Annotated in this window: 85 protein-coding genes (2 of these 85 cut by a window edge); 41 read left to right on the forward strand and 44 right to left on the reverse strand. The window is 44.7% G+C overall.

Annotation, left to right across the window (positions count from 1 at the left end):
- Positions 1-1412, reverse strand: partial view of a glycoside hydrolase family 28 protein gene (locus DN752_RS12110; RefSeq protein ID WP_112786525.1) — the 5' portion only. The gene continues 205 nt to the left of window position 1, outside the view; only the first 1412 of its 1617 coding nucleotides appear in the window; the start codon lies at positions 1410-1412; its stop codon lies off the left edge, out of view.
- Positions 1413-1671: 259 nt separating this feature from the next.
- Entirely contained in the window at positions 1672-2664 is a 993-nt protein-coding gene (gene gldB / locus DN752_RS12115; protein WP_112786526.1) for a gliding motility lipoprotein GldB, read from the reverse strand.
- A gap of 125 nt (positions 2665-2789) precedes the next feature.
- On the opposite strand from gldB, the gene DN752_RS12120 reads away from it, so the two are divergent.
- On the forward strand, positions 2790-3782 hold the full coding sequence (locus DN752_RS12120) for a fasciclin domain-containing protein (RefSeq protein WP_112784186.1): 993 nt from the start codon (positions 2790-2792) through the stop codon (positions 3780-3782).
- A gap of 23 nt (positions 3783-3805) precedes the next feature.
- A complete protein-coding gene (locus DN752_RS24690; protein ID WP_211324288.1) occupies positions 3806-4132 on the forward strand; it encodes a fasciclin domain-containing protein in 327 nt (108 codons plus the stop codon).
- Positions 4133-4138: 6 nt separating this feature from the next.
- On the opposite strand, the gene DN752_RS12130 is transcribed toward DN752_RS24690, so the two are convergent.
- The 3 genes from DN752_RS12130 to DN752_RS12140 all read right to left on the reverse strand — a co-directional run bounded on the left by DN752_RS12130 (position 4139) and on the right by DN752_RS12140 (position 7611).
- Complete coding sequence (locus DN752_RS12130) at positions 4139-5110, reverse strand: hypothetical protein (RefSeq protein ID WP_112784188.1); 972 nt, start codon at positions 5108-5110, stop codon at positions 4139-4141.
- 5 nt (positions 5111-5115) lie between these two features.
- Positions 5116-6543, reverse strand: a complete 1428-nt coding sequence (locus DN752_RS12135) for an MBOAT family O-acyltransferase (protein WP_112784189.1) — start codon at positions 6541-6543, stop codon at positions 5116-5118.
- A 381-nt stretch (positions 6544-6924) separates the two neighbouring features.
- Positions 6925-7611 carry a methyltransferase domain-containing protein gene (locus tag DN752_RS12140; protein WP_112784190.1) on the reverse strand — a complete coding sequence of 229 codons (687 nt, stop codon included), beginning with the start codon at positions 7609-7611 and terminating at the stop codon, positions 6925-6927.
- 204 nt (positions 7612-7815) lie between these two features.
- On the opposite strand from DN752_RS12140, the gene DN752_RS12145 reads away from it, so the two are divergent.
- Positions 7816-9186 (forward strand): exopolysaccharide biosynthesis polyprenyl glycosylphosphotransferase, encoded by a 1371-nt coding sequence (locus tag DN752_RS12145; protein ID WP_112784191.1) that lies wholly within the window; start codon positions 7816-7818, stop codon positions 9184-9186.
- Between the two features lie 264 nt (positions 9187-9450).
- Here the strand turns inward: DN752_RS12145 and DN752_RS12150 are convergent, their stop codons facing one another.
- Positions 9451-10038 carry a cytochrome c oxidase subunit 3 gene (locus DN752_RS12150; RefSeq protein ID WP_162633204.1) on the reverse strand — a complete coding sequence of 196 codons (588 nt, stop codon included), beginning with the start codon at positions 10036-10038 and terminating at the stop codon, positions 9451-9453.
- 801 nt (positions 10039-10839) lie between these two features.
- Between DN752_RS12150 and mfd the strand changes: the two genes are divergently transcribed.
- The 4 genes from mfd (at position 10840) to DN752_RS12170 (ending at position 21158) form a co-directional block, all read left to right on the forward strand.
- Positions 10840-14190 (forward strand): transcription-repair coupling factor, encoded by a 3351-nt coding sequence (mfd, locus tag DN752_RS12155; protein WP_112784193.1) that lies wholly within the window; start codon positions 10840-10842, stop codon positions 14188-14190.
- Positions 14191-14359: 169 nt separating this feature from the next.
- Positions 14360-15589 carry a gliding motility lipoprotein GldJ gene (gene gldJ / locus DN752_RS12160; protein WP_112784194.1) on the forward strand — a complete coding sequence of 410 codons (1230 nt, stop codon included), beginning with the start codon at positions 14360-14362 and terminating at the stop codon, positions 15587-15589.
- A gap of 156 nt (positions 15590-15745) precedes the next feature.
- A complete protein-coding gene (locus DN752_RS12165) occupies positions 15746-18178 on the forward strand; it encodes a S9 family peptidase (RefSeq protein ID WP_112784195.1) in 2433 nt (810 codons plus the stop codon).
- A gap of 178 nt (positions 18179-18356) precedes the next feature.
- Complete coding sequence (locus DN752_RS12170; RefSeq protein ID WP_112784196.1) at positions 18357-21158, forward strand: YCF48-related protein; 2802 nt, start codon at positions 18357-18359, stop codon at positions 21156-21158.
- A 126-nt stretch (positions 21159-21284) separates the two neighbouring features.
- On the opposite strand, the gene pafA is transcribed toward DN752_RS12170, so the two are convergent.
- Positions 21285-22907 carry an alkaline phosphatase PafA gene (gene pafA / locus DN752_RS12175; RefSeq protein WP_112784197.1) on the reverse strand — a complete coding sequence of 541 codons (1623 nt, stop codon included), beginning with the start codon at positions 22905-22907 and terminating at the stop codon, positions 21285-21287.
- A gap of 218 nt (positions 22908-23125) precedes the next feature.
- Here pafA and DN752_RS12180 point away from each other — a divergent pair, with 218 nt between their 5' ends.
- A complete protein-coding gene (locus DN752_RS12180) occupies positions 23126-24727 on the forward strand; it encodes an aminopeptidase P N-terminal domain-containing protein (protein ID WP_112784198.1) in 1602 nt (533 codons plus the stop codon).
- Between the two features lie 88 nt (positions 24728-24815).
- On the opposite strand, the gene DN752_RS12185 is transcribed toward DN752_RS12180, so the two are convergent.
- Positions 24816-25418 carry a hypothetical protein gene (locus DN752_RS12185; RefSeq protein ID WP_112784199.1) on the reverse strand — a complete coding sequence of 201 codons (603 nt, stop codon included), beginning with the start codon at positions 25416-25418 and terminating at the stop codon, positions 24816-24818.
- A gap of 74 nt (positions 25419-25492) precedes the next feature.
- Positions 25493-26002 (reverse strand): RNA polymerase sigma factor, encoded by a 510-nt coding sequence (locus DN752_RS12190; protein ID WP_112784200.1) that lies wholly within the window; start codon positions 26000-26002, stop codon positions 25493-25495.
- 985 nt (positions 26003-26987) lie between these two features.
- On the opposite strand from DN752_RS12190, the gene DN752_RS12195 reads away from it, so the two are divergent.
- A complete protein-coding gene (locus tag DN752_RS12195; RefSeq protein WP_112784201.1) occupies positions 26988-29702 on the forward strand; it encodes a non-ribosomal peptide synthetase in 2715 nt (904 codons plus the stop codon).
- 165 nt (positions 29703-29867) lie between these two features.
- Here DN752_RS12195 and DN752_RS12200 read toward each other — a convergent pair whose 3' ends face one another.
- Complete coding sequence (locus DN752_RS12200; protein ID WP_112784202.1) at positions 29868-30566, reverse strand: response regulator transcription factor; 699 nt, start codon at positions 30564-30566, stop codon at positions 29868-29870.
- The gene (locus DN752_RS12205) at positions 30563-32263 is read right to left on the reverse strand and encodes a sensor histidine kinase (RefSeq protein ID WP_170134452.1); all 1701 of its coding nucleotides are present in this window, start codon (positions 32261-32263) and stop codon (positions 30563-30565) included. Before DN752_RS12205 ends, DN752_RS12200 begins: the two co-directional genes overlap by 4 nt.
- A gap of 210 nt (positions 32264-32473) precedes the next feature.
- Here DN752_RS12205 and DN752_RS12210 point away from each other — a divergent pair, with 210 nt between their 5' ends.
- Both DN752_RS12210 and lysA read left to right on the forward strand, forming a co-directional pair.
- Positions 32474-33112: a hypothetical protein gene (locus tag DN752_RS12210; RefSeq protein ID WP_112784203.1), complete on the forward strand. Its 639-nt coding sequence runs from the start codon at positions 32474-32476 to the stop codon at positions 33110-33112.
- A 111-nt stretch (positions 33113-33223) separates the two neighbouring features.
- Positions 33224-34456: a diaminopimelate decarboxylase gene (lysA, locus tag DN752_RS12215; RefSeq protein ID WP_112784204.1), complete on the forward strand. Its 1233-nt coding sequence runs from the start codon at positions 33224-33226 to the stop codon at positions 34454-34456.
- 595 nt (positions 34457-35051) lie between these two features.
- Here lysA and DN752_RS12225 read toward each other — a convergent pair.
- The gene (locus tag DN752_RS12225; protein WP_112784206.1) at positions 35052-35450 is read right to left on the reverse strand and encodes a hypothetical protein; all 399 of its coding nucleotides are present in this window, start codon (positions 35448-35450) and stop codon (positions 35052-35054) included.
- Between the two features lie 296 nt (positions 35451-35746).
- On the opposite strand from DN752_RS12225, the gene DN752_RS12230 reads away from it, so the two are divergent.
- From DN752_RS12230 to eutB, 4 genes are all read left to right on the forward strand, one after another.
- Positions 35747-36349 (forward strand): GNAT family N-acetyltransferase, encoded by a 603-nt coding sequence (locus DN752_RS12230; RefSeq protein ID WP_112784207.1) that lies wholly within the window; start codon positions 35747-35749, stop codon positions 36347-36349.
- 73 nt (positions 36350-36422) lie between these two features.
- Entirely contained in the window at positions 36423-37004 is a 582-nt protein-coding gene (locus tag DN752_RS12235) for a hypothetical protein (protein ID WP_112784208.1), read from the forward strand.
- 680 nt (positions 37005-37684) lie between these two features.
- Positions 37685-38845 carry an iron-containing alcohol dehydrogenase gene (locus DN752_RS12240; protein WP_112784209.1) on the forward strand — a complete coding sequence of 387 codons (1161 nt, stop codon included), beginning with the start codon at positions 37685-37687 and terminating at the stop codon, positions 38843-38845.
- Between the two features lie 479 nt (positions 38846-39324).
- Positions 39325-41640, forward strand: coding sequence for an ethanolamine ammonia-lyase subunit EutB (gene eutB / locus DN752_RS12245; RefSeq protein ID WP_112784210.1), 2316 nt, complete (start codon positions 39325-39327; stop codon positions 41638-41640).
- Between the two features lie 113 nt (positions 41641-41753).
- On the opposite strand, the gene DN752_RS12250 is transcribed toward eutB, so the two are convergent.
- Together DN752_RS12250 and katG are read right to left on the reverse strand one after the other, a co-directional pair.
- Positions 41754-43415, reverse strand: coding sequence for a M1 family metallopeptidase (locus DN752_RS12250; protein ID WP_112784211.1), 1662 nt, complete (start codon positions 43413-43415; stop codon positions 41754-41756).
- Between the two features lie 401 nt (positions 43416-43816).
- Positions 43817-46051, reverse strand: a complete 2235-nt coding sequence (gene katG / locus DN752_RS12255; protein ID WP_112784212.1) for a catalase/peroxidase HPI — start codon at positions 46049-46051, stop codon at positions 43817-43819.
- A 1248-nt stretch (positions 46052-47299) separates the two neighbouring features.
- Between katG and DN752_RS12260 the strand changes: the two genes are divergently transcribed.
- Positions 47300-48688 carry a dipeptidase gene (locus DN752_RS12260; RefSeq protein WP_112784213.1) on the forward strand — a complete coding sequence of 463 codons (1389 nt, stop codon included), beginning with the start codon at positions 47300-47302 and terminating at the stop codon, positions 48686-48688.
- A 151-nt stretch (positions 48689-48839) separates the two neighbouring features.
- Positions 48840-50978, forward strand: coding sequence for a protein-disulfide reductase DsbD family protein (locus DN752_RS12265; protein WP_112784214.1), 2139 nt, complete (start codon positions 48840-48842; stop codon positions 50976-50978).
- Positions 50979-51164: 186 nt separating this feature from the next.
- On the opposite strand, the gene DN752_RS12270 is transcribed toward DN752_RS12265, so the two are convergent.
- The 3 genes from DN752_RS12270 to DN752_RS12280 form a co-directional block, all read right to left on the reverse strand.
- The gene (locus DN752_RS12270; RefSeq protein WP_245949200.1) at positions 51165-52142 is read right to left on the reverse strand and encodes a YeiH family protein; all 978 of its coding nucleotides are present in this window, start codon (positions 52140-52142) and stop codon (positions 51165-51167) included.
- Positions 52143-52220: 78 nt separating this feature from the next.
- Positions 52221-53114 carry a LysR family transcriptional regulator gene (locus DN752_RS12275; RefSeq protein ID WP_112784216.1) on the reverse strand — a complete coding sequence of 298 codons (894 nt, stop codon included), beginning with the start codon at positions 53112-53114 and terminating at the stop codon, positions 52221-52223.
- Between the two features lie 25 nt (positions 53115-53139).
- On the reverse strand, positions 53140-53616 hold the full coding sequence (locus DN752_RS12280) for a YdeI/OmpD-associated family protein (protein ID WP_112784217.1): 477 nt from the start codon (positions 53614-53616) through the stop codon (positions 53140-53142).
- A gap of 634 nt (positions 53617-54250) precedes the next feature.
- On the opposite strand from DN752_RS12280, the gene DN752_RS12290 reads away from it, so the two are divergent.
- Positions 54251-55312: an META domain-containing protein gene (locus DN752_RS12290; protein WP_112784219.1), complete on the forward strand. Its 1062-nt coding sequence runs from the start codon at positions 54251-54253 to the stop codon at positions 55310-55312.
- A 42-nt stretch (positions 55313-55354) separates the two neighbouring features.
- Here DN752_RS12290 and DN752_RS12295 read toward each other — a convergent pair whose 3' ends face one another.
- The 4 genes from DN752_RS12295 to DN752_RS12310 all read right to left on the reverse strand — a co-directional run bounded on the left by DN752_RS12295 (position 55355) and on the right by DN752_RS12310 (position 60021).
- Complete coding sequence (locus tag DN752_RS12295; protein WP_112784220.1) at positions 55355-55891, reverse strand: hypothetical protein; 537 nt, start codon at positions 55889-55891, stop codon at positions 55355-55357.
- Positions 55892-56200: 309 nt separating this feature from the next.
- The gene (locus DN752_RS12300) at positions 56201-56884 is read right to left on the reverse strand and encodes an SGNH/GDSL hydrolase family protein (RefSeq protein ID WP_162633205.1); all 684 of its coding nucleotides are present in this window, start codon (positions 56882-56884) and stop codon (positions 56201-56203) included.
- Between the two features lie 37 nt (positions 56885-56921).
- Positions 56922-58511 (reverse strand): ATP-dependent DNA helicase, encoded by a 1590-nt coding sequence (locus DN752_RS12305; protein ID WP_112784222.1) that lies wholly within the window; start codon positions 58509-58511, stop codon positions 56922-56924.
- A gap of 178 nt (positions 58512-58689) precedes the next feature.
- Positions 58690-60021: a Gfo/Idh/MocA family protein gene (locus DN752_RS12310; protein WP_112784223.1), complete on the reverse strand. Its 1332-nt coding sequence runs from the start codon at positions 60019-60021 to the stop codon at positions 58690-58692.
- A gap of 1211 nt (positions 60022-61232) precedes the next feature.
- Between DN752_RS12310 and DN752_RS12315 the strand changes: the two genes are divergently transcribed.
- Positions 61233-61661 carry a carboxypeptidase-like regulatory domain-containing protein gene (locus DN752_RS12315; protein WP_112784224.1) on the forward strand — a complete coding sequence of 143 codons (429 nt, stop codon included), beginning with the start codon at positions 61233-61235 and terminating at the stop codon, positions 61659-61661.
- A 337-nt stretch (positions 61662-61998) separates the two neighbouring features.
- Complete coding sequence (locus tag DN752_RS12325) at positions 61999-62313, forward strand: hypothetical protein (protein WP_112784226.1); 315 nt, start codon at positions 61999-62001, stop codon at positions 62311-62313.
- A 71-nt stretch (positions 62314-62384) separates the two neighbouring features.
- On the opposite strand, the gene DN752_RS12330 is transcribed toward DN752_RS12325, so the two are convergent.
- From DN752_RS12330 to hflX, 3 genes are all read right to left on the reverse strand, one after another.
- A complete protein-coding gene (locus DN752_RS12330) occupies positions 62385-62897 on the reverse strand; it encodes an FKBP-type peptidyl-prolyl cis-trans isomerase (RefSeq protein WP_112784227.1) in 513 nt (170 codons plus the stop codon).
- 92 nt (positions 62898-62989) lie between these two features.
- Complete coding sequence (gene mtgA / locus DN752_RS12335) at positions 62990-63676, reverse strand: monofunctional biosynthetic peptidoglycan transglycosylase (RefSeq protein ID WP_112784228.1); 687 nt, start codon at positions 63674-63676, stop codon at positions 62990-62992.
- A gap of 278 nt (positions 63677-63954) precedes the next feature.
- On the reverse strand, positions 63955-65220 hold the full coding sequence (gene hflX, locus DN752_RS12340; protein ID WP_112784229.1) for a GTPase HflX: 1266 nt from the start codon (positions 65218-65220) through the stop codon (positions 63955-63957).
- 232 nt (positions 65221-65452) lie between these two features.
- On the opposite strand from hflX, the gene rfbC reads away from it, so the two are divergent.
- From rfbC to DN752_RS12380, 8 genes are all read left to right on the forward strand, one after another.
- On the forward strand, positions 65453-66004 hold the full coding sequence (gene rfbC / locus DN752_RS12345; protein WP_112784230.1) for a dTDP-4-dehydrorhamnose 3,5-epimerase: 552 nt from the start codon (positions 65453-65455) through the stop codon (positions 66002-66004).
- A gap of 1 nt (position 66005) precedes the next feature.
- Positions 66006-66749 carry a tyrosine-protein phosphatase gene (locus DN752_RS12350; RefSeq protein ID WP_112784231.1) on the forward strand — a complete coding sequence of 248 codons (744 nt, stop codon included), beginning with the start codon at positions 66006-66008 and terminating at the stop codon, positions 66747-66749.
- Complete coding sequence (locus tag DN752_RS12355; RefSeq protein ID WP_112784232.1) at positions 66746-67705, forward strand: NAD-dependent epimerase/dehydratase family protein; 960 nt, start codon at positions 66746-66748, stop codon at positions 67703-67705. Before DN752_RS12350 ends, DN752_RS12355 begins: the two co-directional genes overlap by 4 nt.
- Positions 67706-67828: 123 nt before the next feature.
- A complete protein-coding gene (locus tag DN752_RS12360) occupies positions 67829-69235 on the forward strand; it encodes a tetratricopeptide repeat protein (RefSeq protein WP_112784233.1) in 1407 nt (468 codons plus the stop codon).
- A 31-nt stretch (positions 69236-69266) separates the two neighbouring features.
- Complete coding sequence (locus tag DN752_RS12365) at positions 69267-70037, forward strand: phosphosulfolactate synthase (RefSeq protein WP_112784234.1); 771 nt, start codon at positions 69267-69269, stop codon at positions 70035-70037.
- A 52-nt stretch (positions 70038-70089) separates the two neighbouring features.
- Positions 70090-71025: a DUF368 domain-containing protein gene (locus tag DN752_RS12370; protein ID WP_112784235.1), complete on the forward strand. Its 936-nt coding sequence runs from the start codon at positions 70090-70092 to the stop codon at positions 71023-71025.
- Positions 71022-71762, forward strand: coding sequence for a shikimate dehydrogenase family protein (locus tag DN752_RS12375; RefSeq protein WP_112784236.1), 741 nt, complete (start codon positions 71022-71024; stop codon positions 71760-71762). The genes DN752_RS12370 and DN752_RS12375 overlap by 4 nt, the downstream gene beginning before the upstream one ends.
- A gap of 380 nt (positions 71763-72142) precedes the next feature.
- The gene (locus DN752_RS12380) at positions 72143-73393 is read left to right on the forward strand and encodes an aminotransferase class I/II-fold pyridoxal phosphate-dependent enzyme (protein ID WP_112784237.1); all 1251 of its coding nucleotides are present in this window, start codon (positions 72143-72145) and stop codon (positions 73391-73393) included.
- Positions 73394-73893: 500 nt separating this feature from the next.
- Here the strand turns inward: DN752_RS12380 and DN752_RS12385 are convergent, their stop codons facing one another.
- From DN752_RS12385 to DN752_RS12400, 4 genes are all read right to left on the reverse strand, one after another.
- Positions 73894-74997, reverse strand: coding sequence for a DUF4221 family protein (locus DN752_RS12385; protein ID WP_162633206.1), 1104 nt, complete (start codon positions 74995-74997; stop codon positions 73894-73896).
- A 317-nt stretch (positions 74998-75314) separates the two neighbouring features.
- Positions 75315-76946 (reverse strand): L-glutamate gamma-semialdehyde dehydrogenase, encoded by a 1632-nt coding sequence (gene pruA, locus DN752_RS12390; protein ID WP_112784239.1) that lies wholly within the window; start codon positions 76944-76946, stop codon positions 75315-75317.
- Positions 76947-77031: 85 nt separating this feature from the next.
- The gene (locus DN752_RS12395) at positions 77032-77727 is read right to left on the reverse strand and encodes a YjjG family noncanonical pyrimidine nucleotidase (protein WP_112784240.1); all 696 of its coding nucleotides are present in this window, start codon (positions 77725-77727) and stop codon (positions 77032-77034) included.
- Between the two features lie 15 nt (positions 77728-77742).
- Positions 77743-78123 carry an ArsR/SmtB family transcription factor gene (locus DN752_RS12400; protein ID WP_112784241.1) on the reverse strand — a complete coding sequence of 127 codons (381 nt, stop codon included), beginning with the start codon at positions 78121-78123 and terminating at the stop codon, positions 77743-77745.
- A gap of 134 nt (positions 78124-78257) precedes the next feature.
- Here DN752_RS12400 and DN752_RS12405 point away from each other — a divergent pair, with 134 nt between their 5' ends.
- From DN752_RS12405 to DN752_RS12425, 5 genes are all read left to right on the forward strand, one after another.
- Positions 78258-78905: a carboxypeptidase-like regulatory domain-containing protein gene (locus tag DN752_RS12405; protein ID WP_112784242.1), complete on the forward strand. Its 648-nt coding sequence runs from the start codon at positions 78258-78260 to the stop codon at positions 78903-78905.
- Between the two features lie 582 nt (positions 78906-79487).
- Positions 79488-80414, forward strand: a complete 927-nt coding sequence (locus DN752_RS12410; protein WP_112784243.1) for a dihydrodipicolinate synthase family protein — start codon at positions 79488-79490, stop codon at positions 80412-80414.
- A gap of 40 nt (positions 80415-80454) precedes the next feature.
- The gene (locus DN752_RS12415) at positions 80455-81948 is read left to right on the forward strand and encodes a sodium:solute symporter (RefSeq protein WP_112784244.1); all 1494 of its coding nucleotides are present in this window, start codon (positions 80455-80457) and stop codon (positions 81946-81948) included.
- Positions 81949-81975: 27 nt separating this feature from the next.
- Positions 81976-83691 carry a hypothetical protein gene (locus DN752_RS12420; protein WP_112784245.1) on the forward strand — a complete coding sequence of 572 codons (1716 nt, stop codon included), beginning with the start codon at positions 81976-81978 and terminating at the stop codon, positions 83689-83691.
- 493 nt (positions 83692-84184) lie between these two features.
- Positions 84185-85570: a DUF4403 family protein gene (locus tag DN752_RS12425; protein WP_112786528.1), complete on the forward strand. Its 1386-nt coding sequence runs from the start codon at positions 84185-84187 to the stop codon at positions 85568-85570.
- 3 nt (positions 85571-85573) lie between these two features.
- Here DN752_RS12425 and DN752_RS12430 read toward each other — a convergent pair whose 3' ends face one another.
- The 7 genes from DN752_RS12430 to DN752_RS12460 all read right to left on the reverse strand — a co-directional run bounded on the left by DN752_RS12430 (position 85574) and on the right by DN752_RS12460 (position 93952).
- On the reverse strand, positions 85574-85858 hold the full coding sequence (locus DN752_RS12430; RefSeq protein WP_112784246.1) for a DUF2442 domain-containing protein: 285 nt from the start codon (positions 85856-85858) through the stop codon (positions 85574-85576).
- Position 85859: 1 nt separating this feature from the next.
- Complete coding sequence (locus DN752_RS12435; RefSeq protein WP_245949201.1) at positions 85860-85955, reverse strand: DUF4160 domain-containing protein; 96 nt, start codon at positions 85953-85955, stop codon at positions 85860-85862.
- Between the two features lie 421 nt (positions 85956-86376).
- Positions 86377-87051 (reverse strand): 3'-5' exonuclease, encoded by a 675-nt coding sequence (locus DN752_RS12440; RefSeq protein ID WP_245949203.1) that lies wholly within the window; start codon positions 87049-87051, stop codon positions 86377-86379.
- Complete coding sequence (locus DN752_RS12445; protein ID WP_112784248.1) at positions 87048-88994, reverse strand: DUF294 nucleotidyltransferase-like domain-containing protein; 1947 nt, start codon at positions 88992-88994, stop codon at positions 87048-87050. Before DN752_RS12445 ends, DN752_RS12440 begins: the two co-directional genes overlap by 4 nt.
- A gap of 675 nt (positions 88995-89669) precedes the next feature.
- Positions 89670-91568, reverse strand: a complete 1899-nt coding sequence (gene acs / locus DN752_RS12450) for an acetate--CoA ligase (protein WP_112784249.1) — start codon at positions 91566-91568, stop codon at positions 89670-89672.
- Positions 91569-91954: 386 nt separating this feature from the next.
- Positions 91955-93658: a sodium:solute symporter family protein gene (locus DN752_RS12455; RefSeq protein ID WP_112784250.1), complete on the reverse strand. Its 1704-nt coding sequence runs from the start codon at positions 93656-93658 to the stop codon at positions 91955-91957.
- A gap of 36 nt (positions 93659-93694) precedes the next feature.
- Positions 93695-93952: a DUF4212 domain-containing protein gene (locus tag DN752_RS12460; protein WP_112786529.1), complete on the reverse strand. Its 258-nt coding sequence runs from the start codon at positions 93950-93952 to the stop codon at positions 93695-93697.
- A 762-nt stretch (positions 93953-94714) separates the two neighbouring features.
- Between DN752_RS12460 and nth the strand changes: the two genes are divergently transcribed.
- The 6 genes from nth (at position 94715) to DN752_RS12490 (ending at position 100661) form a co-directional block, all read left to right on the forward strand.
- The gene (nth, locus tag DN752_RS12465; RefSeq protein WP_112784251.1) at positions 94715-95398 is read left to right on the forward strand and encodes an endonuclease III; all 684 of its coding nucleotides are present in this window, start codon (positions 94715-94717) and stop codon (positions 95396-95398) included.
- Positions 95399-95400: 2 nt separating this feature from the next.
- Positions 95401-97197 carry an asparagine synthase (glutamine-hydrolyzing) gene (asnB, locus tag DN752_RS12470; RefSeq protein WP_112784252.1) on the forward strand — a complete coding sequence of 599 codons (1797 nt, stop codon included), beginning with the start codon at positions 95401-95403 and terminating at the stop codon, positions 97195-97197.
- A complete protein-coding gene (locus DN752_RS12475; protein ID WP_112784253.1) occupies positions 97194-98378 on the forward strand; it encodes a glycosyltransferase family 4 protein in 1185 nt (394 codons plus the stop codon). Before asnB ends, DN752_RS12475 begins: the two co-directional genes overlap by 4 nt.
- A gap of 297 nt (positions 98379-98675) precedes the next feature.
- Complete coding sequence (locus DN752_RS12480; protein WP_112784254.1) at positions 98676-99413, forward strand: hypothetical protein; 738 nt, start codon at positions 98676-98678, stop codon at positions 99411-99413.
- A 272-nt stretch (positions 99414-99685) separates the two neighbouring features.
- A complete protein-coding gene (gene msrB, locus DN752_RS12485) occupies positions 99686-100129 on the forward strand; it encodes a peptide-methionine (R)-S-oxide reductase MsrB (protein ID WP_112784255.1) in 444 nt (147 codons plus the stop codon).
- Between the two features lie 28 nt (positions 100130-100157).
- The gene (locus DN752_RS12490; RefSeq protein WP_112786530.1) at positions 100158-100661 is read left to right on the forward strand and encodes a peptide-methionine (S)-S-oxide reductase; all 504 of its coding nucleotides are present in this window, start codon (positions 100158-100160) and stop codon (positions 100659-100661) included.
- A gap of 278 nt (positions 100662-100939) precedes the next feature.
- On the opposite strand, the gene DN752_RS12495 is transcribed toward DN752_RS12490, so the two are convergent.
- The 8 genes from DN752_RS12495 to DN752_RS12530 form a co-directional block, all read right to left on the reverse strand.
- On the reverse strand, positions 100940-101590 hold the full coding sequence (locus DN752_RS12495; RefSeq protein ID WP_112784256.1) for a TetR/AcrR family transcriptional regulator: 651 nt from the start codon (positions 101588-101590) through the stop codon (positions 100940-100942).
- A 1041-nt stretch (positions 101591-102631) separates the two neighbouring features.
- Positions 102632-103936, reverse strand: a complete 1305-nt coding sequence (locus tag DN752_RS12500) for a sulfatase-like hydrolase/transferase (protein ID WP_112784257.1) — start codon at positions 103934-103936, stop codon at positions 102632-102634.
- Between the two features lie 78 nt (positions 103937-104014).
- A complete protein-coding gene (locus DN752_RS12505; RefSeq protein WP_112784258.1) occupies positions 104015-105748 on the reverse strand; it encodes a RagB/SusD family nutrient uptake outer membrane protein in 1734 nt (577 codons plus the stop codon).
- 19 nt (positions 105749-105767) lie between these two features.
- A complete protein-coding gene (locus DN752_RS12510; RefSeq protein ID WP_162633207.1) occupies positions 105768-109325 on the reverse strand; it encodes a SusC/RagA family TonB-linked outer membrane protein in 3558 nt (1185 codons plus the stop codon).
- A gap of 199 nt (positions 109326-109524) precedes the next feature.
- Complete coding sequence (locus DN752_RS12515) at positions 109525-110631, reverse strand: FecR family protein (protein ID WP_112784260.1); 1107 nt, start codon at positions 110629-110631, stop codon at positions 109525-109527.
- A gap of 188 nt (positions 110632-110819) precedes the next feature.
- Complete coding sequence (locus DN752_RS12520) at positions 110820-111428, reverse strand: RNA polymerase sigma factor (RefSeq protein WP_112784261.1); 609 nt, start codon at positions 111426-111428, stop codon at positions 110820-110822.
- Positions 111429-111676: 248 nt separating this feature from the next.
- Complete coding sequence (locus tag DN752_RS12525; protein WP_112784262.1) at positions 111677-112576, reverse strand: MerR family transcriptional regulator; 900 nt, start codon at positions 112574-112576, stop codon at positions 111677-111679.
- Positions 112573-113019 (reverse strand): sterol desaturase family protein, encoded by a 447-nt coding sequence (locus DN752_RS12530; protein ID WP_112784263.1) that lies wholly within the window; start codon positions 113017-113019, stop codon positions 112573-112575. Before DN752_RS12530 ends, DN752_RS12525 begins: the two co-directional genes overlap by 4 nt.
- Before the next feature lie 380 nt (positions 113020-113399).
- On the opposite strand from DN752_RS12530, the gene DN752_RS12535 reads away from it, so the two are divergent.
- A complete protein-coding gene (locus DN752_RS12535) occupies positions 113400-113702 on the forward strand; it encodes a DUF4286 family protein (protein ID WP_112784264.1) in 303 nt (100 codons plus the stop codon).
- A gap of 183 nt (positions 113703-113885) precedes the next feature.
- On the opposite strand, the gene DN752_RS12540 is transcribed toward DN752_RS12535, so the two are convergent.
- Complete coding sequence (locus DN752_RS12540; RefSeq protein ID WP_112784265.1) at positions 113886-114362, reverse strand: GNAT family N-acetyltransferase; 477 nt, start codon at positions 114360-114362, stop codon at positions 113886-113888.
- A 218-nt stretch (positions 114363-114580) separates the two neighbouring features.
- Between DN752_RS12540 and DN752_RS12545 the strand changes: the two genes are divergently transcribed.
- Positions 114581-115343: the 5' portion of a type III pantothenate kinase gene (locus DN752_RS12545; RefSeq protein WP_112784266.1), read on the forward strand. The gene runs 8 nt beyond the window's last position; 763 of the gene's 771 nt are visible here — the first part of the coding sequence; its start codon is at positions 114581-114583; its stop codon lies off the right edge, out of view.

Below are 115343 nucleotides of genomic sequence, written 5' to 3' on the forward strand. Positions count from 1 at the left end.
GTCAAATTTCTGGCATCATCGGCATTGAAAAACTTCTTGCTGTCTTTGACCAGTACGTTTTCCATGTGCAGGTTTTCCAAGGGCGATTCTGGAATCCCATTGATATTGACAAAGGTGGAAGCTGTCTCCACCAAGATATCCTTGATCGTGATGTCCTTAAACTTAGGTGTCAGTTCATTGACCGCTCTAAGTGGTTTTCTTTTGGCCAAGTCTCCCACATAAAGCTCTTGCCCGAGCATATCCCAGCGAAAAGCCGTCTGGCGAAGGTTCATCCTTAGCCTTTCATAATAGAGGTTCTGGCCTCCACCACCCCTTGGTCGACGGGTCTTGAAGCGGATGCCAACGCCTGTATTGTCAAAGACACAGTCGTGGATGTAGAGGTTGTTGATTGTTCCTGCCGTCTCACTGCCAATGGTGATCCCTCCGTGCCCCTCTTTTGCCAGGCAATAGCGCACTACCACATTCTCTGTCGGTTTGTTCACGCGGATACCGTCCTTGCCGCGCCCTGCTTTCATCGTGAAGCAATCATCGCCGTTATTTAACGTAGAATACTCGATCAGAACATTTCTGGAAGACTCTATGTCTATGCCATCACCACGGGGAATGCCCACGGAGTTGACCGTCACGCCACGGATGATCACCCCGTCACAGTACACGGGCACGATATTCCAAAATGCCGTCCGCTCCAAGGTCACGCCTTCGATATAGACATTCTTACAATCAGTAGGGGAAATGAACATGGGCAAGAAAATGGACTCACCATTGTAGCCTTCATAGACACGCTCTTCCACCGGCTTATCGATGGGCACAAATTTCTCCGTAACATCTTCGGTCATCATCTGCTCCTTCACAGGTCCTTCCTCAGGGCCATACAGCGTGCCCTTTCCGGTAATGGCGATATTTTCTTGCTGATAGGCATAAATGCAAGCACCCAGAGACATCACTTCCACCCCTTCATGCCGGGTAAATACGGCAGGCCTAAAATCCTCCAACTGACCACGAAAGTACAGCTCAGCACCTTCTTCCAAATGGAAATTGACATTGCTCTTCAGGCTAATTCGACCAGTCTTCCACTTTCCGGCAGGCACCACCACCTTACCACCACCTTGAGCACTGACCTCATCGATAGCTCCTTGGATGATGCTTGTCGCCAATTTCCCTTCTTCAGCACCTTGCTCGTGGATATCAATGGTCAACTCCGGAAAAACAGGTTTTTTGAACTCGGGCATGGCAAACGGAGCCTCCACAGGGGCGATTTCCTTGGGTAAGTTGGATGCTCCCACTTGATCTTTGGTCATCAAGCTATCAAGGGAAAAATAGGAAGGTGGTTCTTTACTGGCCTCTCCTGAGCAGCCTGCTAGCAACACGATCAGGAATAATAAAAAAGCCGTTTCCTTTAGGATCAGTTTCATGGTCATTTTTGAGTTATTGGGTGTCCTATGATCCATCAAATTAGGCATCATAAATTCCCCTGCCATCCTGCCGTATCCTGAATTATAATCTACAATCCCTTCCGCACACCCCTCGATCCCCTGATAGGGGAAGGACCAACGCTCGGTAACCAGCAAGCAGTAATCAGTGATCGGCGGGATGCTAAACTAACAGTTGCCTGTCGTTCGTGGACAGTGGACAACAAACCTTAAAACATTACAACCTTCCAACATTAAAACCTTAAGGCTTATAAGCTGAATTCATGAAAATTTTCTGTGCGTCTTTTTGGGCCATCAGCTTCACCAAACCGATATCCTTTTTTTCAGCATAGGCGTCCACGATGTTCCAACCGACCCATCTGCCCACTCTTCCTGGGGCATCCGGGCTGATCACATCGGTAAACGGCGCTTCACCCGTGTACTTCCTTACTTCAAAAGGATTGGTCTCATAAATGGCCTCCTGCTCAATCAGCTTTGTCCAGATAAAGTCTTCATTTTCATAACATGCCGCCAACTCTTCCGGTGTGTAGCCTATTATCTGCTCTTCTGGTGTACAGGGAAGTATCGCTTGGGTAAAATGGTAGGCTTTACCATAAAACATCATCTCTGCCAATAGCGAATTGTCTTCAAGGTCGGTAGCATTATACCTTGAGGAAATGGCCGTGACGATCATAGGCACCAAATGAGCTCTATTATACCGACTGGTCATGTACTCTGGAAGGTCCGGTGGCTGAAAGCGGTGATCAGAAGGCAGAAAATAATCCAAGCCTATAACGATCATCTCCCTATCCATGTACAAATCAGTCGTAAACCCACTCACAAAAGTGTATACCTTTGGCACCTCAAAATCAGGATAGTAATATTTAATATGCTTAAAAGCATTGAGCAAGTCCGTCTCAAGTTGGTCAATGGAAGGGTAGTTGGCACTGACTTCTTGATAAAGCTCCTGCATTAAAGTGTCTTTTGGAATACCATATAGGGTGTTGACCAAGTGTTCCTTACTGGGATATAGATCATCCCTCAGGTATACTTCAGAAAAATAAGGATGTTCTTCCAGTAAGTAGGCAATATCTACTTCGCTCTTTGCTTCAAACAGCGGTAACTCCAATCGCTCTATTGAAAGTGTTAAAGGGATATTGCTCACCTCTTCAGAGATACCACAATCTTGCTGTTCTTGCTTGCATGAACAAAACAGGCTCAAAATAAGCAGAAATATTCCCGAATTTCTTTTCATCTGATGTACTTTTGCAAAAATAGAGTAAACAATTTGCTGCACAAAAAGGCCTTGCCCATAGTAGCTTAGTGTAAACTTAAGCATGGCTTTTGCGGTTATCCAAAAGAAAAGGTAAATAAATTTTCATGGCAAAAGGAACGTACCATCCGTTTTTTTCAATCATCCGCTACCTATATGCAGGATGCGCACTATTGTTCTTCGTAGGATGTGGAGAGGATGGAGATACACCCGACTATGCCCAACTCAGCATGATGGAATTTATCCGACAGGATCCCAACTTTACCATCTTTGCTGACGCCTTGGAGTTAACAGGCCTGAACGAAACACTGGATGCTGAAGCTCCCTTCACCTTGCTCCTGCCCAGCGACCAAGCGCTGGAAGACGCGGGGATTAGCTCCGTAGACGAGCTCTCCGCTGAGGAATGGGAGCGCAAGCTAAACTACCATATCACCCAAGGATCGCTCAACAGTGACGTACTGCTGGGATCCGTTCAGGAAAGTCTCTTACCGGGGTACTACTGGCTTATCAATGAAGCTGACGGTGCACTAGAAATCAATGGTGCGACCAAAATGCTCTCTGGCGACCTCTTCCTCAAGAATGGTGTCATTCATATATTGACCGGCTTCTTGGAACCTCAGGCACTTAACGTCACATTCATGGCCCAAAACAAAGGCTTCAACACCTTCGTGAAAGGATTATTCCAGACCGAGATGGATCAGGTGATCGAAGACCGGGAAGGTACCTTTACCATTTTTGCGCCAACAGACGAGGCCTTTTCCTCCTACTTTCAGGCCAACGGAATTACTGAAGAAGATTGGCTGGCCTTTTCACGGCTGGATGAGTTTATGCAATACTTTATCTTGGACAAAACGTTGGACAGTACACAACTGATAACTGAGGCCCTTATCCCGCTATCGGGCGACACGCTATATATCAATAATCAGGAAGGAGAGATTTGGCTCAATGGAAATGCTTCCCTTCAAGAAAAAAACATCCAAGGAGGCAATGGGCTTATCCATGGCTTAGACCAAGTCATCACCGCCCCGAGCAATCGCTTGCGACGGTTGTTTCCGAAAACACGCAAGGAAATGGCTATGCCGAATTTAAGGCAGCGCTGATTTATGCCCAATTATTAAGCACTTTGGAAGAAAATGACCCCATGACCATATTTGCCCCGGACAACGAAGCCTTTAAAAACTGGTACGAGCAGCTGGGTGTGGCCGGATATTATGAAGTGGACGAAACCCTACTCCGCGAAACTTTGCTTCACCACATGGCAATTGGCCGACATTTTACACAAGGCTTTATCCATGGAGAATTGCTATCTACCCCATTACAAGATGCGACCATTGAGATAGATACTACTGCCCTCTCGGTAAATGGGGCATTACTGGATCCCAACTATAGCAATCAGTTGGGTACCAATGGCGTGCTTCATGGCGTGCAGGCGGTATTTGATCGGCCTTGAATTTAGTTAATACCCGCTCGTCAAAAGTGATGCTTGCTGTTGGGGGACAGTGCGTTCCAACAGCCGCTTGTTGATGATCTCAGTGAATATTTCAGCTCCTTTTGGATTGAGGTGTGTATTGTCCAAGAAGTAGTGGGGGTTGTCCTCAAGCAAATGCTCGTAATTCCAGAACCACACGTCTTCGTCTTTCTCGAATTGGCTCAGGAACTGTTCCCTTCTGGCCTTGATTTCCTCGGTAGCAGCTTCATTGTTCAGGTGGAATTTTGGAGGAGAAACAAAGATCACTTGGATTCCTCTTTCTTTGCAAGTAGCGACCATCTCTTTTAGCAACCGCTCATTTTTCTGGTAATAATCATCATGAATGGTATTTTGGTACACCAAGCGTTTAAAGAGTTCTCCGGATGCCTTAAGCTGGACAGTATCATATTCGAAACTCCTAAATAGATTGTTATACGTGGACACTTTATAAACAAAGCCACTTTCATTAAAACGCTCGATATTCTCCTCATCCTCCATATATGCGCAAAAAAGCTTAACGTAAAACTTAAAATTTGCTGTGAGCAAAAAGTTGTTCTTAATCTCCGAAGGGTAATTTTTTATTCCATAGTAAATATTGAACAAGTGGTTACTTTCCCATTTTTGGTCATTATCATTCTCCATATACCCTAGAGACAGATCAAAAAGGACATAGTTAAGTTTAGGCAAACTCGGGCCGTACTTATCAAAAAGCATCAGGTTGGTATTGATGGCACTGGCCTCATGGGCCAGCGAGGCAGTCGGAATCTCTAATTCCAAAGGGTCGATACCTCTCCACGTATAGGAAGGTCCCATGATGAGGGCTTCTATTTCATCCTTATGAGCCGTCAGATAATCGCTTTTTGCCTGATAAATATTGTCACGAAGGTAAATTTCCATCGGAAAGAAAATCAAACCCAAAGGAATAGCAAAAGCAATGATATTGAGCAAAAACCTATTCATAGCGATTAAAATTGAAAGTACAGAAAATCCTGAGGCTGGCCACCATAATAAAAAACCGCGAACAATAGCCCATAATAAACACCCCACCTAACCATTTTTGGTATTGGGCTTCCTGACAGTTCCAGGCCATGCTCTTTCTCCCGCTGCAACCACTCTATCACCAAAAGCAAACCTATTCCTGCCAAAGCCCTATTTTCGGGCAGGAGCGGCACAGCAAAAATGGACCAATCAATCATGGAGCCCAAATAGGAGAAACATTTGGAAAGTGGCTGGATAAAGAAAAACAGTGCCAATAACGTAAAAGACATAAATGTCTTTACCATAAGTCCAAATTCCCCTAGACTAGGCAATAACTTTCCCGCTGCCACAGGGGTTTTGAATTTCTTTCTTCCCAGAAAGATAAACTGCATAAACAACAGTGAATGCAGCAAGCCCCATGTCAAATAGGTCCATGCAGCTCCATGCCACAAACCGGTCACTAAAAATATTATAAGGATGTTTCTGGCTACTTGCCATTTTCTGAATCCTTTCAGACGCCTCACAATATAATCCCGAAACCAAGTAAAAAGAGATATATGCCACTTCTGCCACAACTCTGGAATGCTTCTGGCAAAAATCGGATAATCAAAATTCTTCATCAGGTTAAACCCAAACAGCCTCCCTGTACCAATAGCGATATCCGAATAACCAGAAAAATCACAGTAAAATTGGAATGAAAACATAACCAGGCACATCAATAAAGTACTCGCGCTATGGTCTTGATAGTTCATTGAAATCGTATAGGTATATACCGCCAGGTTATCCGCCACCACGATCTTCTTAAAAAGCCCCCAAAGGATCTGCCGCATGCCATCGGATGCCTTAGTATAATCGAATGTTCGCTTTTGCTGAAACTGGGGAAGAAGTTGGGTGGCACGCTCAATAGGACCGGCCACCAACTGTGGAAAAAAGCTCACATAGGCAAAAAACGCCAAAAAGTCTTTCGTTCCCTTCAGCTTCCGGTCATAGACATCAATGGTATAGCTCAATGTCTGCAATGTGTAAAAACTGATCCCCACCGGTAAGATGATCTGAAGCCGATCAGGGGATAGACTAAATCCGAAAAGTGTAAAAGCATCGACAAAACTGTCCAGAAAAAAATTGTAATACTTAAAAAATCCCAACATGCCCAAGTTTACCAAAAGACTAATGCCCAATAAGGCGTTTCTTTTGGACTTGGTCGAAGTGGTGTTTAGAAAAATCCCCACCACATAGTCTACAGCACTGCTGATGGCAATCAAAACCAAAAAACGCCAGTCCCACCAACCATAAAATACATAGCTCGCCACCAAAATAAGGGCATTCTGTAGCTTAAGGCTGTTCTTCAAAACAAACCAATACAGAACAAACACAATCGGTAAAAACAAGGCAAATTCTAACGAGGTTGTAAGCATAATGATAACCTACAATAGGCGTTATATAGTATAGTAATAGTTCCTTTTACCTTCCTTATAAAATCGTTTTTGAGCAAGATTCTCTTTTAAAAAAATCCATGAATGCTTTAAAACCATCCCAAGGCTTGGTTTTGTAAACTAACGAAATAAAAATTTTAAAATCAAATTATTGTATTTAAAAAACATTTTAATCGTTATAAACAACCTTTCTATTTCATAAGAGACCGAGTAATCTTCTCCAAATTATCAAACAATGTCACTAAACGCGATTTGGATGCCGTTTAGTTAGTGTGTATCGGGTAAGGTTGGTTCTATATATTTTTCACTGGGCAGTTATTATTCTTGCTAAATTCCAAGGAGGTTCTCATCCATGCAAGCCACTTAGCTGTTCGAGATTACAAAGTCATGGGCAATGAAGGACTTGTTCATCCACCCAAATTTCTCATAATACATTTTACTATTGGGAAACAATTGGGTCATTTCCTTTTCTGAAATCAGTCTTATTTCATCCAAATATTGCTGCGCTTCCTGATGGCCCCATTTTCTGAACCGGCTCATCTTCGTCTTGGTAAGTATGCTATGTCCAAGGGATTTGGGCAGGTACTGAAAAAAAGGCAGGGCATAATGAGGCTCTAGGAAAAAATACTTATTGGGTGTCTGTACAAAATGACGTTTTCCCACTCTCCTAATCTCTGCTGCCATTTTCTGTTGGTTTTCCCAGGTATACAGGTGCTCAATGACAGAATTCGAAAAAACCAGATCAATGGACTTGTCCCCATAAGCCGACAGGTCCGTAGCATCACCTGCCTTGCTGGTGATGTGCGGTGCACTGATGGGCACTTCGGACAGGTTAAGTAGGATCACCTCAATTTTGCCACTGTCGAGCAGTGACTGATCTTTCCAAAACTGTTGGGTTCCCCCCACATCCAGGATAGTGACCTTAGGCTGATCGACAAATTGCTTCAGGAATAAATCTTCAAAAAACTGGAACCGTGCTTTTCTAAATTTCATACCTAATGACTGGGGATGATTTGAAGCGGCAAGAAGGTTCTTAAGGTGATTGATCATGTTTCGAAATGTTTTTGCTCATCCAAAAATAGATTAACAGATAATTAATGCTGAATAAAAGATAATTTTTTGTAATTTTACGACACATTCTGTTAAAAAAAACAACTACTATTTTAAGAAAGCATTAGCAATTTTTTACAACGAAAAGAAATGGTATTTAAATTGCTGTAGCGTTGCAAAATTTTAGTGAAGTTAAAAATTTTTATGGCGAGACGGTTTTACAAATACTTTCCTTGGTTATTTCTCCTTGGTGATGTTTTGGTAATAGCACTTTCCCTGCTTCTGACAAACTACATTGTCAGCAAAATAGTGGTCATTAGTAACATGAACCCGTTGCTTTACGGTGCATATTTGCTCATATGGGTGATTTTAGCTGCCTTTCGCAAAGACTATAAAGTAGGGAGGACTACGGATTATTTCTTTACCCTTCAGAAGCTCTTTGGGACGATATTGTGGTTCTTTTCCATTATTTCTGTCCTGTGGATTGCTTTTCAGGCTTATCACTTGAGCAGGTTGTTCCTACTTATTGATGCGGCATCCATGACCTTGTTGCTCAGTCTGTACAGAGTGGGGGCGCACATCGCACTCAAGCAATACCGCTCTCATGGGGGAAACTATCGAAATGCAGTCATCATCGGAAAAGGCGGCACCAGCTTTAAACTGGCAAAAGTCTTCCAAACCAGAAGGGATTTTGGGATCAACTTCCTAGGCTACTATGACGAAATGAGCTCATGCGTGGAGACACGTGGAAATTTAACTGATTTTTTTGCTGAAGTAAAGAACATGGAGCTGGACCTTATCTATATCAACGAGCGCCTTGATCTGCCCACTATCAAGAAAATCGTCCACTATGCTGACGAACATTATATTAAAGTCAAAGTGATTCCGGGCGGGAGTCTACAATTGGAGAAAAAACTATCTTTCTCCAAGTATGGGGACTTCTTCGTCATCAATGTAAATGCCATCCCCTTGGACAACGCCGTCAACAGGGTGTGCAAGCGAGCCTTTGACATTTTATTTTCTTTGGTGGTTACCATCTTTATATTGAGTTGGATGATCCCTCTCGTTGGCTTTTTGATCAGACTGGAATCTCAAGGCCCCATCTTCTTCATCCAGCTTAGAAATGGGGAAAACAACCGCGTCTTTAAGTGCCTTAAGTTTCGGTCCATGACGCCAAATGATTATGCTGACACCCATCAAGCTACTAAAAACGATCCAAGGGTTACGCGCATAGGTAGATTTCTCCGTAGCTCTTCCTTGGACGAAATGCCGCAGTTTTTGAACGTACTGATCGGTGACATGTCTATCGTAGGCCCTCGTCCGCATACTGTCCCTATGAATGAGACATTCAAGACACAAATCGAAAAATACAATGCCCGTCACAAGATCAAACCCGGCATCACTGGGCTGGCACAAGTGAAAGGCTATCGTGGTGAAATCATTAAACCTTACCAAATTCGGTCACGAGTACGTCTGGATTATTTTTATATCCAAAACTGGACCTTGTGGATGGACTTAAAGATTGTTTTCAGAACCATCCATGAAATGGGGATGAACCGGGAAAATGTGTATTAAAATAACATGGACACCTCTCCTGATGTAACCTGCAAGCTTTGCGGAAACAATAATCGAAACAAAATCCATGAAGTCCGGGAAATGTTGTTTGGCACTCGTGACAAGTTTCGTTATTTGGAATGTGACACTTGTCATTCCATACAGATTTGTACGTTACCCGACAATCTGGGCACCTATTACCCTAGTGACTATTATTCATTGGGTGAAATTACCCTCTCCAGTTGGCAAATGTCTCATGACGGCCCCAAAATTCGTAAACCGGGTTTAAAAAGCCAAGGCAAATAGTAAAAGTAACACCAGCCAGACGATTTCTACAAAATACCAGTACAGAACAAATAGCTTTATCCTCATGCCCACGTAAGGGTTGTTTCTAAAAACAAGCTCCTTTATAGGATTGACCACCACTTGGTGGACTTCATAAATCATCATCAAAACAAAAATCACAGCACCCAGCAGATGGACAATATGGATGCCCGTAAGGACGTACAAGTAACTACCACTGGGAATCCCGGTAAACAAAAGATCCTGTCGATCCAGCTCTATCCATCCCCATACTTGAAAACCCACAAATACAATCCCAACGAGAAAAATCGACCAAAGTGCCTTCTTTAACAACAACGAAGCGTCGATTTTTAAATAATAATTTAGTCTTCTAACCCATATATTACCACTCAGAAGCAGCGCTGTACTTAGCCAAAACGGCCACGGAAGATGATGTGTCTTTAGTGTGTTATCTTGTATGAACGTCAGTAAAAATGCTACTGCTAAAAAAACAAAAACAATACTACTACCAATCATGCCCAAGTAAACCAACAGCTGGTAAGGATGAAGTTTTTCAGCTTTCGTGATCATGCTAGGTGCAGGGGCTTTTTTCATCTTCTCAGGATATTCAAGTGGTGAATTATACAGGCATTATTACAGCTACTCTTTGAGCGGAACACAAACGCCTGGCATCAATTAGGTCAACTTATTTTTTTATCGAATGGTTGCAGTTAAGGGCCTTTCTCTCCAATTTCTCCCAGCATTCTGTAAACCTACGTTCGGTCAAGGATTCGATATGAACCCGCAAAAGACATGGATAATCGCTAACATTATCCCAATTGGCCATTATAACTGCCGTTCCTATGTTACTTGACTTTATGGGTTTGACAATTTTTGGTGCTAAATACTTGAGTTCAATAATAAAATCGATATCAATGCGTCAATGCCATCGCAGCGACAGCGGAGTGAAGCAAGCTTTCGTTTGAACCCGGAATATGCATTAGCCTATCTGTTGCGACCTTAAACTGCTTCAAAATCAGCCGTTTCACTTTAGTTTTCGGCATTAGCGTAGCGGTGCTACGCTAATGCCTCCAAACTAACTGATTTTCTTGCAATTTCAGCTCTCACTACGATTCCTAATGCATAATCCGGGTTGAAGATGAGATTGCTTCGTCATACTTCCTCGCAAGGATGTAGAAAAAACGCCATAACGGATCATATCCAACGCCTTGCAGTGCAACTACTCCACAGGGACAGTTTTCAAATCGAACTCAAGTTAACTACCTTTGCCCAGAGGATGGCAGCCTTTGTGCGCCAGAATCTATCGCTTTTTTTTTAACTTGCAGACTGAAGGGAAAACCCTGTCATCTTCCTAAACAAGAACTATTTATTTTGGAAAAGAAAGCATTTCTCACCCTTTACGAGCAAGACTCCTATATCAAAACAGTGGCCAAGGCCGTTCAGGCTGCTGCTGGCAGCAATTTTGCTTTTAAGGGCATTTCAGGCAGCATGGACATGGTCCTATTGGCTGCCTTTATAAATCTCCGCAGCAGTAGCCACCTGATCATCGCGCACGACAAAGAAGAAGCCGCCTATCTGGCGAGTGACCTCAGTAGCCTCTTGGACAAGGTGGAGCCGCACGTGTTCCCATCTTCTTATAAGCGCCCCTATCAGCATGAAGAAGTAGACAATGCCAATGTATTGCTGCGCGCAGAAATCCTGAACAAAGTGCTCTCCAAGGAAAACGACATGGAGGTTATCGTGTCCTATCCAGAGGCACTTTGCGAAAAAGTCGTCAATAAAAAATCCCTCCAAGAAAACACCTTTACCGCTAAGGTAGGCGAGAAAGTGGATATGGAGTTTATTGCCGAACTGCTGAGCACTTATGACTTCGAAAAAACGGATTTTGTATACGAGCCTGGCCAATTTGCCATACGCGGGGGCATTCTCGATGTATTCTCCTTCGCCAATGAATCCCCTTACCGCATAGAGCTCTTTGGCAAAGAAATAGAGAGTATCAGGACTTTTGACACGGAGAGCCAACTATCCAAGGAAGAGCTCGACCACATCAGCATTATTCCCAATGTACAGACCAAACTGATGCAGGAGGTGCGGCAATCCTTCACGGACTTCATGCCAACAGAAACCTGTGTATGGATCAAGGATCTCCAGTTCACCATGGACATGCTGGACAATGCTTTCGAAAAAGCCAACCAGCATTTTGAAAAAATCGTCGATCAGACCGGCAGCAAGCACCTGGTGCTCAAACCGGAAAACCTTTTTGATGATGGTGCGGCATTCTTGCAGTCCCTTGATCCCTTGACCAAAATTGAATTTGGCAATCAGTATCATCTACCGACATCCCAGTCGTTCGATTTTGACATTAAACCCCAACCCTCATTCAACAAAAACTTTGACCTCTTGGTCGAAAACTTGGTGGACAACGAACGTAAGGGTTTACTGAACATTATTTGTTCGGAAAGTGAAAAGCAGGTGGAGCGGCTACAGAACATTTTTCAGGAGCTGGACCCTACACTAAAAGTCCAATCTCTGCCCGTAAGCATCAGAGAAGGTTTTATAGACCAATCGGTGATGATTGCTTGCTATACCGATCACCAGATTTTTGAGCGGTACCATCGGTACAAAAGCTCCAAAAAAGCCAGCAAGACCAAAGCACTCACGCTTAAGGAGCTCAAAACCCTTCAAGCGGGAGATTATGTCGTCCATGTGGATTACGGCGTGGGCAGATTTGCCGGACTCGAAAAGGTGGAAATCAACGGCAACTTCCAAGAAGCAGTACGATTGATCTTCAGGGACGACGATCTCCTCTATGTCAACATCCATTCACTGCACAAGATATCCAAATACGCTGGTCAAGAAAGCACCATGCCTACCATGTCTAAATTGGGCTCGCCCGAGTGGGACAACAAAAAGAAAAAGGTAAAGCGCAAAGTCAAGGACATTGCCAAAGACCTCATTGCACTATACGCTAAAAGAAGAAATGCCCATGGACACCAATATGCTCCTGACAGTGTCTTACAGGTGGAGCTGGAGAGCTCATTTATCTTTGAAGACACTCCAGATCAGGCAGTAGCTACCGGCGACGTGAAGATCGACATGGAAAAACCTTACCCGATGGACAGACTCGTCTGTGGAGATGTTGGTTTTGGCAAAACTGAGGTGGCCATCCGTGCAGCTTTCAAGGCCATTAACGACCGCAAGCAGGTCGCCGTGCTTGTGCCTACCACCATTCTGGCCATGCAGCATTATCGGACCTTCAAAGAACGCTTGGAAGGGTTTCCCGTTAAAGTGGACTATATCAACCGCTTCCGTACGACCAAGGAAGTCAAGGAAATCACCAAGCAGGTCACCTCTGGAGAAATTGATATCCTTGTCGGCACACACCGTATCGTGAATAAAGATATTCAGTTTAAAGATCTGGGACTGCTCATCATCGATGAGGAACAAAAATTTGGCGTAAAAGTAAAAGATCAGTTAAAAGAACTACGTGTCAATGTGGACGTACTTACCTTGACCGCAACGCCGATCCCCAGGACCTTGCACTTTTCGCTTATGGGAGCACGTGACCTTTCTGTGATCGCCACTCCTCCGCCTAATAGGCAGCCAGTAACAACGGAAATCCACACGTTTGAGGAAGAAGTCATCCGTGATGCAGTTGCCAGAGAGCTTCAGCGAGGCGGGCAGGTGTTCTTCGTCCATAACAGGGTCGGAGAGATTGACTCCATCGCTAATCTCATCATGCGCTTGGTGCCAGATGCCAAAGTGGCCGGAGCACATGGACAGATGGATGGCAAACAACTCGAAAAAGTAATGGTGAGGTTTATCGAAGGAGAATTTGACGTACTGGTATCTACCAATATCATCGAGTCCGGACTCGACATTCCCAATGCCAACACCATTATCATCAACAGGGCGCACATGTTTGGCCTCAGTGATCTCCACCAAATGCGTGGAAGAGTCGGAAGGAGTAACAAGAAAGCCTACTGTTACCTCTTGACTTCTCCGATGTCCGGTCTTTCTGCGGAAGCAAGGAAGCGGCTCCAGACCTTGGAAGAGTTTTCCGATTTGGGCGACGGCTTCAAGGTAGCCATGAGAGACCTGGATATCCGTGGAGCGGGAAATCTCCTTGGCGCCGAGCAGAGTGGTTTTATCACGGATCTGGGTTTTGAAATGTACCACAAAATCCTAGATGAAGCGGTCCAAGAACTCAAAGAAAATGAGTTTGCCAGCCTTTTTGAAGTGGACTTGAAAGAGAAAGTAAAAGTATTGGTGCAGGATTGTGTGATCGAAACAGACATGGAATTATTGATCCCCGAAGACTACGTCTCCAATATATCAGAGCGGCTTAATCTCTATTCAAAATTGGACAATATCAAAACAGAAGAAGAATTGGAGAAGTTTGCCCATTCGGTATTAGATCGCTTTGGCCCCATTCCCGAAGTGGTAAAGGACCTGTTCGAAACAGTCCGTTTACGCTGGTTTGCGGAACGCTTGGGCTTCGAAAAGCTTATATTGAAGAACGATCAGATGAAATGCTACTTTGTACCAAGCACTAGGGAAAGCTACTTTAAATCCGATGTTTTTGGAAAAATCATCCAATTTATACAAAGTCATGGCAAGTACTGTAAAATAAAAGAACATAAAAATCGTTTAATTCTTACCATTGGTGGCATAAAATCCGTAGATAAAGCCAAGCAATGGCTCAGCGAAATGAGCACTTAAAATTTGTTTTTATCTTTTCAATTCCCTTATTTGTTACGCTCTTTGGAGTTTTCATTTATGGTGCTTAATGCGAGTTTAATAAAATGAACGTAAAGTAAAAATATTGTGATATGTTATTATTGATCATATATTAGCAGTATTATTTAGCGAGGAAAAAACCAACTTTCACATGGTGAAAAGCAACAAAAATATGAATTATGTTTTTGCAGCATTTTTAATGCTGTCAATGACATTTATGGCCTCATGTTCGAAGAACAACGGCCCCACCTACGGAAGAAGAACCGCAGGTAGCCCCGGAAAGATCAGTGCAGCGACTGGTGCAGATTTTAATTTTGACCAAGAAGACACCACTCAGTTTACAGTAGTCAAATTAAAAGATCCCGTAGTGGGTCCCAAACTGAAATATATTCAGGGTGGTCGTGCCGTTCTGGGCACCCAAGAACAAGACGTCATGGCTTTTCGTGACAATGCAGAAAGAACGGTAACCATCGCTTCTTTTTACATGGACGAAACTGAAGTGACCAACTTGGACTATAAGGAGTTTCTGTTTAACATGAGAAGCCGGACCAGTGCTGACTCCGTGAAGCGCCTGGAGCCAAGAGAAGACGTATGGACAGAATCACTCTCCTACAATGACGTTTACTCGACCTATTACTTTAGGCACCCTGGATTTAATTTCTACCCTGTAGCCGGTGTCACTTGGGAACAAGCCAATGCCTACTGTGATTGGAGAACCATATACGTCAACGAGATTTATCGTGAGAAAGAAGGGCTCGACTCTACTATGAGCAAAAACCTGCTCATCGAACGTGGAGTGGTACTGCCAAGCTACCGCCTGCCTAATGAAGCAGAGTGGGAATATGCCGCCAAGGCCATGATCGGCACCCAATACTTGGACGAAAACCAAGAAAACGGCCGAATTTACCCATGGGATGGTCGTGGAGTGAGAAATCCCTATGATGTAAAGCGAAAAGGCCGTCAAGGTGACATGCTCGCCAACTTCAAAAGGGGACGTGGTGATTATGCGGGTATTGCAGGAGGCGTTTCCAATGACGGAGACATCATTCCTGCCAACGTATACGAATATCCACCCAATGACTTTGGCCTTTATAATATGTCAGGAAATATGAACGAATGGGTAGAAGACGTCTATAGACCTCTTTCTTACCAAGACTTCGAAGACTTGAACCCCCTCAGAAGAGACGGCACCAATGATAATGAAGAAGCTTACCGTACTACTTTGATCGACGACAACTATCGTGTGTATAAAGGTGGAAGCTGGAGAGATGTTGCCTATTGGCTGTCTCCAGGGACCCGACGGTTTATGCACCAAGATTCTGCCACGAACCACATAGGCTTTAGATGTGCCATGATTTCGGTTGGTGCTGACGATATGTAAAGTAATAATTAACTGATCAAAAGGGTTGTTTCTCCTATGGAGACAACCCTTTTTTTATGGATTTTTGCCGCTCATCAATTTTACTTTTGGGCTGTTTCTAAACAGTAAGCCATGCTGTACTTTTTTTTGTAATTTGCCGGCATAAACCATAAGAATATGAACCTAAATTTTCGAAACCCAAGTCGCTTTATGTGCTTATTGGGCTTGGCCTTTCTATTTGGAACTGCCACGGCCCAAGAAAAAACCGGGTACAAAACCCCGCCCCAGGCTATTCAGGAACTGGTAAATGCCCCCGTGACCCCATCTGTATACTTCAGTAAACAGGGGGACGTCATGTTGATACTGGAAAGACCTGGATACAAGACCCTCAAAGAGGTGTCACAACCAGAACTGCGGATCGGAGGCATCCGCATCAACCCCAAGACCAACGGCCCAAGCCGCTCCTCTTCCTACAGCGGCATCAAGGTAAAAGAGGTCAAATCAGGCCAAGAAACAGCTATTTCGGGTTTGCCCGACAATCCTAAGATTAGCGGGCTTAGCTGGTCTGACGATGAGCAGTATTTGGCCTTTGGCTTAGTGGAAGATGATGGTATCAGCCTATGGGTCGCTGACCTATCCACCAAAACCGCCAAGCAAATAACCGATAATATTGTCAATGATGCCTATGGCACCGCTTTTACTTGGTTACCGGACAATTCGCTTTTGGTGAAGACTATCAATCCGGCCCGTGGGACTATGCCCGAAAAACCACAGGTTCCCTCGAGCCCAATCATCCAATCAACTTCCGGAAATGCCGCACCAAGTAGAACGTACCAAGACCTTCTTGAAAACGAATACGATGAGCAGCTTTTTGCCTATTTCATGGACACTCAGTTGATGATCGTCGATTTGGACGGAAGCACCAAGCCACTAGGAAACCCGGCCATGATCAAATCCATGGACATTTCGCCTGATGGACAATATGTTCTCGTAGAAGCGATTCAACGCCCTTTCTCTTATTTGGTCCCTGCTTACAGATTTCCCTACAATGTAGAAGCTTGGCCTATAGACGGCTCAGAGAAGATTACGATAGCAGAAATCCCACTGGATGAGGTAAGACCTACAGGGTTCGATGCGACAGTGACCGGCCCTAGGTCCGTAAACTGGCGAAACGATGTACCTGCTACCCTCTATTGGGCAGAGGCCCAAGATGGAGGCGATCCAAGAGTAGACATTAAGGAACGCGACATTGTGTACACACTCGAAGCTCCTTTTACAGGTGAAAAACTAAAACTGACTTCCACTAGTTTAAGGTACTCAAGTATTGACTGGTCTGATAAAGAATTTGCAGTACTCAATGAACGGTGGTTTGACACACGTCAGGAAAAACGCTCCCTTATCAATCCTTCCCGTCCAGGTGAGCAGAAAAAAACATTTATCGAAAGAAGCTACTCGGACATCTATAACGATCCAGGAGATCCGGTAATGACGACGAATGAACTGGGAGAATATGTACTTCTCAGAAATGGGAGCCGACTCTTTATGACCAGTGAAGGTGGTTCTCCCGAAGGGAGCATGCCTTTCCTCAGCACCTACGATGTGAGCTCAGGAGAACAGGAGATTATCTGGAGATGCCAAGCTCCTTACTACGAGCAAGTCGTAAAAGTACTGGATGACAAGGGACACAGCTTCATCACCAGAAAGCAAAGTACCGACATCCAGCCCAATTACTGGTTGGTCAACACAAAAAGACGAATCGCTCCCATTCAGTTGACGACATTCGAAGATCCCTATCCATCTCTTAAAGGAATACAAAAAGAACTGGTCACTTACACCAGAAATGATGGGCTTAACCTGTCTGCTACCATCTACACCCCGGCAGGGTATGACCCTGAAAAAGACGGTAGCCTACCTGTCCTGATGTGGGCCTACCCTAGGGAATATAAGTCCAAAGAAGTAGCCGCTCAGGTAAGAGGATCCAAATATGAGTTTACCAGGCTATATTGGGGTACTCCGCTCTATTGGATCACCCAAGGGTATGCCATTATGGACCGGACCGAAATGCCCATTGTCGGTGAAGGAGATCAGGAACCCAACGACTTCTTTATCGAACAACTGGTAGCAAATGCTGAAGCAGCTATAGACTATATCGTGGACCGCGGCATTGGTGACAGGGATAGAATAGCAGTAGGAGGCCATTCTTACGGGGCTTTTATGACAGCCAATTTACTTTCCCACAGTAACCTATACGCCGCAGGTATCGCCAGAAGTGGTGCCTATAACCGTACACTTACACCATTTGGGTTTCAATACGAGCAACGTACTTATTGGGAAGCTCCTGAAGTCTATTATAATATGTCTCCATTCATGCATGCGGACAAGGTAAAAACCCCCATCTTGCTGATCCATGGAGAAGCCGACAATAATTCCGGTACATTCCCCATCCAGTCAGAGCGATATTACAATGCTTTGAAAGGACATGGCGCCACGGCCAGATTAGTATTCTTGCCTAATGAAAGCCACGGCTATGCGGCACAAGAGTCTATCATGCACACCTTGTACGAAATGAACGAATGGCTAGACAAATGGGTAAAGAACAAAGGTGAGTAAGCGATGAGCAGCCATCCCAGGATCACAAATAAAATATAATCAAAAATCCCGCATAGTGGTATATGCGGGATTTTTTTGTAATTTATCAGTGACGTTTACTGAATAAACACCAAACAAAGACCTTCAAAACATATTTTACCTTTATTTTTGCAAGTAACACTACACCTAACCTATCAATATGAAGAAACACCTACTGCTGTTTTTTTTCTCCCTGGCCCTTTCGTCATCCGTGGTCGCCCAAAGCTGGAAAAGAACAAGCAGCTGGGGAAATGAGCTGACGGATATCCACTGGGTCAATGAGGATGTAGCCTTTGCTTCTGGAGACCGTATCATGCTTAAATCCATCGATGGTGGCAGTAGTTGGAGCGAAATGCCGGTACCCACGGAAGCACGATTGCTAAGTGTGGATTTCTTCGATCATCAAAACGGCGCTATGGCGGGAGAAGGGGGCACTCTTTTGACCACCCATAATGGTGGCCTGTCTTGGCAAACACTCGACCTAGGTATTTCGGAGGATTTGCTGACAGTATATTATCACTCAGCAGCAAGCATGTGGATAACAGGTACCTCGGGTACCTTACGCTACTCCGCTGATAACGGAAGCACCTGGACATCCATTGACCTAGCCACTTCTGCAGACATCAACTCCCTGTATTTTACCAACCAAAGCACAGGCTATCTGACCACCTCAACAGGTGAGATCCAAAAAACTACAGATGGGGGGCAATCTTGGCAACCCCTCTCCGCCCCAGTTAGCACTTCCCTTAACAGCCTCTATTTTACCAACGACACGACAGGCTATGCCGTGGGCAACGGCGGCGTGATCCTCAAGACAATAGACGCAGGTACTGAATGGACATCTCTGCAAAGCGGCACCAACTACCACTACCGGCGAGTGGCCTTTAACCGTAACGACCCAGACATTGGAGCCATTGTAGGAGAACAAGGAACAGTGCTCTATACCGACAATGCCGGTCTTACTTTTTCTGTTCGAAATAGCCGGACCACTGAACGGATCAACGGCCTGGACTATAAACAAAGTACCAACACGGTCATTGCTGTTGCAGGAGCGGGTACTATCTTAAGCTCAACCAACTCTGGCAGCTCTTGGACTGCGCTCTTTTCCGGCACACCAAAAGACTTTCATTCCACCGATTTTGTATCAGATACTCGTGGATACATTGCGGGTAAGGAAGCCGTCATTCTACGCACGACCAACGGTGGCAGTTCTTATGCTGACTTTTCACGGCCATTAGCGGTTGATTTTAATGCTATTGCCTTCCAGTCAAATGCATTTGGGTATGTAGTGGGTGATGACGGAACAGTATTGAATACCACCAATTCGGGAAGCGCCTGGACAGCTCTTAACCCTGCCACTGACAAAGACCTTTATGGGCTTCATTTTTTTGATGTCAACGAAGGGTACATCGTAGGACAGGATGGATTCATTGCCAAAACCGAAAACCGCGGGGTCAACTGGTCCATTATCAATCTTGGGAACCAAGCCTATGACGCCTATGCCATAGGTTTCTTTGAAAATGGGATTGGTCTTATCATTGGTGAAGAAGGCCTTCTTCTTAGAAATACTGGACAAGATAATTGGGAAAAGGTCCCTCTGGGCACTTCTGAAAACCTTAATGGCCTAACCGCCATAAATGATTCCACAGCTATGATAGTGGGCGATAACGGCAAAGCCTTCCTTTCCAATGACTATGGAGCCAGTTGGATTGCTATAAATACAGAGGCAAACCACCATCTACAAGACGTAGCTTTTCTGGATGACAAAACGGGCTTTGTCGTGGGGAACAAAGGATTGCTTCTAAAAACCACCGACCAAGGGGGCACTTGGGAACTAGTGGATACCCAAACCTTTCAGGATTTCCATTCCCTAAGCTTTGGACATGCGACGACAGGCTATGCTGTCGGTGATTTTGGAATGGTGTATCAGTACAGCTGCGAAATCCCAAAGTCAACAGGCCTCATCGAAGGGCAGGACAACATCTGTCTCAGCCAGCAAATCTACACCCTATCGCATGAAGACGGCAATGAACTTACTTATGAATGGCGCATAGATGGAGGCGAAATACTCGAAGGTCAAGGTACTGACAGGATCGTGGTCCAGTGGCAGAATACCGGAAGAAATGCCGTCTTGGTCAAAAGCCAAAATATCTGCGGTGATGGCCCCACCGAAGCACTGGAAGTCACCGTGTCCACCTCTCCAACCCAAATAGAAGAAATCATCGGAAATGGTGTCGCCTGCTTAGAAGCCAGCGCAGCTTATGAAGTAGACTCCATTCCTGGCATGGAGTACATTTGGGAAGCAAGCAATGGCCGTATCGAATCAGGTCAAGGTTCCGCTCATGTTTCCGTATCCTGGCAGGCCACCGGTGCACAAACGATCACATCCACTCCTAGAAATGCCTGTGGAGAAGGTACTGCCACCGCAAAAGCCATCAATGTCATCCAAGCACCTGCCCAGCCTGATGCCATCACCGGCTTGGTTCAAGTCGGGCTGGAAGAACAACCTTATGAAGTCACCCCAGTGGATGGGGTCAACTATCAATGGAGGACTGATGGAGGAACCATCCTCTCCGGTCAGGGTACCCACGCAGTGGTGATCAACTGGGAACACGAAGGAGATTTTCCGCTGGAAGTCATTCCTACCAATGCATGCAATGAGGGCCAAAGCCAACTGCTCAATATCAATGTGAACCTCATCACAGGAATAGCTGATGAACCCGAAAAACCGGAAATAAAAATCTACCCTAATCCTTCCAGTGGAAATATCCACATCAATGTCAAAGGCGTAGGAAATATCCGTGCGATAAGGGTCATCGACCCACTGGGTAGATATCTACGAAAAATAGCTACTGAAGACGGAATATTCGATTTTGATATACAAAACTTACCCACTGGTATTTGGCTAGTTGAGGTGGAAACTAGCGCTGGAAAGACAGTGGATAAAGTGTGGATAAAGTAATGCCTTTTTTGTTGATTTTATAAAAATGGCCTTCCTGATTCGGTAGTCCCCAGGAAGGCCATTTTAAGCGATATTGTTTGAACGCAGAGTTAATACATAACTCGGTTTGACCACCTCTGGTATCTCTTAATCTGTTATTTCCTGAATTGGCTGTCCACTTGCGCCATTCGGAATACGGATATCAAGAAGCATGGAGATCGTAGGGGCGATGTCCGTGATTGTACAGTACTTTGAACTTTGTCCAGGCTTTACATTCCACCCATAAAATAATACAGGGACATGGGTGTCGTAAATAAATCCCGTGCCATGGGTAGTTCCCCTGGAAGAATTGGTCAGCCAAGCCGGTTCCAAAATCAATAGCACATCACCAGATGCCTTATGGTTAAAGCCCATCTGAAGCAAGTGCTTTCTACCTTCCGTATATTCAAAACGCTTCATATCCGCTGCGGTATAAGCCTCCTTAACACCATCAAAACGTAGCATAAAATCGGCAATATCCCGCTGTACTTCTTCCAAGTCTAGGTCTTTTTCAGCAATTAATGGTCTGTTCAGAAAAATTTGATCATTGGAAGTGTTCAGGATCCAGTCGCCTTCTCCATAATTCGCTCGGGTGAAGCCCTTCAATTGGGTAAGGGCAAATCGTGAATCAAAACTTCCCGTGGGCACGTCCATGCTTTTGAAATAATTTACCACATCTGCCACCGCATGGTCAGCTGTCAAGAACACCAAATATTCCCCTTCTCCGTATTCTTTATCCAAGTAGCCAAAAAACTCTTCCAGCCCCTGGTCCAGTCTTAGGTAGGTATCTTCCAACTCCACAGAACTGGGGCCAAAACGATGTCCCACATAGTCAGTGGAAGAAAAGCTAACCGCAAGAAAATCAGTTTCGTCGCCTTTACCAAGCTCTTCACCCTCCAAGGCCGCATACGCCATATCCAACGTCAGGTCATTGCCAAAAGGTGTGCCTGCGATAAGGCCTATACCGTCATTATTCTCCATAAGCTCTTCCAAATCATACGGAAAATCAGTGGTTTCCCTCCCAATAAACGGTACCTCAAATTCATTGTTATCTTCTACACTTTGGACATATGTCTTGATGTTGTAAAGCGGCTTCCACGTATTGGAAAGGTATTTTTGCGCCAATTTCTTATTGTTAAATTTCTTTAACCATTTAGGCACTTCCTCTTTATAGTAAGTAGAGGTCATGAATTCTCCGGTGTTCTTATCAAACCAATAGGCATCCCCCAAGTGTCCGGCAGGAAGAGCGGCTCCTCTATCCTTTATTGCCACCCCGACTACTTTGGAGCGTTGGTTGGTAGATAGCCTGAGCTCATCGGTAATCGTAGTGGTCAACATGTTTCTTGGCGAGATCTTGCCGTTTTTCTCTGTACCTCCCACTGCACTTACGGTACTGTCTTCTGCACAATAAATCATTCTTCCAAGATCCCGGACATACCAGTTATTTCCTACGATACCGTGTGTCGCTGGCGTGGTACCTGTATACACTGAGGAATGGCCAGGGCCAGTATACGTTGGAATATAATTGTAATGGGCATTCTTCATCATGAAGCCCTCGTCCATCAAACGCTTAAAACCTCCATCAGTATAGCGGTCCTTGAATTTATGCAAATATTCGTAGCGCATTTGATCCACTACTATGCCAACAACCAACTTTGGTTTTTTGGTACCCTGTGCAAAACTCACTAGGGCAATTAACACGGCTAGGCCGGTAAGAAAAGTCTTCTTCATGTGTAACACTTCTTTTAATGATCAGTAACTGACAAATTTAATGATTATGTCCTTATTCAATGTAAATTTTTAGTGAAGTATAGAGACGATGTAAATTAAAAACGATAAGTGGTAGATGTAGTTTAGGAATGGTATCCATTTAGCATCAAAACGAACCTTCCTGTAATAATTGTCGCAAAATACCCCTATCATTTATATATTCGGGAAATTTAACCATTATGAGAATATTAAGAACCCTCTTGTTTTGTCTGCTTTTATCTGGGCTACAACAGCTCAGCGCCCAATCGTACTTTGATGATGGGCTGGGTCAAGATTTTCACCGCGAAAGAAGAGCCACATTAAGAACGCTCCTTCCGGGCAATTCCGTTGCTGTTATTTTTACCAATCCTGTAAAAAACCGCTCCAATGACGTTGACTTTATTTATCACCCCAATACCGATTTCTTTTATTTGACAGGATACCGTGAGCCCAATGCAGTCCTGCTGATCTTCAGTGACGATCAAGAAATAGACGGACAGACCACCAATGAGGTGATCTATGTCCAACCTCGTGACGAAAATGCCGAAATGTGGAATGGCAAACGCCTTGGTATAAAAGGAGTCAAGGAGAAACTTGGGTTTGAACAGGCTTTTCTGAACACTGACTTTGGCACAACGCCCAAATTGGATTTCCAGCAATTTGACCATATCCTCACTTTTAGCCTTTCTGAGGCCATCGAAGAGAGTAGCGCCAACAAAGAGATGATGGCCATGCGGGGGCATTTTAAAACCGAGACTGCCTATCCGGAGGAAATGTCAGAGGTAACCAATAAAATGTACTCACTTATCAGGGCGACTGATTTAGAAAATTCCGCCAATGTGGCCCAAGTCATTGGTCGCTACCGAAAATATTACCCTGAAGTAGAAAACGATGCTATTCTCATGGAATTCGCCAATGCTGATTCCCCTGAAAAGAGAATGGCTATTGCAGACAAAATTCCTTCGGAAAAGCTGGACGTAAGTGCGCTACCAGAAATGATGACAAAATTACGGGGTGTCAAGACAGCGGCTGAGATCGGCATGCTGAAAAAAGCCATCCGTATTTCTGCCATTGGTCAGATAGAGGTCATGAAAGCATTAAAACCCGGCATGTCCGAGCGTGAAGTACAGGGCATCCATGAGTTCGTTTACAAACGCTATGGAGCCGAAAATGTAGGCTACCCCTCCATCGTCGGCGCTGGCAAAAACGGCTGTATCCTCCATTATATCTCCAATGACCTCAGGGATCCTGACAAGCGGCTTATGCTCATGGACCTCGGTGCTGAATGGAGAGGCTACACAGCAGATGTGACCAGGACCATTCCCCTCTCAGGAAAATTTACCGAAGAAGAAAAAGCCATCTACGACTTGGTGTACGAAGCTCAAGAAGCTGCGATGAAAGCCTGTAAGCCAGGGGTAGCGTTTGGCGAAATCAGCAAAATCGCCCAGCGGATCATCAATGAAGGATTGGTAGAACTCGGCATCATCATCCGTGGCCAACGTCATCGGTATTTCCCACACGGTACCAGCCACCATCTAGGACTCGATGTCCATGACCGGGGCGCTTATGGCCCTCTGGAAACCGGCATGGTCCTGACTGTAGAACCTGGCATCTATATCCCAGAAGGCAGTGATTGCGATCCCAAATGGTGGAATATTGCGGTCAGGATAGAAGATGACGTAGTGATCACTGATGATGGCTTTGAAAACCTCTCTGCTGACGCTCCAAGAACCAGCGAAGATGTGGAAGCCATGATGGCACAACCAAGTGTTTTGGAAAATTGGGTACTCCCTGAACTCTAGTGACAAACTAAAACCCGGAATATGCATTAGCCTATCTGCCTCAGTAGACTGGCATTGATTCCGGGCGATTACCTGTCCCCAATTAGCGCTACTCAATATTTTCCAGCTCGTCCAAGAAGGTTTTGGCTTCTTGCAACTCTTTGGAAGGGTAACGCTTCAGGATAAAGACGATGATTGCTGCTACCACAATGCTCCCAGCAGCTATTTGCCAAAGAAACCCACTCCATTGGTACATGTCGATACCAAGGAAGCCTTTGGCCAATACGATTAAAAACGGTACAGTGTACAGGGGAATCAATATCCAAAGCAACTTGATATCCAATCGCTCCAAATACTGTAAGCGGGCCACTTTTAACTGGGCTTCCACCACGGCGTCTTCGCTATGAATACTATAAAACAACCAAATACGGTAAATCACCATCCCCAAGCTGAAAATCGCCCCTAGCAAAAGAATAATCGCAGGTACCATAAATTGGGTTTCGCCTTGGTGATCACTTAAAAATTGCCCCAAAAAGCTCAGCCAAACTATATCTACTCCCAGTTCTATAAAAGTAGATAGCTTCTGCTGTACCAACCCATACCGCACTTTTTGACCTGCTAGCTCCTTTAGCAACTGCTTGTTTACCAATTTTAATGCCTCTGGCCGGTCATTGTCACGCTTCCACAATGTGCTTATCTCTTTGTAATCCATGTTATTTGTTGGTTAAACCCGGAATATGCATTAGCCTATCTACGCCACGGCGCACAGGTATTACGTCCTGATTCCTAATTCATAAACCGGTTTAATGATTCAAAATATTCCTTTAGCTGTCCCTTTATCCGATGGAGCTTGGTGGATACCAAGCTCGGAGTGACTCCCATCACCTCGGCGATTTCCTTGTTCTTACACCCCTCCAAAAACAACAGTATCAGTGCTTTGTCTGTAGACTTAAGTGTATCAATGAACCGGTAAAGCTGATTAATGCGATCGTCAAGATTTTCATCAAAGGCCGTTGTTTGACGGTATTCCTGTGAATATTCTCCTTCCCGTTTTCGCCTAGAACTATCCTTTCGCAGAAATGAAATGGATACATTCAGTGCAATGCGGTAGGTCCAAGTACTGGTAGAACGTTCGGGCACATACTTAGGGAAAGCCCGCCAAAGCTGTAAAACGATCTCTTGAACAAGGTCTTTTTGGCTCTCCACATCGTAGCTATAGATGCGCGCCACTTTGGTGATCATCGCTTCATACTGCTCCAAGTAATCTTTAAAATCTTTTTCCAGTACCTGACTCATGGTGTAAGGTTTTCGCTTTGCTGCCTTTATCCTATTATTCGCAGCAGGTAGAAAAATGTCACAGAAATTAAAAAATAATCCTTTACCTTAACAGAAAGCACCCGATTTTGTCGTGGTAAATCGTCGAAAAAACTGCATTTGCCAATTACTTTTTTTGATCAAGCTTCTTCAGTTCCTACGGAACTTACCCTTTTGTGTGTAATCATTCTTTCAGCCCCTCCCGCCATTCGGCAATCTAGTGTCAAGCCAAACTTAAACCTACGTGTAATCCGGTGTGTCTTTTGGCCTATCTCTACGTTGCAAAAAGACTTCCTTAGCTACGGATAGGGGCGTTTTTTGCGCCTTGATCTCGTCCAAAATCCACTACCGCCTTACCCGTCATTTAAGCGTTGACTTGACCCTAGGCTACTGCGGTTTCCAATGTACAAATCGGGGCAAAGTGCCAGCGGCACGATAAATTTTGTAACCTGCGGATTCATCCGCAGGAGCTCAAGCTCTCCTCAACCTCCCGAAGGGGTGCCAGCGGCACGGATGATAGCTATGCCTACACGAAAATTGTCTCCCTTCAAAACACTAAACGCATTTGCCCTGCTTAGGATCACCAAACTCAACGAATATATGCTGGATAACAGCTACACATAGTGTCCGCTTCCCTTAATATGTTCACAAAACACCTGCCTGAATATTTTTCACTGAATAACAAGGAATTAGCACTATATTATTTGTGATTTTACAATTTAAAACACGTAAAATACCATTTCAAAAATATATTTGAACTACGTTTTTTCATTAATGAATTTCGTTTTTATATTTACAAAAATGGTGATTGTTTTTACCAACAATAAGTAATGGCCTGAACTACCTTACTTATATAACAGAATACCTCTACTACATTAATTACTACTTAGGGTGCTGATCCATACGGGAACAGACATCCACCACTAATTAACTGGAATTTTTAAGCACACAACTACTCCTCAAAACTATGAGACCATCTAAAACAACTCATTTAGATGCCGAGCATTTCTTGGCATCTCATGAAGCGTCATCTCCACTTTTGGAAGACATCCTATCTGACCTGAGCTTCGATGCGCCCACCTCTGTCATCGACCAGCCATTTGTGAACCTCCTCCACCAAGTGGCCTTTACTCATCCAGATAAAACAGCCGTAGAATATCAACAGCAAACTATTTCCTATCTGGACCTAGAAGAAAAATCCAACCAGATGGCATCCTTCCTCGCTGATGGAAAAGTAAAGGAAGGTAGCATTTTGGCCATTGCACTGGACAGGTCTATCGAGATGGTCATCGCTATGCTGGGTATCCTTAAAGCGGGCTGCGCTTATCTCCCTGTGGATCCTAAACTGCCCCATGAGCGTATTCAATATATGCTGGAAGACGCCGATGTCCAGCTGATCATCACCTCAAAGCCCCTCCTTCAAGAAGTCCGCTGCAAGGCCGAAAAACTCCATATTGACACCTTGCTCCCCATTCTTGACGCATATAGTCCCGCATTTGTGGACCGCATTTCAAGTGCTTCTTCCTTGGCCTATGTACTTTATACTTCAGGATCAACAGGTAATCCTAAAGGGGTAAAAATCAGCCATAAAAACCTCACCAATTTGCTCCTAAGTGTGAAAAAAAAACCTGGGCTCAACGCAAAAGATAGATTGCTCGCTATTACCACTATCTCTTTTGACATTGCGGGAATAGAACTTTTTTTACCATTGATCACCGGAGCCACTGTTGTACTGGCAGAGGCCACTGCCATCAAGGATGGAAGGTTATTGCACAAACTCCTCCGAGAAAAAGATATTTCATTTATGCAAGCGACTCCTGCCACTTGGAGGATGCTTGTGATGGCAGGGTGGGAGCAGCCCCTTCCACTTCGTATTTTAAGTGGAGGTGAAGCCTTTCCCAAGGACCTTGCCTTACTACTCCTGAGACGCTGTGATGAAGTATGGAACGGATATGGTCCTACGGAGACCACCATTTATTCCACCATGAAAAAACTCGCCATCACTGACCCTGTCATCACTATCGGCAAACCCATAGCGCATACAGGCATTTATGTGCTGGATGAAAACCAGCTACCGGTTAAGAATGGCACCATAGGCGAAATCCATATCAGTGGAGAAGGGGTGGCCGATGGTTACCTGAACAGACCAGAACTGACGACCGAACGCTTCGTACCCAATCCTTTTTCACATAATTTTCCTGTACTTTATAAAACAGGAGACCTTGGCCGTATCTTGCCGACAGGTGATATCGAATGCCTCGGCAGAATAGACCACCAAGTCAAAATAAGGGGCTTTCGAATTGAGCTCGGAGAGATAGAGCAACAGCTTCTAGAGGAAACGGCCATCAAGGAAGTCGCCGTACACCCTTGGGAAGATACACCGGGCAATAAGCGACTGGCAAGCTATGTGGTATTAAATGATCCCTCCCAAGCTGCAGAAGGGACGTTTGCACAGCTGGTCACTAATTGGAAGGAAAACCTTTCCAAAAAATTGCCGGAATACATGATTCCAGCCGACTGGATACCAATGGACCAACTGCCCCTTACGGCCAACCAGAAAATTGACCGGAAAGGGCTTCCCAAACCAAAACTCCAGCGTACTGCATCTCTTGATGCTATCGAAAAACCAGGCACAGAAACAGAAAAAACCATCCATGCTATATGGTGCAAGAGCTTCCGAGTACCTTCTATATCGATCGACACGGATTTTTTTGACATGGGAGGACATTCCCTCTTGGCGGTAGAGGTAATGACCAAAGTGGATCGTGAATCGGGTAAAAACCTTCCCCTGACAACACTGTTTAGCTACCCTACCATCCGGAAATTTGCGGCACACTTGGACCAAAGCAGCAATGACCATGAATGGCGCTCCTTGGTACCTATTAAACCTAACGGTCACAAAACACCCATCTATCTGGTCCATGGCATGGCAGCCAATGCAGGGACCTTCTTTAAATTTACCAATCGCCTCCATGAAGACCAGCCCATCTATGGGCTCCAATCCAAAGGTCTCAATGGAAAAGATGCTCCTAACCATACCATCCAAGAGATGGCGGAACACTATGTCTCTGAAATCCTGGAACACGATCCTAATGGCCCTTACATTCTTGGGGGGTATTCTTTTGGTGGCTATGTGGCCTTTGAGATGGCAAGGATCCTCATAAAAAAGGGTAAGACTGTCCAATCAGTTATTATGTTTGACACCCAGGCAGTCAATTTACCTCTTAACGACCACCTCGATGACTCAGCACTTTCTAGGCTAAAAGCCAAATTTGTCAAAAAGAAAGTCGAGTTTCAGGTAATGCTGAAAGCTCCAAAGGCTTTTCAGCAAATAAAAACCAGGGCTGCAAAAAGAAAGCGATTACAATTGCTCCAGAAAATCGGCAGAGCCGAAGCCCCCACTTCAGATGACCGCACTGCGGTGATCAAACGGATCAGAGCGCTTAACTACCAAGCAATGATCAGTTATCGCCCACAACCCTTGGAAGTGCCTACAGTGGTTTTCAAAGCGAAAATCGTCCCATCCAAATCCAGCGACCACTGGGCAAATGGATGGACAAACTACAGCAACAACGTAAAGGTAATACCGGTAGAAGGAGACCATTTCACTTTGTTTGAAGAGCCCTTTGTGGATGATGTGGGGAAAAAACTAAACATGCACCTCAAGGAAAGCAGCCATTAGCCTTCTTTTTTTTTGGATAGCAAAGGGAGCAAAAAAATCAGCTTATGAAATCACGGAATTAGAACGAACTTCTTCCGTGATTTCATCATTCCAAAATATATGTGCGCTATATTTCCTCTTGGTCGTACTCAGGTGCCAAGTGACCAAAACAGCACGTCCTGAATATTAATCATCACTGACGACCATTTTAAATCCTTCCCCATGTAGCGTGATGATCTGTACTTTGGGATCGACTTTCAGGAGTTTTCGGATCTTGCTGAGGTAAACATCCATACTCCTCGCATTAAAATAACTGTCATCTCCCCAGATTTGCTTAAGGGCATAACTTCTGTTTACCGGCTTGTTCAGTTCAGCTACTAGGAGTCGCAAGAGCTCATTTTCCTTGGAAGTAAGCTTGTGCCTGCCTTCGGGGCTCTCCAGCAATTGCTCATCATAATGCAGGACCAAGTCTCCAAACGCATAATTCTTCAACGCCTGGGGTGCGCCATCGTCTTTTTTGGTGCGTCTCAGGATAGCCCCAATGCGCAGAAGAAGCTCTTCCATGCTAAAGGGCTTCGTAATATAATCGTCAGCACCGATCTTTAGGCCTTCGATCACATCGTCTTTCATGTTCTTTGCGGTAAGGTAGATTATCGGGAGGTCTTCTTCTATCTTCTTGATGTCCTTTCCAAGGGTAAACCCGTCTTTTTTAGGCATCATAATGTCCAGAATGGCCAGGTCAAATTTACCTTTTTTGAAATTGGACCAGCCTTCCTCGCCATCTCGGCAGAGCTTGGTATCGTACCCTTTCATGGTCAAATATTCCTGTAAAATGTCACCCAAGTTGGGATCGTCTTCCACTACTAAAAGTCTTGCGTCGCTCATTTTTTTCGAGGTAAATTGATCGTAAATGTACTTCCTTTATTAATCTCACTGTCCACAGTGATTTCTCCATTGTGCTCTTCCACCATGGTCTTGACATAGGCCAAGCCCAAACCGAACCCTTTTACATCATGGACATTCCCTGTAGGCACCCTATAAAACTTATCAAAAATCTTCTTCACGGACTCTTTTGTCATCCCCATCCCATTGTCCTTTATGGTGATGACAAATCCTTCTGCGGTTTCCTTTACTGTTAGATTTATCAGAGGTTCATCCCTTGAATACTTGTTGGCATTGTCTAGCAAGTTATTGATGATATTGGAAAGATGAAAGGCATCTGCTTCAATAAAGGGGTCTTTTACATCAATATCCAACAAAATACTTCCCCCGTTTTTCTCCACTTGAAGGTCAAAGTGCTTTTTGGCATCTCTTAACAGCTCCACTAAATTGACCTTCTCAAACTTCAGCTTGAAATCTTTTTTATCCAATGCAGCCGCTTGCAGTACTTTTTCGACTTGAGAGCCCAATCGTTTGTTTTCATCTTTGATGATACCAAGGTACCTGTTTCGGAACGTATCCTGATTGATCAGATCTGGATCCTGAAGTGCCTCTACCGCTAAGCTCACCGTTGCAATAGGCGTCTTAAACTCATGCGTCATGTTATTGATAAAATCATTTTTGGTCTCCGAGAGCTTCTTCTGTCGAATGATGACCTTGATCGCATACACAAAACACAGGATAATGATCAACAAGAAAACCAGTGAGCTGGACAAAGGTAGCCAGATCTGCTTTAGAATGTGGAGTTGTTTTGAAGGAAAGTGGATAAGGATAAAGTTTTCTTGGCTTATCAGGTCACCAGGAAAAAGCTCTGCTTTGATATTGTTCTGGTTAAACGCTCCCTGATCATTAATGGAATTGACAGGAATCAGCGTATCCTTGCTGTTCAAAATCGCCAGTTCAAAACTCCCCGTAATCCCTCTTTTCTTCAATTGTGAAGCAATATCCCGATGCAGCCGCGTAGTATCCACCCTGAGGAATATGTTTTCTTGGGCATCCGCCAATAACTGCGTCATGACCACATTCATCAACTCAATTTTCTTATTGGCCTTGACAATATTCTCAGCGGCATTTTCGGAAATATTGTATTCGTCTGTAATGAGCGCTTCGCGATTGACCATATAATCCTGCACCTGCACGAAACTGTCCCGTCTAGCTACAAATTCAAGGTATTTTTCCTTTTCTTTCAAATAGATGGCCATTTCATCCGGTGTAAATAGCTGCTTGGCCACAGAAGCTGGCAATTCGAAGTATTTCTGAAGTTCAAACTGACTTTCGGGTTTCCCCCCTCTAGAGGCTATCATCCGCTGAAAGGTCCGGGACACCTCAGGCACCTTCTGTTTAAAAATGGAATCCATCACTGACGGCCTTCTTTCGATCGATATGGACCGCCGGACGTTAAACTCAATGGGCTCTATTTTCTGGAAAAGCATCTGCTTGAATATGCTGTCCTTGGCCATGGCATTCAGAATAACATCACTCGTCTCATTTTTTTCAAGTTTGGTAATGCTCGCCGCCAAAGACTGGTAGACATTCTGCTCAAACCGCTCCTGATTTATCTTGATGGCATTGGCCACCCAGTAGTACTGGAAGCCCACCAAACCCAAGCAGGCCAGCGACATTAACAGAATGATAATTTTCATTTTTGCCTTAGACATCTTACAAATTTATAGGTTCTTGTCAAGTAAGCCCGAAGCTTAACAATTTTTAACAAGGTTTAACGGAGAGAGCATAGAATTATATTTCGTAAATATGTATATTCATAAGGTTAAAATAAATTATATTACCATAAATACATTACGGTTTAGTGGTTCACACAATAAAAACCCTTTTTACACTTAACCCGTATCGCCATGAATACAAAATTTAGATGGGTAATGGTGGCCTGCTGCTGCTTTGCCATCTCTGCGGCTAGTTTTGGCCAAGAAGAAAATGCATCGACCAAGTATTACCTGAACGTAACTTCTGAAAAGAATGGTATCAAGGAGGACATTTCCAAAACTTATGATGGCCGTGCCGTCTTGGAAAAAGACGCATTTTTCAAATCACTGGATATCGACCTTCCAAGTGGCTCCTATGACAAACTAATACTGGAAACTACCGTAAATGAAAAGAAGGTTAGCCTTTCCACGGTAAATCCGCTGTCCACTTCTAACAAAAACATTGCAGGGGCGCAGCAGGATGAGGAGGTACACGTAGAGCTATTCAAAGGCGGAAAATCCGTTAAGGTAGTCAGGGGCAAGCCCTTGGAGTTTGACCGGCCTTATGCAGTAGGGAATCCTACCAGGCAAAGTGGCTTAGCGTTTCTTGCAGAAGAGACGAACGGTGGAAATACCAGGATGTACAGCCAGGAACGCGAGGTAGAAATCTTTGCATTCGACAAGGACGAAAATGGACAGCTCCAAATTAATGACGCAGAAGCGGACAAGACCATTGAACGGTTGGAACGCTTAATCGACGAGCTCAAAGCGGCCAAAAAACACAACCACTGAATTCTTTCATAAGAAGTACCTAATATATGGAGAAAAGGAAGGCAAGGCCTTCCTTTTTTTGTTGGTCAGCCTTTTCTATCTTTGCCCTCTTAATTTATCTATGGATGTATCATGACTATTGACAACCAACAATACAAGATTCAGGGTGTACCAGTTTTGGACATCGCTGCGGAGTACGGCACACCGGTATATGTCTATGATGGACAAAAAATACTGGACCAAGTGACCACATTGCAAAACGCTTTTTCCTCGGTCAACTTAAAGATAAAATACGCCACTAAGGCACTGTCCAATATCAACATCCTAAAACTGATGAAAAAAGCAGGGACAGGTGTGGATGCGGTATCTATCGAGGAGGTGAGACTCTGCCTGCATGTTGGCTATCAACCGTCAGAAATCATGTTTACCCCCAACTGTGTTTCCTTCGAAGAAATTCAAGAAGCAGTAGACCTGGGTGTCATGATCAATATTGACAACATCCCAATGTTGGAGCACTTTGGCACCCACTATGGCAACAGTGTCCCGCTTTGTATCCGGCTCAATCCGCACATCCTTGCTGGCGGAAATGCCAAGATTTCTGTAGGACATATCGACAGCAAATTCGGGATTTCTATCCTGCAGCTAAAGCATGTGCTCAAGATCGTGGAAGTCCACCAACTCAAGGTAATCGGTCTCCATGTCCATACGGGATCTGACATCTTGGATGCGGAGGTATTCCTTAAAGGTGCCGAAATCCTTTTTGATGCTGCAAACGAGTTCCATGACCTGGAATTCCTGGATTTTGGGGGAGGATTTAAAGTAGGCTATAAAGAAGCCGATATCACCACGGACATTGCCGAAGTCGGCAAAAAAGTGTCCGCCGCATTTAAGGATTTCTGTCAGGAATATGGTAGAGAGCTCGAAATCTGGTTTGAACCTGGCAAATTCCTGGTAAGTGAATGTGGCTACCTACTCGTCAATGCCAATGTCATCAAATCTACTCCTGCTTCGACATTCATTGGGGTAGATTCGGGCCTGAACCACCTGATCAGACCAATGATGTACGATGCTTATCACGGCGTGGATAACATCTCCCGAATCACAGGCCCTGACAGGGTGTATACCATCGTCGGGTACATTTGTGAAACAGATACCATCGCAGCAGACAGAAAGCTCAAAGAAGTCAAAGAAGGTGATGTCTTGGCTATCAAAAATGCCGGAGCCTATGGATTCAGCATGGCATCCAACTACAACTCCAGACTACGGCCTGCAGAAGTATTGGTACTGGATGGAAAGGCACACCTGATTCGTGAACGTGAAAGCTTTGAAGATATCTTGCGACACCAAATAGATATAGGACTATAACTAAAGGGTTTAAGTGATATTTACCAATTTTATCACAGATAAAACTTTGAGCATTAGCAGTATATAATTAAATTAGCAATGTAGTAAAACCAAGCACAAGCCCTGGTAGTAATAATTTAATTCACCAAAGCCCGGAGCCAACTCTCCGGGCTTTATTTTTATGTGTATCCTCAATGTTGCAACTAAGGAACTATTAATTAAATGCTCTTATTGTTTTCTGTTCTTTTATTTAGGTGTAAAAAAGTTTTCAAAGGTCTTCATGAGTGCAATGCATTTCCATTGATGAAAAAAACCAAAGATCTAGGTCATGAAGCCTCCCGTCACTGCGGGCAAGATATTCAAATTGAGTAAATTTGGTTTTAAAAAAAAATCTAGGCCGGTTGTATGCCTTTTAAAATGGGACATGGGTTTTCCCAGCGACGGGGATCTGTTGCCATTTTAATTTCAGTCCGGTGGCTACGGCCTAAAAGCGAGTGGGTCTCGCTGTTCCAAGGCCCGAGCCTACTCCCTTCCCTAACGGCCTCCACCACCTGCTGAAAAACAAGCATACCAAGGGCCGCCATAAAACCGACACCTTTTTTTGGCTCAGGAGGGCTTAATAGTTCAGGTTGTAGGGCCCGTTTTTCCCCTTGCGCATTTTTCTTGGACTGCACTGTCCCTTTCTGGAATCCTCCACTGCCGAACTTATCTGGTCGATATAATGGAAGAAATGGCCGGTGAGCTGCAAAAACAGAAAAAGAGCTTCTTCAACAGTTTTTTCGTCAGGGCCAGGGCAGAGGAATTGTTGAGCATGGGGATACGGTCTTGCTTGTTCCCAGATTGCTTTTTGGTCTTTAAGACAGGCGTTATACCGCTCTGAAACCTTTCCATTTCCTGTGCCTGCTACGGGGGTTGAACAGCCGGCACACCAACATATCGAGCCTTTTGAAGACCTTGTGGCACAAACCTGTCCTGCACTGGCTGAAGGCCCCTTTTGTCTCAGAGGTGGCCCCATCAGGGAAAAAATTCGAACAAATAAGCTTGAAGTGAGTAAGTTGTCTTGGTAATGATAAAAAGAACAATTGCCTCAAAAGACAATCGCCTCTTTATGACAAAGGAATTCAACAAAAGTCTGCTTGTGTTGATAAATTTTTCATCATTTAATTTTAACTTTAGTTCATTAAGAAGCTGAATTTTGGAACAGACGTCTACTGCTTTTGTCGGCGGCTGTTTTTGTTCTGCTAATACACAGATTTACAGCTAAATATATACTAACTAAACGGAGTTGAATCTGGATTTAACCTATCCATCATGGAAAAGAACTGGCTAGAACTGGTATCACTCGTTGGCAAAAAAATCACACTAATCCCGCTACAGCCCTCCCACAAAGCTGGGCTAATAACGGCTGCCAGTGATGGAAGCCTTTGGGAACTTTGGTACACGAGTGCCCCTTCTGCTGAAACAATGGACATGTATATCTCCGAAGCACTCCAGCAACTGGAAGACCAAACCAGCCTTCCCTTCGTAGTCGTGGACAATAAAACCCAAAAAATCATTGGCTGTACGCGCTTTATGAACGTGACCGCCAAGCATAAAAGACTGGAGATTGGTTCCACTTGGTACGCCAAAAGCGCCCAACGAACTGGTATCAATAGGGAATGCAAATACCTGCTGCTAAGCCATGCCTTCGAAAAACTCGGTTGCATTTGTGTGCAGTTTAAGACTGACTGGTTTAACCAAACTTCCAGAAATGCCATAGCCAGATTGGGTGCCAAGCAAGACGGCATCCTCCGCAATGACCGTTTGAATGCAGATGGCACCTATCGGGACACGGTGGTTTTTTCGATCATCAACCAAGAGTGGCACGGCGTCAAAAAAAGCCTGCTCCTCCAGATGGATCAATATGGTGAATAGGATGCCTGTTTCACTAGCGCTAACTTTTCTTCTTACTTGTCGTATTTTATACCTATCACTTTAAAACTATTTTATGAAACCCTTTTATGCCCTTACACTGATTGCCGTTTTTTGCCTTATGAGTTTCTCCAAAGCACAAAATCCCCAACCATTACCATTTGAGGACATTAGTACCTACCCAGATGCATATACTTCTGGTACTGTCGCCGCTAGAATGGTGGAGAGCCTAGGATTTAGGTACCGCTATGCCACACAAGGGCTGGAAGAAGAAAACATGGATTACCGGGCATCAGAAGTAGCCAGAACCATAGGGGAAACAATGGATCACATCTATGGATTGAGCATTGTGGTCCATAATTCAGTTATCGAAGAAGCATACACCAAAAAAGATGGCCTCGACCTAATGGAAGGCAGGGAAGAAAGCCTACACTTGCTAAAAGCCGTCTATGATCGACTTTTGATTATGGATGACAAAGAAGTATCCGCTATAAGTGTACGCGATGAACACCCTTTCTGGATATTGATCAATGGTCCTTTGGTAGACGCCATTTGGCACAGTGGACAGATCGCCACCCTCAGAAGAGCCGCAGGCAACCCAATGCCAAAAGGTGTCAATGTCTTTCTGGGAAAATACAGCGGTAAAGTGGAGGAATAGGTCTTTGTTGTTAACCACATAGTAACATAGGACACAATAGCCTTATATTTAACTGATCCGTGTTTTCAATATTCCTTCCGCCTTAGTGCCTCTTGTGGCATGTTTTTTTGCCACGAAGGCTCGAAGTCACAAAGGAAGTTTTGGTGGAGATGATGCATTCTCCTGTTGTTCCGACAGCTGTGCTGCGGAACCCCGAAAATTGAGTTTATAACTCAATACTACTTGCTTGAAGGTGTGCTTTTAAAGATGGTTTATGGTTAACCACATAGGAAGAGTTTAGAACACATAACTCAGCTAATAACGCTATGTTTTTTATGTGCCTATGTTGTTCAAATACACCTGGCAAAGCCCCATAAAAGATCAAAGACCACTTTTCTTAAGTGACCAAATAGCATTACAGTAGGGGCAAGATTATCGGTACTTTCAATACTCCTTCCGCCTTAGTGCCTCTTGTGGCTTATTTTTTTGCCACGAAGGCTCGAAGTCACAAAGGAGGTTTTGGTGGGGATGATGCCTCCTCTGGCACCATTATTTAAAAATAGCTTAGTGACTTGGTGTCTTTGTGGCCTTCAAAAGAAACAAATCAGCGTTCCATCATTTAGCATTATCAGGAACTGATCAAAGCGGGATGCTGTTAGAAAGGGCAAGATTTTAGGAATAGCAATCATAACCAATCGTACATGCTGAACTTTGAATTTAAGAACCCGACGAAGATCATTTTTGGCCAAGGCCAAATGGAGAAAATAGCTACTGAAATTCCTTCCGGATCCAAGGTGCTTATGACCTATGGCGGAGGGAGTATCAAAAAGAACGGCATTTATGATGCGGTAACAGCCGCATTGAAGGATTTTGAGGTCGTCGAGTTTGGTGGCATTCCTGCCAATCCCGAGTACCATCAATTGCTGGATGCGCTGAAGGTCATCAAAGAAGAGCAGGTCACCTATATGCTGGCAGTGGGTGGTGGATCGGTCATCGATGCCACCAAGTTTTTGTCTTCTGCCGCACTTTACGACGGTGAAGAGCCTTGGGATATTTTGGCCAATAAAATCCGGACCGAAGAAGGCTTGCCCTTTGGGACAGTGCTGACAATTCCGGCGACAGGCTCGGAATCCAATTCCGGTGCGGTGATCTCCAACCATAAAACGGGCGAGAAATTTTCAATGGGTGGTCCAGGGCTATTCCCACAGTTTTCGCTTCTTGACCCTACCGTCATCCGGTCCCTTCCCGAAAGACAACTTGCCAATGGCGTGATGGATGCTTTTTCCCATGCGCTGGAGCAATACATGACCTATCCGGTAAAAGCTGGCTTGCAAGATCGTTTTGCAGAAAGCATCATGCAGACCTTGATAGAAGTGGGGCCGCAAGTGATGAAGGATCCCACCGACTATGATGCGGCGGGGGATTTTATGTGGTGCTGCACCATGGCGCTCAATGGTCTCATCCAAAAAGGAGTGCCTACTGACTGGGCTATCCATGCCATGGGCCACGACCTAACGGCACTTTACGGAATCGATCATGCACGTACGCTGGCGATAGTCGCTGGCAGCCACTACCGCTACAACCTAGACAGGAAAAAGGCCAAACTGGCTCAATATGGCGAGCGCGTGTGGGGAATTATGGATGGTACGACAGAAGAAAAGGCACTTGCAGCAATTAAGAAAACAGAAGAGTTTATTCAATCGCTGGGCATAGACACCCACCTGTCAGCCTATACAGATAAGTATGAAAATACAGCCACGGAAATCGCCGATCGGTTTACTACAAGAGGTTGGATGGGGCTCGGAGAGCACAAAGATCTCAGCCCGGCTGATGTGGCGAAAATCGTGGAAATGGCGTATTGATGGATAAAGAAATTAAAGTTTGGGTAATCCACGATTAGGAATTATCAATTCCGAAGACAGATGAAGCAGATTTGTGATACCTTCTATTGACTGATTGCAAATCAGGTTAATTTGGAATAGGGATGGCAGGTTCCGAACAGTTAGTGGCTCGAACGCTTATATATTTCTTAACCCCAAGAGACTCCCTAGAGGTGTTTGTTGGGGTTATTTTTTTTCTTCATATTAGATAAGTGGTTGGATGATGTTTTTTGATGATACGCTTTCTTGCCAGTAGGTTTTATTTCTCACGGAATGCGCAGAACTCCCGGAATGAAATAAGGTTTTCTGAGAATCCCGTGGTTTCTGATTACTGGAATCATTGTGGATATACATGAATTTTTAATAACTTATCAGTGATAATCGGTTACACATCGGGTTTCCAGTGTGTACAAAAACCTGAAATAACTTTTTATTTTACCTTCATTTATAATAGGATAAGCATGACAAGAAATGAATTTTTGAAAAAATCGGGAGTTTTGGGTGCTTCCATGGTTTTGTTGAGTAGTTATGGCTGGAAGTACGCTGATCCCCTTGCTCCTGCAAAACCTGTAAAAGTAAGTCTTCCCAAAAAAGGAGAAGACCTCATGGGATATATTACCAGGAAGAAAGGAAAGTTCGACATTGATCTTTATCGCCAGCTGATAGGGGCCGCAAATGCCTTCAAAGAGGGTGATGCCACAATGGGTATTGCGGCCAAGGATGATAAATCTCGGCAGCATGCACGAACACTGCTAGGAAATACAACAATTCAGGACATCAATAATCAACTGGTGTTTAGGGATGAACTGTATGACCTGATTTTGGAGACAACGGATCAGCGGATGCGCACGGAGCTGGAGTCGTGGAGAATGGGGGAGCTGAGGGATTTTTTGCTCACTGAAGATGAAATGGCGATCAAAAAGGTCATGCCCGGACTGACCAGTGATGTCATTGGCTGTGTGGTGAAATTAATGAGTAATGAAGAATTGATTCAAGTCAGCCAAAAACTATTTAACCCGTTGTCCGGAAGCAAGATAGGAAGTAAAGGGTATTTGAGTGCACGGATTCAGCCCAATTCCCCTACGGACAATCCAGAAGATATCGCATGGCAGGTGTTTGATGCTTGGTCGTATGGGGTGGGGGATTTGGTATTGGGTACCAACCCGGTGTCCAGTGAGGTAGGTTCAGTGGGAAAGATAGAAGCTACCTTGTACGATATTTTGGTCACCTTTGGCTTGGAAGAGACTATGCCCAATTGTGTTTTGTCACATATAGATGTACAGGCGGCGGTGGAGGAACAGCAGCCGGGCACCACGGGGATTTGGTTTCAAAGCCTTGCAGGGACCGTAAGTGCCAATCGAACATTTGATGTTACCCTTGATAAAATGAAAGGTTATATGTCCGAAAGGCAGGGACAGTACGGTCTTTATGCCGAAACTGGTCAGGGAGCAGATTTTACCAATGGACATGGAGAGGGCTTTGATATGGTGCTTCACGAATCAAGAAAGTACGGTTTTGTCAGCGCCCTGAAAGCACAATTGGAAGCAGAAAAATCCTCCGGTGGGGCACCATGGGTACATGTCAATGATGTAGCGGGCTTTATTGGCCCGGAGGTTTTTAAGACAAAGGAACAGCTGGTGAGGTGCTGCCTGGAGGATACCTTGATGGGAAAACTCCATGGACTATGCATCGGCTTGGACATTTGTTCTACGCTGCACATGGATGTGGACTTGGAGGACCTGAACTGGTGCATAGATGAGGTGATGCCTGCTAATCCTGCCTACTTGATGGCACTGCCTACCAAAAATGACCCCATGCTGAGTTATTTGACTACTTCTTTTAGTGATCATGTACGTGTCAGAGAGAAGTTTGGCTATAAAGTGAATGATGCCATGTGGCGTTTTTTTAAGCGTATCGGCGTCATTGGGGAAGATAATCAGCCCACGATTCACTTTGGGGATCCCACTTGGGTTTATTACCAATATTGTTTGGCAAAAGGTGATCTTAGAAGCCGTGAAGAGATTTTTGCTGATGGCAAAAATAAAATCCGTGCCATTCGCCAGCGAGGTGTCCCCATTGCAGAAGGCTATGGGGATGAAATATGGGAATTAGAACCCCAATTGGCCAGGCAAGTGCAGCAGCTGTATGATGATGCTAAAGTCAGCTTATGGACTGAAATGTCCTCGACATTTGTTCAGGAAATTCCATTGGCCCTGCCCATCATTACTCAGTCAAGCGACCGAAAAGACTATGTATATCATCCCGAGACGGGCGAAAAGCTGAGCATGGAAGCAGAGCGAACGCTTCGCGAGTTAAGTGCCTCGTGGCATGATGAAATTCCTGATGTGCAAATCGTGGTTTCGGATGGGTTGAATGTCAGGGCCTTGATGGACCGCGGGCACTTGGACGAATTTCTGAAGGCCATTGGCCCGGCCTTGGCCGGTGAAGGATATCGGGTGGCCGATAAACCGATTGTCATCCAGCATGGAAGGGTAAGGGCGGGCTATGCATGTGGAGAATTGCTTTTTGGAAATAAAGGAGTACAGGAGAGCTGCAAAGGGATTTTGCATATCATTGGAGAGCGCCCGGGATCGGGGCATCACAATTTTTCTGTTTACCTGACGGCTGCCAATCCCACTGTTTGGGCACAAAAAGGCACCGTAGATCATAATATTTCCCGTGTGATTTCCGGCATCTCCGATACATCCCTGAAACCGGAGATGGCAGCGCGGCAAACTACTCAGATTTTGGGACAATTGTTTAAAAAATATGCCTGATGCGACCTGATTTAAATCCGGAATATGCATTAGCCTATCTGTTGCGATTCCTAATGCGTATTCCGGGTTAAAGGCAATTTGTATCAGGCATTTGGTAGCACTGTTCGTAAACGTTATTCTCCCATGACATTCATCTTGGCCACATAGAAATTGCGGTCCACGGTGAGTGCTGATGTGGTAGGGTCGAGTTTTTTGTTTTGCCACTGGGTAGTTGGTTTGAGCCAAACCTCCTCTCCGTCGACCCAAACCTTCAGGGGCATATTGAAGCTTTTTACCGTGTTTTCCCATCTGTAGATCAACATGCCATTTTTAATGGTATAGCTGAAAATGGGAATCCGCACATCTCGAAGGTATTGGTCAAATACTGGCTCCAAGTTCATATCGGCATGATCGCTGATGTAGTTTTCGATTTGTTTGGTAGTGACGGTCTGGTGATAGAATTCACGGTTCAGCCCCCGCAGGATCTCACGCCATTTGTCATCATCATTGATAAGTTGGCGAATGGTGTGGAGCATATTGGCGCCTTTGTAATACATGTCTCCGGAGCCTTCGTAGTTTACTCCATAAGTACCGATGACCGGCCTGTCGTTATTGATGGCCATGCGAGTGCCCAGCACGTAATCACTGGCGGCTTCTTTGCCGTAGAAATAATCCAAAAATAAGCTTTCGGAATAGGCCGTAAACCCTTCATGGATCCACATATCGGCCACATCTTTGTTGGTGATGTTATTGGCAAACCACTCATGGCCCGACTCATGGATGATGATAAAGTCAAACTTCAGCCCCCAGCCGGTTCCGCTCAGATCCCTGCCTAAGTAGCCGTTACCATAGGCATTGCCGTAGGTGACGGAGCTCTGGTGCTCCATGCCCAGATAAGGCACTTCGACCAGCTTATAACCATCCTCATAAAAAGGATACGGCCCAAACCAATGCTCAAAAGCTTCCATCATCCTTTTGGCATCTTTAAACTGCTCTTTGGCTTTTTCTAGATTGTCGCGAAGGACATAATAGTCCATGTCCAGCTCACCTTTTTCGCCTTGGTATTTTTCGGAGAAATGCACATAATCACCGATGTTGATATTGATTCCGTAATTATTGATCGGATTTTTGACTTCCCACGTGTAGGTTTTGGTGTTGGCTTTGCGGTTGTGTTGGGTGTCGATCAGGCGGCCGTTGGAGACATCCATTAGGTTTTCGGGTACTTCCACTTTGAGCAATACCCCTTTGTCAGGCTCGTCACTGGGATGATCTTTGTTTGGCCACCATACACTCGAGCCGATTCCTTGGTTGGCATTGGCGATAAAGGGGAGGCCGTTGCTGTCCTTTTGCCAAGTAAGGCCTCCATCCCAAGGTGGTCGCTGTGCCACTACTGGCTTGCCGGAAAAATGAAAAGTAATGTCGTAGTTTTTGCCTTGTACTTGCTCCTGTTTTAAGGAGATAAAATGGGCATTGCCATCATGTTCAATGGGAAGTTCCTCGGCATTTTGGACAGCTTTGGTGAGCTTCATGGGTGCTTGAAGGTCGATCTGCATGCGCTGTGGCTGCCCGGTGACGGTATAGGTCATGGTGTTGGTTCCAGACAGGAACTGTTTCTCTGGCTCTACTTTCACTTCCAAGGTGTAATGTGCTAAATCCCACCAAGCCCTTTCCGGGGTGATGGTGCCGCGCAAGGTATCCTGCCGTGTAAATGCTTCCCCATGTGGGAAAAGCTGTGCTCTAGCAGTAAAACTAAACGTCAACGTGGCCGCTATCAAAAGCGATTTCATCCAATTCATATCAAATAAGGTTGGGTTTCTATTCTATTTCTACTCACTAAGGTAAGTTTTATTCAGATAAAGAGAGAATGGAATTTTATAGATGGCTTTCGCAAAACTGGTGAATGATGCCCTCTATGGTTTGTTTTGGGACAGTCGATGGGGGCGTTAAGAAAATGAGTTAGCTCGTGCAGCGGACAAGCGAGATCCACTCATTTTTAGCCCATAGCAACTACCCCAAAATCAAATTAAGGCAAACGAAATCGTACTGGTAACCCCAATCACTTAATGTGAAAGATGCTCCATGGCCTAGATTTTTGCCTACTTTTTCATCAATAGAAAAAGGAGAAATCCCCATGACACATCTAGAAAAACTAAATGCGCAGGGATTTCTCCTTTCGGTGAAGTGACTCGTTATTGCCTTATTTCAGGTCATACCGATCGAGGTTCATGACCTTGTCCCAAGTGGCGACAAAGTCCTTGACAAATTTATCCTGTGCATCGGTACTTGCATAAACTTCCGCTTGTGCCCTCAGTTCAGCATTGGAACCAAAGACAAGGTCTGCTCGTGTAGCCGTCCATTTTTTGGCTCCGGATTTTCGGTCCTTTCCTTCGAAGTACTCCTGATCATCGGAGGTAGCTTCCCAAGCAGTTTTCATGTCCAATAGGTTGACGAAGAAATCGTTGGTAAGCTTTTCGGGCTTGTCGGTGAAGACGCCGTGCTTGGATCCATCAAAGTTAGTACCTAGCACCCGCATGCCTCCTATCAGCACGGTCAGTTCAGGAGGGGTAAGGCTAAGCAAATTGGCCTTATCGATAAGCAGGTCTTCGGTAGACACGTTGAATTTTGTCCTTCGGTAATTTCTGAATCCGTCTGCAAAAGGCTCCAAGTAGCTGAACGCTTCCTCGTCAGTCTGCTCCGCCGAAGCGTCCATTCTGCCTGGAGTGAACGGTACACTAATACTGTGTCCTGCATCCTTTGCCGCTTTTTCCACACCGGCACAGCCTGCCAGTACTATCATATCTGCCAAGGAGATTTTCTTGTTGCCGGATTGGGCGCCATTAAAATCCTTTTGTACCCCTTCCAGTGTGCTCAGCACTTTGGCCAGTTGCGTGGGATTGTTGACTTCCCAGTCTTTTTGTGGAGCAAGTCTGAGTCTGGCTCCGTTGGCACCGCCACGTTTGTCGGAAATCCTGAAAGTGGAGGCAGACGCCCAAGCGGTAGATACCAGCTGAGATACGGAAAGACCTGTTCCTAGGATGTTGTCCTTGAGCGCTGCGATGTCCTTTTCGTCCACCAGCTCGTGGTTTACTGCTGGAATGGGGTCTTGCCAGAGCAGTTCCTCTTCGGGAATCTCAGGTCCGAGATAGCGGTCTTTTGGCCCCATATCACGGTGGGTGAGCTTGTACCAAGCCCTTGCAAAGGCATCGGCAAATTCATCAGGGTTTTCGTAAAATCTCCTTGATATTTTTTCATACTCCGGATCCAATCGCAATGCCAGATCCGTTGTCAGCATAGTGGGTTTATGCTTTTTGGATTTATCGTAGGCATCTGGAATATCTGCTTCTGCATCTCTCGCAATCCATTGTTTAGCACCTGCGGGACTGCGGTGTGGATCCCATTCATATTTGAATAAGTTATCAAAAAAGTGGTTGCTCCACTGAGTTGGGGTTTGTGTCCACGTTACTTCAGGGCCGCCAGTGATCGCATCTGGACCTGACCCTGTTCCATGGGAGTTTTTCCATCCGAAACCTTGCTGCTCAATAGGTGCGGCTTCTGGTTCGGGACCAACATGCTCGCCCGGATCAGCAGCACCGTGGGTTTTTCCAAACGAGTGACCACCCGCAATCAGCGCAACGGTCTCCTCATCATTCATGGCCATTCGTTTGAAGGTTTCTCTGATATCCACGGCAGCAGATACAGGGTCCCAATTTCCGTTTGGCCCTTCGGGATCCACATAAATCAGCCCCATGACCACCGCAGCCAATGGATCTTCGAGGTCACGTTTTCCTGAATACCGCTTGTCCGCAAGCCATTCGTCCTCTGAGCCCCAGTACACGTCTTCTTCAGGCTCCCAAGTATCTTCACGTCCCCCTGCAAAGCCGAATGTCTTAAAGCCCATCGATTCTAGGGCCACATTGCCCGCAAGGACCATTAAGTCAGCCCAAGAGATTTTGTTGCCATATTTTTGTTTGAGGGGCCATAATAGCCTTCTGGCCTTGTCCAAGCTGGCATTATCCGGCCAGCTGTTCAGTGGTGCAAAGCGCTGCTGACCGCCTCCTGCACCACCACGGCCATCACCAATCCGGTAGGTGCCGGCACTGTGCCAGGCCATTCTGATAAACAAGCCCCCATAATGGCCAAAATCTGCCGGCCACCAGTCCTGTGAGTCAGTCATCAAGGCATGCAGGTCTTTTTTCAACCCATCATAATCCAAGCTTTTGAAGGCTTCGGCATAATCAAAGTTTTCGCCCAGTGGGTTGGACATGGGAGAATGTTGTCGCAGGATGTTTACTTTTAGCCGATTTGGCCACCAGTCAAGGTTGCTGGTGCCTCCTCCGGCACTTTTCTTAGGAGCTGCTCCAGAAAAAGGGCATTTTCCACTAGCACTGCTTTCGTTTACATCAAAACTTCGAGAACCATTATTGTTTTCCATTTCTATGATTTGTATATGGTTTGTGAAAATATTTCTGACAAGTAAATTCTAAAAATAATCATTTTAATGATCCATTAAATGTCCTATAATTTAAAAAAATATGGTTATTTCAGCAAACTTATTTAGCCTTTTAAACCCGATTTTTGCATAACTGCAATAGATAGGCTAATGTATATTTCCATCTAACCTCGAAAAGCTTTTATATCGTGGATGTTGTATGGGGGGAGGGAGGTGTTGAACTAGACTTTCAGCCTGGGTGAGGGGAATGCTTTTGGACACTTTCCCTATTGTAGCTATGTTGTTACCCAAAAGGGAATTCCAAAGAATAACTCCTAAAGGTAATCGTTATTATGTCTTAGTGGCTTACTTTTTTTTAGCCACAAAGTCACGAAGTCACAAAAGGGGTGAATTGGGGGTTGTCGTGTACTTGGCCAATTACTTTCCAAAAACACTTAGCGTCTTGGCGCCTTAGTGGCTTCTTACTGTTCCAGCATAAGGCAGTGGCTGATTGGCTGCCTCTCCCCCTACTGTGCCCTATGTTCCTATGTTGTTACCCATAAATCATACTTCAAAGTATAACTTCTGTAAGTAGTATTGAGTTAAAAACTCAAATTTAGGTGGTTCCGCAGCCCAGCTGTCGGAACAACTAGCGTCCGAGAAAAGATTTTGCTTTCGAAGAAAATCTGCCGAAATCTACCCCTAAATCCCCTAAAGGGGACTTTCTGATCACCCTCATGAGGACGAGGGAGGTACCCGACATGCCTGATTAGCTGCCTATGCCCCTATTGTGCGCTATGTTCCTATGTTGTTACCCATAAATCATACTCCAAAATATAACTTTTGTAAGTGGTATTGAGTTAAAAGCTCAATTTTAGGTGGTTCCACAGCACAGCTGTCGGAACAACCGGTATGAATTGGAGCTTGTCGCGTACTTGGTCTGTTACTTTGCAAAACACTTAGTGTCTTGGTGCCTTCGTGGCTTCCTACTGTTCCAGCATAAGGCAGCGGCGACTAGATGCACATCATCCTACTGTGCCCTATGTTCCTATGTTGTTACCCATAAATCATACTTCAAAGTATAACTTCTGTAAGTAGTATTGTTTCTGAAAACAGGAAGCTGAGTTAGTTTTCATTCCTAAGGTTAACGGTGACAAAGCATCACTATCATCGTATTCGGCCAATGACGTGGAAATCACTTAAGAAAAGTGTAATTTTGGTCATTCGAACGTTCAATCTAAAATCCCAAATATGGCATCGAAAGATTATATCCAGCAAAATCAGGATAAATTCATTGAAGAACTTTTGGAACTCCTCCGCATTCCTTCGGTGAGTGCAGACCCCAAATTCAAGGAAGATGTACTAAAAGCCGCAGCATATGTTAAAGACAGCCTGGTGGAAGCAGGTGCGGACAAAGTAGAAATTTGCCCTACTCCAGGCTATCCGGTGGTGTATGGAGAGAAGATCATCGACCCGGCATTGCCGACCGTTTTGGTGTATGGCCACTATGATGTGCAGCCTGCCGACCCGTATGAACTGTGGGATTCGGCGCCTTTTGAGCCAGTGATCAAAAAGACTGATCTCCACCCAGATGGAGCGATCTTTGCCCGCGGTTCGGCGGATGACAAAGGCCAATTTTTCATGCATGTAAAGGCTTTTGAAGCCATGATGGCCGAAGGTGAGCTGACCTGCAACGTGAAGTTTATGATCGAAGGTGAGGAGGAAGTAGGCTCTGATAATTTGGCCAATTTTATCAAGGAAAATAAAGAAAAGCTACAAGCTGACGTAGTGCTGATTTCGGATACCAGCATGCTTTCGCTGGAAACACCTTCCGTGACCGTTGGTCTCCGTGGCCTGGCCTATATGCAAGTGGAAGTCACCGGTCCAAACCGCGACCTGCACAGTGGCACTTATGGTGGTGCAGTGGCCAACCCGATCAATATCCTCTGTAAGATGATCGCACAGCTACAGGATGAGGACCGAAGGATTACCGTTCCAGGGTTTTATGACAAGGTGGAGGAGCTTTCAGCAGTGTACCGCAAGAAACTGAACGAAGCGCCTTTTGACCTGAATGATTATAAACGGAAGCTTGATATCAAAGAAGTAGAAGGTGAAGCGGGCTTTACCACCTTGGAGCGTACCGGAATCCGACCGACCTTGGATGTCAATGGCATTTGGGGAGGATATATCGGTGAAGGTGCCAAAACCGTCCTTCCATCAAAAGCCTATGCAAAAATTTCGATGCGACTGGTACCGAACCAGGATCACCATGAAATCTCCGAGCTCTTCCAAAAGCATTTTGAGTCTCTGGCGCCAGATTCGGTAAAAGTAAAAGTAACCCCACACCATGGCGGAAAACCAGCCGTAGTACCCACTTCATCAGTTGGCTATAAAGCCGCAGAAGAGGCCGTTAGTGAGGTTTTTGGCAAGAAAGCCATCCCTACCAGAGAAGGTGGATCCGTGCCGATCACGTCACTCTTTCAGGAAGAGTTGAAGCTGGATCCTATTTTGTTGGGCTTTGGATTGGACACTGATGCCATTCACTCTCCCAACGAACATTACGGTGTCAGGAACTACCTCTTGGGCATCGAAACGATAGCCGCTTTCTTTAAAAATTTCAGGAAACTGTCAGAAAAATAAAACCTTAATTGACCTTTTGTAGTAAACCACAAAAAGTAAGCGCTTAGATTTGGAGTTTTGCCCTAAAACTTCTTAATGAGTAGCTTAAGTTTTTGTGGTTTATTTGTTTTATATGAAACCCTTACTGCATTAATGCAGTTTTACAATAGTTATGAAGAGCTTAAAAAAATCCCTCCCATTAGTATTCCTGCTTTGCCTCACCAGTATAGCTTCGTTTGCTCAGCTGATACAGCCCCCAAAGTGGCAAATGACCCTTTCGGAGGAGACGCCCTTCGTGGATGATGAGGTCGAACTTATTTTTAAAGCTGACATTCCTCGGGATTGGTACATTTATTCCAACGATTTTGACCCAGACCTTGGCCCCATGCTTACCGAGCTGAGTTTGGAAGAAGCTGAAGGCATTGAGCGTATTGGGAAGCTCAAACCTATCGATCCAAAACGGAAGATGGATGAAACCTGGGACGGAGAAGTAAGCTACTTTACAGGCACTGCCGAATTCAGACAGAAAGTCAAGATTACCAAAACAGCTGTCAAGATCGTGGGAGTGATGAGCTATCAGATGTGCTCGGATGTGACGGGACAATGCGTGCCTTACGAGGAGGATTTTTCCCGATCTGTGAACGCCTCTATCAAGAAAGAAGCTGCCCAAGAAACTAAAAGTGCACCAGAAGAAAAGGTCGTTGACGAATCGCCTTTGCCTCAGCAAGAGGCTACCGAAAAAGTAGCTGAAGAAAGTCCTGATAAATCAGCCGAAGACCAAGCAACCACCGCTAAACCCTCCACCAAAAAGACAGGCACCAAAGTGCCCGCCGTCAACCTCGATCCAGAAGGCAAACAGGGAGATGCCACTTCCATGTGGCCATTTGTCATCGCTGCCTTTTTGGGAGGATTGGCTGCGCTGCTGACGCCATGTGTCTTCCCGATGATCCCGATGACAGTGACTTTCTTTACCGGAAGGAGTAAAAGCAAAGCACAGGGAATCAGAAATGCCATTATCTATGGGCTGAGCATCATTGTCATTTACACGCTGGCGGGCACCATCGTGGCGGCCGTCCAAGGGCCGGAGTTTGCCAATTGGCTTTCCACACATTGGGCACCCAATATCTTTTTCTTTCTGGTATTTATCTTCTTTGCCCTGGCTTTTCTGGGCTTGTTTGAGATCACCTTGCCTAGCGGATTGGTCAATAAAATGGATGCCAAAGCCGACAAAGGAGGACTTACAGGCGTGTTTTTTATGGCGTTTACCCTGGTATTGGTCTCTTTTTCCTGTACTGGCCCTATTGTGGGATCGATATTGATCGAATCTGCCGGTGGAGAAATCCTAAAGCCCATCTTGGGCATGTTTGCCTTTTCGTTGGCTTTTGCCATTCCTTTTACCCTTTTTGCGATATTCCCAGAATGGCTCAATGGCCTGCCTAAGTCTGGAGGATGGTTAAATTCCGTGAAAGTGGTGCTGGGATTTTTGGAGCTGGCATTGGCCTTCAAATTCCTGAGTGTAGCCGATCAGGTGTACCACTGGGGACTGCTGGACCGTGACATTTACATCGCCATCTGGATCGTGATTTTTGCGCTGATGGGATTGTATTTGCTCGGCAAAATCCGGTTGCCGCATGATTCTCCCATGGAAAAGCTGGGTGTTCCTCGGCTGTTGCTGGCCACGGTGACCTTCATCTTTGTGGTGTATTTGGTGCCAGGTCTATTTGGCGCTCCGCTCAAATCCCTGAGTGGCTACCTGCCTCCGATCCACACGCACGATTTCAATATCGAAAAGCTGATCCGTGAAAACCGAGGAGGAGGAACCTCCGTCCAAAGCGAGATGACGGAAGCACCCAAACATGGGGATTTGCTGCATTGGCCGCATGGACTGCAAGGGTATTTTGACTATGATCAAGCGCTGAGGGTTGCCAAAAAGGAGAACAAACCGCTTTTCATCGATTTTACCGGACATGGCTGTGTCAACTGCCGAGAGATGGAAGCCAAGGTCTGGTCACAGCCAGAAGTGCTGCAGCGGTTGAAGGATGATTTTGTGCTGGTGGCACTTTATGTGGACGAGCGGACAGAACTGCCAGAAGGAGAATGGTACACTTCTGCCTACGATGACAAGGTGAAGAAAACCATCGGCAAGCAGAATGCGGACTTCCAGATCACCCGGTTCAACAATAATGCACAGCCTTATTATGTGATCTTGGATCATGACGAAGAGATGCTTGTGAGGCCAAAAGCCTATGACACCGATCCCCAAAATTTCGTGGAGTTTCTGGACAATGCAAAGGCGGCGTTTGAGCAATAAAAACTAACCTGTTCATTGGACTCTTCTATTGCCTAACCTTTTTTGGTGCTAAGAGGAAGAGGACAAGTTTAGTTAGTGCTGCTGAGTCCCAAAAAGGTGTCGCTTAGGCACATAGAAAGGAGGAAATACTCTTAACTAAACGGTATTGATCCCTGAATATACATTAGCCTATTTATTGCTCCCTGATCATAAAGCCACTACCAATAGCGTCAAGCCCGCAATAATCACCCACAATATACTCGCCTGCCCAAGCACTCGCAGCCCACCGGCAAACAGCAGTTTTCTGGAAAGCCCACAGCCGATCAGGAAGATGGAAAGACACAGGGCCATATGTGCCAAATGGTCTATAAAGGGAGCGATCAGTTTTACGGAGGGCAAAAAGCTGTTGGCCAAGACAGCCAAGATAAACAGCCCAATGAAATAGGGAATCTTGATTTTACCTTTTCCTTGCCCAAAAGCAAACGCTGATAAGAAGGCCACAGGAATGATCCAGAGCGCCCGGGTCAGTTTTACTGTTGTGGCGATTTTGAGGGCTTCATCACTGTATTGGCTGGCGGCGCCTACTACGGAGCTGGTGTCGTGGATGGCGATGGCACACCAAGTACCAAACTGCTCAGCACCTAAGCCTAGGAATTTCCCGATCGGAGGAAACAGAAACAAAGCCAAAGAATTTAGTACGAAAACAGCGCCCAACGCCATAGAAATCTGGTGCTGCCGTGCTTTGATGGCCGGAGATACCGCAGCGATGGCACTGCCACCACATATAGCGGTTCCTACTGCCACCAAAAAGGAAGTTTTTTGGTCTATTTTAAGGAGTTTTCCAAAAATCAACCCGAGCCCCAAGGTGCATATTATCGCAATGAAAGTCATTATGAAACCTTCCTTTCCAGTAGTAAAGGCCTGTTCTGCACTAATGCCAAAACCCAAACCGACTACGGCAAATTGCAGTAGGTAGTCGGTAGCTTTCGCTCCTGATTTGGCGTAAGGATGGCCGAGGAGATTGACAAAGAGCAGGCCCATCACTAAGGCGATCGGAGCAGTCATCCCAGGCAAGAGACAAACGACTACCGCCAGCCAAAAGATGATCTCCCGAATGGTAAGCCCTCGATCCAACAAGTCGTGAATCCCTCTAAATTTTAAGAAAATGTCCTTTGCTTTTTCCATGTCCATAACTTCTGTTCGGTACTGTACAAAGGTGCGTAAACAGCAGTTGCTATGGAAATCGTTTTTGGCAATGACCCATTACCTGAGGTTATTACGGTGGGCGAATTTCATAAAGAGATCGGCAATTCCCTCCTTGCCTCCATGAGGCTGGATAAATAAAAATGATCGCTCAATGGACAACTTATCCACATCGATCACGGTAAACTTTTTGCTATGGAGCTCCTCCAAGACGGTAAAAACAGATAGGAAGGCCATGGCATTGGAGTTCATCAGATAGCCTTTGATGCTTTCGGTACTGCCGAGCTGCATCTCTTTTTTGAGTTGGCCGAGTTTTACCCCTAGTGGCTTCAGTGCATGGGCGATGACTTCCAAGGTCCCGGACCCCGGTTCTCTGAGCAGCAGCGGGACGTCGAGTAATTCTTGGATATCGATGGATTCCTTTTTGGCCAATGGATGATCTGCCCGCGCAATAAGTAAAATTTCGTCCTTGGTAAATTCCGTATATTTAAACTGCGACTGCTTGGTCTGCCCTTCGATGATCCCCAGGTCGATTTCCCCCAAATCTAGTGACTTGCCGATTTGTTCGGTATTATCTGTGCTAAGGCTTAACCTGATATCGTGAAATTTCTCATGAAACGCTGCCAAAATAGGCGGTAGCACATACTGGGCAATGGTGGTGCTGGCACCTATTCGTAGCTCACCGCGGTGATCTTTACTGAAATGGTTCAGCTCAAATTCCAGGTCCCGATAAACGGCAAAAATCCGATCTGCATGCTCATAAAGTGTTTGTCCTGCGGGCGTGAGGGATATTTTGCTGCCCTGTCGGTCAAAAAGTTTTACCTGATAATGCGATTCTATCTGCCGGATATGTTTGGTCACGGCAGGTTGGGATATGTAGAGTTCTTCGGCAGCTTTGGTGAAATTTAACCGGCGTGCCACGGCATGGAAAACCTGGAGTCTATAATCAAACATAAAGCGAATTTAAAGTATTTTAGAGCTATTTACTCAATTGCATGAGCCTTTCCATCATTTTTGCGATCCTATCCGCTTTCGTTTCGGCCTTTTTGGCCTGATAGATCCAATCAAAATAAGCTTTCTGTTCGCCATCTGAAAGCGATTTGAAGTTGTCGATAAGATGGGAGGGTTCATTTCGGAAGCACTCTAGTATTTCCTTGGGGATGACTATTGGCGTTTCGTCAGGATAGAGGACGACCTGCACCGTATCACCTGCTTCTTTTTTGAGTTGCTTACGAAGGGCTGCTTTTACGGGAAGAAACATGCAGCCATTTCCCATTGGCATGAGCTTATAATGCTCAAGGACCACATCATCAATGCGTCCACGCACGGTCACCCAACCAAAATGTGTGTCCTTGCCAGGAGGTATTTCTGGGATTTTGGCATAAGTCCAGCCCCCTTTACCAGGAAATTTTTCGAGCAAATACAACTGGTTCACTAATGGTTTTTCCTTGCCCATTTCACACTGTATTTTTGCTGATAATTTACAACTATTTTTGTGATTCCAACCGTTTTTCTGAGCTGTTCACAGGGCAAACACATTTAGTATTAATTTCGTGTAGGACAGCTATCATCCGTGCCGCTGGCACTTTGCCCCGATTTGTACATTGGAAACCGCAGTAGCCTATCTTGCCGAACGGCTGGATGGGCTGAAAGAATGATTAGTTGATTTGGATCGTTCAAGCCGTCGCAGCTATTTGCTCATGTATAGTGGTTGGCTTGGGTGAGGTTAAACCCTGAATAGGCGTTAGGAACTGAGCATCCTGCCTCATCCGCCTTTGGCGGTGGGTCATATAGAAAGTGCAGGTGACTACCTGCACCAAAAATGATTACACACAAAAGGGTAAGTTCCGTAGGAACGGCAGATAGAAATGCAAATAGGAACATTTTTTTAAATGCGTTTGCCCTGATGGTGACCTGATCTATCTTATTTTATGACCGTTTTTATGTATATTATATCTTTCTCTCTTTACTTCTCTACTAAGACAGTCAACTTCATGCATTGGCCATTCACTAAAAAACAAAGTCAGCCTAACCGGTAGCGAATGGCCTATCTTTTGCGTAAGGGTATTTAAGAACTAAAATTTATAGCCATGAAACATTTACTTTACGGGAGTTTTTTAATTTTATTGATATTTGCCAGCTGTACTACAGAAAAAGAAGTACTGCCTACTGGGACTTTTTATGCTGTTTTACCATGTGCTGACTGTCCGGGGATCAGCTATGAATTACAGATAAAAGCTGATTCCAGTTATTCCGAAAAGATGGTTTATCAGGAAAGAAGTGAAAAAGTTATGGAGCAAACAGGAAAGCTGACCATACAAGAGGGAGCTGTTGTAGCCTTGGACAAACCTAAAAAAGAAGGAATGCGTCTGTTTACTATTTTAGGGGATAGCTTGCAAATGCTCAATTATGAAGGGCTTCCCGTTGATAGCCCTTTGGCAAAACGTTACCATCTTTCTCGGACACCACCTGAAAACTTCACCATGAAACTAAAGGAAAAGTCTTTTACAGGATTCAGGGCCACTGGAAATGAGCCATTCTGGTCATTAGAAATGGATTTTAACAAACAGATGGTCTTTAAACCAATGGAAGGAGAGCCCCTGATTACGCCTATTCCGAAGCCTGTGCGACCACAGGACGTCAATGCGGTAAGCTATCGAGCTGAAACAGAAAAAGGAACCCTTCACGTAACGATTTTCCGAACAAAATGCCAAGACACCATGTCTGGAAAGGAATTTGGCTACAAGGTACGCGTAAGCATCAAACGTGGAGATGAAAGTGATTTCCAAGATTTATCTGGATGTGGGGATTACCAAGGGGATTATCGGCTTAATGATATCTGGGCCTTGGAGAGCATCAATGGCCAATCACTGATCGAAGAAGGAAAATCACCCAACTTGGAGTTTAATATCATGCAGAGCCGATTTTATGGTTTTGGTGGCTGCAACAGAATAAATGGCCAATTTACCATCGATAAGCAACAGGTAACTTTTAGTCAAACAGTATCTACTGAGATGGCTTGTCCAAACCTAGACAAAGAGCAGGTGTTTCTGCAAAAACTAAATGGAAAAGCTTATGACTTTAAGATCAATGGGCTAAAGCTGACACTACAAAACGAGCATGATGTATTGGTATTTAGAAAAATAGACTGATCATATTCAGCACTATAAATAACTTGGAGCCTTGTGGTGGAGCTAGAAACGTTTACAAAAGCCCACTGCAAGGCTCCAAGTGTTATAACCCTTTTTGATATCTAATGCAAAGGAAGGAACGAATTCCCAGTCTTGTCCCATCTCTACTGCATATTCCGTCCCCATTCTTAGCACTGCCAGATTTTCGTGCTTTTCGAATTCTACGCCTGCGCCGGCAAAGACCGCCCAATGGTCCATTAACTCGTAGTTTGCTACCAAAGCAAAGAGCATGGCACGTTCTCTTTCCAACTCGTCACCGTTTACCATATAATGATCCAGCTCCCAATCCCACATAATCCCTACTTCCCAACGCTCATGTACCTTGCGAAAATAATCAAAGCCCACAGTAGGCACAAAAAAGCCTCCGTCTGCCTCGGTCTCACTGAGTTCATTCGCCGCTGGAATCCAAGTGTATCCAAGTGAAAATACAACGCGATTTTTTAACACGGTATCTTCGGTTTCCCTAGTTTCTTCCTGGGCATTTACTTGGTTCCCAAATAGAAGGAGGAAGCCAATAACGAGCGAAAATTTGGGTGTCATGGTGTGCTTATTTTAGTGTTGTAATCAATACCGTTAGTTAGGGCTATTGTCAGACTGTGTGGACCTGTCTAGCTCGGCCAGCAGATAGGATCGAGGCCCATCGCTAACCCTTTGCTTTAGTTTATCCTGAGCCAGCCTATACAGCGTTGGTCGAAGTGTCGAAGGGCTCAGGGGGAGACCCTGTAGGTCAATCTTAACTAATCAGTATTCAAATTAGGTTAACATCTTATATTGCTAAAATAATCATTAAAAGACTAAAATTCGGCAAAAAACATAAGCTCGATGGTTAATTTATAAATCTTTGCAAATTTATAATGGCAAACCTTTCCAGATGAGTCTGGCGATTTCGGCCATGCCCTGATCGCTTGGATGTCGGGCAACGCCGTTATTTTCATATTCATCCAAGGCCATATTTTCATCGTTTTTACTAAGGTAAGTTATGTCGACCAAGCCCCAACCTTCTTTTTCAGCAGCCCATCGTATTTGCTCGTTCATCACGGGGTTGTCCCAAAAGGTAGTTGTGATGACGACCTTGGATTCGGGACTTCCCTTCAAGTAGTTCACAAAGTGGATCAAAGATTCCGAAAAGTTAACCCCATTAATTTTTTGGGTGTCGACATTTTCTCCAAGTCTAACGATCAAAAGATCAGCACCAAAATCCTTCAATTCGCCATACTTTTCCACATTTAATGTATCAAAATGCCGCTCAAAAGGATAAACGTTTTGACGAATAACCTGGATGTCCTCACGGTAAGATTTTAGCGAATTGGCCAATATGCTAAAGAAGTCATTTTCTGGCTTACTGGCTGCCATCCCCCATGCGTGGTTCCAGCCTATTTCAGGGGCTGAGGGATGGTAGGTGATGCTGTTACCGATGACCAGCACACGTTCGACAGGTTTCTTATTAGGGGTCTCCTCGTGACAAGCATTCATGAACACCACAAGAGAGACGGATAATAAGCAAAACAGTAAACGAAACCTCGTCAATGACATAGTAAAGTGGGGTCAGTTAAAATAATGGCTAATTAAATCATTTTCTGCAAAAAAATCGATCTTCAAGCGGCTCTTTCAAACGTAAAAACTGCTGCCATTTTGGGTAGGTGGTGACATCATGGATCGCCATTACCTCATCAAACATCTGTTGGGCGACCTCATATTGACCTTTTCTGAAGGCACGGAAAGCATGTTTGAGCAGCTGCATGGCCCTGGCCAGCTCAAGTTCTTCCTCGATCTGTTCGGCGGCGAGCCGTTGACGACTAAAGTTCAGGCTCTCTGGGCTGACCTTTACACTAAGGTCTCTAAGAGGGGACTTGAGCACCAGCCCACCGAGTGTGGTACACCTGCTGAGGGCGACATAAGCCTGCCCCGCTTCAAATGACCTGCTGATGTCCAATATCGCCCGATCAAACGTAAGACCTTGGCTCTTGTGCACGGTGATGGCCCATGCAAGCTTTAATGGGAACTGGATAAAAGTACCGATGACTTTGGATTCCAAATGTTCTTCCTCTTCGTTATAGACAAATTCTATGTTTTCCCACGACTCCCGATGGACTTCATAAATAAACCCCCTTCGGTCTTCCACTTCTATCACGTCATCATTCATCTTAGTGACCTTGCCGATCATACCGTTATAATAGCGCGCATCGGGGTTATTCCGCATAAAAATCACTTGGGCACCAATTTTTAACGTCAGGTCCACTGGATCAAAAGGAGCCATGTTCAGGGGAAAATTGTCCTTGATTTCTGCTGGATAGGTACGGGGTTCTTTTTTGAGTTCTGCTAGCTTTTGGCGGTTGATTTCGGAAATGGTGGCATTGTGCGTTCCGATCAAAATATACTCTTGATCCAGCAGCCCAAAATGGTAGTTTTTGGTGGTGGCATTGAGCACTTGGATATCGGCCGGTGTATGCTCACTTTCCCTGATGCGGTTAAGAATGGCTTTGAATTGTTCATCCTTTTGCCGATAGATTTTTTGAAGCTCTATGTGCAATGGCCGTAAAGCTTGAAAAGCATTTGAACTAAAGAAAAACCTTGAATTATAATGTGGGGACAGGTACTCCCAATCCGTATTTCTCACCACTGGTGGTAGCTGGAAAGGATCCCCTATAAAGACCATCTGTACACCACCGAAGGGCAAATGCATCTTCTTGCGATAAACTCTCAGCAGCTGGTCAATAACATCCAATAACTCCACCCGTACCATCGAAACTTCATCAATGACCAATATGTCCATCCTATTGATCAGGTCACGGTGTTTCTTTCTGTACTGAAACTGCTCGAAGATATTGAACCCTTTCTCTTTTTTCTTGGGCTGCAGCCGTGGATCTCCTGGCAAAAACAGCTGTCGTGGATCGATCTTAAAGAAAGAATGGATCGTTTTGCCCTTGGCATTGATAGCAGCTACGCCAGTAGGTGCTACTACAGCCATATTTTTATCTTGGTTCAGCTTCCTTAGGGTATGTAAAAAAGTCGTCTTCCCAGTGCCTGCTTTACCGGTAAGAAACAGCGGCTTATCCGAAAAGAGTGCTACTTCCAGTGCATGTATAAAAGACGCATTGTCAGTGTCCAGCCCTCTCGACGAAAATTCTTGGTAAAGGTATTCCTTGATGGTAAAAGCCATTCTCAAAGTTAAGAATTGGAATTCGGAATAACTTCATATCCTGAAACATAACTGCATTACACAAAAAAAGAGGCTGTCCCCAAATACTTTCGTCACTTCAGTGCCAATGGCGATCTGGTGAGGACCATACGTGGGAACAGCCTCGGGTGCTGCTTAATCTATAACTACATAAGCTGGTTTAAAACTCCCTGTACGGCGCATCAAGGAGTTCGTTTACCTCTTCTTCTGCAAAACGGGCATTTTCAGCATCCCAGTGCAGGGTTTTGTTCGGGAAGCGACCGGCAAGGGTGCCCAATAGAATCGTTTCGGTCAACTTGGATGCATAGCTAAACGGCGCACTGCATTCATCCTTGCCAAGGCAGGCATCCACAAACTGGTGGTAGTGCTTCTTGCCCTCACTTGCATAGTCCCTGACTGGCTGGCCTAGATGCTCGGTGCCGCTAAGGTCAAGCTCTTGATACTCGTTGTCAACAATTAACTTGGGGAGCTGCATAAAATGGGGCAATAACAGTCTCCTTCCATCTTCCCCGATAAACATGGCACCTTGGGCGGGCAGTTCCTCCCCGTTTGGCAGTTTGAGGTCTTTGTGTTTTTCTGGAGCGCCAGGTCCATCGTACCATACCCATTTTAGCTTATCGGTGGTATGGGCAGTGCCAGGGAAAATATAGGTGACCTCGTTGTTTTCTGGAAATCCAAAACCGGTAGGCTTACGGCATTTGTTTTTGATGGTCAATGGCACATCGAGCTCCAGGGCGTTGTACGGTGTGTCAAAAATATGGACGCCCATATCTCCTAATGTGCCACAGCCATAATCCAGTACTTTTCTCCAGTTACCTGTGTGGTAATAGCCTTTCTTGTACGGACGTTCGGAAGAAGTCCCAAGCCATAGATTCCAATCCAATGTAGATGGAACTGGATCAGATCCTTGTGGTTCTGGCCCATCAAAGCCCCAGTTTTTAGGTGACCAAGCTCGTACGGCCTTCACCTTACCGATGATTCCATTTCTGATCAGATGAGTGGCCAATTGATAATCATAAAATGAATGCACCTGGATCCCCATCTGCGTGGTGAGGTTATGTTCTGCAGCAAATTTGTTCATGGCCCTGGCTTCAGAGACATGGTGGGTAAGGGGTTTTTGGCAATAAACAGATTTTCCGTTTTCCATGGCCATCATGGAGGCAGGAGCATGGGTGTGATCCGGAGTGGAAACTACCACTGCGTCGATTCCCTCACTCATGTCTTTGAACATTTCGCGGTAATCGGCATATGTTTTGGCATTGGGGTGCATGGCTTTTGCGGCCGCAAGGGCGTTGCTGTCCACATCACAAAGTGCCACTACATCTACCAGTTCATGGCTGGAAATAGCCTTCAGGTCTTCCATGCCCATATTGGAAATACCTATGTGGGCTGTACGAAGGCGATTGCCTTTGGCCAGTGACCAGACTGAGCCTGGAAGCATGGAGGCCGCTGCCAAAGCAGCCGTATTTTTTAGAAATGTTCGTTTTTTCATGAAACAATAATTTTATGTTAAAGCAATTTTTTATTTCAATTAATTAACTTTTATAGTAATAAGGCCAAGATACAAAAAAAAATAACTTAACTAATATCCGTTAGTATAAGTAATTGATTTCTTTTGTCCTCACCTTGGTTAAACCCGGAATATGCATTAGCCTATCTATTGCGGTATGAACCTACTTCAAAATCAGTCGCTTCGCTGCTGTTTTCGATTTCATCATCCGCCGCGGCGGATGCCTCAATCTCCAAACAGCCTGATTTTCTTGCAGTTTCAAACCTTCCCGATAGCTATCGGGACAGGCGATCACGATTCCTAATGCATAAACCGGGTTAAATTTCCTCCTTTGACCCAAAGGACAAATAATTAGCTCATTAACCCGGTTTATCCTATGTGACTAATGTGGTTGTCAAATAAGTTAGCTACTTAGCGTTACTTTTTTCGATGTCTTGGAATTTGGGTTCAATGCCGTTTAGTTAGTATGTGCCTGGAAATATTGGTTCTATTGTTTTTCTGCTAAATTCCAAGATGGTTTTCATCTCTTTACCTTTGTCACTTTTTTGCTTCAGGTCAAAAAAGTAACCAAAAAACCCCGCCGCTGTGCATCTATTGGCCTAAAATTAAAACCTTCCCTCATGCAGGCAAACTCCTCCTGTCTAAAGCCAAGCGGGCTTATCTAAAGCCAGGTAAACCTTTTCTAGCAGCCAACATTCTTTTTGGCTAGTATTTCGTCAAACAAGCCTGCCTTCTTGCCCACCCGCTTTTTAATTTCTTAACGCCCAATACCTGCAAGGCGGATCCATTTTGTACATATTTTAAAAGGCCATGGATTAAAATCATAACTCTCTCAATGGACGATCCGTATTGGAAAATCTTCTTAACTAAACGGCATTGATTCCAGGTTTAACCTGCTTTTGGTATAACTTCCCTTCCATAAGGTATATGCCATTCGAAATAAATATCCACATTAAACAGCTTCCGGAACAGTACTTCGCGAATGTCCTGGAAACTACCATAAATGTAATACGCCTATCATGCCTCGTCCCCCTAAGGGAGAAGATTAGCAAAGCACTTGGGCCAATTATTAAATAGTGTTAATCAGCGTGTTAAATAAAATTAAATGCTGTTTATATAACGACGGATCCTTTAGATTGCCGTTAAATATTGGTAATTTTATTATGGTAAAAACTTCTACTGTATTCTTCTTAATGATGATTTTACCCTTTCTTGCTTCGGCACAGGAGGAAAAGATTGTTACAGGAAAAGTGGTGGACAGGTTGACAAAGGAGGCTATTCCTGTCGTGAGGATCAGTAGCTCGATAGAGCGGGTTTCTACCAATGACCTTGGTGAGTTTACCATTAAAGCTAAAGCAGGGGATCAATTGATATTCGTTCACCTCTCTTATAAACCTGTCCATGTAGTGTTTAGTGGTGGGGTTTCGGAATTAGAAATAGTAGAAATGGATGAGCGGATGTTGGAGCTGGAGGAATTTCAAGTAAACGAGATGCCCTCGGAACAGGCCTTTAAGGAAGCCATCCTGAACACTACCTCCGACCACGCCGTACAGTACAATAGGCTCCAACGTAACACCAGTACTATTATGAGGATCAAGGATCTTTCTTACTATCATGATTAGTCTTCCTATAATATGCTGCTAAAAAACGTCAACACTAATGGAGGGGTCACGTTGTTTTCCAATAATCCTTCAGTTGGACTAATTTCGGCGTTCAAACGATTGATGGGAGGCAAAAGCCAACCGCCCAACCTGTCTTCGGATCCAGTGGATAGTGGCCAAACTCGGCCTCTATGGAAAAACCCCTTGGAGTCAGATTCGTTAAAGATGGAGTATAAGCCTTGAAAAATGTATTTTCTGCACAATATAATGGCGAATAGAAAGCGTTTATAATGAACGAACTGTACAGGTTAAGGCATTATGTTTTGATATTTTGAACCATTGATAAAAGAATACGCTAATGACATCTTCAATTCACGATCCGGCCATAGAGCTGTCACAGATTATCGTACGTGTCCTACAGGTGGCTGCGGCGCTGTTTGGAGGACTTTTCCTTTGGCTGAGCATAATGGCTTTTAATGGCCATGCTATGGTCAATATGCTGCTGGAAATGGTGGATGAGCCTGTGAAGGTTCATGCTGGGGAAATGTTGTTGGCCGGAGTGGTGTTCTTAGTCCTTTTCGTAGCATGTGTGGCGGCATTTTTTGTGCTCAGGTACCTCCGGGAAGTCGTTAACAGTGAAGTAGCTACATTTACCCCAAAGTCCCCCTCATAACGGAAGGTAAAGGAGGAGGGCCAAGTGCCTATGATAGCACATATCATAGGCACTTGGCAAAAAAGAACACGTTAATGCTGATGCCCTCCGGGACCGTGGACATGACCGTGGTCTATTTCTTCTGGATCAGCATCTCGGATATCGATGATTTCCCCTTCAAAGTACAGATCATAGCCGGCCAATGGAGAATTAAAGTCCATATGAACACCTTTGTAATCGACTTTTAGGATTTCGCCACGGAGTCTGTTTCCTTGATCATCTTGCATCGCTATTACCCTTCCCACTTTCAGCATCTCCTTGTTTTTCTTGCCCTCCTCCTTGAAGTTGGATTTTGGAACTATGGTGACTTTGCTTTCGTCATAGTCGCCATAGGCACTTTCATAGTCAATATATACTTCAAACGTATCTCCAGGCTTTTTGCCAGCGATTGCTTCTTCTAGGGCCGGTAAAGTGTTTCCTGCACCAAACAAGAAAGCAAAGGCCTGTTCTTTGGTCACCTTTTCTTTAAATTCCTTACCATTTTCCCCATCGTCTATATGGAGTTCGTAGGCGACACTGATTACTTTATTTTTTTCTGCGATCATGATAGATAAATAGTTTACTGAAAATATCAATTCTTTTTTAACCCGATTTTAACACCATTATCGAATGCCTTTCCTTTCTCTAGCAGAAAGACCTATTTTCCAAGGCCTACAGGATGGAGGTTGTTCATGTTTTTTAGGATCCAGGATTGACGTTGGTAGTTATATGCGGTGGGCTTGGAGGGAGACCAGCGCAATGGGTTGGGGAGTACTGCAGCTATCATGGCTGCCTCCTGACGTGTGAGATCTACGGCAGGTTTATGATAAAATGCCTGGGCAGCAGCTTCTACGCCATAGATGCCATCTCCTGTTTCGATGATGTTGAGGTATACTTCCATGATCCGTTCTTTTGACCAAAGTAGTTCTATGAGCAGGGTAAAATAGGCCTCCAGTCCTTTGCGTAGATAATTTCTTCCTGGCCAGAGAAAGACGTTTTTGGCAGTTTGGTTGGAGATGGTGCTTCCCCCACGAATACGTCCTCCGGACTGGTTTTCCTCTAAGGCTTTATTGATGGCTTCCATATCAAAACCAAAATGGTCCATGAATTTTTGATCTTCGGAAGCAACCACGGCCTGTGCCATGTGCTTGGATATTTTATCCATAGGAACCCAGTCTTTTTTTAGTTTTATTTTTCGTTGATCGTCCGAGGCTTGGTCTATCATCCTGATTACCATAAGTGGGGTGATGTACACAGGGACAAACTTGTAGACCAAGGTCATCCCAATGCTAAGCATGAAGAACCAAAGCACAAGTTTGCCAATAAAACGCCAAAATTTTCTCATAGGTAGGTACTGCAATTGCCCCACAAATTACACCAATTTTTTGAGCCGTCAAGGGAGTAAAACAGTAAAGAGGATAGTTGCCTGCGGTGATTTATTTCGTAAAGTCAAACAAGGCCTCTTTTTTTAGCTCCGTTTATGTAATAGGAATAGCAGTAGCCTGTCCTGACGGATGTCGGGACAGGAGGAAAATGTAAGGAAGGCAAATGATGCCTGGGGCTTGCACAGTCGTGTGGCAGTAGATACCTTACAATATACCTAGTTGGAAATTTCCCAATCGGTTATTCCATGTCATCAAACTGGGAAAGATCGTAAGTCTCTGATTCCAGGTAATGGGGGTAAATTTTCTTGTGTTGTTTTTTTACCTGATCGATCAGTGATTTTCTAAATTGCCCAATATGGGTACCGTCTTGGGCTGCCATAAATACCGGTTCGATGCCCATCTTTTTGGTGTAGACCTTTTTCAGGTTGTCGAGATCCAAGTAATTGGCTTCTTCTACTTCCAGCTCAGTCATGTTCATGAGAGCTTCTTCGGAGGGCATTTCAGGAACTAAGTCGATTTTATTAAAGACCAATAGGACAGGTTTATCTCCGGCACCAAGTTCATTCAGTGTTTGGTTGACCACGGCAATATGATCTTCAAAACCTGGGTGGGAGATGTCCACCACATGCACGAGTAGATCAGCCTCCTTGATTTCCATCAAGGTAGATTTAAAGGACTCGATCAGGTGCGTGGGTAGCTTTCGGATGAAGCCCACAGTGTCCGAAAGTAGAAAAGGTATATTCTCCAGTACCACTTTTCTTACGGTAGAGTCCACCGTCGCAAAGAGCTTGTTTTCAGCCAGTACATCGGACTTGGTTACCAAGTTCATCAGGGTGCTTTTTCCCACGTTGGTATAGCCGACCAAAGCCACCCGTACGATACCCTTTCTTCCTTTGCGCTGGGTTTCTCCTTGTTTTTCGATCTTTCGCAGTTTTTCCTTGAGCAGGGTGATTTGATTCCGAATGATCCGTTTATCCGTCTCGATTTCTTTCTCACCGGCACCGCCCCTAGTGGCTGTTCCACCGCGCTGTCGCTCCAAGTGGGTCCACATCCTGGTCAACCTGGGGAGCAGGTACTGAAATCGGGCAAGTTCTACTTGTGTTTTGGCTTGGGCAGTCTGGGCCCTGTTAAGGAAAATATCCAGGATCAATAAGGAGCGGTCATACACTTGTACCTTCAGCTCATTTTCAAGGTTTCTCATCTGGGAAGGGGAAAGGTCATCGTCAAAAATCACCATGTCCACTTCAAAATGCTTGATATAGGCTTGGATCTCCTCGAGTTTTCCTGAGCCCACAAAGCTCCTTACATCGGGTTTGTCCAAGCGCTGTGTAAAGCGGTAAACCTCCTTGGCTCCCAAAGTCTCGGTCAGGAAGGCCAATTCATCCAAGTGCTCTTCCACCTCCGATTCCGGTTGGTTTTGTTTGATCAAGGCTACCAATACGGCCGTTTCCTCCACGGGAGCCGTTTCTATCAGTTTTTTTAATTTTCTTGTATATTTACTCATTCAGGATATTGCTGATCAGATGTTAAATTAATCGTTGATAATACTGTGTTTGATGTAATTTACTGAAGTATATACCGTTCTTAATGGTTTAACGCTATTATGGTCAGGATGTTATTAACACCGTTACTGGTGTTTTCATTCAGTAAATTTGAAAATTATTACTTCAAAATTAGTCTACTAAGCAGAAAGAATAGAAATTTACTGCTTGTTTTTACAAATTGATTAAAAATAAATGGAAATACGTAGCACGCCTATCCAAGATGTTTTCGAATTGTATCCGAAAGTTTTCAATGATGCCAGAGGGTATTTTCTGGAAACGTACCGGGAAGATTTACTGGCAGAAAAGGGCATTAACACCCGTTGGGTTCAGGACAATCAGTCGTTTTCTATTGCGGGTACAGTGAGGGGGCTTCATTTTCAGCATGCTCCTCATGCCCAAGCTAAGCTGGTAAGGGTGGTCACGGGCAAAGTTTATGATGTGTGTGTTGATTTGAGAAAGGATTCTCCTACCTTTGGGCAAAGTCATGGAGTGATCCTGGACAGTGCCCAGCACAATATGCTGTACGTACCGGAAGGATTTGCCCATGGATTTTCTGTGTTGGAGGACGCTGTATTTTCTTATAAGTGCTCCAATTTTTATAACAAAGCCAGTGAAGGGGGCATTATCTGGGATGATAAGCAGTTGGATATTGACTGGAAAGTAGGATCACCTATCCTATCAGATAAGGATTTAGCGTTGCCTTCATTGGAAGAATTTAAGCAGCAAACAGGAGGAGGATTGTAAGATGGGCTTATTGGATCTTTTCAAAAGTACAAAGAAAGCAGAACCGCTTTGTCTAAAATGGATGGAAGTGGACATGCACTCCCACTTGATTCCGGGGATCGATGATGGGTCCCAGTCCTTGAAGGAATCCATAGCGCTCATCAAAAGACTGGAATCCTATGGATTACGAAAGCTGATCACCACGCCGCATGTGATGACCGAGTTTTATAAAAACACTCCTGAGATCATTTCTGAGGGGCTCACAAGGCTACATGAGGGCTTGGATAAAGAAGGGGTGAAGATGGATGTGGAGGCCGCGGCCGAATACTATTTGGATGAGGTGTTTGTAGAAAAACTGGAGAAGGATGAACCTCTGCTTACTTTTGGTGATAATTATATTTTGGTAGAAACAGGGTTTATGAACAAACCCCGCATGCTCCAAGAAACCTTTTTTGCGTTAGAGACCAAAGGTTATAAGCCGATTTTGGCCCATCCTGAGCGGTACCTTTACCTGCACCAAGATCCCGATATGCTCGAGTCATTGATCGAAAAGTCCGTTACCTTCCAGGTCAATTTATTGTCCTTTACTGGTTATTATTCCAAGCCTGTAAAAGTATTGGCCGAAAAACTGCTCGAAAGGCGGTTGGTGCGTTTTGTGGGAACGGACTGTCACAATAACCGTTACCTGGACTCCCTCGAAAGCATTACTGCTTCCAAAAGCTATCAAAAGCTGAAGGAATCAAAATTCATGAATTCCCTATTATGAAAATATTGATTACTGGTATAACCGGCCTTTTTGGCAGTTATCTGGCGCGGGAATTTAGTGTCATGGGAGAGATTCATGGGCTCAAAAGACCTCATAGTTCCACTGACCTATTGGGGGGATTTTCCGAACAGGTAATATGGCATGAAGGTGATATCAATGATTATCAGTCTCTTCAAATGGCCTTTAAGGGCATGGACCTGATCGTTCATGCAGCAGGGTTGGTTTCTTTTTCCCAAAAAGATAAAAGCCAGCTGCTCAAAGTAAACTATGAAGGCACCACCAATGTAGTCAATGTCATGTTAGAGCTTGGCGTCAAGCGATTGGTGCATGTCAGCTCCGTAGCTGCTTTGGGCCGTACTCCTGACCAGCGCATTGTCGACGAAAACCACAAATGGGTGGACTCCCCGTGGAATACACCGTATGCGATTTCTAAATACCTCGGTGAACTGGAAGTGTGGCGGGGGGTGCAGGAAGGCCTGAAAGCCCTAGTGGTCAATCCCGCAGTGCTGCTTGCCCGTGAGTCGGAGACGCGCAGCAGTGCGCAGATCTATCGGTACGTGAGTGAGGGCCATCGGTTTTACCCCAAAGGAGACATTAACTTCATCGATATCAGGGATGCTGCCAGCATTACCTACCAACTCTACCTGAACGATCACTGGGAAGAACGCTTTATTCTCAGTAAAGGGAGTTTGCCGTATCAATCTTTCTTTGCGGCCATGGCCAAGCAAATGGGAAAAAATGCCCCCAAATTCGCTGTGGGAGGAATGATGATCAGCTTGGCCACTACATGGAGCCAAATCAAGCAAATTTTTGGTGCAAAACCCCTACTCAATAGGCAAACAGCCATGATCGCCCAGCGCCCTATTTCCTTTGACAACCAGAAGGTTAGCGATGCTATTCACTATGAATACCGCTCATTAAAAGAAACCTTTCAATGGGCAATGAACAAAAAATAGTGGTTTTTCGTTAACCCCAAAACAATTGTAAACATTACTTAATAGGCCTAAAAATAATTTAGTTTAGGTAGTTAAGCTACCGATTAATTTGGTATCTTAAAATGTAAATTCAACCCGACACATATGACTGGAGATTTTGATCACAACAGGGAAGAAGAACGGGCATTGATAGAGCGGTTTGAAAATTCCCTAAAAGCCAACTTGGATCTTTTCTTTGATGAAGAAGAGTTGGAGGATATCATCCGGTACTATTTTGACACGCAGAAGTTTAAAAAGTCCCTAAAGGCAAGTAAAATTGCCCTGGAGCGGTTTCCGTTTTCCATAGAAATCAAGTTGATGTACGGCCAATGCCTTATTTTCAATGATGAGCTGGAAGAAGGCCTAGAAGTGCTGGAAAATATCAATAACCTCTCGCCAAACAATGAGGAGATTATTCTGGCACTTTCGAACGGCCTGCTGCTGAATGGCAGTGTAAAGGAGGCTATTCAGCTACTGGAGGATTTTCTTCCCATGGCCGAAGATAAGGCAGAGATATATTATTCTCTTGGCAACTTCTATCGTGCGGAGAACAATACAGAAAAAGCCATCTCCCATTATAAAGATGCAGTAAAACTAAAAATCAACCACGAAGACGCCCTGTTTCAGCTGGCGATGATTACGGAAGAGGAAGGCTCATTTGATGAAATCCTGGAATTTTATCAAGAGTTCATCGACCAAGATCCCTACAGCGCAGAGGCCTGGTACAATCTAGGCGTCGTATACAACCGTCTCGGGCGATTTGAGGAAGCGATCAATGCTTACGATTATGCGTTGATCATCAATGATAGCTTTGCTTCTGCTTATTTTAACATGGGCAATGCCTTGATGAATACCCAGCAATACGAAAAGGCAACAGAAGCTTACTTGAATACCATTGACAGTGAAGGAGCCAATTCGGAAAACTGCTGTTACCTCGCTGCGGCATTTGAGAAGCTGGATCAGATGGACAAAGCCTTTACGTATTTTAAGAAGTCTGCAAAAATGGACCCCGAATACGATGATGCTTGGTTCGGCTTGGGGATGTGTATGTTAAAAAAAGATAAATTTTTTGAAGCAATACACTATTTTAAAAAAGCCCTGAAGCTCTCCAGTGTCAATGCCAACTACTGGGTTGGGCTGGCTGATGCAGAATATCACCTTGGAAATCTACAGGCCAGTTCGGAAGCGTATGAAGAAGCTATCAACCTGGAACCCGGCCTGATGGAGACCTACGTGAACCTTTCCATTATTTATTTTGATCAAAACCGTTTTGAGGAAGCCATCGATGTACTTAAGGAAGGAATCGACGAGCTGCCAGAAGACGCAGAACTCTATTATCGACTCGTAGTTTATCTCATTAAGACAGGTAAATACAAGGAAGCCTTTTCATATTTAGAAAATGCATTAACTTTGGATTTTGAACGACACGAGATTCTATATGAGCTGATGCCAGAAGTAAAGCATCAAAAGGCCATATACAAGATCATCGCTCAATACAAAGAAGGATTATAAGCCGAGTACTATTTACCTAAAATTTTAGAGAATGAATTACGTGCTGAAGAACGTACCCGTACGTACTGAAAAACCACGAACTACAGGATATACCATGGCCATGGACAAGGGTCTTAGCCTTAGAGAAGTAGAAGACTTTATCGATGCCTGCGAAGATTATGTGGATATTGTGAAATTGGGATGGGCTACTTCCTATGTCACCAAAAACCTTAGCCAGAAATTACAGATCTATAAAGATGCGGGGATACCAGTCTATTTGGGTGGTACGTTATTCGAAGCATTTGTGATCAGAGGGCAGTTTGAAGACTATCGAAGAGTTTTGGACAAGTTTGACCTTGCCTATGCAGAAGTTTCTGATGGCTCCATTACACTTGATCACGATAAGAAATGTGAATACATCCACACACTTGCAAAAGATGTCACGGTGCTTTCTGAGGTGGGCTCCAAAGATGCCGCTAAAATTATCCCTCCCTACAAATGGATAGAGCAGATGCAGCAAGAGCTGGATGCTGGGGCTTGGAAGGTGATCGGAGAATCCCGAGAAGCGGGAAATGTGGGGCTTTTCCGTGATTCTGGCGAAGTGAGACAAGGGTTGGTGGAAGAGATCCTTACCAAGATTCCAGAAGAAAAAATCCTGTGGGAAGCACCCCAAAAAGCGCAACAAGTGTGGTTTATCAAACTACTCGGTGCCAATGTGAACCTGGGAAACATTGCCCCCAATGAAGTGATTCCATTAGAGACAATTAGACTGGGGCTTAGAGGAGATACTTTTGACCATTTCCTCAATATGGCCAACGTATAAAACATATTTAGGCGGCTGTGGTTTACTACAGTCGCTTTCTTTTGATTGCTACATGAGACACACCAAAATTCACCTTCTAACATTCCTAAAAGGAATGGGCATGGGTGCGGCGGACATTGTACCGGGAGTTTCCGGTGGGACCATCGCCCTGATTACCGGCATTTACGAAACATTGCTGGACAGCATTAAGTCTATCGACTTAGAAGCGCTGAAACTCCTGGGCCGGTTTAAGCTGAGCGCCTTATGGAAACACATCAATGGTAGTTTTTTGGTTGCGTTGTTCTTGGGGATATTTACCAGTATCTTTACGCTCTCAAAGCTGATTACCTACTTGATGGAGGTACATCCCATCCCCTTGTGGTCATTCTTTTGTGGATTGATCATTATCAGTTCAGTGCTGATTTTGCGGGATATTAAAAGATGGAACTTAATGGTCGCTTTGGCCATTCCTGTAGGAGCAGTATTGGCTTATTGGGTGACAGGGCTGAACCCCGTGGAGTCTCCCAATTCCCTGTACTTTACCTTTATCTCTGGAGCTATTGCGATATGTGCGATGATCCTTCCGGGAATTTCTGGCAGCTTTTTGTTGTTAATATTAGGTAAGTACGAAGCCATCCTTATGGCAGTTACCGAAAAGGACTTTCTTACCTTGGGAGTATTTGCAGTGGGGTGCTTGGTCGGACTGTTGTCTTTCTCAAGGCTGATCAGTTGGCTGCTGAAAAACCACCACGCAGTGACCATTGCGGTGCTTTCAGGCTTTATGTTGGGATCGATCAATAAAATCTGGCCATGGAAAAAAGTAGTCAGCTTTAGGATTTCCAGCAGCGGAGAGCAAAAGCCCTTCATTACCGAAAACCTACTGCCCAATCATTATCTGGCAGAGACCGGTAGTGAGCCGAAGTTCTTTATTGGACTCTTGGCGTTTCTGTTTGGCATTCTACTGGTGATAGGATTGGAGAGAATGGCGTTTTATTTAAAAAAGAGATGAGAAAATTCGGACTAATCGGTTATCCTTTAAAGCACTCTTTCTCCGGGAAATACTTCGCGGAGAAATTTGAGCGTGAAGGTATTCATGACTGTCAGTACGACTTATATGAAATTGATGCCATCGGCAAATTTCCGGACCTGATCAAAAACAACCCGGAGCTGGAAGGTATCAATGTCACCATTCCTTATAAAGAACAGGTCATCCCTTATCTTGATGAACTGGAGCCGGGCTGTAAGGCCATCGGTGCCGTTAATTGCATCAAAATCAAAGATAATAAGCTCATCGGATACAATACCGACTATATCGGCTTCAAAGAATCCTTGGATGCTTGGCTGCATGGCAAGCGGCCAAAAACCTTGGTCTTAGGCACTGGAGGAGCATCTAAAGCCATAAAACAGGCCCTTGAAGGCCTCGATATGCCTTATCTTATGGTGTCCCGAAATGCCAATGGGCAAAAAGGGATGATCAGCTATGATGACCTTATCCAAAATGAAAAATACCTTCAAGAATATTTTTTGATCGTCAACACCACCCCAGTGGGGACTTTTCCCAATACCGAAGAAATGCCCGCTATCCCAGTAGGCCAAATCGGCAGAGAACACAAGGTGTATGACTTAGTTTACAATCCAGAAAAAACCTTCTTAATGCGGTCCCTTGAAGCCCGCGGTGCGGTAGTAAAAAATGGTTTGGAAATGCTCCAACTTCAGGCAGAAGCTGCTTGGAAGATTTGGAACTAGTGTTAAGTCACACGTTGATTGACGCTCCCTTTCGTTCCCCCTCTGTCCACGCCGCGGCGTGGATGTCAGCGCATAAGAATGCTCCTTTAGGGGTAGGAGAGCGGTAGAAATGCATCAAAGCAGACGTGCTTGGCACCAGACAGGTAACCGAGGATTAGCGACCACAGCAATTGGAACGAACAAGGTGTAATGCCTACTGACGTGTGTCCATTTGGATATGAAGTCAGTGCTTTCCGGCTATTCGTTTCTTTGCCAAAGCTTCGTTCCGTGACTGTCTAGTGAAAAAGGTGGCTTGGAGACCGTGACACCCCATGGCATCCTAGCCGTCAACAACTACCTAGTAACATTAAAACCTTTCAAACATTACAACAACAAAAACCATGTTCTGGAAAAAATTATCACACGAAGAAGTAAAGAAAGCCGTATTTGAGGCATTAGATAAAAATCATAATTATAGAGGAGAAAACCCCGCGCTCGGCGTGCCGGGAACGTATTTGGACACGACAGAATTCTACCATGATGCGCCATTCCTGAAAGACGCACCCTTCATGTCGGTCATGGTCCAAAACCCCAACCATATCGGAATCCACACCTTGAGTGAGGAATCCGTTCTTGACCTTTTTGAGGGCACTCAAAAAATCGAGAGAGAGCTGATTAACTTGGTGGCTGAGGAAGTCTTTGCCGGAGAAAAAGGTCAGCAGGACGGCTATGTGGCCACAGGTGGCACGGAAGCTAATATTCAGGCCATGTGGGTCTACCGTAATTTCTTCCAGGCAGCATTCGGTGCCAAGACAGAAGAAATCGCCGTGGTATATTCCAGCGATTCGCACTATTCGATGCCCAAGGGCGCCAACCTGCTCAACCTCCATAATATCATCCTGGAGGTGGATGAAGAAACACGCCAGATTACCCAAGAATCCCTGGAGCACAGTATCGCTGAGGCTAAAGAAAAAGGTATTAATTACTTCATCGTCATTGCCAACCTCTCCACGACCATGTTTGGCTCTGTGGATGATGTGGACCGCTTGGGCGACTTCTTTACCACGGCCAATGTGACTTTCAGAATTCACGTGGACGCGGCCTATGGAGGGTTTATCTATCCCTTTACGCATGAAGAAAGTGCCTACACATTTAAGAACCCCTACATCACCTCATTTACCAGTGATGGCCATAAAATGCTCCAAACGCCTTATGGCACAGGGCTGTTTTTGATCAGAAAAGGCTATATCCACCATGTTTGTACCGAAGAGGCACAATACATCCCCGGGAAGGACTATACACTGTGCGGATCCAGGTCCGGAGCCAACGCCGTATCCATGTGGATGATCCTAAAAATCCACGGTTCCGAAGGGTGGAAATATAAAATGGCCTCGCTCTGTGACCGTACCGAAACGATCTGTACCAGACTGGACCGGATGGGGGTAAAATACTTCCGAAACCCGCACCTGAACATCATTACCATCAAGTCGGAATTTGTCTCACCAAGAATAGCCAAGAAGTATAATCTCGTGGCAGACAGCTATGAACATAAGCCAAAATGGTACAAAATAGTGGTCATGCACCACGTAAGACAGGGTATCTTGGACAGCTTCCTGATGGACTTGGAAGGCGAATTGGTAAGTAAAGGCTGACCAATAGCAGTATCAACAACTGCCATCACATAAGTTAGGGGAGCTATTGAAACCATGTGTGGTGAGGAGCCAGTGGTATGGTATATTTTGTATCCTGCGGATGCTTCCGCAGGATACAGGACTGTCCGAAGCATCCAAAAACAAAAAAAGCCATCCGCCGTAGCGGATGGCCCTATTCAAATATTACAATCCTCAAATCTTACCATTTCAACCCGATTTATGCATTAGGGATCGTAATCACCTGTCCCGATAGAGTGAAGGTTTGAAAGTGCAAGACAATAAGGCTGTTGAGGCATAGCACCGTAGTGATGACATCGAAAACAGCAGCGTAGCGACTGATTTTGAAGCAGTTTCAGACCGTAATAGATAGGCTAATGCATATCCCGAATTTAACTCAAGCAGCTGAATAACAGACCTTACAGGAGAAAGAAGGCAAAATATCTCAGTCGGTGGGGCACAGCCCTCGTCATAACCAAGTAGGATAGAGGACGGAAATACGGCTACTCCATTCCCGGTAAAATAATCTTGGCATAGCCTATTTTGTCATCACTTTCCTGCTGGGCAAGTTTCAGGTAAAAGCCATGAGGTGTAAAAAAGCCGAGGGATGAGAACTCATTTGATGTAAATGCCAGCTCTGCGGTTTTTGTTAAGCTTTTATCCAATACAATAAAGCTACGGTTTTCTACCTTGTGTTCCGAACCCACCGATAATTTCGCTGCTCTTACCAATACCTGATGCCAGGGACTGTACTGCAGGGTTCCATATTGGCTGGACTCGGGATTTGGGTTAAACACGATGTATTCACCACTTTTTTCTGTTGTTCCACGCAAAAACTCCATGGTCTTATTACTTCCCGCATCCACCCAGTAAGATTTTCCGTCCTTGATGCAGAGTAATTTATCATCCGCGGCAAATGAAATATAATGTTCCTTTCTGCTTTCCGAATACGCATGGGAATAATGACAAAATTCCGAATCATCCAAAAAGCCCTCGTACTTTTCCGGAAAAGGAAATCGCACGTAACGCTCCTCACCAGTCTGCATATTATACTGCAAGAGCCAGTCTTCATATTCCAACATTGGTGCTTTCAGCACAAAGGGGACATCAGTAACGGTGACGTTATTCCCTTTTAGGTAAATCGGATTATGGACAAAAGTAGCATAATGGGAGCTTCCTCTCACAGTATTTTCATGGGCAGGAAGATCGTGCCTGGTGAGTACCTTGCCCCCATGATCTGCCACGATCAGCTGCTTTCCACTGGATAGAAACAGCATGCTGTCTTGGCTGATCAAACTGCCAGAAATAAAACTGCCTATGCCATTGGGGCCTTCCTCCTTGAAAGATTGGGCAGATAACAGATCGCCCGTTTCAACATCATATAGCAAAAGTCTGTGGCCATTAAACTGGCCGAGCACCGATTTTCCGTCTTTTTCCAGATAAGTAAAATCAGTACCCAGCCACTGTGTGTTTATATCTTTCTCAATCCATAAGGTATCCCTTACTAAATCCGTCAGCGAGCCGGACGTAAATACATGCTTTTCATTCGAGTTATTATTGCAGCTGAAAAGTAAACTGGCAAGCAAAAAACAGGTGAAATATCTCATAAATAGGTAGAACAAGGCAATAATTTTGTAAAAATTACTAAAAATATAGTCATAAGTCAATTTAGGTTCTGTATTATTTACTGCAAACCCTAACTCGCCCGTTTTCACTACCTACGGCACTACGAGGTGAAAGTCACGTCGGAATTTACCAAAAAAATAGTTGCACACTGTAAACCAAAAACGACCAGTGAAATCAACTACTCGCTTACTAAACGGCATTCATTCCTGCTTTGAAAATCATCCAAAAACAAAAAAAGCCATCCGCTACGGCGGATGGCCATCTTTAACTATTACAATCTTATAATTTTCCAATTACCTCAATCCTCTCCTTGGAATGGATAACGATAATCCGTCGGTGTGACGAAAGTTTCTTTGATGGTTCTTGGAGATACCCAGCGCAGCATATTGATCATCGCCCCAGCTTTATCGTTGGTGCCGGATTTTCTGGCGCCGCCAAATGGCTGCTGGCCGACTACCGCTCCAGTTGGTTTGTCGTTGATGTAGAAGTTACCCGCGGCATTTCTGAGCTTTTGGGTAGCTAACTGCGCAGCATAACGATCATGAGAGAAGATCGCCCCTGTCAATCCATACGGAGAAGTCTTGTCCACTAGTTCGAGTGCTTCTTCGAAATGGTCTTCCTGATACACGTAAATGGTCAGCACAGGGCCGAAGATCTCTTCGCACATGGTGGTGTACATTGGATCCTTGGCGAGGAGAACGGTCGGCTCTACGAAATAGCCTTTTGACTTGTCATAATTGCCACCGGCCACGACTTCCAGTCCATCATTCTTGGCATTATCGATATATTTGGCAATTTTATCAAAAGACTTTTCATCGATTACGGCATTAACGAAATTGCTGAAGTCTTCAGGTCCGCCCATTTTGATAGTGGACAAGTCTTCTTGCATGTATTTCTTGACATCTTCCCAAAGATTAGAAGGAACATATGCCCTGGAAGCAGCGGAACATTTCTGTCCTTGAAACTCAAATGCTCCCCGCACAAGTCCAGTGGCCAGTTGCTTGGCATCGGCAGACTTATGGGCGATCACAAAGTCTTTTCCGCCAGTTTCCCCAACTATTCTAGGGTACGATTTATATTTCTCAATATTGTTGCCGATGGTTTTCCAGATGGTCTGGAATACAGCAGTGGATCCCGTAAAGTGTATACCTGCGAACTCAGGATGTTCAAAAATCACCTCACCAGCAGAAGGCCCATCTACATAGACCAGGTTGATAACGCCATCAGGCACACCAGCTTCCCTGAACACTTGCATCAAGACGTTGGCAGCGTAAATCTGGGTATAGGCAGGCTTCCACACGACGGTATTGCCCATCATGGCAGGTGCCGTAGGCAGGTTTCCAGCAATGGCCGTAAAGTTAAATGGCGTCAGTGCAAAGACAAAACCTTCCAATGGTCGCTGTTCCAACCTGTTCCAAACACCATCTCCCGAAATAGGAGGCTGCTGCTTGTAGATGTCGGTCATATATTTGACATTGAACCGCAGAAAATCCACAATCTCGCAGGCAGAATCAATTTCAGCTTGGAAAGCATTCTTTGATTGGCCCAGCATGGTGGCTGCGTTTATTTTATATCGATAAGGACCTGCGATCAGGTCGGCGGCTTTCAGAAAAATTGCGGCTCGCTGTTCCCACTCCATGGTTTCCCAAGCTTCCTTGGCTCCCAAAGCGGCATTGACTGCCTGTTCTACGTGAGACTTGTCACCTTCATGAAAATGCCCAAGTAGGTGTTGATGGTCATGAGGAGGGGACAGTGGTACCTTATTTCCTGTTCTTACTTCTTCACTCCCGATATACATCGGAACATCTATCTCCTTTGAGCGGGCCTCCTGAAGGGCTGCCTGCAGCTTAGCACGCTCTGGTGTTCCTGGCGCATAATCAAAAACCGGTTCGTTCTTTGGTTCCGGAACATTAAAAAAACCTTTTAGCATAATGAATTGAGTTTTATATATTCTGTATGAAACAAATATAGGAATATAGCCTAAAATACCATGCCAAAGTAGGCCTTTGGAGGGATTATAGTATCTTTTTCAATTCCTCTAAATCACTAATGGTATACGTCGCCGTTAGCTCATTGTTTAGCTTGGAAGGGTTAAAAAACACCTGATCGATGGAGGCATTTCTGGCACCCTCGATGTCCGAAATGAGATTGTCACCGATCATAAGGCATTCATCGGGTGAAGTGCCCAATTGGTTCATGGCATATTCAAAAATCCGCTTATCGGGCTTCTTGTGTCCGGTAGTTTCTGATGTGACCACCAGCTGAAAAAACGACTGAATGCCAGAAGAGGTCATTTTCAGCGCTTGGCTTTCATCGAAGCCATTGGTGATGATGTGGAGTTCATATTTGGGGTGAAGATAATTAAGGATTTCTTTTGAATATCGAAAGAGGTGCGGCTTCGAGGAGGTTCGTTTCATAAAATCCTCTTCCATGGCCTTGGGTACTGGCACATCATGTGCACCAAATTCATCAAATATTCTCCTGAAGCGCTCTTTCCTGAGAGTTGCCTTATCCATGGTGCCTACATTATAATGCTCCCAAAGTCCGTAGTTTACCTGAAGGAAAGTGTTGTAGAAGTCATGGTTGGTGGGCACGCCTAGCCCCTCAAGAGCATATATCTCATACAATTCGGATAGGGATTCCTGCACATTACGATCGTAATCCCACAAGGTATGGTCCAGGTCAAAAAAAAGGTGTTTGTACTGTTTCAAAACGTCTGGTTGATTTTATCGATACGGATGATTTTCAATTTTATTAATAGCCAGTTCCCTATTGGAACGCAGTATCTCATAAATCTCCTGATCACGTAAAAGGTTCACATCCTTCTCGATAAACTTAAAAATCTGGTTGATGATATCGACGGCTTCATCCAAAATATAATAAAATGTCCACTGATCGATCCTTTTACTTCCCACCAACCCTGCATTTTTCAAATAGGCCAGGTGCCGGCTTGTTTTGGTTTGGGTAAAGTCCAGAATATGTTCCAGATCGGAAATACACATTTCTTTATTTTGGATCAGGAGGTGGATGATCCTTACCCTTGGCTCTTCGGAAAGTGCCTTAAAAACCCGCATCCCATAATTCAAACTGATATTCTTGAGTCGCATTTAATAACTTTTAACGAAGAAACCTCCCTGAAATTAAGAAAATACAGTGAAAATAACCTATAATAGCAGTTGAATTCAGGGGTAAAAAGCGAACTATTTTACCTTCCCATCGTTTCTTTTAAAAAAGGGTAATTTTGAAAATATCATTTACATATCTTGGTTTCTTTTTATCTTTTGTACTGGTTTTCTTCCTAAGCACAAATACACAGGCGCAGGACACACAGGAAAGAAAAGTGGTACAGCTGTCAGGAATTATCCTTAATGCTGACAGTACCAGTGCTGTTTCCGGTGTGAACGTCTATGTACCCCGTAAAGGAAGGGGAACCAGTTCCAACCAATTCGGTTATTTCTCAATGCCCGTAGCAGAAGGAGATAGCGTGGTATTTAGCTTTGTAGGCCTAAAAAACCAAGTATTCAATGTCCCCATTAAAGTAAATGAAGATAAAGTCAGCTTGATCCTTACCATGGCGCAGGATGAAATTGCCCTTGGCGAAGTAGAAGTAATGCCCTACCCCACAGAGGAAGAATTCAAACAAGCAGTATTAGCCATGAACGTAGAGGAAATGCCCTTGGACCGTGGCAACCTAAGCCCTCAAATGCTATTGCGTTGGGCTGAACAGATGCCTGCGTCGGCCAATGAAAACTTCCGCACCTTCCAAAGTGGCCAAATGCAGCAACTCCAAGATCGCTATGGCCCGAGATCCTTCCCATTGCTTAACCCTTTTGCTTGGGCAGAATTTATTAAATCCATCAAGAGAGGTGATCTCAAGAGCAAGGACTAATGAGCCTAGCTTACTTTGGGACATGACTTGACCTTAACGACAAGCATACAACAGGTAAAAACTTACCTAATCGTCTTATAAGGGTCAAGCATAAAGATTGGGGGATAGTGGCTCGTTCTAATAGAACGCTGATGGTGCAGATGATTAAGATTTGCGTTGATTTTTTTTTCTTTAAATGGAATAGCCAAGTAGTAAAAAAAAGCCCTGAAAGGGCGTAACATCCTTAGCCATGGGCTACGCCCATGATGAACATTTATAGATCACATCTAAAAGTACGGGGTACAGTGGTTACCGAATTTTCCCTATTATGCCCCTAATGTGGTTATCAAATAAGTGGGCTACTTTACGTTACTTCCTCAAAGTCTTAGAATCTGAGTTAAAACCGATTTATGCATATTTCGGGTTTAAACAGGAGGGATGCCTCCAATTTTTTCATTTGCCCCATTTTCAATCCCGTAAGTGCAGGATAGTCATTTGTCAGTAAAGGCTAAGTTTGTACCATGTTCTTTTATTAGCGGGCAATCTAGAGAAGCAACCAACTTCTGCAATAGCCTTAAACCCACAAAAGCAGTATTTTAACTGATGAAAACTATACAACCTTTACCGCGCCCATTTAAGGGTATCGTGCCTCCAATGATCACGCCTTTGGTCGATGAAAACCAACTTGATGTTCCTGGATTGGAGCGATTGATCCATCACATCATCGCAGGAGGTGTTCATGGATTGTTCATTTTGGGGACTACTGGAGAGTCTACCAGTCTATCATATGAAATCCGACATGAATTGGTAAGGCGTACTTGTGAAATAGTGGATGGACGGGTACCGGTACTGGTGGGAATCACCGATACTGCCGCCACGGAAAGTTTGCGATTGGCCGAGACAGCAGCGAATGCAGGAGCTGCCGCCGTAGTGGCCGCTCCCCCTTATTATTTTAGCTTGGGCCAGCCAGAATTGATCGAATACTATGAGTATTTGGCCGAGAGGCTATCCTTACCATTGTTCTTGTACAATATGCCTTCCCATACCAAAATCATCATAGAGCCAGCTACCGTAAAAACACTCAGTCAGTACGATAATATTGTCGGCCTCAAGGACAGTTCTGCCAATAACGCCTACTTCAACAAGGTGATGACCAAAATGAATGATCGACCAGATTTTTCACTTTTTGTAGGACCCGAAGAAATCATGGCCGAATCGGTCCTGTTGGGTGCCCACGGTGGGGTAAATGGCGGAGCCAATATGTTCCCTGAGCTGTATGTGAAGTTATTCGAAGCTGCCGTGTCAGGAGACATGGAAACGGTGAAAAAGCTCCACGGCATCGTCATGCAAATATCTACCAAAATGTATTCGCTGGGACAGTTTGGCTCCAGCTACCTGAAAGGCATCAAAGGCGCCTTGAGTCTCCTTGGGATTTGCAGCGATTATATGGCATCGCCCCTGCACCGCTTTCGGGAAAAAGAACGTGAGGTTCTCGCTGCCCAATTAAAGGAAATTCAGCAGCAGCTTTAGTCATAACACCTAGAAAGACGACCACTTAACCCAACATACCATGCAATTACCCATTATTGACCTGATCATTTTTTTGATTTACATGCTGGGCATCCTGCTCTTTGGAGCATCCTTCTACTTCAAAAAAGGAAGGACAACGGATGATTATATGGTCGGCGGTAGGCGATTGCCTTCTTGGGCCATAGGTATGTCGATCTTTGCGACTTTTGTGAGCAGTATCAGTTTTTTGGCCCTGCCGGGAAATGCCTATCTGACCAACTGGAACAGCTTTGTTTTTAGTCTTTCCATTCCCATCGCAGCACTGATAGCGGTCAAGTTTTTCGTTCCACTGTACCGTGGCGTGAAGAGTGAGTCGGCTTATTATTATTTGGAAACACGTTTTGGCCCTTGGGCAAGGACCTATGCTTCCATTTGCTACTTGCTGACACAGCTGGCCAGGATGGGAACGATCCTCTACTTGCTGGCTTTGCCGATGAACGCATTGCTCGGCTGGGATATTGCCACCATTATCATCGTCACGGGAATTTCGGTTATCATTTATGCTTCCATGGGAGGAATAGAGGCGGTGATCTGGACCGATGCCATTCAGGGGATCGTGCTGATCCTTGGTGCATTGACCTGTTTGGGGATCATTCTCTTTTCCATGCCGGAAGGTCCCATGCAAGTGATAGAAATTGGTCAAACGCATGACAAATTCAGCCTTGGCAGCTATGGACTTAGTGTGACAGAGGCCACATTTTGGGTGATTTTGATTTACGGATTATTTATCAACCTCCAGAATTTTGGCGTGGATCAAAACTACGTGCAACGTTATATGAGTGCCAAAACCGAAAAAGAGGCCATCAAATCCACTTGGTTTGGGAGTAGTCTTTATGTGCCGGTATCACTCCTCTTTTTCTTTATTGGAACGGCCTTGTTTGCCTATTACCAAGTCTATCCCGACCTATTGCCCGAAGCACTTCATGCCAAAGATGCCGCGGACAAAATATTTCCCTTCTTCATTGTAGACGGCCTTCCAAAGGGGCTTACCGGCCTACTGATCGCCTCTATTTTTGCTGCTGGGATGAGCACCATCTCCACCAGTCTAAACAGCTCCGCTACGGTCATCTTAACAGACCACTACAAAAAATACATGAATCGAAACCCCACTGGCAAGGACAATTTCAGGGTACTGACCATCGCAGCGGTGGTCATGGGCTCACTTAGCATTGTGGTTTCCTTGGCCATGACAGAGGTAAAAAGTGCACTGGATGCGTGGTGGGCATTGAGTTCCGTGTTTAGCGGCGGAGTACTGGGCTTGTTCCTTTTGGGCTATTTCTCCAAACATGTCCAACAAACCGAAGCGGCCATTGGCGTGGTAATCGGTATCCTTGTCATTGCCTGGATGAGCCTCACGCCCATCTTCATCACCGAAGGCCCTTGGCTGTCTTTCCGAAACCCTATGCACGCTAACTTGACCATCGTGATCGGTACCTTGGTCATCTTTCTGACTGGATTTCTTCTGTCTAAGGTGTTTCACCGATCACCTCAGTAACTAAACAGCCAATAACCAACATCATACATGAAAGCAACCTTATTATCCAGATCCGTCAAACCCGCTACCGGAAAACCCGTCATTGGCGTGTTTGCTCCTTGTGACCCGCGAATAGATGCAGCCAGCAGGGAACGTAGCACCAACATCATCAAGCACACCGCAGAGTCCCTCGCCGGAAAGATCACGCTTCCGGATGGAACTGCCGCGGAAGTCGTCTACTCCGATGTGCTTATCGATGCTGAAAGCCAAGCGGACCAAGTGGCTCGCCAATTTAAAGAAGCAGGTGTCAGCGTGCTTGTATGCGTGCCGGACACTTGGTCATTCCCGCAGTTGACGACCATTTCTCTGCTCTCCCATTTCCCAAAGGATATCCCTATCAATTTCACCACTGGAAATAGCGCCACCCGTCCAGGAGTGGTCTATACCCATGCCACGTCGGGGGCCATTGCCCAGTACGGAAAACTCACACACATCAATGTAGGCAAGTGGCCCGATGAAGGGCAAAACCCTCAAATGAGCGCTCCTACGCTCCAAGCACTGGTGGACTGGTGCTACGCTGCCGTGACCTTCCAAGGCCTCAAAGGAAAGCGTGTAGTGGTCTTTGGGCATGACTCTATGGGCATGGAGACGGCACTTCCCCACATCATGGAAACCCGGAACCAATTTGGCATAGAAGTGACCAGGCTGGATATGAAGCTCTTGGCGGATATGCTCAAAAAAGAATCTTACGACAAAACAGAACTGAAAAAACTACGAGCTTGGCTGGAAGAACATGCTGGCGACCGCATCGAACTTCCGGAAGGAGAAAAAGACAGCGAGCTGCTGGATCAAAGCCTCGCGCTGTACCTGATCGTCAGAGACCTGATGCGGGAAATAGACGCCGTAGGCGGTGGCTTTATGAGCCAGCTGGAATGGGGATCTGATGACCGCGGCATCCAACTTCCCGTAGCAGACATCATGGAGTCTCTTTTCAACAGTACCTTTGACCACAACGGGCCGAAAGCCGTGCAACCTTTTGCGACGGAAGCTGATGTGCAGGCGCTGTTGACGCAGCTGTTTATGACATGGCTGTCAGGTGGCCATCCTCCGCTTTTTATGGACTTTAGAAAAGCCTGGGACAAGGAAGATATCACCGAACTGGCTGCCCAAAATGGCTACCAACCAAACGGCGACGAACCTTGGCTCCAAAAAGGCTTTGTGGACGGCGTCAACTCGGGTTCCGCCTCTTTCAATTGGGCAGCTGTTCCCGGTACCGAGGAAAAGGAAATCATGAAGAAAATCACCTTCCCCAAAGCGGTGGATTATTTCTATTACTTGGGTAATTCGGTGCACTTTATTTCACCAGGTAATATCAAAGGCCTTGCAGCCAGGTTGGCTTACAGCTCGCTTTCGGGCATGTTTTCGATGATCTGGGATGAAGCGGAAACAGTAGCACTTCCAGTTACCTTGGCCCAAAAAATCTGCGATGGTGCCAACCCAACTTGGCCACATACTTTCGTGGTGCCCAAATACGCATCCATGACCGAATACAAGCAATACGCGCCAGCCAATCACTTCCACATGACCTGGGACCTAGCACCGGCAAGGCTACAGTTTTGGATGGACTTCTGTAATGTGCTTTCGGTGGCTCCGTGGCAAGAACGACCGGCATTTATAGAAGAAACAGACCGCCCAGTGCCATTATTGTACTTACTGAATGGCGGTGAAGATGCTACCAAAAAGCTCAAAGCAGGAAAACACTGATGGTGTACATATAAATTTCACCATTTTGGCCTTGGAATTATTTCCAAGGCCTTTTTTATGGTTGTGAATCCAAGTAATGTCCGCCTGTGAGCCAACCCTTCCGTACCCTGAGCGAAGCCGAAGGGTCGGAGGATTAGCCACAAAGAAGGGAAGGCGCAAAGGGGAGTGGTTGGGGTTTGGAATGCAGTCAGCACCCGTAATTTATTTCCAAAAAGCGTATTGTCTTGGTGACTTGGTGGCTTGTTTTTTTCTGCCCCAAAGATATCCTGAAGGAACCACCTCAGCGTGTGGAGTTGAGTTAAAAAACGCAATGCACCTACTTCCTCAGCACAGCTGGCCGCCCTTAAGCCAAGCCTCCGCACCCTGAGTGAAGCCGAAGGGAGTGGAGGGGCTGCTATTAATAAAATTTAACGCATGATTTTTGTAATTCTTCGGTCTTGGCATCTTGATTTTCATCTTGATTCGTTATTCTTGTAAGCCCGAAAAGTTCATTATGAAAAGTAATCTCCTCATCTTCAGCTTTATTTTGCTGATCGTTTCCTGTAAAAGCATCAACCCTGAAAAGCCAAAATTTTCAGGAGAACCAACCGTATTGCCCGAGGCTATTTCCCGTGTCAATGTTCCCTTGGAAATCCCCTTGGACTATATCGAGCGCAACCTGAACGGCGAGCTCAGTGAATTACTGTATACAGAAAAAGGGCTAAACATGGGCAATGGCATTTTAGCGGACTTGGATGTGAATAGGACAGGTGATATTTCGCTTTCCTCCCTCGGCCAAAACAAACTGGAAATCAACCTGCCACTACAGCTAAAAGGGCAAATCAATATCCAAAAGAAGATTTTTGGCCAGAGTATCTCTACAGCAGTGCCCTTTGACGAAGGGCTTGCACCACGGGTGAGCTTCGAGCCTGTCATCGGCCGGAATTGGGATATCGGCATCTCCCATGTGAACATCGAAAGCTGGGGCAGATCATTGAAATACAATTTGCTGGGTTATGAAATTGACTTTGGCCCAATGCTAAAAGAGCATGTAGAAAAAATGCTCGACGAACAGCTTACAGGAGAAAACCTCAGCCGTATCAGCTTCAAAAGCATGATGGAAGAGACGTGGAAAGCCTATGGAAAACCCGTAAAATTCGAACAGGACGGTATCGATGCGTACATCTACACGATTCCCCACAAGATCAAAGTCCGGGAGCAGTTCACCACGGACCAAAAGCTCAAGCTTACCATTGGCATCGAAGGTGAGGTGTTTACCCAAATTGGAAGTGCTCCGGACATTTCCCCCAGCCCACTTCCCAATCTTTATTTTAACGAAGACAGCCGAAACTATATCGACATCATGCTTCCACTGTCGATACCTTACCAAGACCTGGACAAGTACCTCAACGACATGCTCGCCCAACAGCAGTTTAGGATGGACAGCAAAACAGTCTTAACGCCCAAGGCATTTGAAACGCAAAGCTTTGGGGACAAAGCCTTGGTAAAGGTGGACTTTACAGTCACGCGAAATGACAAGAAAGATATCACCGGCAATATTTATTTGGTAGGAAAGCCCACCTATGATCCTTTGCGAGAGGCCATCGTATTTGAGGACATTGATTTTGACCTGAACACCAAGAATATTTTGGCAAGCAGTGCCAGCTGGATGAAGCAAGGGGCGGTACTGGAAGAAATGAAAAAGTACGCCGTTTATCCAATTGGGGAGTATATTCAAGCAGCCCGGTTAGAGCTCCAGCAACAAGGATATATCGAAACGGATTATGCTTCTTTTAGGGTGAAAAGGCCAGCCTTGGACGTAGAGGGCATTTATACCACCGAAAAAGACATCCGTCTCTATTTACGTTCCAAAGGTGAAATGGAGGTGAAGTTGAAGTAAGGGTTAAAACGCTATTTTGCCCTTATATAAATCCGAAATTGGAAAAATCATCTCGTAGTCACCCCATTGAAGGTTATCATCCTTAACCTTAAAACTTCTAAAATGATCTTCATCTAAGTATTTTTGGATTTCCGGATGCGTAGAATGCTTTAGAAAAGGCCTAAAATCAACTGTCTTTTCTGTTTTGTCTTTGAATAAAATCCTAATGCAAAATTGTCCAACATATTCTGCTGCTTCTATCCCTATAAAAATTGTCCTATAGGCTACAAATTCTTCTCGAACTTTCATTTTAGTTTCCCGGTTTTGTAGCGTGGACATAAACTGGCTCGTGCTCATTTGAATAGAAGTATACGACAATACCTAAATATTCGAAAATCTTGGGCATCCTAAAATACAGGAAGTTTATACCCGTATTCAAAATTCATCAGCTATTACCCAGAGCAAATGCATTTAATATTAATTTCGTGTAGGGCAACTATCATCCGTGCCCCTGGCACTTTACCCCAGTTTGTACATTAAGGAATAACAGCAGCCTGTCGCGGCAAATACTGAAATAGCAAGGACATCAATTGGTTTAGAGGACCAATAAACCGCCGCACCTACCTGCCCAAGTGGGGAGAATGGTTTAATAAGTTTATGTGTATCCGTAACGCAATACTTAGCCTCGGAGAAATGAAGTATTCGCTGTTAGTCCATTATTGGTCCTTTGGAGCATTCGGTTTTGGGACAGTTGATGGGGGCGCTAAGAAAATGAGTTAGCTCGTGCAGTGGACAAGCGAGATCCACTCATTTTTCGCCCTGAACTATTACCACCGCATCAAATCCCCGTAAGTAACCACTCCTTTCTTTTCGGCTTCTTTTAGCAGTTTGATGAGCAGTTGGGCGGTCAGAAATGCATCTCCCGCAGCGATGTGACGGTCGTGGATAGGGATCTTGTAGCGTTCACAGAGTTTATCCAAGCTGTAGTCCCGCAGGTTGATCCGAGAGGGGTCGTAATGGATCCCATGCTCCAGCCTCATCGCTAGATCGCCAGTGTCCACTACTGGGTTATGAAGCTTTCTCAGACCAAAGGGACGGCCTATTTTTTCGATCATCGCTAGATCAAAGCCTGCATGATGGGCCACCAGAATATCACTTCCCAGATAAGGCAAAAATCCCCTTACAAACTCCCTTGGGGAAACTGCGTTCCTTGGTTGGACGATTTCGTGGATTTTAATGCTGGAGGCGCTCTTTTTCTTCGAATGCACAAATTGCTCCCGTGAACTCTGGACCAAGATCCGGTTGTTCGTGATTTTTATACCCCCAAAGGCCAGAATATGGTCTTTTTTTGGATCCAATCCAGTAGTCTCGGTGTCCACTACCACAAAAGTCAATTCACTTATAGGCAATTTCTTTGAAATTGGCTTTGTGAAATGCTCCTCATAATGCTTTACCATTGCGGACTTCATCGGCCGCTTTCTGAAAATTTGCCACCAGCTCATTTGGGAATATAATCGGTTTGAAATCGGACGGTCAGCACTTCTTGTAGTTGATGGATGGGTGCAAAGGCGTTTTTGAGCAATTGCCGCTGCAGCTTGCCCAGTGACCGTGGTGTGATGTACCGCCCGGATGTGCCACTGGCGATGCCCTCCAAAGCCCTCAGTCGCAAAAATATCTCATACGCACTGGCCGCCTCTTCATAAAGCGCTGCATTCTGCGGTTCCAGCGTAGCGAGCTTCTCAAAACGATCAAAGGTATTGTTGATGCCCAGTACCTTATGGCTAAGAATCAGCAGCCGTGCCGCATCTGCCAAGGGCATCATTGCCCGCAGCTTAATATCAAACTGATCCTTATGCTCTCCTGATTTTTCGACGATGAAGTTCTTGAAAAACCCGAGTGGAGGAGGATTGAGCAAAGCGTTTTTTGCCAAAAATCCCAAAAAGGTTTTACGCTCTTCAATGACTTGATAGATATGATGCGTCATCTCTTCTGCTAGGGACGTAGTACCATAAACGGCCCTAAAATCAAAGAAAATCGTCGCTTTCATCAAGGAAACCTCATCTGGTAGGTTTACCCAATGGCTAAAATAGTCCTTCCACACAGAAAGTGGCTGGCACCATTCAGGGTTGTTGGCCATCACCTCACTGGGACAGGGATGAAAGCCACAGGCAATCAACGTCTGGATGACCTCTTGGGACAGTGCTTCAAAATACGCTTTGGTACGTGGCAATTTATCATTCTCTACGTCTCCAAAGACCAGGGCATTGTCCAAGTCGGTTCTCAGTAACTGCTCCTGTCGGCCTTCACTTCCCAGTGACAGGAAGCAAAACGGGACCTTGCACTCTTCTGGATAATCCTTGTCCACCTTCTCTTTCGCCAGTAGGACGGCTCTTTTTATAATCACATCATTGATCTCTGACAAGATACTCGCAACAAAATCAATGGCCACTTCATTTTCCAAGAAGTAGCCCAACAAGGTCTCTGCACGGTCGCGGATGCCCTTCATTTCCTGCACATCCCAAGTATTCATGAGCCCATGAATGAGCACCGCAGGACTGTTGCCATGCGAAAGGAACACGTCATGATCCGAGACGATACCGGTGATTTTGCTACCGTCTGTACCATCTTCCGTTAGGATCAAATGATGCAGGTGATTCTTGATCATGGTCAGGTAAATGGTAGGGAAATCAGATTGATGGTGCACGGTCCTCACCGGGCTGGTCATCACCTCTTCCACTTTCACTTCGAAGGGAATTCCTGCGGCCACCACGCGGTTACGCATATCCTTATCGGTAATAATTCCAGTTGGGAAGCCATCACTATCCACAATCACAATCGATCCCACGTCTTTCTCCTGCATCAGTTGCGCAGCCTTTCCTATGGATGTGCCGTGGTCACAGCTGAGTACTTCTGTGGGAAAATTCAGGTTGCCTTTCTCCATAAACAGGGAAAGGCCATGGTCTGAAGTGGCATCCTTGAGCAGCTTTCTGGCTTTTTGGGACTGGGACAGGTCTGTGCGTACGACCACCTGTCCTGCCGCAAATCCCGCCGCAAAGTACAGGCTGACCTCACTGTTCTCCTTCAGCACCTTATCAAAAACATCTACTGGAACAGCATAAAGCAGACTGTCTTCTGCCACATAGCCGTTGAGCACGTAAGGACGTCGACCGAGCAAAGCCAGTACTCCAAAAACCTCTCCTTCATCACAATAATCTTTGACCACCATTTTTCCAGCATCTTCCTCTGTGAGATAGACGGAGCCTTCCTTCAGCACAAAAAAGTGGGGACTGGCCGGGTTGCCTTTTTTGAATATGTATTCTCCTTTGGTATAGTACATCAGCTCCACCTCCCGTGCGACATCGGTTAACAATTCATCCGAAAGAAAACTGAATGGTGGGAATCGGTGGAGAAATTCCTTTACCCTATTGACAATGACATTGGACATGGTTATTTGGAAAAGGGCTGAATTTAACCCGGATTATGCGTTAGGAATTGTAGTGAGAGCTGAGATTGCAAGAAAATCAGTTAGTTTGGAGGCATTAGCGTAGCACCGCTACGGTTATGCCGAAAACTAAAGTGAAACGGCTGATTTTGAAGCAGTTTAAGGTCGCAACAGATAGGCTAATGCATATTCCGGGTTTAACGGTGTATAGCCCGATTAGGCAAGCAATCTACTCAAAAAGTACCGAAAGGAAAAAAATGGTATTGAGTTATGGGATTTGAGACGTGAGATATGAGAAAAGTACAGTGTTGTGCTGGGTCTCTGCCCCAGCCCTGACGAGCTTGGAGCCGCTGACCCCATTCTAAAGCATTAGTAACCTCAGTTCGATTATAAAACCGTCACTGCGAGGCTTAGAGGGGGCTCTGAGCGGGTGGAAGCCGTGGCAGTCTCAGAATTTGGGGATTGCCACACCCTTTTCCAACCCACATCCTCCTAAAAAGGGTTCGCAATGACGCTTTTTATACTAAAATTAAGTCGAGCTCAGGTTAGTACTTTACAAAAATCGACTCACAGGTTTTAGCTTTGGGCAGTTCCGGTATTTTTTTTATCCTTATAAAAGTAAAAAAGCCGTTCCCGGAAAGGAGCGGCTTTAACTATTTTTTAACTTGGTGATCAGCTTTATTCCACTCTTCCTTCGATGATATCCTCTACTACAGCAGGATCCAGCAAGGTGGATGTATCGCCCATATTGTCGAAGCTGCCTTCAGCTACTTTTCGCAGGATACGACGCATGATCTTCCCTGATCGGGTTTTTGGCAAGCCTGGTACAATCTGGATTTTATCCGGCTTGGCGATCGGGCCGATGCTCTTCGTAATGGTGTCTTTGATTTCTCCTATGAGGTTTTCTTCTGTCCTGTTTTTCAGGTCGCAGATCACATAGGCGTAGATTCCCTGTCCTTTGACTTCATGTGGATAGCCCACTACCGCTGATTCGATCACTTTAGGGTGCTCGTTAATGGCATTTTCGATTTCTGCAGTCCCCATTCGGTGTCCGGACACGTTGATCACATCATCTACCCGACCTAGGATCCTGTAGTACCCATCATGGTCGCGCTTCACTCCATCACCGGTAAAATACATCCCTGGATAAGTAGAAAAGTACGTCTGCTTGCACCGTTCATGGTCACCATAGGTAGTTCTCAGCATTCCCGGCCACGGAAACTTGATGCAGAGATTTCCTTCAACAGCTTTTCCCTTCAGTTCTTTACCCTCTGGATCGACAATGGCCAGCTGCACTCCTGGGAGGGGCATCGTCGCATAAGCAGGCTTGTTGGGTGTGATCCCTGCGATCGGGGAAACCATGATCCCGCCCGTTTCGGTCTGCCACCAAGTATCCACGATAGGGCATCGGTTTTTGCCAATGTGGGTGTGGTACCAGTGCCAAGCTTCTTCATTGATAGGCTCTCCTACCGATCCCAGGACTTTTAAGGAATCCAGTTTATAGGGTTCTATGGGCTTGGTACCATGCGCTTCCAGTGCACGAATGGCCGTAGGGGCGGTGTAGAACTGGTTGACTTGATACTTGTCCACGATGGCCCAAAACCTCCCTGCATCAGGATAAGTCGGCACACCCTCAAACATGATGGAAGTAGCTCCCGCCAATAGCGGTCCATAAACAATATAGGAGTGGCCTGTAATCCATCCGATATCCGCTGTACACCAATAAACGTCACCGGGAGAGTATTGGAAAACATTTTCAAAGGTGTATTTAGAATACACCATATAACCACCTGTGGTGTGTACTACTCCTTTTGGCTTACCTGTAGAACCGGAGGTGTACAGGATGAACAACATGTCCTCACTGTCCATTACTTCGGCTTCATTGGTATCCGGCTGCCCTTCGATGACATCATGCCACCAAATGTCGCGGCCTTCCACCATGGTCACGTCCTGCTTGGTTCTTTGATAGACAATTACCGTTTCTATGGTACTTGTTTTCTCCAATGCTTCGTCCACCAAATCTTTGACCGCTATCTTTTTTGTTCCCCGGAAGTTCCCGTCTGAGGTAAGCACTACTTTGGCTTCACAGTCATTGATTCTATCTGCCAGTGCAGAGCTGGAAAAACCGGCAAAAACCACCGAATGAACCGCACCAATACGCGCACAGGCGAGCATCGCAATGGCCGCCTCTGGCACCATCGGCATATAGATGATGACCTTGTCTCCCTTTTGGACTCCCTTCGCCTTTAGCGCATTGGAAAACTTGCAGACCTCATGGTAAAGCTGGCGATAGGTTAGTGTTCTGCCTTCCTCATTGGGGTCGTTGGGTTCCCAGATAATAGCCGGGCGATCGCCCATGATAAACAGGTGGCGCTCTAGTATATTTTCGGTGATATTGACTTTCCCATTGACAAACCACTTCACATCAGGGCCTTCAAAGTCCCATTCCAGCACTTTGTCCCATCGTTTTTTCCAGTGAAAGGAATCGGCGATCCGTGCCCAAAACTGTTCTGGCTCGGCTACGCTTTTTTGATACTCATGAAAGTAACCACTTAAGGTGTGAATTCTATCACTCATCGTCTAATTATGGTTTTAGGTTTTATTATTAATTCGATTTTACTGCATTGTACGCTACTAGTATAACGAATTATTTCTATCAACTTATCGAACGTTTGGTAAATATTTGCAGAAAGACCAATTTAATATCCAATAAATATGCTTTGCTAAATCTAAGCAATTAATTGATGTTTTCTAGGTAAAAAAAGGAGGATTTAACCAATAATGTCCCATTAAGAAGCCCTTACCGTCCCCATCTAATTTCTTTAACCTGAGTCCGATAATAAAATTGATTATCAATCCGTCATTCGAAGGCAGCGACAGCTGTAGGGACCGTTGTTCCGACAGCTATGCTGCGGAACCACTAGTCTTGAGTTTTTAACTCAAATCCACTTACTATTTCCAAGCTAATGCCCTTGTGCCTGTCCTGCGCCTCTTGGGATTCGGATGTCTTCTACCATCTCCTGCACCGCTTCTGGTGGTGCAGGTGTTACCCTGGACACTCCAAAACTCACTAGGAAGTTTAGCACCATCCCAATAGACCCGATGCCTTCAGGAGAAATCCCAAACCACCAATGCTCAGGCGCGAGACTTTCGGCAGGAATGCCAAACAGATCCGTCCCGAACTTGAAGTAGATGATGTAAGAAAGGGTAAATATCAAGCCCACCAGCATGCCCCAGATAGCACCTTCCTTGTTCATCCGCTTGGAGAAGATCCCCATAATAATCACCGGAAAAAAAGATGCCGCCGCTAAGCCAAAAGCAAAGGCCACCACTTCAGCCACAAATCCGGGAGGATTCACCCCAAAATAACCCGCCACGATCACCGCCACGGCGGCGGCCACTCGGGCGATGAACAATTCCTTTTTATCAGAAATACCGGGGTTGAAGTTTTTGGCCAGGTCCCTGGAGACAGATGTAGAAATCACCAGTAGCAAGCCTGCAGCTGTGGAAAGTGCTGCGGCCATCCCTCCGGCTGCGACCAAGCCTACCACCCAATTGGGTAGCTGGGCGATCTCTGGATTGGCAAGTACCATGATGTCTTTGTCAATGGTAAATTCATTCTTGTCTGGATCCGCGACGTATTGTACCACGCCATCTTGGTTCTTGTCATTGATCTTGATCAGCTGTGTTTGCTGCCAGTTGTTGACCCACTCTGGAAGGTCATCGATGGGCTTTTCTGAAACGGACTCTATGGCATTGTAAATACCAAAAGCGGAAATTGCCGGAGCCGTGGTATAGAGAATGGCTATGAATACCAAGGCATATCCTGCGGAAAGCCGTGCATCTCTTACCCTTGGCACAGTAAAGAATCGGACAATCACATGTGGAAGCCCGGCCGTTCCCACCATAAGGGCCAGCGTGATCGCAAACATGTCTGCCATGGATTTCTTGCCAGTGGTATAGGCATGAAAACCCAGGTCTGTCAGCACCCCGTCCAGCTTGTCCAGCAAGTACGTCCCGTCTTCTACGGTTCCGCCCAGACCCAATTGTGGAATCGGATTGCTGGTCAACTGCATGGAGATAAATATCGCCGGGACCATAAAAGCAAAGATCAGCACGCAGTATTGAGCCACTTGGGTGTAAGTAATGCCTTTCATGCCTCCCAAAACGGCGTAAAAGAACACGATGCACATCCCGATGATCACTCCCGTATTGATGTCCACTTCCAGGTACCTGGAAAAGACAATGCCCACGCCGCGCATTTGGCCGGCTACATAGGTAAATGAAATGAATATGGCACAAAAAACAGCCACCACCCGGGCTTTATTGGAGTAATATCGGTCGCCCACAAAATCAGGTACGGTGAATTTTCCAAATTTGCGCAGGTAGGGTGCCAGCAATAGCGCCAACAATACGTAGCCTCCTGTCCAGCCCATGAGATAAACAGAACCGTCGTAGCCCATAAAGGAAATCAATCCTGCCATGGAGATAAAAGAAGCCGCAGACATCCAGTCAGCGCCGGTTGCCATGCCGTTGGCCAAGGGAGAAACGCCTCCACCGGCCACGTAGAATTCTTTGGTAGAACCTGCCCGGCTCCAGATCGCAATGCCAATGTATAGGGCAAAAGAAAGCCCTACAAGTATATAAGTCCAAGTTAAAATATCCATTGTTGAGAAGGTTGTGGTTGGGGAAAGTGGTAAAAATTATTCGTGTACATCAAATTCGCGGTCTAGCTTATTGAGCAGCCAGACGTACACAAAAATCAAGATCACAAAAACATAAATGGCTCCTTGCTGTGCAAACCAAAAGCCGAGCTTAAAGCCCCCTAGTTGCACCTTGTTTAAAACATCGACGAGCAAAATGCCACATCCGAAGGAAACGGTAAACCAAACAGCCAAAAGGGAAAGTAAAATCTTTACATTTCGCCTCCAGTAGGCCTTCATTTTTTCTTGTTGACTCATGTCAGGCATTGATTATTATGGGTTGTACTGATGAATATGCATGGATAATTCAGAAAAGTAAACGGAGCAATATCCAACCATGCCAATCACAGATGGATTAAACCGATTCTTTTCAGTTTATTAATTAACGATAAAATGCCCGATAATCCAGTGGTATTCAAAATATTTTTTTGCCGCACCATCACACTACAGTACAATCAACAAAGCGGTCTCATCGGTAAATTGTAGCGTTTGGTCACTTGAATACGTATTGGTCAGTACAGCATCCAAATGTTATGATGAAAATTATCCAGTTGAAATTAAAGGTTCTTTCCATTTTAATGGTGGCAACAGTAAGATGCTCTAAAGACTGTGAGCCACCACTTGCTGCCTGTAATGAGGCTCCTCCAAACGATGATTTATGTCAAGCCTACTTTGAAAGCTGGTTTTATTGCAGTTTCAAACCTTTCCTCATGCAGGCAAACTCCTCCTTTTCTAGCTGCCAACATTCTTTTTGGCTAGTATTTCGTCAAACAAGCCTGCCTTCTTGCCTACCCGCTTTTTAATTTCTTAACGCCCAATATCTGCAAGGCGGATCCATTTCATACATAAAAAAAAAAGGCCATGGATTAAAACCATAATTCTCTCAGTGGACGATCCGTGTTGGAACATCTTCTTAACTAAACGACATTGATAAACCGGGTTAAAACGAACCGAAACCAGTTGGGGCTTTCCAATTCGCCGTGTTTTCCCTTATCTTTGGGCTGGACTAGGAAAAGAGACATGTTAAAGAAAGAGCGCTACCAAGCATTTATTGACCATTTTTCCACGCACATGCCTGCAGCCGAGACGGAACTTCAGTATGAAACGCCGTTTCAGTTATTAGTAGCAGTCATCTTAAGTGCTCAATGTACCGATAAGCGTATCAATATGGTCACGCCCGCTATTTTCCGGGATTTCCCTACGCCCGAGCATTTGGCAGCCGCTGACTTTGACGAGCTTTTTCCCTATATCAAATCAGTGTCCTACCCCAACAACAAAACCAAACACCTGCTGGGCATGGCCAAAATGCTGGTGGAGGATTTTGACAGTGAAATTCCGGATACCGTCAAAGAGCTGATCAAACTGCCAGGGGTGGGGCGGAAGACCGCCAATGTCATCACATCAGTGGTCTGGAACCAGCCCAATATGGCGGTGGATACCCATGTTTTTCGAGTTTCCAAGCGCCTTGGACTGGTGCCACAGAATGCCAAAACCCCGCTGGAGGTAGAAAAACAGCTGATCAAACACATTCCCAAAGAACATATCCATGTGGCTCATCACTGGCTGATCCTACATGGCCGCTATGTCTGTTTGGCCAGAAGCCCGAAGTGTGCCGAGTGTGAGATCACGCACTTTTGTCGGTATTATGAAAAGAACCAAGCCAAAATAGAAGCTGAAAAAGACTTGCTTCCCAAAAGAAAATAGCCATGTGCGGGATCAACCTGGCAATGAATTTTTCCGAAAGTGGGAAAACCGCCATTCAGCAAATGATGAAGGCTACCGCGCACCGTGGCCCCGACCTTTCTGCTTGGTGCAAAATCAACGACCAGTTATTCGTGGCCGGAAACCGTCTGAAGACCGTGGACCTGGGTGATTGGTCCAACCAACCAGTGCAAATAGATGATGGTGCATTTACGCTAGTCTGGAACGGTGCCATTTACAATTCCGACGATCTCCGAAATCAACTTTTACAGGGAGGCGTGGCATTCGAAAGCCGCTCCGACAGTGAGGTGCTGCTGCAATGGCTAAAGACCCATGGAGCTTCTGGGGTGAAAGCGCTTCAGGGGATGTATGCGTTGGTTTTTGTTCATAGGGAAAGCAAAGAAGTCATCATCGCCAGAGATCCGCATGGCAAAAAACCACTGTACTACTTTCACCATAACAACCGTTGGCTCCTTTCATCCGAAGCACGTGGTATCCTTGCTTCTGGACTTACCCCAAAGCGGCTGGGCAGTGGCCAGTTGGTGCCCTACTTTTACTCCAGGCACAGCTTTCCGGACAAAAGTTTCTTCCAGCAAGTCCAGCAGATTTTGCCAGGCAAAGTACTCCAACTGGATTTTGAGGGAAATATTACCGGGGAGTTCCAAACGGAAATCCCCTCACATCACCAAAAATTGCCCGATAAAGAAGATTTCCGGTCCTTGCTTACCGATGCGGTATTGAAACACTTTCAGGCGGATGTGCCGGTGGGTGTGCTGCTGAGCGGAGGAGCGGACAGTAGTTTGCTTTTGCAATGCTGGGCACAGGAAACGGACATTCCTCTTCCTACTTTTACGGTGAGCTTTGAGCAGAAGTACCTGAAAAAATACCCCGATCCGGTCTATGCACGTAAAGTAGCGGAGAAATACCGCTGTGCACACCATGAAGTCTTGGTCACTCCAAAGCTTCTGCTGCAGCATCTGCCGGAATATATTGCCTCGCTGGATCAGCCAATAGGGGACAGTGCAAGTTTCCTCAGCTGGATGATTGCCAAGGAGGCCAAAAAGCATGTTCGTATCCTCATCAGCGGTGCCGGTGCAGACGAGCTCTTCAGCGGGTATAACCGACACGAAGCATTCAAACACTATCTACAGCACAAAGCACTTGTATTAAATGCGGCCAAATCCATCGGAAACTTTCCGTTCCTGGGCCGACGGTTCAAGAAATTGGCCAAGGGGATAAGGGAAGATGAATCCACTACTTTCTTGAATTTCAGTTCACTTGGTACCATTCCAGAAGAGCACCTTAGCGCATTTGCTGCCTATTATCCCAGTGGCCTTACTCCTTACAAGGCTGCCTTGGAGTGGGACCGTAGCTATTACCTCGTCAATGATGTCCTAAAAATCCATGACAATGCCCTGATGGCGCATGGGGTGGAAGGCCGTGCCCCCTACTTGGATGAAGCATTGGTCAGCCTGAGCAAATCACTTTCCGAAGAACAGCACCTCGCCCTAAAACCCAAAGAATGGATCAAAGCCCTCTTGGCAGATGGCGGACAAGGTAAAGTCGCTTCTCGCAAAAAAACCGGCTTTGGCTTACCCTTACGGGAATGGCTGGAAGAAGATAAGGAACTCCAATCTCTGGTATTTGAAACAATCAAAACCTTTGCCCAAGAGCATCAGCACACTATTTCTGAAGAAATGCTTACCTTGGCACTTCAGCCAGGCAAACACCTGAAACACCATTTTCTAGAAATCTGGAACCTGTATATCCTTGCTGCTTGGTGCACGTATCATCAACTATGAGAATCATCTACATCCACCAATACTTCGTCACTCCCGAAGAAGGCGGGGCGGTCCGGTCTTATCACTTGGCCAAAGGCTTGGTAGAAGCCGGTATCGATGTAGAAATGATCACCACCCACAATGAAAACCACTACCAGCTGAAAGAAATCGATGGTATCAAGGTTCATTATCTTCCTGTACAGTATGACCACAGCTTTGGCTTTTACCGCAGGGTATGGGCTTTCTATCAATTTGTGCGGCATGCAAAAAGATTGATAAAGCGGCTTCAGCATCCAGATCTGCTTTACATCACCTCTACACCATTGACCACGGGACTGATAGGTTTATGGGCAAAAAGAAAACTTGGCTTACCGTATGTTTTTGAAGTGCGGGACTTGTGGCCAGAAGCGCCCATCCAGGTAGGCATGATCCAGCATACTTGGTTAAAGAAAATCCTGTACCAGCTAGAACGGAACATCTATCATCAAGCCTCCCAGATCGTCGGACTGTCCCAAGGAATCTGTGATTATATCCATGCCGTAGCCCCAGAGAAAAAGGTACATCTCATACCCAATTTTTCGGATGTGGGATTTTTCACGCCGTCCGCAGAAAAAGACCCTGCTTTTCTGCGTAAAATGGGCTGGAGTCCCGATCACCTCACCATAGCATATACCGGTGCCGTCGGAGATGTCAACGCTGTGGATGAACTGGTCAAATTGGCTGATCTGGCCCAGCGAGAGGGGAAGAACTGGCAATTTGCGATCATGGGAAAAGGCAAGCAGTTGGATACCATCAAAGCCGAATCCAATCGGTTGGAGCTAAAAAACCTGCAGTTTCTGCCATTTGGGAGCAAAGAGCAGGTCAGAAAATTGCTTAGCCACACTGATCTGTCATTCATTTCCTTTGACGATTTGCCCGTCCTGGAAACCAATAGCCCCAACAAATTCTTTGACGCCATCGCGATGGGCAATGCCATCCTGATCAACCATGAAGGCTGGGTTTGGCACCTTGTCAAAGGTCATGGCCTCGGGATATTCTTCGATCACAAAAAACCACTGAATACGCTGCAAGAACTGGAAAAATGGGAGCAAAACCCTGAACTGCTAGCCAGCATGAAGCTACGCTCAAGACAATTGGCCACAAGCCGATATTCCGTACCCATTGCAGTCGAAAAATTGTTGAAGGTAATTGGAGGTGATTAACCCGGAATATGCATTAGCCTATCTGTTGCGACCTGAAACTGCTTCAAAATCAGCCGTTTCACTTTAGTTTTCGGCATAACCGTAGCGGTGCTACGCTAATGCCTCCAAACTAACTGATTTTCTTGCAATTTCAGCTCTCACTACGATTCCTAACGCATAATCCGGGTTTAACTATTTTGGGGAAATTTCTTTAGAAATTATCAATTAGCAGCATCGTTTTTTTGGAGCAAATTACGTATATTAAACCGTAAAAATGCTGATTTTTAAGCATTTACAAATCCACATGCCTCCTTTACCATGAAAAACACCCTACTCATTTGGTTTTTCTTGCTACTGCTTTTGGCTAGCTGCACTCCCCGGCACCAGGAAAAGGAAACGTTTTCTACAGAACTGGGTGCGGAGAAAATGCAGGCATTGTCCATGCTTATAAATTCATATGGGCGATTTTTGGAGGTGCACTATGCTGATTTCTCCAGCCAAAGGGAAAAGACAAGGCACTTCATCGAGGATGTTTTCCGTCAACGCCCCATTGCGGTCATCAAGCAAATGCCGGGAATCCCTGAAACTCTCCAAGCCATGGAAAGTTCAGGACTTCGAAAGGACATTTATATCTATGAGCATGAAGAGGATAATTATACCAAATACCCCGTCAAGCAGCTTATGCCTTCCAACTTTCCCGATTATTCCTTAAGTAGCCAGCAAGTAAGGTCAAAAGTGCCAAGTCATAATCCGCCATTATTTTCATCGCCTTCTCCGGTGGCAATCAGCAAAAAGACAGCACTTACGTTTAACAAAGATGGACTTTTTATGTATGCTTTGGCCACGGCCAAGCAAGAAGACGGAGCTTATATGGATTATATGAAGTTGCGCTACAAGACATCAAATATCCACCCCTATTTTTCGGCAGAGCGTTTTTTGGACAATCAGCAAGACAATGCGCCATTGTGGTTTGAAGAGCTTTCGATCATCATTGACATCTATTATAAATTGCTCCTGACAGATGAAAGGACACTGGATGGCGGACTGATGAGTTAAGGAAAACGCCAACCAATGTTAATTACTTTCCTATTTGCAAGTGTGAATAACCTTAATGAAAAAAGAAGTCTTAAGTGTAAAGTCCCTAATCTAAATACCAAAGTACTAGTATACCTGACTTTTTGTGGAAGCAAGAGACCCATCAGGGCCAAAAAGAATTTGGCAAGGCAGGGAGCTAATCTTAGAGAAGTATTGTTGTGTGGTAGAAATTATATACGCGTCATTTCAAAAAACTATTATAAATTCGATCCAAGAAATAAACTCAACCGATCATGCTAAACTGGTCAAACGTCATTCATTTTGCGAACAACGGTAATCCTACTCCCCAAAAAAAGGTAAATAAAAGTGAGGAGGAATGGAAAAACCTCCTGACACCGGAGCAATACAAAATCACCCGTCTAAAAGGCACTGAAAGGGCACATAGCTCAGAGATGTGTAGTCGTTTTGAACCTGGAAAATATGCCTGTGTATGCTGTGATACTTTACTTTTTGATGCGGGTGAAAAATTCGAAAGCGGCACAGGCTGGCCTTCCTTCACTCAGCCCGTGGAAGAAAGCACAATCGCTTATCATAAGGATGTCGCCTTCGGAATGGTCCGGGTAGAAGTCACCTGTAATACCTGCGATGCACATCTCGGCCATGTATTTCCTGATGGCCCAGAGCCCAGTGGACTTCGCTACTGCGTCAACGCCGTTTCACTGCAAAAAGTCTCTTAATCACAGCATGCAAAAATCCGCAGTCAGCATGTTGCAGCAAATAGGATTTGGGGGAGGATGCCATTGGTGTACTGAAGCGGTTTTTCAGCACCTAAAAGGGGTGGCCAAGGTGCACCAAGGCTGGATTGCTGCAAAAGATAACCCGGACTTTTTTTCAGAGGCGGTCTTGGTACATTATGACGAAGATATCATCCCTTTGGCCGTGCTGGTAAAAGCCCATCTGATCACTCACAGCAGCACCTCACAGCATGCCATGCGGGAGAAGTATCGTTCTGCTGTATATGTTTTTGATGATTGTCAGAAAAGAAAGGCCCATGATTGTCTCCAACAGTTACAACCTGAATTTGACCAGCCACTTGTCACACAGACGATGGACTTTGGAGCCTTCAAATCCAACACGGATTTCTTTACCAATTATTACCTAAATAAACCTGAAGCACCGTTCTGTGAGCGTCACATCCAACCTAAATTGTTCTTACTCCAACGTAGCTTGGGTAGCTATTTTAAAGAGCCGTTAGACAGCTATGAGTGAAGGGTAAATTGATTATGTAATTTCCCTATTGTGCCCTATGTGCCTAATGTGGTTGTTTGATAAGTTAGCTACTTTACGTTACTTTCCCCACGTCTTAGGATTTGGGTTTAACCCGGATTATGCGTTAGGAATCGTAGTGAGAGCTGAAATTGCAAGAAAATCAGTTAGTTTGGAGGCATTAGCGTATCACCGCTACGGTTATGCCGAAAACTAAAGTGAAACGGCTGATTTTGAAGCAGTTTAAGGTCGCAACAGATAGGCTAATGCATATTCCGGGTTTAACCTACCAGACTATAACCATGTTTCGCAATCATTCTGTCAAACTCCTTCAACCCTTCATCGGTCATAAAAGGAATAATAAGCTCCCAAATATGTCTTGCCATTTCACCATCTCCCTGGAATTTAAAACTAGTCAAGACTTCACGTTGTGATAACCAAAACGTGATGACGATACGAATGGTGTGTTGCAGGCGGTCAAGGAAGGGATTTATCGAATTATCAATGTATCCATCCTGTAAAAATCTTTCGAAAAAATCGGCCATTTGCTTACTTCTCAGCACTATGGTATCACCTAGGAGCTTGCTTACATCTGGATAAGACCGAGAGATTTCCAATACATCCATATTGAAAAAACGGTATTTCATATGGAAACTCTCCAAATGGACCAAAAGCAAATGAAAATCCTCGAACGAGGCTGTTGCGCCCTTTTGTGACTCATATGACGCACTCATCTCCTCTCGCATCTGCTTGTAGATTGCCAACAAAATCGCCTCGCGATTATTATAATGGTAATCGAGATTGCCGTGACTTATTCCCAATTCAGCCGCAATATGCCGACTGGTGATATTATGGGCTCCATGTAAATTGTACAAACGGATAGCCTCATTGATGATCCTCTGTTTCGTGGAGATTTTCTTTTTCTTTTCCATATCTTTAAAACTAACAAATTGCTGAAATGTTGATAAAATCAAAACCTTTTATTGGCTATTATTACCTAAATTAATTTTAAATCAACATTTATTACGCATTAGCGCCATTGGCTGAATTGGCTTGTTATTATTCCTATGATGCCCTATTATCTGAAGCCTATACACAGTTACACCTCTGCTTCTAAAAAAGAAACAGCTTTATCTATAGTTAAAAGCCCTATGCTAAGACTTGATCACATAAGGCTTGTTGCTGCTGTGTATGCTCTTTTTTGCCATCTTCGTGAGAAAAGATATACGAAAATAAGGCTGTTAACAGAGGAAACTTCAAATCCTCAACAGCTACTAAACAAACATTTGTTTAGAATATTTTCAAGCATTCATCCAGAAAGATGGCATGGAGTTGATTAATTGATTTTGGGTGCTTATTTATTTAACATCCGCTAAAATAAAGCCAATTTTAAGAATATAAAACCCATACAATATTAAAAAAATTAGACCCGAAGACCTAATTGTACCAATTGATCATAAATTTCAGCAAATTGGATAGTATTTATGGGGAGATGGGATTTGGATCCGTTTAGAGCAAGACAGGCCTCGGCACAAAGGAGCTAAAGGCAAATTGATTTTGAAGAAGTTCAAGACCGGAATACCTGTGCGTCGTGGCATAGATAGGCTTGTGCATATAACGGATTTTGATTAGACGCTTCCTTGCTAATGGGTTTTATTTCTCACGGAATGCACAGAACACCCAGAATGGAATAAGGTCTTTCTGAGATTTACATGGTGTCTGTATTATTCACAAATGGCCTAGGGGGATTTCAAATCCCCATTATCTCGGTTCGAGATTACAAATCTCGAACAGCTAAGTTTATGGATTTGTGGTAGTTGGTGTAACGAGCCCATCTAAAAGTACAGGATATATTGATCACGGAATTTTCCCTATTGTGCCCTATGTGCCTAATGTGGTTCTCTAGTAAGCTGGCTTTTTTCGATGTCTTATAATCCGGATTTAACTAGCGGATTCATCCGCAGGATGTTTCCTTATTGGTAATTGTCTAAAACTTCTTTAAACTCCTTTAACTTTTTCTTATCTAATTGATTTAGAGCGTCTTCCTGTGTGGTGGACATCTCCAAAGGGTCATTTATCAAGTTAAAGATTCTACCATCATCATATAGCATTAAGCGTTCATCATGGACATACCTGCTTTTTTTAAACTTGCCCCAGTGAGGATCATAATGGCAAAAGACCCATTTCCTCGTTTTGGACACTTGGTTTATTAATTGCGGATAAAAACTGATGCCATCGGTAGGTGCATCTTCCTGCTTCACTTGTGCTGCTTCCATCAGAGTAGGCAAAAAATCAGTGAAATCCACTAAATTTTCATTCACCTTTCCTTCATCGATATGACCTTTCCAATAGGCTATCATCGGCACGTGGGTTCCAGCAATAGTTGGTTGGCCCTTATCTCCTTGAAAGCTTTTATTATCAACAAGAGAAATTATGTCGTTATCCGTTCCATTGTCTCCAATAAATATGATCAAGGTATCTTCAGCTATTCCTAGGCTATCCACCTTACTCCATATCCTGCCAATCAACTTATCCATGTAGTTTACCATTTGACCAAAATACGCAGGGTCATTTACCTTGCTGGCAGCGTCAAAATCACCAAAGTCCGGATCATCCGGTGTAGGCACAAATGGATCGTGGGTAAGCACCATCGGATAATAGACGAAAAAAGGCTCGTCGGTATTTTCTTCTATAAAATCGGTAATATAATTGGTAAATATATCGGGGCCAAAAGCTCCTTTGTAGGCAAAGGTTTTTCTAGGACTGGTAATGAGTGGGGCCTTATACCTACTTCCAAGCTGCTTGATTTGCCAAAGGCAATAATCGTCAAATCCGGCCATTTCAGGAGTGGTGCCTACTTTCCCACCAGCGAGCTCTTGCTGGTGAGCGTTTCCATAAAGCTGCCATTTGCCAGCAATTAAGGTCGAATAGCCGCTTTCTTTAAGGTAATGGGCAAAGGTCTTCTCTTTAGGATCCAGCAACCCAAAACCTATATAATTTCGGAAATTATACTTCCCGGTCATCAGCTGTACTCGGCTAGTGGTACATAGCGGCGTAGCATAGCATTGGGTAAAATTCATCCCATCCTGGGCCATTTTATCAAGGTTTGGGGTTTGATAGCTCTGGCCTCCATTCACCCCTAATGTTTCATAGCCCAGGTCATCTGCCATGATCAGAATAATATTGGGTGTGGCAGTGGGCTCCCCATGTTGAAAAGCGTAGGAGTTAAATGCCACAAACAGCATCAAACCTATCAGGATTTTGGTTTTATATGACATGGTTTAAGCGAACTGTTTGAAGAAAAAGGAGCTGCTTCTTCATAAATTGGAGAAGCAGCTCCTTATCATAATTGTAGATTACCAATTTGGGTTTTGCTCCAAATTCGGGTTCAATACCAGCTCATCACTTGGAATAGATGTCAAGTAATCTTGGTCCAATCTAAAGCCATAACCATTTGGCATCTGGTTTTGGAAATAATCCACCAAACCGTCCTCATTGGTCAATGCCGTAAAGGATGGTTGGTTTTGATTGTTTAACCATTCTGATTGGTCAAATGGATAACCAAGGGGTCTCGTCCCTTCAAACAAAGCGGCGGCAGCCCAACGGCGATAGTCATCTATCCGTTGGCCTTCGAGTGCCAATTCCACCCTTCTTTCATTACGGATAGCATACAAGGCATCATCAATAGCGTAGCCATAATCCACCAGATTGTCACCATATGCTGGTTGGGGAATGACTTCAAATTCGGCCATACCTGCGCGTTCTCTTAGCTGGTTCAGGACATCATAAGCCACGGTTCCGTCCAGTTCGTACTTAGCTTCGGCATAATTCAATAAAACTTCGCCAAAGCGAAAGTATATGCGTCCAGTCTGACTGTAACCTCCGTAATCTGCACCGGCAGCAGAAGAATAGGGGTTGGAAAACTTTTTAACTTGGAAGCCCGTAGCACATAGCTCTTCGGATCCACCATTCAAGAAAGGCTTATCAAAAACCTGCCCGGCGCTAGCTACCCGAAGATCACCTGGAATCCATACGGTGGCGTGCAACCTTGGGTCACATTCCCCGGCAATAGTCGTCAGAAAATCATTTCCTTTGGTGGTTTGGGCCAGCCCTTTATAATCATATGGCTGTCCATCCTTTCCAAGATAACTGGAAACTAACGACCAAGTGATCGCCATATCCCTCGTTCTTCTGGTAACATAGAATTGCAAATTATGGCCCAATTCCTCAGCAGTACTGGCTATTTTATAAAATAGCACTTCGTCCACAGCAGACATATTATCCAGTCCAAACAAGGTATAATAATCTGACTCAGGGCTTCCTGTATTATAAATACCGACGGTGTAACTACCATTCATCAGCTCGTCCCCTGCATCCACTGCTATCTGAAAATATTTTGCAGGATCCGCCCCTTCGGTGGCAAAATCAGTACCCGCATGGTATTTTTGCCAAGTCCCTTCAAATAATGCGACTTGGCTTTTAAAGGCCAAAGCTGCTTCTTTGCTCAAGCGTGCATTTCCCGTCTCACTTCTTAGGCCGAGATGCTCGATAGCCATGTCCAAGTCCCCAATGATAAAATCAGCCACATCAGTTCTTGGATCTCTCGGTTTATACAAATCCTCATCACCAGGCAAAAGCTGGTGATCATAAATAGGCACGTCTCCATAAGTTTGGAGTTTATCATAGTAAAACCAAGCCCTAAAGAAGTACGCCTCACCCAAGAACTGGGCGTAAGTACTTAAGTCATCATCCACATTGTCTATGTTATCAAAAAGGATATTGATGCTGCGGATATTCTCCCACTCTTGTGTCCACTGTCCATTTCTTGGTGGTCGGCTTCCTTGTATGACATTATCGGGAACTGCAAGGATTAAATTATCAGAATTAGCTTCAGAAACTGGAAGGTTAGCACTGCCATGACCGGGAAGAACTTCGTAGAATTTCTTCACATAATTCTCTACATCATTACTGGTCTTAAAATACTCATCTACGGAAATTTTATCCTCTGGGGGATTATCGATAAACTTCTCGCATGAAACTGCCCCAAACATCAGTAGGAATGCACTTGCTATATATTGTATCTTTTTCATGTCTATCTGTCTTTATAAATTAATAACTCACCTGCAATCCGAGAGACATAATACGGTCTGCACCATATGTTTTCCCTACTCCCCAGGATCCACCTACCGCCACAGGGTCTATCCCTGAGGGAAGGCTTGAAAATGTAAACAGATTCTCGCCCGATACATATACCCTAAAATTGCTGACATGTAACTTATCCATTACGGAAGCAGGAAGTGTGTAACCCAACTGAATGTTCTGAATCCTGAGGTAGGCGCCATTTTGCAGATACCTTGTACTCGTTAGCCTGTTTTTATTGTTCTGAGCATTGTTAAGGTATGGACGAGGGAAGTAGGCTTCTTGGTTAAAGTTAGCTTCTCCTTCATAAAGTCCCGTATAGGCATCTCCCACTTGGTCCCTAAAGTAATCAAGGTGCTCAGGAAACAGGGATGACTGGTTACCGGTACGGAAGCCCCAGAAAATATTCTCACCACTACCAAACCACAGGTCACGTTTGCCCACACCTCTAAGAATCATCGAAAGGTCGAATCCTTTATAGGCTGCATTAAGGTTAAGCCCAAACTGGAAGTGAGGGGTACTATTCCCTATTATACTCAAATCACCATGATCATCTAGGGTATTTGTACCATTGTCCACTTTGCCGTCACCATTGGTATCGACATATTTTACGTCACCAGTATTCCATTCTAGCCCAGTTACATCAGAAAGATCCACTTGGGAAGTATAAGCATCTATCTGCTCTTGGGTTTGATAAAGTCCGTCAGTAGTATATCCCCAAATCTCTCCCTGCTCTTTTCCTTCATACCATGTAGATAGTACTCCGTCCGGATTAAGGTATTCGGTCACCACCGCTTTGCTGTCGAAAATATTGAAACCTACGCTATAGGTAAGTCCACTAGGCAGTGACTGATTCCAAGTAATCGTACTTTCCCATCCTCTTGAACGAAGAGTGGCATTATTGCTACGTGGCACAGTCACTGTGGTATTGTCGATATTATCATAATATCCAAGCACTCCGGGGAGAGGCTGCGATGGGCCTATCATATCAAAAGTCGTACGCTCAAACCAATCAAATACCACCTTAAGACGCTTATCCAAGAAGCTCATATCAGCACCGATATCTATCGTTCTGGCAGTTTCCCATGTCAGGTCTGGGCTGACTAGGGGAGGGACGTCCGCATAGCCTATCGGTCTGGATCCATTTGCTGTAAAAATCCAATCTAAGGCATTTCCAGAAAGTGGAATGAGTGCAATGTCCTGATATGGGGTTACCTGTTGATTACCCAGTTCACCCCAAGAACCTCTCAGCTTTAGTGTATTCACCGTATGGCTGATAGGCTGCCAGAAAGCTTCCTTGTCTATATTCCAACCTAAAGAGAAAGAAGGGAAAAATCCCCAACGGTTTCCTTCTCTAAAGCGGGAACTACCATCATACCTTCCGTTGATCTCCACGAGGTATTTTTCTCGAAAGTTATAGTTAAACCTGCCAAAATAACCTTGCGTACTAATGGTTTGAAGTCCTTCGGTCATTTGAATATCACCGTCTGCGGTATTTAGAGAAGGTACTTCTGGCACCAATATATTTGTTCTTGTTCCATTTAAACTTCGATCTTGGAAGCGCTCAAACTGGGTGCCCGCCAGTATTTTGAAATTATGGCCGTCTCCTAATGTGCCTTCATACGAAGAAAATATATTGGTGGTCCAGTAAAGGTTGCTATAATGAGTGGTCGCTACACTGCTCGGTACCGTGTTTCCGCTGGCCACGACCGTACCGTCTACTTGGTGGTCATATACGGTCAGCTCTTTGCTCCGGTAAAGCTGATCGATATTCCGCATGGCAAAATCCGCATGGATAGTCCAGCCTTCTACGGGTCTTAGGTCAGTGGCAAAATTATGCCAGTTCTCAATAGTCTCCGTAACATCTGTCCCTGCGTCATTTACCCATGGGATCTTGGATTGGATCATGACATTTCCGAAACCATCGTACATGGCATTGGTAGGCATGGTACGGGCGATTTGGTGAAAAATCAAATCATAGGAACCCTGCTTGTCCATATTTGGGATTTCACGCACCGTCTTGGAAAAACGCGGCTGATAGGTAAATTCCCAATTGTCGGTAATATAAGTCGTTATCTTACCCATGATGTTATACCTATCAAAAGTATCCGTACCGTAATTTAAACTTCCTGACTGCCCATATAGCCCTGCTGAGAAGTAATAGGACGTTTTTTCTGTGCCACCAGAAAGGCTCAGGTCGTGCTTTTGGATGAAGCCATTTCCGAAATATTCATCAAACCAATCCCTATTGGCATTTCCAAACTGATTAAATCCCCATTGGTTTAAGTTGTTTGGGTTGGGAGTAGTTTCGAAATATTCCGCATCAGCTGGGAAATTGGCATTTGCACGTAAGAAGTCGTAATCTCCAGCTTGGTAAGCGATGATATTGTCAATGGTCCTGTCGGGAAAAAAACGCCCTCCTGCACCAGCCACACCTGCCTCATTGATAGCTTTGGCATGTGTATAGGAATTCAGCATTTGAGGCAAATTCTGGGGACTGGTCACTGCCACACTTCCCGAATAACTTGCCTGTAGTTTTCCTTTACCCCTTTTTGTAGTAATCACAATCACCCCATAAGGAGCTCTGGCTCCATAAATAGCAGATGCTGCGGCATCCTTCAATACTGAGATGGACTCAATATCATTAGGATTCAGACGGTTCATATCACCTGGTATCCCATCGATGATCACATAAGGCTCACCACCATTGACGGAGCCCATGCCACGGATTTGGATGTTCATGTTGGCACCTGGCTGGAAGCCATCCCCGTCGACCCCAAAAGTAAGTCCTGGTGAGGTACCTTGGAGCAACTGTGATACTGAAGGAGAAGGTCGATCTTTCAGCATCTGCCCATCCACTACATCCACAGCACCGGTTAGGTTAGTTACCTTTTGTGTTCCGTAGCCTACGACCACTACTTCCTGAAGTGCCTGGGCATCTTCCTCCATAGTGACATCTATTTTGGTAGTATTGCCCACCGCAACCACTTGGCTGGTGAACCCAATAAATGAAAACCTCAGCGATGAATCGTCAGGGACTGTGATGCTATACTTCCCGTCGATATCCGTAACCGTCCCTCTGGTGGTACCCTCCACCGTAATGGTGACTCCGGGCAACGGAACACCATCCGGATCAAGTACGGTACCGGTTATGGTCACATCAGCCATGCTTACTTTATGCGAAGTAGGGGCTTCCTTTGCCGCCCTCTTTACATGGATGTTTTGATTTACCTGCTTAAACTGCAGTTGGGTTTGTGCCGCTATATCGACCAAGAGATCATATAGGCTCCGGTTTTCCTCACTGATTGTGATCAAGCCAGCATCTTTGATTTCCTTGTTAGTGTATACAAAATTAAAGTTAGAGGCTGTTTCAATACCTGAAAAGACCTCTTTAAGTCCAGCAGCTTCAAAACCTACACGTACATTTACTTCCTCGAGGCTTTTTACTTGTGATTTCACTTCACTCGCCCACAGGAAACTCATCGATAGCGCCTGAATCGCAAAAGCATATAGAAAGAGCTTTGTCATGTGGATTAGGTGTATAAGTATCCTTTTGTTCATATATTTACATTGTTTATTGAATTGATTGACAATCGATTTGGTGAATTTAATCTGGAACTGAATTTGGACGTTCGTCTTCCAGATACCTTATGCAATCCGGAGCTGTTGGCGCAGCTTCGGGTTTCTTTTGATTGGAGGGTAATGTTCATTTTTATCTCATGGCAGATCAATTAAAATTAATAACTACGTCTTTTTCTTTTATCTTATAGTCAAACCTAGCGGTGTAACTTAGCCCTTGGAGAATATTTTCAAGTGTTTCATCATGAAACACTCCCGACACCAACAGGTTAGTGGAGGGTTGCTTTTCTATGCGTACATCTACACCATACCAATTCTCTAACGTCCTCACCATCTCCCTGACAGGTGTCTTATCAAATATGATCTTCTTGCTTAGCCAAGCGACCGTTACTTCCGGATCAAATCGGAACAAGGACATCTCTTGGCTTTCCTTGTCCACCTTTACTCCATCTCCACTTTTCAAGTACACTTTCTCTCCGGCGGTACTATCACTCACGACTACTTTGCCTTGTACCAATGCGATTTCGAGCAGTTCTCCTTTGTAATTTTGCACATTAAAGGAAGTGCCAAGTGCCATAGTGGCCGTATTGCCAGTGTGTACGACAAAGGGCCTGTCCTCGTCATGGGCTACATCGAAATAGGCCTCACCTTCTAGGTAAATCTCCCGGATATCCTTACCAAATCCCTTTTCATAGGTGATTTTACTGTTGGAATTTAGGCTGACTGTGGAGCCATCGCTTAGATTGACGGTGGATTTTTGACCTCTCGGGGTACTGTTCTCCATATACACCACCATTTGCTCTACGGGTGGTGTCTGACGGGATTGGAAGACATTTGCCAGAATACTCAAAAGCAAACATACCAGTAAGATGGCAGCCACACGCTTCCATTGATGAGCCGTCTTCTTTTGGTACTCCTCATCATATTTTGCAATCAAGGAGGAAGAATCGAGGGGTATGATTTTGGTTTTCTCCCTATCCTCATCCGAGTGTTCGTTTTCATTGGCAGCTCTATCAATTTCCTCCCACATAGAGGACTTATCTTCATCCGAAATAGTGTAGGATTTATCCGCATAATTAAGTACCAACCTCCTGGCCATAGTTATGTCACGGACCTTGTGGGGATAGCGCTTCATATATCCTTCCCATTCGGCATTAAGTTCATGATCTGGTCTGTTGACCCATTTTCTAAAACCGGCATGAAGAACAAAATCTTCAACTGAAAAATCAGATATATTCATAATATTAACATTCATATATATAAGTCTATGACCTGCAAAAGTTATCCTTGTAAAATGAATGAATTTTTATTTTTTACACATAAAACAATTAAATATGCATTTTTATGAAAAACATGTAAAAAATTTACCCTAAAAATGAATAATAGGAAGTGTTTGTTAAAAAACCAGCTCTTCTAAAAGCCCTCGTACCCCTGACTTATTCTTTAGAAAAGCAGGCCTAATGTGAACAATAGGATAATAATGGATTTCTTCAATTTTGAAATGGCTTTCCATGCCAACGTGTAGACAGATCGAAGGTTAATCCCCATGATCTCGGAAACCTCTTCATAGGAAACTTCTTCAAAAAACAGTAACCGCAATACTTCCCGTTGACGGGACGGTAATGCTTCGATACCAGTAGAAAGTTTTCGCTGTAGGAGACTGAGGTCGTGTTCATCAATCATTTTCTTCTCACTTGATTCGGCCAACAACAAGTATTCGTACTCATCCATGGCAAAATCCTGATAGTGTTTTTTCTCCTTTTCTATTTCCTTGACGACTTTGTTTCGGAGGGCTTTGAACAAGTATTGTTTTACATTGACATCTGACCGGAGATTAGTCCGGTACTTCCAAAGATTAATAAAAACTTCCTGAATACAATCTTTCACTAAGCTGCTATTGGAATGAACCGCCATGCCATAACGGTACATTTCATCCACATATAAGGAATATAGTGACTTCAATCCATCCTGATTTCCTACCCGCAAGGACTCCCACGAAGTGGAAGCTACGGCTACCGGCAAATCTGATATATGTGATTGGGATGATGCCATTGGGCAGGTGATTTTATGAATATTCCAGTTTGGAACATCTAAAATAGAAAAATTTATATTAACATAAATTCTTTAGTGTGATTTTTTTTATAAACAGAGCACCCGTTATACCAAAGTTTATAGAAAACTGCCGCATACCAAAGGTGAAAATATTCCACCGTAACACCCTAGGGATTTTCATAAGAAACGTACTTACACGGCCACTAGCTTTGATCATGGTCATCTTTATGTCATAGTGGGGTAGTGCGTCAGCTAATTATGGCACCATTGGCCGCCAATGACTCCATAACCCCTTTGATTTCTTCAAGTTTCTCCAATAACCTTATATTTTCAGGTAACTGAACGGGTGTTCTTAATACCTGATAACCAGAAACAATCAATTCACTATCTGCAAAAATACCTGCCAGTTCATCAAGATAGCCCTGCAAGCTCTCTTCGTCAGGTGAAGTCGTTATTACAGTGATCAAAAATTCAGGTTGATGATATTGGTATACCTCGATAAGGTCATACTTAGGTGTACTTTGCCCTAGATAGATTACCTTGTGCCCTTCTCTCTTGATCAAGTAGGCAGCAAACAACAAGGAAATTTCATGCAATTCACCTTCAGGTAAAAATAGGAGGAATTTCTTTCCCCCTCCCTGATAGACATATTTGTCAATCTCAACAATGAGCTTTTGACGGATGAGGTTACTGATAAAATGCTCTTGGGCTGGAGTAATGGTGCCAACCTGCCACAGGAGACCGATCTTCGACAAGAAAGGATAAATCACCTGCAGCATCGTCTCATCAAACCCTATTCTTCGTTGGTTAATAGATAAGATCCTGTCAAAACTTTCCTCGTCAATCTCGATCATCGACACTGTTAATGCGTGAATCTGATCTTCGTAGGCCAAAGTCCTTTCAGTGAGGCCTATTACTTTATCACGCATTTCTTGGGCATTCATCTGGGCAATTTTGGAAATCTTAAAGCCATTATTGTTCAGCAATGCCACATTGAGGATCAGCTTAAGGTCCGCATCGTCATAATACCGGATATTGGTTTCCGTTCGCTTTGGCTGTACCAGATTATACCGCTGTTCCCAAATTCTCAGCGTATGGGCCTTGATACCACTAAGGTGTTCAAGGTCTTTTATCGAATAACTGCTCATTTCTCCCGTACTTTAAAATACTTAAAAGGCACCATAAAAAGCCCAAAAGCTTCCGACCCTTCTTTTTTGTTATTGGCATGGTGGTCTTGGTGAGCCCTGACCATCCCTCTCCATAGCCCCTTTTCTGGTCGCTTTAGCCATTTTATCCTCCTGTGAATGATCACATCGTGAAAGAAGAAATAACACATCCCGTACACACTGATCCCAATTCCTAACCAAAACCGATAATCCAACTCGTCAAAACCTACCATCATCAAAATGACCGAAACACTGCCAAACAACACTGAGAATAAATCATTTTTTTCAAAATAACCTTTCGTTGGCTCATGATGCGTCTTATGTATCTCCCAAAAGACCCCATGCATCAGGTACTTGTGAATCCCCCAGCCAGTAACCTCCATAATGACAAAACCCAACACTATGAATATAATTGCATTTACCATGACTCAATAACTCTCGCAAAAGACCAATTGTTTTGGCAGATGGTTTGAAAACCATCAGTACATGATCCTTTTATAGATTTTGTTCTGACTAAACCACCTGAAATAGCTATTTTTGCCAATAGCTTAATTAAACTCGGAATTGTATTACCCTCTATTGCGACCTGAAGCTGCTTCAAGATCAGCCGCTACGCTTTAGTTTGGAGGTGTAACCGTATCAGGGCTTCCTCAACTCCTCCAAACTAACTGATTTTATTGCACTTTCAGCTCTTACCGAGATCCGTTGGGATGGGGCATGACGATTCATAATGCATTAACCGAGTTAAACAAATTTACCGGTTTTGTTTAATAAAAACGCAATAAAAAATAAACAAAAGTACGCAATGATTTTATACAACGTCACAGTCAATATCGACCAAACTGTAGAAAAGGAATGGATCAAATGGATGAAGGAGGAGCATATCCCTGATGTAATGGCCACTGGGTTTTTCCATGACCATAAATTTTTCAGGCTGCTGCACGAAACCGAAGACGGTGGGGTGAACTATTCAGTACAGTACTTCACTGATACCCTACAAAAAGTCCAAGAGTATCAGGAAAAACATTCAAAAATATTGCAAGATAAATTCAGGCAACGTTTTCAGGATCGATACGCTGTATTCAGGTCACTACTTGAACAGGTGTAAGCAGGGTCTCTTTGATCTCTGCCAAGCTTCTCTTGATCTCCCTCGTTATGGACAGGGGAGACCCAAGAGAGGCCTGTCTTGACGCTCGGGAATCGGTCCGTCTGGCGCCTACTGTCTCCCGGTGCGGGCTCATGTCTCACTTCTCGTACGTGATCTTCTTTCCTTCTTTACATATCGATTATACTACCCTAACCGCTCTTTGATTTCTTCAGACTGCAAGTGGCAATTGTACCAACCACCCTCTATTTCTGCATCATATTTTTTATAAAAGTTAATGGCGGGATCATTCCAGTCAAGCACCTGCCACATCATCCCTGTACAGTTTTCTTCCAAGGACTTTTTCATCACTCGCTCAAAAAGCAACTTGCCTGCGCCTTTTCCACGCTCTTTTTCCGTTACGATATAATCCTCCAAATACAGGCGCTTGCCTTTCCAAGTGCTGTAACGATAATAGTATATGGCCGTGCCAATGATCTCTTGACTGCTGTCCTTTATCAATACAAAAAATCCGTAAACGGGATTGGGACCAAAACCGTCCTTTTCCATCATCGCTATGGTGTTGGTCACTTGTTCTGGAGCCTTTTCGTAAATTGCCAGTTCTTCGATCAACTCAAAGATCCTGGGCAAATCTTCTTTTTTTCCTTCTCTGATTGTGTACATAATTCGAAATTAGAAAATTTTAGAAAAAGAACTAGCCTCCTGCTTCTTTTTGGGGAGTCTAGATGCTAGATTTATCTAACAGGATAAGGCTGTCTCATAAATAAGTTTGTCCAAACATTAAGCGAAGTGAAATAATCTCGCTACATGTCAAAACTTCATCAACAGGGAGAATTACTTATGGGACAGTCTCTTTTGATGACCTTCATAAATTCTTAAATATGTTTTTATCCATTGATGCAGGTAATTCGAATGTTGTTTTTGGTTTTTACGACCCCAGAGACGACCAATGGGAACCCGTCATTCGCCTAGAGACCCAAAGGGCCATGGAACTTCGTTATTTACAAAAAAACGTGGACCTGTTTTTTTTGGAATCTTCCATTAAACCTACAGCTATCACTGGGGTAGGCATCAGCTCTGTGGTACCAGAAATCAACGAAAACCTGAAGAAAGTAGTAAAGTCATCCCTTCATCAAGATGCACACCTGATTACGGAACGGAGTTATAGGCACCTCCCCGTAACTACCAAGAGACCCGCAGAAATGGGCTCCGACCTTATGGCCAATGCTGCAGCAGCCTACCATCATTACCAATCACACTGCATTGTCGTGGATTTTGGAACCGCACTTACCTTTACGGTAATCGACGGCCAAGGGGAGGTTTTGGGAGTAAATATTGTGCCGGGATTGAAGACCGCCCTAAAGTCACTGTTCATGAACACCTCCAAACTACCAGAAGTCAGCTTAGAGGTGCCAGATTCGGCCATAGGCAAAAACACGGTTCACTCCATCCAAGCGGGGATCTTATATGGCTATGCAGGTTTGGTAAAAGGAATGCTCCAAGCCATCAGGAATGAAGTCCCCGAGAATTTTAAAATAGTCGCCACTGGAGGATTATCCAAAATCCTCACCAATCTGAAAGGAGAATTTGACCAAGTGGATAAAAACCTCACCCTAAAAGGAATAAAGCTGATCACCGAACACA

The sequence above is a fragment of the Echinicola strongylocentroti genome, assembly GCF_003260975.1.
Taxonomy (GTDB): domain Bacteria; phylum Bacteroidota; class Bacteroidia; order Cytophagales; family Cyclobacteriaceae; genus Echinicola; species Echinicola strongylocentroti.

Bases quoted from the DNA above. Each gene is read 5' to 3' on its own strand.
- DN752_RS12120 (WP_112784186.1), top strand. From the start codon at position 2,790: ATGGCAAAAGGAACGTACCATCCGTTTTTTTCAATCATCCGCTACCTA.
- mtgA (WP_112784228.1), bottom strand. From the start codon at position 63,676: ATGAGAAAATTTTGGCGTTTTATTGGCAAACTTGTGCTTTGGTTCTTC.
- DN752_RS12460 (WP_112786529.1), bottom strand. From the start codon at position 93,952: ATGAGTCAACAAGAAAAAATGAAGGCCTACTGGAGGCGAAATGTAAAG.
- DN752_RS12430 (WP_112784246.1), bottom strand. From the start codon at position 85,858: ATGAAAGTTCGAGAAGAATTTGTAGCCTATAGGACAATTTTTATAGGG.
- rfbC (WP_112784230.1), top strand. From the start codon at position 65,453: ATGGAAATACGTAGCACGCCTATCCAAGATGTTTTCGAATTGTATCCG.
- DN752_RS12305 (WP_112784222.1), bottom strand. From the start codon at position 58,511: ATGGCTTTTACCATCAAGGAATACCTTTACCAAGAATTTTCGTCGAGA.
- DN752_RS12205 (WP_170134452.1), bottom strand. From the start codon at position 32,263: ATGAAAATTATCATTCTGTTAATGTCGCTGGCCTGCTTGGGTTTGGTG.
- DN752_RS12520 (WP_112784261.1), bottom strand. From the start codon at position 111,428: ATGGCATCATCCCAATCACATATATCAGATTTGCCGGTAGCCGTAGCT.
- DN752_RS12150 (WP_162633204.1), bottom strand. From the start codon at position 10,038: ATGATCACGAAAGCTGAAAAACTTCATCCTTACCAGCTGTTGGTTTAC.
- DN752_RS12165 (WP_112784195.1), top strand. From the start codon at position 15,746: ATGAACCTAAATTTTCGAAACCCAAGTCGCTTTATGTGCTTATTGGGC.
- DN752_RS12410 (WP_112784243.1), top strand. From the start codon at position 79,488: ATGAAAACTATACAACCTTTACCGCGCCCATTTAAGGGTATCGTGCCT.
- DN752_RS12400 (WP_112784241.1), bottom strand. From the start codon at position 78,123: ATGCGACTCAAGAATATCAGTTTGAATTATGGGATGCGGGTTTTTAAG.
- DN752_RS12240 (WP_112784209.1), top strand. From the start codon at position 37,685: ATGCTGAACTTTGAATTTAAGAACCCGACGAAGATCATTTTTGGCCAA.
- DN752_RS12250 (WP_112784211.1), bottom strand. From the start codon at position 43,415: ATGAATTGGATGAAATCGCTTTTGATAGCGGCCACGTTGACGTTTAGT.
- DN752_RS12300 (WP_162633205.1), bottom strand. From the start codon at position 56,884: ATGTCATTGACGAGGTTTCGTTTACTGTTTTGCTTATTATCCGTCTCT.
- DN752_RS12480 (WP_112784254.1), top strand. From the start codon at position 98,676: ATGAAAAACACCCTACTCATTTGGTTTTTCTTGCTACTGCTTTTGGCT.
- DN752_RS12510 (WP_162633207.1), bottom strand. From the start codon at position 109,325: ATGACAAAGCTCTTTCTATATGCTTTTGCGATTCAGGCGCTATCGATG.
- DN752_RS12455 (WP_112784250.1), bottom strand. From the start codon at position 93,658: ATGGATATTTTAACTTGGACTTATATACTTGTAGGGCTTTCTTTTGCC.
- DN752_RS12295 (WP_112784220.1), bottom strand. From the start codon at position 55,891: ATGACACCCAAATTTTCGCTCGTTATTGGCTTCCTCCTTCTATTTGGG.
- DN752_RS12130 (WP_112784188.1), bottom strand. From the start codon at position 5,110: ATGAATAGGTTTTTGCTCAATATCATTGCTTTTGCTATTCCTTTGGGT.
- DN752_RS12195 (WP_112784201.1), top strand. From the start codon at position 26,988: ATGAGACCATCTAAAACAACTCATTTAGATGCCGAGCATTTCTTGGCA.
- eutB (WP_112784210.1), top strand. From the start codon at position 39,325: ATGACAAGAAATGAATTTTTGAAAAAATCGGGAGTTTTGGGTGCTTCC.
- DN752_RS12210 (WP_112784203.1), top strand. From the start codon at position 32,474: ATGAATACAAAATTTAGATGGGTAATGGTGGCCTGCTGCTGCTTTGCC.
- DN752_RS12230 (WP_112784207.1), top strand. From the start codon at position 35,747: ATGGAAAAGAACTGGCTAGAACTGGTATCACTCGTTGGCAAAAAAATC.
- DN752_RS12435 (WP_245949201.1), bottom strand. From the start codon at position 85,955: ATGCCCAAGATTTTCGAATATTTAGGTATTGTCGTATACTTCTATTCA.
- DN752_RS12260 (WP_112784213.1), top strand. From the start codon at position 47,300: ATGGCATCGAAAGATTATATCCAGCAAAATCAGGATAAATTCATTGAA.
- DN752_RS12445 (WP_112784248.1), bottom strand. From the start codon at position 88,994: ATGTCCAATGTCATTGTCAATAGGGTAAAGGAATTTCTCCACCGATTC.
- DN752_RS12135 (WP_112784189.1), bottom strand. From the start codon at position 6,543: ATGCTTACAACCTCGTTAGAATTTGCCTTGTTTTTACCGATTGTGTTT.
- DN752_RS12290 (WP_112784219.1), top strand. From the start codon at position 54,251: ATGAAACATTTACTTTACGGGAGTTTTTTAATTTTATTGATATTTGCC.
- DN752_RS12540 (WP_112784265.1), bottom strand. From the start codon at position 114,362: ATGTACACAATCAGAGAAGGAAAAAAAGAAGATTTGCCCAGGATCTTT.
- DN752_RS12375 (WP_112784236.1), top strand. From the start codon at position 71,022: ATGAGAAAATTCGGACTAATCGGTTATCCTTTAAAGCACTCTTTCTCC.
- DN752_RS12235 (WP_112784208.1), top strand. From the start codon at position 36,423: ATGAAACCCTTTTATGCCCTTACACTGATTGCCGTTTTTTGCCTTATG.
- DN752_RS12525 (WP_112784262.1), bottom strand. From the start codon at position 112,576: ATGAGCAGTTATTCGATAAAAGACCTTGAACACCTTAGTGGTATCAAG.
- DN752_RS12370 (WP_112784235.1), top strand. From the start codon at position 70,090: ATGAGACACACCAAAATTCACCTTCTAACATTCCTAAAAGGAATGGGC.
- nth (WP_112784251.1), top strand. From the start codon at position 94,715: ATGTTAAAGAAAGAGCGCTACCAAGCATTTATTGACCATTTTTCCACG.
- DN752_RS12200 (WP_112784202.1), bottom strand. From the start codon at position 30,566: ATGAGCGACGCAAGACTTTTAGTAGTGGAAGACGATCCCAACTTGGGT.
- DN752_RS12385 (WP_162633206.1), bottom strand. From the start codon at position 74,997: ATGAGATATTTCACCTGTTTTTTGCTTGCCAGTTTACTTTTCAGCTGC.
- asnB (WP_112784252.1), top strand. From the start codon at position 95,401: ATGTGCGGGATCAACCTGGCAATGAATTTTTCCGAAAGTGGGAAAACC.
- DN752_RS12350 (WP_112784231.1), top strand. From the start codon at position 66,006: ATGGGCTTATTGGATCTTTTCAAAAGTACAAAGAAAGCAGAACCGCTT.
- DN752_RS12355 (WP_112784232.1), top strand. From the start codon at position 66,746: ATGAAAATATTGATTACTGGTATAACCGGCCTTTTTGGCAGTTATCTG.
- DN752_RS12190 (WP_112784200.1), bottom strand. From the start codon at position 26,002: ATGAGTCAGGTACTGGAAAAAGATTTTAAAGATTACTTGGAGCAGTAT.
- DN752_RS12490 (WP_112786530.1), top strand. From the start codon at position 100,158: ATGTTGCAGCAAATAGGATTTGGGGGAGGATGCCATTGGTGTACTGAA.
- hflX (WP_112784229.1), bottom strand. From the start codon at position 65,220: ATGAGTAAATATACAAGAAAATTAAAAAAACTGATAGAAACGGCTCCC.
- DN752_RS12440 (WP_245949203.1), bottom strand. From the start codon at position 87,051: ATGAGCTGGTGGCAAATTTTCAGAAAGCGGCCGATGAAGTCCGCAATG.
- DN752_RS12315 (WP_112784224.1), top strand. From the start codon at position 61,233: ATGATGATTTTACCCTTTCTTGCTTCGGCACAGGAGGAAAAGATTGTT.
- DN752_RS12360 (WP_112784233.1), top strand. From the start codon at position 67,829: ATGACTGGAGATTTTGATCACAACAGGGAAGAAGAACGGGCATTGATA.
- lysA (WP_112784204.1), top strand. From the start codon at position 33,224: ATGACTATTGACAACCAACAATACAAGATTCAGGGTGTACCAGTTTTG.
- DN752_RS12180 (WP_112784198.1), top strand. From the start codon at position 23,126: ATGAGAATATTAAGAACCCTCTTGTTTTGTCTGCTTTTATCTGGGCTA.
- gldB (WP_112786526.1), bottom strand. From the start codon at position 2,664: ATGAAAAGAAATTCGGGAATATTTCTGCTTATTTTGAGCCTGTTTTGT.
- DN752_RS12185 (WP_112784199.1), bottom strand. From the start codon at position 25,418: ATGGATTACAAAGAGATAAGCACATTGTGGAAGCGTGACAATGACCGG.
- DN752_RS12495 (WP_112784256.1), bottom strand. From the start codon at position 101,590: ATGGAAAAGAAAAAGAAAATCTCCACGAAACAGAGGATCATCAATGAG.
- msrB (WP_112784255.1), top strand. From the start codon at position 99,686: ATGCTAAACTGGTCAAACGTCATTCATTTTGCGAACAACGGTAATCCT.
- DN752_RS12265 (WP_112784214.1), top strand. From the start codon at position 48,840: ATGAAGAGCTTAAAAAAATCCCTCCCATTAGTATTCCTGCTTTGCCTC.
- DN752_RS12415 (WP_112784244.1), top strand. From the start codon at position 80,455: ATGCAATTACCCATTATTGACCTGATCATTTTTTTGATTTACATGCTG.
- pruA (WP_112784239.1), bottom strand. From the start codon at position 76,946: ATGCTAAAAGGTTTTTTTAATGTTCCGGAACCAAAGAACGAACCGGTT.
- DN752_RS12330 (WP_112784227.1), bottom strand. From the start codon at position 62,897: ATGATCGCAGAAAAAAATAAAGTAATCAGTGTCGCCTACGAACTCCAT.
- DN752_RS12500 (WP_112784257.1), bottom strand. From the start codon at position 103,936: ATGTCATATAAAACCAAAATCCTGATAGGTTTGATGCTGTTTGTGGCA.
- DN752_RS12380 (WP_112784237.1), top strand. From the start codon at position 72,143: ATGTTCTGGAAAAAATTATCACACGAAGAAGTAAAGAAAGCCGTATTT.
- DN752_RS12505 (WP_112784258.1), bottom strand. From the start codon at position 105,748: ATGAAAAAGATACAATATATAGCAAGTGCATTCCTACTGATGTTTGGG.
- DN752_RS12475 (WP_112784253.1), top strand. From the start codon at position 97,194: ATGAGAATCATCTACATCCACCAATACTTCGTCACTCCCGAAGAAGGC.
- DN752_RS12420 (WP_112784245.1), top strand. From the start codon at position 81,976: ATGAAAGCAACCTTATTATCCAGATCCGTCAAACCCGCTACCGGAAAA.
- DN752_RS12425 (WP_112786528.1), top strand. From the start codon at position 84,185: ATGAAAAGTAATCTCCTCATCTTCAGCTTTATTTTGCTGATCGTTTCC.
- DN752_RS12140 (WP_112784190.1), bottom strand. From the start codon at position 7,611: ATGATCAATCACCTTAAGAACCTTCTTGCCGCTTCAAATCATCCCCAG.
- DN752_RS12145 (WP_112784191.1), top strand. From the start codon at position 7,816: ATGGCGAGACGGTTTTACAAATACTTTCCTTGGTTATTTCTCCTTGGT.
- DN752_RS12530 (WP_112784263.1), bottom strand. From the start codon at position 113,019: ATGGTAAATGCAATTATATTCATAGTGTTGGGTTTTGTCATTATGGAG.
- DN752_RS12170 (WP_112784196.1), top strand. From the start codon at position 18,357: ATGAAGAAACACCTACTGCTGTTTTTTTTCTCCCTGGCCCTTTCGTCA.
- DN752_RS12270 (WP_245949200.1), bottom strand. From the start codon at position 52,142: ATGGAAAAAGCAAAGGACATTTTCTTAAAATTTAGAGGGATTCACGAC.
- DN752_RS12535 (WP_112784264.1), top strand. From the start codon at position 113,400: ATGATTTTATACAACGTCACAGTCAATATCGACCAAACTGTAGAAAAG.
- DN752_RS12310 (WP_112784223.1), bottom strand. From the start codon at position 60,021: ATGAAAAAACGAACATTTCTAAAAAATACGGCTGCTTTGGCAGCGGCC.
- DN752_RS12365 (WP_112784234.1), top strand. From the start codon at position 69,267: ATGAATTACGTGCTGAAGAACGTACCCGTACGTACTGAAAAACCACGA.
- pafA (WP_112784197.1), bottom strand. From the start codon at position 22,907: ATGAAGAAGACTTTTCTTACCGGCCTAGCCGTGTTAATTGCCCTAGTG.
- gldJ (WP_112784194.1), top strand. From the start codon at position 14,360: ATGGTGAAAAGCAACAAAAATATGAATTATGTTTTTGCAGCATTTTTA.
- DN752_RS12280 (WP_112784217.1), bottom strand. From the start codon at position 53,616: ATGGGCAAGGAAAAACCATTAGTGAACCAGTTGTATTTGCTCGAAAAA.
- DN752_RS12225 (WP_112784206.1), bottom strand. From the start codon at position 35,450: ATGGGGCCACCTCTGAGACAAAAGGGGCCTTCAGCCAGTGCAGGACAG.
- DN752_RS12325 (WP_112784226.1), top strand. From the start codon at position 61,999: ATGACATCTTCAATTCACGATCCGGCCATAGAGCTGTCACAGATTATC.
- DN752_RS12275 (WP_112784216.1), bottom strand. From the start codon at position 53,114: ATGTTTGATTATAGACTCCAGGTTTTCCATGCCGTGGCACGCCGGTTA.
- acs (WP_112784249.1), bottom strand. From the start codon at position 91,568: ATGAGTGATAGAATTCACACCTTAAGTGGTTACTTTCATGAGTATCAA.
- DN752_RS12515 (WP_112784260.1), bottom strand. From the start codon at position 110,631: ATGAATGTTAATATTATGAATATATCTGATTTTTCAGTTGAAGATTTT.
- katG (WP_112784212.1), bottom strand. From the start codon at position 46,051: ATGGAAAACAATAATGGTTCTCGAAGTTTTGATGTAAACGAAAGCAGT.